Origin of the sequence: Synechococcus sp. PCC 7335, from assembly GCF_000155595.1 — a bacterium.
Lineage (GTDB): Bacteria > Cyanobacteriota > Cyanobacteriia > Phormidesmidales > Phormidesmidaceae > Phormidesmis.
The window spans coordinates 2,709,705-2,825,047 of record NZ_DS989904.1 but is presented as its reverse complement, the minus strand read 5'-3'; the positions used below and the strand labels follow the sequence as shown (position 1 = coordinate 2,825,047).

General features: G+C 48.2%; 99 protein-coding genes and 1 pseudogene (2 of these 100 cut by a window edge). 61 read left to right on the top strand and 39 right to left on the bottom strand.

The window, feature by feature from the left end:
- Both S7335_RS12325 and S7335_RS12320 read right to left on the bottom strand, forming a co-directional pair.
- On the bottom strand, positions 1–1,819 hold the 5' portion of the coding sequence (locus S7335_RS12325) for a primary-amine oxidase (RefSeq protein ID WP_006456034.1). Its footprint begins 122 nt before the window's first position; 1,819 of the gene's 1,941 nt are visible here — the first part of the coding sequence; its start codon is at positions 1,817–1,819; its stop codon lies off the left edge, out of view.
- A gap of 138 nt (positions 1,820–1,957) precedes the next feature.
- Positions 1,958–2,860: a phytanoyl-CoA dioxygenase family protein gene (locus tag S7335_RS12320; protein WP_006457026.1), complete on the bottom strand. Its 903-nt coding sequence runs from the start codon at positions 2,858–2,860 to the stop codon at positions 1,958–1,960.
- Between the two features lie 322 nt (positions 2,861–3,182).
- On the opposite strand from S7335_RS12320, the gene S7335_RS12315 reads away from it, so the two are divergent.
- From S7335_RS12315 to S7335_RS12285, 7 genes are all read left to right on the top strand, one after another.
- Positions 3,183–3,953, top strand: coding sequence for an ABC transporter substrate-binding protein (locus S7335_RS12315; protein WP_006453912.1), 771 nt, complete (start codon positions 3,183–3,185; stop codon positions 3,951–3,953).
- 126 nt (positions 3,954–4,079) lie between these two features.
- Positions 4,080–5,600 carry a glutamine synthetase family protein gene (locus S7335_RS12310; protein ID WP_006457394.1) on the top strand — a complete coding sequence of 507 codons (1,521 nt, stop codon included), beginning with the start codon at positions 4,080–4,082 and terminating at the stop codon, positions 5,598–5,600.
- 50 nt (positions 5,601–5,650) lie between these two features.
- The gene (locus S7335_RS12305; RefSeq protein ID WP_006455863.1) at positions 5,651–6,442 is read left to right on the top strand and encodes an MOSC N-terminal beta barrel domain-containing protein; all 792 of its coding nucleotides are present in this window, start codon (positions 5,651–5,653) and stop codon (positions 6,440–6,442) included.
- A gap of 72 nt (positions 6,443–6,514) precedes the next feature.
- Positions 6,515–7,537, top strand: coding sequence for an ABC transporter substrate-binding protein (locus S7335_RS12300; RefSeq protein ID WP_006456758.1), 1,023 nt, complete (start codon positions 6,515–6,517; stop codon positions 7,535–7,537).
- Between the two features lie 245 nt (positions 7,538–7,782).
- A complete protein-coding gene (locus tag S7335_RS12295; RefSeq protein WP_006455153.1) occupies positions 7,783–9,354 on the top strand; it encodes a sodium:alanine symporter family protein in 1,572 nt (523 codons plus the stop codon).
- 65 nt (positions 9,355–9,419) lie between these two features.
- Positions 9,420–9,848, top strand: a complete 429-nt coding sequence (locus tag S7335_RS12290) for a universal stress protein (RefSeq protein WP_006456205.1) — start codon at positions 9,420–9,422, stop codon at positions 9,846–9,848.
- Between the two features lie 185 nt (positions 9,849–10,033).
- Positions 10,034–10,210, top strand: a complete 177-nt coding sequence (locus S7335_RS12285) for a hypothetical protein (RefSeq protein ID WP_006454368.1) — start codon at positions 10,034–10,036, stop codon at positions 10,208–10,210.
- A 3-nt stretch (positions 10,211–10,213) separates the two neighbouring features.
- Here the strand turns inward: S7335_RS12285 and puuE are convergent, their stop codons facing one another.
- A complete protein-coding gene (puuE, locus tag S7335_RS12280) occupies positions 10,214–11,116 on the bottom strand; it encodes an allantoinase PuuE (protein ID WP_006453971.1) in 903 nt (300 codons plus the stop codon).
- Positions 11,117–11,266: 150 nt separating this feature from the next.
- On the opposite strand from puuE, the gene S7335_RS12275 reads away from it, so the two are divergent.
- The 3 genes from S7335_RS12275 (at position 11,267) to S7335_RS12265 (ending at position 16,218) form a co-directional block, all read left to right on the top strand.
- Entirely contained in the window at positions 11,267–12,112 is an 846-nt protein-coding gene (locus tag S7335_RS12275; RefSeq protein WP_038018126.1) for a GNAT family N-acetyltransferase, read from the top strand.
- A 524-nt stretch (positions 12,113–12,636) separates the two neighbouring features.
- Positions 12,637–14,016, top strand: coding sequence for a chloride channel protein (locus tag S7335_RS12270; RefSeq protein ID WP_006453989.1), 1,380 nt, complete (start codon positions 12,637–12,639; stop codon positions 14,014–14,016).
- Between the two features lie 696 nt (positions 14,017–14,712).
- On the top strand, positions 14,713–16,218 hold the full coding sequence (locus S7335_RS12265; protein ID WP_006454703.1) for a NarK family nitrate/nitrite MFS transporter: 1,506 nt from the start codon (positions 14,713–14,715) through the stop codon (positions 16,216–16,218).
- 126 nt (positions 16,219–16,344) lie between these two features.
- On the opposite strand, the gene S7335_RS12260 is transcribed toward S7335_RS12265, so the two are convergent.
- The 4 genes from S7335_RS12260 to S7335_RS12245 form a co-directional block, all read right to left on the bottom strand.
- Positions 16,345–16,569 (bottom strand): hypothetical protein, encoded by a 225-nt coding sequence (locus S7335_RS12260; RefSeq protein ID WP_006454664.1) that lies wholly within the window; start codon positions 16,567–16,569, stop codon positions 16,345–16,347.
- Between the two features lie 595 nt (positions 16,570–17,164).
- A complete protein-coding gene (locus S7335_RS12255; RefSeq protein WP_006453821.1) occupies positions 17,165–18,517 on the bottom strand; it encodes an NAD(P)-binding domain-containing protein in 1,353 nt (450 codons plus the stop codon).
- A 128-nt stretch (positions 18,518–18,645) separates the two neighbouring features.
- Positions 18,646–19,134, bottom strand: coding sequence for a hypothetical protein (locus S7335_RS12250; protein ID WP_006457144.1), 489 nt, complete (start codon positions 19,132–19,134; stop codon positions 18,646–18,648).
- Between the two features lie 8 nt (positions 19,135–19,142).
- On the bottom strand, positions 19,143–21,014 hold the full coding sequence (locus tag S7335_RS12245) for a DUF1989 domain-containing protein (protein WP_083785076.1): 1,872 nt from the start codon (positions 21,012–21,014) through the stop codon (positions 19,143–19,145).
- Between the two features lie 320 nt (positions 21,015–21,334).
- On the opposite strand from S7335_RS12245, the gene S7335_RS12240 reads away from it, so the two are divergent.
- Positions 21,335–22,804: a CoA-acylating methylmalonate-semialdehyde dehydrogenase gene (locus S7335_RS12240; protein WP_006455391.1), complete on the top strand. Its 1,470-nt coding sequence runs from the start codon at positions 21,335–21,337 to the stop codon at positions 22,802–22,804.
- Between the two features lie 25 nt (positions 22,805–22,829).
- Here S7335_RS12240 and glnT (S7335_RS12235) read toward each other — a convergent pair whose 3' ends face one another.
- Entirely contained in the window at positions 22,830–24,209 is a 1,380-nt protein-coding gene (gene glnT / locus S7335_RS12235) for a type III glutamate--ammonia ligase (RefSeq protein WP_006454218.1), read from the bottom strand.
- A gap of 75 nt (positions 24,210–24,284) precedes the next feature.
- The gene (locus tag S7335_RS12230; RefSeq protein WP_006457560.1) at positions 24,285–25,007 is read right to left on the bottom strand and encodes a type 1 glutamine amidotransferase; all 723 of its coding nucleotides are present in this window, start codon (positions 25,005–25,007) and stop codon (positions 24,285–24,287) included.
- Positions 25,008–25,424: 417 nt separating this feature from the next.
- Between S7335_RS12230 and glnT (S7335_RS12225) the strand changes: the two genes are divergently transcribed.
- Genes glnT (S7335_RS12225) through S7335_RS12215 form a run of 3 tightly spaced genes read left to right on the top strand, consistent with a single transcriptional unit; the run spans position 25,425 to position 29,443 of the window.
- Positions 25,425–26,765, top strand: a complete 1,341-nt coding sequence (gene glnT, locus S7335_RS12225) for a type III glutamate--ammonia ligase (RefSeq protein ID WP_006456904.1) — start codon at positions 25,425–25,427, stop codon at positions 26,763–26,765.
- A gap of 33 nt (positions 26,766–26,798) precedes the next feature.
- The gene (locus tag S7335_RS12220; RefSeq protein ID WP_006453565.1) at positions 26,799–27,980 is read left to right on the top strand and encodes an iron-containing alcohol dehydrogenase; all 1,182 of its coding nucleotides are present in this window, start codon (positions 26,799–26,801) and stop codon (positions 27,978–27,980) included.
- A gap of 26 nt (positions 27,981–28,006) precedes the next feature.
- A complete protein-coding gene (locus S7335_RS12215; RefSeq protein ID WP_006456372.1) occupies positions 28,007–29,443 on the top strand; it encodes an aldehyde dehydrogenase family protein in 1,437 nt (478 codons plus the stop codon).
- A 94-nt stretch (positions 29,444–29,537) separates the two neighbouring features.
- On the opposite strand, the gene S7335_RS12210 is transcribed toward S7335_RS12215, so the two are convergent.
- A complete protein-coding gene (locus tag S7335_RS12210; protein WP_006453961.1) occupies positions 29,538–30,557 on the bottom strand; it encodes an alpha/beta fold hydrolase in 1,020 nt (339 codons plus the stop codon).
- A 1-nt stretch (position 30,558) separates the two neighbouring features.
- Positions 30,559–31,494, bottom strand: coding sequence for a fatty acid desaturase family protein (locus tag S7335_RS12205; protein ID WP_006456398.1), 936 nt, complete (start codon positions 31,492–31,494; stop codon positions 30,559–30,561).
- 223 nt (positions 31,495–31,717) lie between these two features.
- Here S7335_RS12205 and S7335_RS12200 point away from each other — a divergent pair, with 223 nt between their 5' ends.
- Positions 31,718–32,464: a GntR family transcriptional regulator gene (locus tag S7335_RS12200; protein WP_050765847.1), complete on the top strand. Its 747-nt coding sequence runs from the start codon at positions 31,718–31,720 to the stop codon at positions 32,462–32,464.
- A gap of 534 nt (positions 32,465–32,998) precedes the next feature.
- Here S7335_RS12200 and S7335_RS12195 read toward each other — a convergent pair.
- The 3 genes and pseudogenes from S7335_RS12195 to apcD (S7335_RS12185) all read right to left on the bottom strand — a co-directional run.
- A pseudogene (locus tag S7335_RS12195) lies at positions 32,999–33,985 on the bottom strand (chlorophyll a/b binding light-harvesting protein); the annotation flags it as partial.
- 132 nt (positions 33,986–34,117) lie between these two features.
- On the bottom strand, positions 34,118–34,603 hold the full coding sequence (locus tag S7335_RS12190; protein WP_006453385.1) for an allophycocyanin subunit beta: 486 nt from the start codon (positions 34,601–34,603) through the stop codon (positions 34,118–34,120).
- Positions 34,604–34,725: 122 nt separating this feature from the next.
- Positions 34,726–35,199, bottom strand: a complete 474-nt coding sequence (apcD, locus tag S7335_RS12185; RefSeq protein ID WP_006454943.1) for an allophycocyanin subunit alpha-B — start codon at positions 35,197–35,199, stop codon at positions 34,726–34,728.
- A 1,400-nt stretch (positions 35,200–36,599) separates the two neighbouring features.
- Between apcD (S7335_RS12185) and S7335_RS28845 the strand changes: the two genes are divergently transcribed.
- Positions 36,600–36,797: a hypothetical protein gene (locus S7335_RS28845; RefSeq protein WP_227499990.1), complete on the top strand. Its 198-nt coding sequence runs from the start codon at positions 36,600–36,602 to the stop codon at positions 36,795–36,797.
- A complete protein-coding gene (locus S7335_RS12180) occupies positions 36,733–37,350 on the top strand; it encodes a histidine phosphatase family protein (RefSeq protein ID WP_304412076.1) in 618 nt (205 codons plus the stop codon). Before S7335_RS28845 ends, S7335_RS12180 begins: the two co-directional genes overlap by 65 nt.
- A gap of 311 nt (positions 37,351–37,661) precedes the next feature.
- Here S7335_RS12180 and S7335_RS12175 read toward each other — a convergent pair whose 3' ends face one another.
- Positions 37,662–39,296 carry a GAF domain-containing sensor histidine kinase gene (locus S7335_RS12175; protein ID WP_006455600.1) on the bottom strand — a complete coding sequence of 545 codons (1,635 nt, stop codon included), beginning with the start codon at positions 39,294–39,296 and terminating at the stop codon, positions 37,662–37,664.
- A gap of 264 nt (positions 39,297–39,560) precedes the next feature.
- Here S7335_RS12175 and S7335_RS12170 point away from each other — a divergent pair, with 264 nt between their 5' ends.
- The 6 genes from S7335_RS12170 (at position 39,561) to S7335_RS12145 (ending at position 47,832) form a co-directional block, all read left to right on the top strand.
- Positions 39,561–41,600: a serine/threonine-protein kinase gene (locus S7335_RS12170; RefSeq protein ID WP_006454156.1), complete on the top strand. Its 2,040-nt coding sequence runs from the start codon at positions 39,561–39,563 to the stop codon at positions 41,598–41,600.
- A gap of 130 nt (positions 41,601–41,730) precedes the next feature.
- The gene (bioD, locus tag S7335_RS12165; RefSeq protein WP_006455363.1) at positions 41,731–42,435 is read left to right on the top strand and encodes a dethiobiotin synthase; all 705 of its coding nucleotides are present in this window, start codon (positions 41,731–41,733) and stop codon (positions 42,433–42,435) included.
- Positions 42,436–42,474: 39 nt separating this feature from the next.
- Positions 42,475–43,761: a M20 family metallopeptidase gene (locus S7335_RS12160; protein ID WP_006453911.1), complete on the top strand. Its 1,287-nt coding sequence runs from the start codon at positions 42,475–42,477 to the stop codon at positions 43,759–43,761.
- 73 nt (positions 43,762–43,834) lie between these two features.
- Complete coding sequence (locus S7335_RS12155) at positions 43,835–44,920, top strand: S41 family peptidase (protein ID WP_006456835.1); 1,086 nt, start codon at positions 43,835–43,837, stop codon at positions 44,918–44,920.
- Positions 44,921–45,055: 135 nt separating this feature from the next.
- Entirely contained in the window at positions 45,056–45,958 is a 903-nt protein-coding gene (locus S7335_RS12150; protein ID WP_038016166.1) for a hypothetical protein, read from the top strand.
- 284 nt (positions 45,959–46,242) lie between these two features.
- Positions 46,243–47,832 (top strand): glycoside hydrolase family 57 protein, encoded by a 1,590-nt coding sequence (locus S7335_RS12145; protein WP_006454503.1) that lies wholly within the window; start codon positions 46,243–46,245, stop codon positions 47,830–47,832.
- Between the two features lie 170 nt (positions 47,833–48,002).
- Here S7335_RS12145 and S7335_RS12140 read toward each other — a convergent pair whose 3' ends face one another.
- The 6 genes from S7335_RS12140 to dapF form a co-directional block, all read right to left on the bottom strand.
- A complete protein-coding gene (locus S7335_RS12140) occupies positions 48,003–49,205 on the bottom strand; it encodes an extracellular solute-binding protein (protein WP_083785074.1) in 1,203 nt (400 codons plus the stop codon).
- Between the two features lie 103 nt (positions 49,206–49,308).
- On the bottom strand, positions 49,309–50,973 hold the full coding sequence (locus tag S7335_RS12135) for a hypothetical protein (protein ID WP_006454852.1): 1,665 nt from the start codon (positions 50,971–50,973) through the stop codon (positions 49,309–49,311).
- Between the two features lie 11 nt (positions 50,974–50,984).
- On the bottom strand, positions 50,985–51,827 hold the full coding sequence (locus S7335_RS12130; RefSeq protein WP_071776929.1) for a TIGR03943 family protein: 843 nt from the start codon (positions 51,825–51,827) through the stop codon (positions 50,985–50,987).
- A gap of 42 nt (positions 51,828–51,869) precedes the next feature.
- Entirely contained in the window at positions 51,870–52,907 is a 1,038-nt protein-coding gene (locus tag S7335_RS12125) for a permease (RefSeq protein WP_006455348.1), read from the bottom strand.
- 346 nt (positions 52,908–53,253) lie between these two features.
- Positions 53,254–53,949, bottom strand: a complete 696-nt coding sequence (gene surE / locus S7335_RS12120) for a 5'/3'-nucleotidase SurE (protein ID WP_006456462.1) — start codon at positions 53,947–53,949, stop codon at positions 53,254–53,256.
- Positions 53,950–53,966: 17 nt separating this feature from the next.
- Positions 53,967–54,836, bottom strand: coding sequence for a diaminopimelate epimerase (dapF, locus tag S7335_RS12115; RefSeq protein ID WP_038016163.1), 870 nt, complete (start codon positions 54,834–54,836; stop codon positions 53,967–53,969).
- A 216-nt stretch (positions 54,837–55,052) separates the two neighbouring features.
- Here dapF and S7335_RS12110 point away from each other — a divergent pair, with 216 nt between their 5' ends.
- Positions 55,053–55,271 carry a hypothetical protein gene (locus S7335_RS12110; protein WP_006454467.1) on the top strand — a complete coding sequence of 73 codons (219 nt, stop codon included), beginning with the start codon at positions 55,053–55,055 and terminating at the stop codon, positions 55,269–55,271.
- Between the two features lie 152 nt (positions 55,272–55,423).
- On the opposite strand, the gene psbV is transcribed toward S7335_RS12110, so the two are convergent.
- From psbV to psbO, 4 genes are read right to left on the bottom strand one after another with little or no spacing between them, the layout of a single operon-like run.
- Positions 55,424–55,948 (bottom strand): photosystem II cytochrome c-550, encoded by a 525-nt coding sequence (gene psbV, locus S7335_RS12105; protein WP_227499989.1) that lies wholly within the window; start codon positions 55,946–55,948, stop codon positions 55,424–55,426.
- Between the two features lie 7 nt (positions 55,949–55,955).
- Entirely contained in the window at positions 55,956–56,177 is a 222-nt protein-coding gene (locus tag S7335_RS12100; RefSeq protein ID WP_006455980.1) for an NblA/ycf18 family protein, read from the bottom strand.
- A gap of 23 nt (positions 56,178–56,200) precedes the next feature.
- Positions 56,201–56,335, bottom strand: a complete 135-nt coding sequence (psbF, locus tag S7335_RS26815; RefSeq protein WP_006455254.1) for a cytochrome b559 subunit beta — start codon at positions 56,333–56,335, stop codon at positions 56,201–56,203.
- A gap of 60 nt (positions 56,336–56,395) precedes the next feature.
- Positions 56,396–57,235 carry a photosystem II manganese-stabilizing polypeptide gene (gene psbO / locus S7335_RS12095; protein WP_038016162.1) on the bottom strand — a complete coding sequence of 280 codons (840 nt, stop codon included), beginning with the start codon at positions 57,233–57,235 and terminating at the stop codon, positions 56,396–56,398.
- Between the two features lie 420 nt (positions 57,236–57,655).
- On the opposite strand from psbO, the gene apcD (S7335_RS12085) reads away from it, so the two are divergent.
- The 10 genes from apcD (S7335_RS12085) (at position 57,656) to psbH (ending at position 67,065) form a co-directional block, all read left to right on the top strand.
- Positions 57,656–58,132 carry an allophycocyanin subunit alpha-B gene (apcD, locus tag S7335_RS12085; RefSeq protein WP_006456289.1) on the top strand — a complete coding sequence of 159 codons (477 nt, stop codon included), beginning with the start codon at positions 57,656–57,658 and terminating at the stop codon, positions 58,130–58,132.
- A gap of 91 nt (positions 58,133–58,223) precedes the next feature.
- Positions 58,224–58,709, top strand: a complete 486-nt coding sequence (locus tag S7335_RS12080) for an allophycocyanin subunit beta (RefSeq protein WP_006454442.1) — start codon at positions 58,224–58,226, stop codon at positions 58,707–58,709.
- 108 nt (positions 58,710–58,817) lie between these two features.
- Positions 58,818–59,297, top strand: coding sequence for an allophycocyanin subunit alpha-B (gene apcD / locus S7335_RS12075; protein ID WP_006455320.1), 480 nt, complete (start codon positions 58,818–58,820; stop codon positions 59,295–59,297).
- A 46-nt stretch (positions 59,298–59,343) separates the two neighbouring features.
- Positions 59,344–61,695 (top strand): phycobilisome rod-core linker polypeptide, encoded by a 2,352-nt coding sequence (locus tag S7335_RS12070; RefSeq protein WP_006455341.1) that lies wholly within the window; start codon positions 59,344–59,346, stop codon positions 61,693–61,695.
- A gap of 4 nt (positions 61,696–61,699) precedes the next feature.
- Entirely contained in the window at positions 61,700–61,870 is a 171-nt protein-coding gene (locus S7335_RS27780) for a hypothetical protein (RefSeq protein WP_006455552.1), read from the top strand.
- 15 nt (positions 61,871–61,885) lie between these two features.
- A complete protein-coding gene (apcD, locus tag S7335_RS12065) occupies positions 61,886–62,431 on the top strand; it encodes an allophycocyanin subunit alpha-B (RefSeq protein ID WP_006456515.1) in 546 nt (181 codons plus the stop codon).
- A gap of 60 nt (positions 62,432–62,491) precedes the next feature.
- Positions 62,492–63,550 carry a photosystem II D2 protein (photosystem q(a) protein) gene (psbD, locus tag S7335_RS12060; RefSeq protein ID WP_006454596.1) on the top strand — a complete coding sequence of 353 codons (1,059 nt, stop codon included), beginning with the start codon at positions 62,492–62,494 and terminating at the stop codon, positions 63,548–63,550.
- A 45-nt stretch (positions 63,551–63,595) separates the two neighbouring features.
- Positions 63,596–65,044: a photosystem II reaction center protein CP43 gene (psbC, locus tag S7335_RS12055; RefSeq protein WP_006455809.1), complete on the top strand. Its 1,449-nt coding sequence runs from the start codon at positions 63,596–63,598 to the stop codon at positions 65,042–65,044.
- A 215-nt stretch (positions 65,045–65,259) separates the two neighbouring features.
- Entirely contained in the window at positions 65,260–66,789 is a 1,530-nt protein-coding gene (psbB, locus tag S7335_RS12050; protein WP_006456908.1) for a photosystem II chlorophyll-binding protein CP47, read from the top strand.
- A gap of 75 nt (positions 66,790–66,864) precedes the next feature.
- Positions 66,865–67,065: a photosystem II reaction center phosphoprotein PsbH gene (gene psbH, locus S7335_RS12045; RefSeq protein WP_006453648.1), complete on the top strand. Its 201-nt coding sequence runs from the start codon at positions 66,865–66,867 to the stop codon at positions 67,063–67,065.
- A 520-nt stretch (positions 67,066–67,585) separates the two neighbouring features.
- Here psbH and psbA read toward each other — a convergent pair.
- Positions 67,586–68,665, bottom strand: a complete 1,080-nt coding sequence (gene psbA, locus S7335_RS12040) for a photosystem II q(b) protein (RefSeq protein WP_038016158.1) — start codon at positions 68,663–68,665, stop codon at positions 67,586–67,588.
- A 236-nt stretch (positions 68,666–68,901) separates the two neighbouring features.
- Between psbA and S7335_RS12035 the strand changes: the two genes are divergently transcribed.
- The gene (locus S7335_RS12035; RefSeq protein ID WP_006453723.1) at positions 68,902–69,309 is read left to right on the top strand and encodes a TrkA family potassium uptake protein; all 408 of its coding nucleotides are present in this window, start codon (positions 68,902–68,904) and stop codon (positions 69,307–69,309) included.
- Positions 69,306–70,799: a TrkH family potassium uptake protein gene (locus tag S7335_RS12030; RefSeq protein WP_006455310.1), complete on the top strand. Its 1,494-nt coding sequence runs from the start codon at positions 69,306–69,308 to the stop codon at positions 70,797–70,799. Before S7335_RS12035 ends, S7335_RS12030 begins: the two co-directional genes overlap by 4 nt.
- Before the next feature lie 63 nt (positions 70,800–70,862).
- On the opposite strand, the gene S7335_RS12025 is transcribed toward S7335_RS12030, so the two are convergent.
- A complete protein-coding gene (locus S7335_RS12025; protein WP_006455946.1) occupies positions 70,863–71,402 on the bottom strand; it encodes a DUF421 domain-containing protein in 540 nt (179 codons plus the stop codon).
- 60 nt (positions 71,403–71,462) lie between these two features.
- On the opposite strand from S7335_RS12025, the gene S7335_RS12020 reads away from it, so the two are divergent.
- Both S7335_RS12020 and S7335_RS12015 read left to right on the top strand, forming a co-directional pair.
- Positions 71,463–72,389 carry a M23 family metallopeptidase gene (locus tag S7335_RS12020; protein WP_071776986.1) on the top strand — a complete coding sequence of 309 codons (927 nt, stop codon included), beginning with the start codon at positions 71,463–71,465 and terminating at the stop codon, positions 72,387–72,389.
- A gap of 153 nt (positions 72,390–72,542) precedes the next feature.
- Complete coding sequence (locus S7335_RS12015; RefSeq protein ID WP_038018101.1) at positions 72,543–73,094, top strand: late competence development ComFB family protein; 552 nt, start codon at positions 72,543–72,545, stop codon at positions 73,092–73,094.
- Between the two features lie 369 nt (positions 73,095–73,463).
- Here the strand turns inward: S7335_RS12015 and S7335_RS12010 are convergent, their stop codons facing one another.
- Positions 73,464–74,072 (bottom strand): L,D-transpeptidase, encoded by a 609-nt coding sequence (locus S7335_RS12010; protein ID WP_006455424.1) that lies wholly within the window; start codon positions 74,070–74,072, stop codon positions 73,464–73,466.
- An 83-nt stretch (positions 74,073–74,155) separates the two neighbouring features.
- On the opposite strand from S7335_RS12010, the gene lipA reads away from it, so the two are divergent.
- The 5 genes from lipA (at position 74,156) to S7335_RS11985 (ending at position 80,934) form a co-directional block, all read left to right on the top strand.
- Positions 74,156–75,040: a lipoyl synthase gene (gene lipA / locus S7335_RS12005; protein WP_006456444.1), complete on the top strand. Its 885-nt coding sequence runs from the start codon at positions 74,156–74,158 to the stop codon at positions 75,038–75,040.
- Between the two features lie 482 nt (positions 75,041–75,522).
- A complete protein-coding gene (locus tag S7335_RS12000) occupies positions 75,523–75,921 on the top strand; it encodes a VOC family protein (RefSeq protein ID WP_050765986.1) in 399 nt (132 codons plus the stop codon).
- Between the two features lie 32 nt (positions 75,922–75,953).
- The gene (locus S7335_RS11995) at positions 75,954–78,281 is read left to right on the top strand and encodes an ATP-binding protein (RefSeq protein WP_006456403.1); all 2,328 of its coding nucleotides are present in this window, start codon (positions 75,954–75,956) and stop codon (positions 78,279–78,281) included.
- Entirely contained in the window at positions 78,274–78,756 is a 483-nt protein-coding gene (locus tag S7335_RS11990) for a response regulator (protein WP_006457020.1), read from the top strand. The genes S7335_RS11995 and S7335_RS11990 overlap by 8 nt, the downstream gene beginning before the upstream one ends.
- A gap of 372 nt (positions 78,757–79,128) precedes the next feature.
- Entirely contained in the window at positions 79,129–80,934 is a 1,806-nt protein-coding gene (locus S7335_RS11985) for an ATP-binding protein (protein WP_006453626.1), read from the top strand.
- Here S7335_RS11985 and S7335_RS11980 read toward each other — a convergent pair.
- Together S7335_RS11980 and S7335_RS11975 are read right to left on the bottom strand one after the other, a co-directional pair.
- Complete coding sequence (locus S7335_RS11980) at positions 80,918–81,259, bottom strand: DUF3593 domain-containing protein (RefSeq protein WP_038016157.1); 342 nt, start codon at positions 81,257–81,259, stop codon at positions 80,918–80,920. The genes S7335_RS11985 and S7335_RS11980 overlap by 17 nt on opposite strands.
- Complete coding sequence (locus tag S7335_RS11975; RefSeq protein ID WP_038016156.1) at positions 81,256–81,600, bottom strand: DUF2499 domain-containing protein; 345 nt, start codon at positions 81,598–81,600, stop codon at positions 81,256–81,258. Before S7335_RS11975 ends, S7335_RS11980 begins: the two co-directional genes overlap by 4 nt.
- 107 nt (positions 81,601–81,707) lie before the next feature.
- Here S7335_RS11975 and csaB point away from each other — a divergent pair, with 107 nt between their 5' ends.
- Positions 81,708–82,778, top strand: a complete 1,071-nt coding sequence (gene csaB / locus S7335_RS11970) for a polysaccharide pyruvyl transferase CsaB (protein WP_006453570.1) — start codon at positions 81,708–81,710, stop codon at positions 82,776–82,778.
- Positions 82,779–82,892: 114 nt separating this feature from the next.
- Here csaB and S7335_RS11965 read toward each other — a convergent pair whose 3' ends face one another.
- A complete protein-coding gene (locus tag S7335_RS11965) occupies positions 82,893–83,105 on the bottom strand; it encodes a hypothetical protein (RefSeq protein WP_006455252.1) in 213 nt (70 codons plus the stop codon).
- A gap of 226 nt (positions 83,106–83,331) precedes the next feature.
- Between S7335_RS11965 and S7335_RS11955 the strand changes: the two genes are divergently transcribed.
- The 10 genes from S7335_RS11955 to S7335_RS11900 all read left to right on the top strand — a co-directional run bounded on the left by S7335_RS11955 (position 83,332) and on the right by S7335_RS11900 (position 96,658).
- On the top strand, positions 83,332–85,143 hold the full coding sequence (locus S7335_RS11955; RefSeq protein ID WP_006456943.1) for an ABC transporter substrate-binding protein: 1,812 nt from the start codon (positions 83,332–83,334) through the stop codon (positions 85,141–85,143).
- Between the two features lie 206 nt (positions 85,144–85,349).
- Complete coding sequence (locus tag S7335_RS28840; protein WP_006456564.1) at positions 85,350–86,585, top strand: pentapeptide repeat-containing protein; 1,236 nt, start codon at positions 85,350–85,352, stop codon at positions 86,583–86,585.
- Between the two features lie 34 nt (positions 86,586–86,619).
- Positions 86,620–89,034, top strand: a complete 2,415-nt coding sequence (locus S7335_RS11940; RefSeq protein ID WP_006454202.1) for a ligase-associated DNA damage response DEXH box helicase — start codon at positions 86,620–86,622, stop codon at positions 89,032–89,034.
- 60 nt (positions 89,035–89,094) lie between these two features.
- Positions 89,095–90,336, top strand: a complete 1,242-nt coding sequence (crtL, locus tag S7335_RS11935) for a lycopene beta cyclase (RefSeq protein WP_006454809.1) — start codon at positions 89,095–89,097, stop codon at positions 90,334–90,336.
- A gap of 17 nt (positions 90,337–90,353) precedes the next feature.
- Positions 90,354–91,040 (top strand): ligase-associated DNA damage response endonuclease PdeM, encoded by a 687-nt coding sequence (gene pdeM / locus S7335_RS11930; protein WP_006457664.1) that lies wholly within the window; start codon positions 90,354–90,356, stop codon positions 91,038–91,040.
- A gap of 507 nt (positions 91,041–91,547) precedes the next feature.
- On the top strand, positions 91,548–92,597 hold the full coding sequence (locus S7335_RS11925; protein ID WP_006456044.1) for a glycosyltransferase family 2 protein: 1,050 nt from the start codon (positions 91,548–91,550) through the stop codon (positions 92,595–92,597).
- A 91-nt stretch (positions 92,598–92,688) separates the two neighbouring features.
- Positions 92,689–93,993, top strand: coding sequence for an NAD(P)/FAD-dependent oxidoreductase (locus tag S7335_RS11920; RefSeq protein WP_006456545.1), 1,305 nt, complete (start codon positions 92,689–92,691; stop codon positions 93,991–93,993).
- Positions 93,994–94,307: 314 nt separating this feature from the next.
- The gene (locus tag S7335_RS11915) at positions 94,308–94,475 is read left to right on the top strand and encodes a hypothetical protein (RefSeq protein WP_006456948.1); all 168 of its coding nucleotides are present in this window, start codon (positions 94,308–94,310) and stop codon (positions 94,473–94,475) included.
- 775 nt (positions 94,476–95,250) lie between these two features.
- Positions 95,251–95,652 carry a VOC family protein gene (locus S7335_RS11905; protein WP_006456189.1) on the top strand — a complete coding sequence of 134 codons (402 nt, stop codon included), beginning with the start codon at positions 95,251–95,253 and terminating at the stop codon, positions 95,650–95,652.
- Between the two features lie 10 nt (positions 95,653–95,662).
- Positions 95,663–96,658 (top strand): pyridoxamine 5'-phosphate oxidase family protein, encoded by a 996-nt coding sequence (locus S7335_RS11900; RefSeq protein ID WP_006454920.1) that lies wholly within the window; start codon positions 95,663–95,665, stop codon positions 96,656–96,658.
- A 239-nt stretch (positions 96,659–96,897) separates the two neighbouring features.
- On the opposite strand, the gene S7335_RS11895 is transcribed toward S7335_RS11900, so the two are convergent.
- Positions 96,898–98,571, bottom strand: a complete 1,674-nt coding sequence (locus S7335_RS11895; RefSeq protein ID WP_006455760.1) for an alpha/beta hydrolase — start codon at positions 98,569–98,571, stop codon at positions 96,898–96,900.
- Positions 98,572–98,774: 203 nt separating this feature from the next.
- On the opposite strand from S7335_RS11895, the gene S7335_RS11890 reads away from it, so the two are divergent.
- Positions 98,775–99,422 (top strand): cupin, encoded by a 648-nt coding sequence (locus S7335_RS11890; RefSeq protein WP_227499988.1) that lies wholly within the window; start codon positions 98,775–98,777, stop codon positions 99,420–99,422.
- Positions 99,423–99,586: 164 nt separating this feature from the next.
- Here S7335_RS11890 and S7335_RS11885 read toward each other — a convergent pair whose 3' ends face one another.
- Positions 99,587–100,417 carry a pentapeptide repeat-containing protein gene (locus S7335_RS11885; protein ID WP_006456526.1) on the bottom strand — a complete coding sequence of 277 codons (831 nt, stop codon included), beginning with the start codon at positions 100,415–100,417 and terminating at the stop codon, positions 99,587–99,589.
- Between the two features lie 204 nt (positions 100,418–100,621).
- Between S7335_RS11885 and S7335_RS11880 the strand changes: the two genes are divergently transcribed.
- On the top strand, positions 100,622–101,293 hold the full coding sequence (locus tag S7335_RS11880; protein ID WP_006457506.1) for a hypothetical protein: 672 nt from the start codon (positions 100,622–100,624) through the stop codon (positions 101,291–101,293).
- A gap of 35 nt (positions 101,294–101,328) precedes the next feature.
- Positions 101,329–102,207, top strand: a complete 879-nt coding sequence (locus tag S7335_RS11875; RefSeq protein WP_006456385.1) for a DUF3598 family protein — start codon at positions 101,329–101,331, stop codon at positions 102,205–102,207.
- A 49-nt stretch (positions 102,208–102,256) separates the two neighbouring features.
- On the opposite strand, the gene S7335_RS11870 is transcribed toward S7335_RS11875, so the two are convergent.
- Both S7335_RS11870 and S7335_RS11865 read right to left on the bottom strand, forming a co-directional pair.
- Positions 102,257–103,765 (bottom strand): GTP-binding protein, encoded by a 1,509-nt coding sequence (locus S7335_RS11870; protein WP_006456047.1) that lies wholly within the window; start codon positions 103,763–103,765, stop codon positions 102,257–102,259.
- Between the two features lie 145 nt (positions 103,766–103,910).
- A complete protein-coding gene (locus S7335_RS11865) occupies positions 103,911–104,873 on the bottom strand; it encodes a DMT family transporter (protein ID WP_038016153.1) in 963 nt (320 codons plus the stop codon).
- Positions 104,874–104,981: 108 nt separating this feature from the next.
- Here S7335_RS11865 and S7335_RS11860 point away from each other — a divergent pair, with 108 nt between their 5' ends.
- On the top strand, positions 104,982–105,434 hold the full coding sequence (locus S7335_RS11860) for a hypothetical protein (protein WP_227499987.1): 453 nt from the start codon (positions 104,982–104,984) through the stop codon (positions 105,432–105,434).
- Positions 105,435–105,466: 32 nt separating this feature from the next.
- On the opposite strand, the gene S7335_RS11855 is transcribed toward S7335_RS11860, so the two are convergent.
- The 4 genes from S7335_RS11855 to S7335_RS11840 all read right to left on the bottom strand — a co-directional run bounded on the left by S7335_RS11855 (position 105,467) and on the right by S7335_RS11840 (position 111,014).
- Positions 105,467–107,827, bottom strand: coding sequence for a caspase family protein (locus S7335_RS11855; protein ID WP_006457254.1), 2,361 nt, complete (start codon positions 107,825–107,827; stop codon positions 105,467–105,469).
- Positions 107,828–107,891: 64 nt separating this feature from the next.
- The gene (gene sat, locus S7335_RS11850) at positions 107,892–109,049 is read right to left on the bottom strand and encodes a sulfate adenylyltransferase (protein WP_050765843.1); all 1,158 of its coding nucleotides are present in this window, start codon (positions 109,047–109,049) and stop codon (positions 107,892–107,894) included.
- 188 nt (positions 109,050–109,237) lie between these two features.
- Positions 109,238–110,335: a tRNA 2-thiouridine(34) synthase MnmA gene (mnmA, locus tag S7335_RS11845; protein WP_006455202.1), complete on the bottom strand. Its 1,098-nt coding sequence runs from the start codon at positions 110,333–110,335 to the stop codon at positions 109,238–109,240.
- A 79-nt stretch (positions 110,336–110,414) separates the two neighbouring features.
- A complete protein-coding gene (locus S7335_RS11840) occupies positions 110,415–111,014 on the bottom strand; it encodes a DUF2059 domain-containing protein (RefSeq protein ID WP_038016149.1) in 600 nt (199 codons plus the stop codon).
- Positions 111,015–111,340: 326 nt separating this feature from the next.
- Between S7335_RS11840 and S7335_RS11835 the strand changes: the two genes are divergently transcribed.
- The 3 genes from S7335_RS11835 to S7335_RS11825 all read left to right on the top strand — a co-directional run.
- Positions 111,341–111,532, top strand: coding sequence for a hypothetical protein (locus tag S7335_RS11835; RefSeq protein WP_006455124.1), 192 nt, complete (start codon positions 111,341–111,343; stop codon positions 111,530–111,532).
- A gap of 201 nt (positions 111,533–111,733) precedes the next feature.
- The gene (locus S7335_RS11830; protein ID WP_006454489.1) at positions 111,734–113,161 is read left to right on the top strand and encodes a 3' terminal RNA ribose 2'-O-methyltransferase Hen1; all 1,428 of its coding nucleotides are present in this window, start codon (positions 111,734–111,736) and stop codon (positions 113,159–113,161) included.
- A protein-coding gene (locus S7335_RS11825; RefSeq protein WP_006456504.1) for a polynucleotide kinase-phosphatase crosses the window boundary here: on the top strand, positions 113,158–115,343 show its 5' portion. It continues 433 nt past the right edge of the window; only the first 2,186 of its 2,619 coding nucleotides appear in the window; the start codon lies at positions 113,158–113,160; its stop codon lies beyond the right edge, outside the window. The genes S7335_RS11830 and S7335_RS11825 overlap by 4 nt, the downstream gene beginning before the upstream one ends.

Sequence of the window (115,343 nt, the reverse complement as noted above, 5' to 3'; positions counted from 1 at the left end):
CGCGAGGTGAGTGGCTATGCGCAAAGGTGTACCACACGACGAGGTCGGTATCTTCTACGACGCGATCGCTTTGGGTCCAATGCGGCAATCCTGCACCACCTGGGTTCTGATTAGGATAGTCTCCGGCGGGATATTTTTCATCTTCGTGGAAAGGCGTCACCCAGAGATGTTGACTCATGTAGGCTGCTCGTTTGCTGACGCTAGCTGACGGGCGGGCCATCGGCAGCGTGTTCTCCCCTGGCATTAGTTTGTAAGCAGTGGGATACCCCATCGCATTTGTTTTTGAAGGATTTACGATCTTCCAATACCGCCCTTTCATCGGGTCTATCAATCGCTGAGCAGCTTTCTCTGTCGGCAGCAGCGTAGACTTAGCATAAAAAGCATTACCGTAGGGATTGCTCGTCTCTTCTTCTGGCACGATATCGACTTCATAGACAGAGTTGCGATCGCCATCTACCCGCATATCCATGCGAACGTTGAAGATATGTTGGTGGATCGGTGCATTGAGCTGAGGGGCAATGAGCGTACCGTATTTGGGTACTTCGCCCGGCATCATAGCAGCAGTACTGACAACGCCTGTGAGCTTCACTTCATATTGGATCGTGCCATCTTGGTAGAAATACCAATAGAAGCCGTATTCGTAGTTACCTACGGTGGCAATAAAAGAGATCACCAAGCGGCGCGATCGCCTCACTTCAGTCTGTTCTGTACGCCAGTCCATATGCTTCCACAAGATGCCGAAATCTTCTTCATGCAAGCAGATAGCATTTTCGATCTTGACCACTTCGCCCTGAGAGTTAGTGATATGTCCATCGAAGTAGTAAATCTCTCCTAAGCAGTCACAGCCTAACGTCAAAGAATTTGCCAAAGAACCAATACCGTACTCACCGACATCGAAGGCATTTTTACGATAGTGGTGAGGGGATGGATCACCATAGGGCACTGTCATCTCAGCGAGAGAAGCTCGGTAGAAGATAGGTCTCGTTTCTTGCCCATCTTGGTACGTAACGTTGTACAAAATCAGCCCTTCGCGCGGCGTGAATCCAATACGAATGTTCCATTTCTGCCAGCTAATTTCGTGGTCATTCACCTCAAAGCTGGGGCCTTCTGGCTGCACGATTTCTAACGGCTTGATGTCTGTTCTATAGTTCTTGACATACTCAGGGGTGTAGTTACCATCTTTTGGCGGCAGGGGCACGACGCCGTAATCTTCGACCCGAATCACTTCCATTTTGTTCAGATCGACAACTGGAATCACCCCTTCAATGGGCCTCGCGTAGCCATGGTCGGTTGGGTTGGCCCTTACCCAGCACAGCGCCCGTGAAAGGCGCACGCCATCTTCTTCCGCTATACCGTAGTGACCTGCTGACCAAGGATCTACCATCACCAGATTAGGATCGGTGATACCGCGTTTGGCAATGGCTGCTTGAAACTCAGGGCTCGCTTTTACGGCTGCCTCGCATTCGACGAATTCATCTAGCATAATCGGCGGCTGTACACCGGGAATATGCTCCCAGGAAACCACCTCAGCTTCATTGAGGGAAACAACAGCCTCGTAAGTTCTTCCTGTAGCGTTGTTGAGCAGCACAATAAAAGCTCGGCGCTCAATACTATCGCCAGGTTGGAAGCTAAGGACGGTCTCTTTGCTGGGCTCTTGTAGGGCAACACTGGCGAACCGTACGCTCTCATTCAAAGACTTTTGCTCTCTAACAATCGCCACTGCCGCTTCAATTTCATCTGGCGTTAGCGGTTCAAGTGGGTGGCTTATGCTCGGCAAAGTTGTCAGCTTTTGCTTAGGCTTTTCCTGGATAAAAGTCATAGAAAACGGCTTCCAAATATATAGACTATGGGGGATTAGTCTGAAGTCTCAGACACTTTGAGAATCGTTTACGTCGATGGTCGTTTAGACCAATAGTTGTTAGGTGCTAGTTGTTAGGCGCCAACCTTTTTTAATAGCTCATTTCGAATAGCTCAAAGCTGAAGAGCCTAATGCATCTGGACAATACTCAGCCAAGTGGGGGCTACGGTAGCCGTCTTTTTGCCAAAGGATAGGAAAGAAGGTTTCATCCATTTCGGTACTACCTACTCGCTTGTAACGGCCATAGATATAGCCTGCTGCATTCGTCGGATGAAACTGAGCGTTTGAGGGAATCGTATGCAGTCCAATGCTGTGAAATGTGCCTTCGGTGCGGGTGGTCTTGCACAAACCGTGCCAGGTGCGTCCGTGATGAAAAGCGCAGCCGCCCGCTGGCACTTCGACAACGACTAGCTCTGGTTCATCAACGCCAGCATTCTCAGCTGCTTGAAGCATAGCCCAGCGATAATCTTTGGTCGGCGCGTGGAACTCGCCTTCAACCGCTGCTAGTGGCCATTTGTGAGATCCTTTGACATAGACTAAGGTGCCATCGGCAGCAGCAGCGTCATCTAAGGCAACCCAACAAGTCATCATCTGAGGAAGACTTAAATAATCGATGTATGCACCGTCTTGATGCATGGCGATCGCCTTAGCTCCCGGCGGCTTCATCCAAAGGCTGTCTTGACCAATACGCGCACCTTCCCAGCCCGATAGCGTCGCTGTCAGTCGGCCAATCTCAGCTGAGAGAACCAGGCTAGCAATCGTGCGATCACACTTCCAGGCATTACACATTTCTCTTGTCACATCTGGCAGGCTGAGTCCTGGCCGCCAGTGCCATTCATCAGGATAGATGCCCGTTTCAAACTCTCCTCTAAACAGCGGCTCCATCCGAGCGGCTAAGCGCTTCGCAAAATCAGGTGGAATAAAATTCTCCAGAATTAAAAAACCGTCTGTTTGAAACTGCTCAATCTGCGACTGAGAAAGGCTAACGGGCTGATAGCTCATGATGCTCCGAGGCGACACACAAATTCTTTAATCCAAAGTCATCGTTCAAGCAACTGTCGCTAAAAGCCATAGTCCAAAGGAAATACAGTCAAAAAGAAACACCCCGTGCGGAATCAACAGCGCGGAACGCTAGCGGCAGTTGACAAAAAGTCTTGAACAAACTCTACTTGTCATAATAAGTTTATTCACGCGAGAAACGGTATTCTCTGCTACTTTCGGTTCAGAAATAACAAAGCGGAAGACTCATACAGAAACAAGATAGAACCGGGCAAAAAAACCAAAAAGAACCAAGGGAAAACCAAAATCGCGAAGAGAAATAAAAATGAAATCTACAGAAACTTTGTCAGAGAACCTTGAGTTTTCAGCCGACCAGCAGACTTTAACAAAGCAAGCCGGCTATCTAAACATTGTCGCTAGTGACTTCGACGCGCGGCCTATGAGCTACATCAACGAGGAAGGTTACCGAACAGGGTATGAGCCAGAGCTAGCCAGAATCGTGTGCGATCGCCTTAATCTGATTCCGGTATGGCATAACTTGCCGATGGAAGACTTCTACACCAGCCTAGAGCTTGCAACAAATTGCGAATATGATGTCGTCTGGTTCAATCAAGCAATTACCCCCGAACGTCAAAAAGCAGTTTCTTTCACTCAACCCTACGGCCTCTTTGACGAAGCAGTACTCGTGAGACAAACGAGCACAGTTGCCTCGCCTGATCAGCTAGCAGATCAATGCGTAGGTGGCTTAGCAGATAGTACAAATATCGCCCTAGTTGAAGGATTTCCTGGCGCTCAGGCCGTCCCCTACCCTGGCAGTGACCAGGTACTGCCTGAGATGCTAGCAGCTCTACGAGCAGGAGAAATTGACGCACTTATCGATGACGAGCTAGTGCTGATCGTGGCCGCAGAAGAGGATACAAGTCTACGTCTAGCATTCACACTACCGACCAAAGCCCCTTTTGCAATTGGGGTTTCAAAAACGCAGCCTTTGCTTTTATCTCAGCTTGAACAAACTCTCTTAGAACTAATCAATGACGGTACGCTAGCTGAGCTTTGGGCGACATGGATTCCATGGAAGCCTTTTCCATTCTCGTAACAGCCGATACAGTCTTGTCATAACAAGTTGGATTAACTGAGAAAGTCTGATTAGTGTTAAGACGCAACCCCCCAAAAAGACAACTATCAGCAAATAACTACCAACAAATTACGGAGAGCCCCTGCCGTGACCGGAGTGATTACTAGAACCGATGTCCAAGAACAGACATCGACCGCTTCAACAGATTTGCTTGAATACGTTGAGGCAGCAGGCAGAGCGGAAAAAGTCCGGCAGGTACGCGCCAAAATTGATGAACTGGGTATTCAATACATTTACTATCAGTTCATTTCAATCACTGGCAAGATCGTCGGAAAAGGCGTTCCCTCCGACCACTGGGAAAAGACGGCTGCAGGTGGCATCCAGCTAGTATATGGCGCAACGGTGAACTTAGCACTCGATCGCCGACAGCAATATCTGGGCTATGGCCCAGAGGCAGCTGAGCTGGTCGCCATTCCAGATGTCGATACGTTTTGTCAGCTACCCTGGGATAAGCGAGTAGCTAGAGTGTACTGCGTATGCTTTCGCAATCGTGAGGAAGAAGAAAATCCGGGGGGCTTTCTCACAGCGGACTGTCGCGGTAATCTAATCCGCCTGCATGAGGCTTTTCAGGCGAAGCATGGACTGCAGCTTCGTCACGGCTGCGAGCCGGAAATGATGTGGCTAAAAAAGGGACCCGACGGTAAGCCCGATGGCGGTGTGACTAAGCCAAACTGTTATCACATTGATCAGTTTGAAGAATTACGTCCGGTCTTCTTAAGAGTGATCGAGTATAGCCGGGCGATGGGCCTAGACATGATCCAGGGCGACCATGAGGATGCGCCAGGTCAGCTAGAGCTGAACTTTATGTATGATGATGCGCTTAGGACGTGTGATCGCCTTACTACCTACCGACAAATCTGCGCTCAGGTAGCTAGAGAATTTAACTTGATTGCCTGCTTTATGTCCAAACCCTTCTTGGGCGTGTCTGCTTCAGGCTGTCATCACAACCTCTCTTTGTGGCGAGGTGGCGACACGACGGTGAAAACATTTGGCATGGAGACACTTCTGGGCCTAGAAGGTAACTACATCTATCATCAAGGCGGTGAGAATACCTTCATGCCTGTTCCAGGTGAATCGCCTCGTATTCCCGGTCCAATTGGATTGAACTGTATTGGCGGCGTTATTGCTCATCTAGGTGCGCTTACAGCGGTTGGCTGCTCTACTGTCAACTCTTATCGTCGCCTTTGGGATGCGGGCTTTTGGGCGCCTGTCTATTCCGACTGGGGCTATCAAAACCGCACCTGTGGCCTGCGCGTTTCCGCGCCTGGCCGGTTTGAATATCGCGCGGTCGATTCAATGGTGAATCCATACCTGATGGCTGGCGCAATGCTGCAGGCCTTTGACGATGGGCTTAGCAACCAGCTAGATCCTGGTCAGCCAGAGCAGCGCAATATCTATGAGGCGATGGAAGCTGGTAAGCAAACGAAAAAATTACCCATGTCTCTAGGAGAAGCACTCGATCGTCTAGCTGAAGACGAGGTAATCAAATCAGCCATGCCGGGCGAAATGTACGGACTCTACGAAGAGTACAAGCGCGATGAATGGATTCGCTTTCTGGCAACTACCAGCAACTGGGATGCTGAAAACTACATGAACTGTTTGCCTTAGAGCTTCAGTTCATCTGAGTTTCTTTTTGCCTTTCACTCTTGAGGTTTGAAATGTCTACAGTTGGCACAATCGAGAGCATCTGGCGCTATCCAGTTAAAAGTATGCGAGGAGAAAACCTTGCGGAAGCTTTTGTGGCCTTTGCAGGACTCATGGGCGATCGCGTATACAGCCTTGTGACAGATAAGGGCAATCCTGGATTTCCCTGGTTCACCGCACGAGATGTAGAGTCTCTGTTGCTTTATACCCCTCGCTACAGGCAAGCTGACGCGACGCTAAAACCTAGCAATCTAGAAGCAGCTCAAAGTATGGCTCCTGGCATCAATCCACTAACTCCCACCATTCAAGACTTTTCTGTAGAGGTAGAAACGCCTGAAGGTGAGACTTATCGCCTAGAGGATGAAGCCTTTTTGAACCATATTCAAACCCTCAGCGGAGATCCAACTCTGAGAGTGCATTTCACTCAAAAAAGCCAATACGACTGTAGGCCACTCTCTTTGTTCTCAGTTCAACTACAGGAATCATTATCTGACGAGTTAGCAATAGACGTTGACAAGCGTCGGTTTCGTGCAAATCTCTATGTGAACTGGAACGAAGATAAACCGCCGCTGTATGAGAATGAACTGCTGGGCAAGCGTTTGAAAATAGGCGACCAGTTAGAAGTCACAATGCTAGAGCGCGACCCTAGATGCAAAATGATCACCTTAGACCCCGACACTTCTGAGGCTAACCCCAACATCATCAAACATATTGCGAATACTCGTGAGGGCTATGCTGGTGTATATGGTGCTGTTCTAGTAGAAGGGATGGTTAAAGCTGGCGATGCTATTAAACTTTTAGACTAATCATTTTCTTGTTCGACGACTCGCTGGCTATCGAGTCGTCCGCCAACCGCGTTTTCTCTCTATGAAATTTCTATGACACTTTCTCGTCGGCAGCTTTTACAGCTATCTGGGTATGGCGGATTAGGCCTCGCTGCAAATGCGCTTTTCAGTAAGCGTTCCGGGGCTCTAGCAATGTCTAATTCTACTTTAACGATGCAGTTAGACTGGAAGTTTAACGTGCAGTTTGCGGGCTTACTGCTGGCAGATGGCTTAGGGCTATATTCTGCAGAAGGGGTAGCAGTGGACCTCAAACCCTGGGAGTCGGGCGTGGTTGTGCCAGAAGTAGTGGCTGCGAATCCTAGCGTCATTGGCTGTGCGGAGCAAAACTTGATTTTGGCAGCGCAAGCTGATGGTGCAACCATCAAAGCGGTAGCGACAATGTTTCAGGCTTCTCCATTAGGGCTGATGACTTTGCCAGACTCAGAGATTTCAACGCTAGAAGATTTGGTAGGCAAAAAAGTAGGTATGCACGTCGATGGTTTAGCAGTCATGGCGTTGGTACAAGGTGCAAGTGATTTAGGAGAGACTGCCATTGAGGTAGTTGAAATTCCTTACGAGAGTAAGTATGACTTGTTGCTATCTGGAGAACTGGCGGCTATTCAGTGCTACGCAGTTGATGAGCCAATAGGATTTGCTGCTCAGTATCAGATCGTTCCGAATGTATTGAAGCTAGCTGACTATGGCTATGAAGCTTATGCTCAGGTTATTTTTGCTCATAACGAGCTAATTGCAACAGCACCTGAGCAGGTTAGCGGTTTTTTGAAAGGGGCGTTTGGAGGGTGGGCGATCGCCCTAGAAGATATTCCAGCAGCAGCGGCTACTGTAGTCGCTGACTACGTTGAACCAGGGAGTAAGTACGAAGATGTTGCCTATCAAACAGCATCTTTGGAGCTGATTTCAGAGTATATGCTGCTAGGAATTGAGCCTCCATCACTAGGGATCATTGACAGCGATCGCTGGATGCGAATGGCAGAGCAGTTTGTTGCCTACAATATCATTGAGACAGCCCCCAGCTTAGAGGCCTCTTTGACTCAAGAACTTTGGCCTATCACCTAGGCCAGAAGGCAACGCTACTGACCGTTAGGGCGAGGATCAATTCAATTCACGTATCTTGGACTACAGTATCTCGGACTGTATAGGGATACAACAATTATCACGAGCTTATTTAAAAGCCTCAGAATCATAAGGCTTTAGCCATCAAGCAATTATCTAACAATTGATATGAAAGTGAGTGCTGCAACGAGAACGCTGCTGTTGCTGCCCAGATCTTCTCGTTCACGTAATTGGAGTTAAGGACAGTTATGAGACAGGTATTATCTAGCTTTAAGTATAAATTCAAGTACAAATTCTATCTTTTGATTACCACCGTAATTTTGGTCCCTCAGGCGGTATATGCCCAAGACAGCGAGGGTGCAACCGCATCAGCCGGTATCATAGAATCTGTCTTCCAAAGAATAATAGATGCTCTCAATCTTGTGTTCTACTTCAAGATCGGGGGCGAAAATGGCATCCCGTTTATTGTTCTGTGGCTGGTTGCTGGCGCTGTCTTTTTTACGCTGCGGATGAAGTTTATTAATGTGCGAGCTTTTAAGCATGCAATTGATATCGTACGCGGTAAGTACGATGACCCCGAAGATGAGGGAGATGTTTCTCACTTTCAGGCGCTAGCAGCGGCGCTCTCTGGAACAGTGGGTATCGGCAATATTGCCGGGGTGGCGATCGCCATTCGCTTAGGAGGCCCAGGGGCTGCTTTTTGGATGACGGTAGCGGGCTTTCTGGGAATGTCGAGTAAGTTTGCAGAATGTACGCTGGGTCAAAAGTTTCGAACGATTAAGCCCGACGGAACGGTGGGCGGTGGCCCGATGTACTACCTTTCTCGGGGACTTTCTTCTATTGGCATGAGAGGATTTGGCAAAGGCTTAGGCGTCATCTATGCCGTCTTTTGCGCGATCGCCACGATGGGTGCGGGCAATATGTTTCAGGCCAATCAGGCCTATGCGGCTGTGTCGAATGTAGTTCCGTTCTTTGAGAATGCAAGCTGGCTGTTCGGCTTAATTCTAGTCGCTATCGTTGGCTTAGTAATCCTAGGTGGAATCGAGAGAATTGGAGCAGTAGCAGGGTTCTTAGTACCCTTTATGGCTGTGATCTATGCCTTGGCCTGCGTGTGGGTGATGTTGGTGAGGTTTACCGATATTCCAGGAGCGATTGGGACGATTATTTCATCGGCTTTTGTGCCACAGGCGGTCGCAGGTGGGTTGTTAGGTGCGATTGTTATTGGGTTTCAGCGAGCGGTTTTTTCTAACGAGGCTGGGATTGGCTCTGCGGCGATCGCCCATTCAGCCGCCCGGACTGATGAACCGGTACGAGAAGGAATTGTTGCTTTGCTAGAGCCTTTTATCGACACGATGTTCATCTGTAATATGACGGCTATGGTGATTGTTTTAACGGGTGTATATGCCGATCCTGCCGCTGCTGATCTAGACGGAGCTAGACTATCGGCAGCGTCTTTTGCGACGATTATCGGTTGGTTTCCCTATGTAATTGCGATCGCGGGCTTTTTGTTTGCCATCTCTACGATGATTTCCTGGAGCTATTACGGTCAGATGGCATGGTCTTACTTATTTGGCGATGCCACGGTGAATATATACAAAGCGCTGTTTCTATTCTGCGGATTTGTTGGTTCAATCATCAATCTTCAGTTGGTTTTACAGTTTAGCGATATTCTTTTACTAGCGATGTCCATTCCTAACCTGCTAGGTTGCTTCTTCCTTTCTGGCATCGTGGCTAGTGAGTTAGAAAGCTACATGAATCGTTTGAACTCAGGCGAAATGATTGAAGCTGTGATGGAGGCTAAAGAGCGTGTTTTGAGGTAGATAGGATGGTATAAACAACGGGCTTGGCTTAGCAGAGAGTAAAACGACATAAGCGGAGATAAGTAATGAACTGGCTCAAGAAAAAAACGGTTCTGGTCCCCACTGATTTCTCTGAGTCATCTTATGAGGCGATCGCTGTTGCCAAAGCGTACGTTGAAGATGCTTCAGGCTTAAAAATTATTCATAGTCTATCGCCGCTGCATCCGGCTGATCCGGCGGCGATGTGGGACACGCTTACAGATGATGAGCGCAAGCAAAAGGTCCATGATTTCTTGAGTAAAAAGATGGACGAATTGGGCTATAGCGGGGTTCATGTCGAGATCACACTGGGCGATCCGGCCACTCAGGTTATCGAATATGCTGAAAAGATAGGAGTAGAGATGATCATCATGCCTTCTCAAGGCAGGAAAGGTCTCAGCCGATTCTTGATCGGTTCGGTTGCTGAGCGGGTCATTCGCTCAGCGCACTGTCCTGTTCTAGTGCTCAAGTCTTAAGTCTAGGCAGTGATAGTGAGAGAATAGCGAGCGACTACTCAATACTAAGCTAAGCGTTTGAAATCGATAGCATTAGTTTGATAGATCCACTAGCCTATGGCGGGATGATAAGAACTATATGAATTGCTTGCTTTGATCAGAATAGAGTTTGTACTATCTGAGAAATATCGATGGAGCGTACTGCTATGAAAAAGCTACTAGCTACTTTCCTTTCATCTATTGGCGAAATCGCGGCTTGGTTAGAGAGTGATCCGGCTATTCTTTCAATCATGCCCCACGAGATGGCAAGTTTCGATGGTCGTGCTTTTGAAATGAACGCTTTTGAGAGAAACACCTTGCAGCAAAGCGACTATGATGGTTGATGCCTATGTAAACGCCTCGTGCCAATGTCTTGCAATATCGACGCGCCGGCAGATCCAAACCTTATCGTGGCTTTGCACATAGTCTAAGAATTTTGCTAGGGCAGCTGTTCTTCCAGGTCTGCCAGAGAGCCGACAGTGCAGACCGACGCTCATCATTTTGGGAGACTGCTGACCTTCTGCGTAGAGGACATCAAACGCATCTCGTAAATAGGTGAAAAACTGGTCGCCCGAATTGAATCCTTGGGCGGTAGCGAAACGCATGTCATTGTTGTCCAGGGTGTAAGGAATAACTAGATGCGGTTTGCCGTAATCGTGATTCCAGTAGGGCAGATCATCAGCGTAGCTATCAGCATCGTAGAGAAAGCCGCCTTCTTCAACGACTAATCGCCGGGTATTAGGACTGTTGCGACCCTGGTAAAACCCTAAGGGTCTGCTGCCAATGACCTGGGTGTGGATATCGATAGCTTTTTGGATGTGCGATCGCTCCACATCTTCTCCCACATACTGATAGTCAATCCAACGGTAGCCGTGGCTAGCCACCTCCCAATCCGCTTCCACCATCGCCTTTCCCGCATCCGGGTTTCTCTCTAGCGCCATCGCCACGGCATAGACTGTCAGCGGTAAGTTCCGCTCGGTAAACAAGCGGTGCAGTCGCCAAAATCCGGCTCGGCTACCGTACTCATACATCGACTCCATATTTAGATTTCTCACGCCTAGCAGCGGTGATGCGCCAATAATTTCAGAGAGAAAAGACTCCGAAGCAGCATCGCCATGCAAAATACAGTTTTCGCCGCCCTCTTCGTAGTTGATTACAAACTGGAGAGCGAGCTGAGCTTGATTTGGCCATTGGGGATTCGGTGGGTGCTGTCCATAACCGATCAAGTCGCGAGGATAGTTTGCAGTCATAGAAGCCATTCCTTTAACTTTTGACAGTATTCAACCAGCATATTATCTATAAAGAGTACTTAGAGTTGTTCTAGATTCTTAGGTCGCTAGCGAATGATGTCATCTCAGTGCAACGAACAAAACAACGAGGGTATCTATACTGTGCGAACCATGACTCGTGATGAGTTGGCGATCGCAGTGAAATGGGCCGCTACTGAAGGCTGGAATCCTGGACTAGACGATGTCAATTGCTTCTACGCGGCTGATCCAGACGGCTTTTTCATGGGTTTTTTAGACGATGAACCCGTTGCCAGCCTTTCGGTAGTCAAGTATGGCGATACATTTGGCTTCCTAGGACTTTATATCGTCAAGCCAGAATTTAGAGGGCGCGGGTACGGAATACAAATATGGCAAGCAGGGCTGAGCTATCTACAAAGTCGAAATATTGGCTTGGATGGCGTGGTAGAGCAGCAAAATAACTATGTCAAATCTGGTTTCCAACTAGCTCATCGCAACATTAGATACCAAGGCTTTCGGCGCTCAGATGAAAGCCCTGTTCAGACTGAAAGCAGAGTAGGCAGCATTAATCTTGTCTCTTTATCGTCAATTCCGATAAAAGAGATCAATGATTATGATAAAAGTATCTTTCTCTATGAACGCGCTGACTTTTTGCGCTGTTGGCTGAGTTCATCGCAGCATATTACCGTCGGGTTAATACACGATAGTAAGTTGTCTGGTTATGGGGTGCTTCGCCCTTGCCAGCAAGGCTATAAGATTGGGCCGCTCTTTGCCGACACCCCTCAATTTGCAGAAGAGATTTTTCTATCACTAACGGCCCATGTCAACAGCGATCAGCCATTTTATCTAGACATTCCTAGTGTGAATACTGCAGCTGTTGAGCTAGTCAAAAAGTATCGTATGACCAGCGTATTTGAAACCGCTAGAATGTACACCCAAACACCACCCGAACTGCCTTTGAACAAGATATTTGGAATTACTACGTTTGAGCTAGGTTAAATTGCCCAATTGTTTTTAGTTGATTTCAGGCTATTGTTTATTTTCCTTTTAGCAAATACGGTTAAATGTTGGAGTTGTTGTAATGCAGGTGAGGGACGTGCACCTAAATAGCATACCGGCTATGTATTGATACCCCGTAGGGGTGGTACTTACCAAGACAAAACCTGCAATAGACTCATATCTATTACCTATTAGATTCGTAGCGGCTGGTTCTATACGGATTAAATCTTCTGCTCAAAATTGGAATTGTGATGGTTTCATCTCAAAACCGCATGATCATGAGGCGGTTTTGAAATAAAAGAGACTGTAACGGACCACACAGAATATATCTATTCATACTTGATAGTTTGTCACCAAATAGGAATTTTGTAAGAGAGCATGTTTTAGATACTTTCGATGCAGCTTTGCCTTAGAGCTACGGTCGTTCTATTGAAAAACATCCTACAAGTCATAGGTTCACGAAACTTACGCCTCAAAATTAGGTTACCAAGCCTTACGACGAACAATAAAAAGGATGATTTCTCGTGGCCACTCAACTTGACCTTGCTATCTCAAACCCACAGACGGAAATTTCTCAGGACTCACGCGAAGGCCGCTTGCTCACCTATCCACAGCTTGTTCTCTGTGCTGTGGCTATCGGCATTGTAGGTGGACTAGTTACCACCTGCTACTACTTTATCTTAGAGGCAATGATGCACGGCGTTTGGCATACGTTGCCAGGATGGGTCATGCCCTATTTTCCTAGATGGTTACCAACTAACAACTATGTCTGGCTCGCTACGACGATTGGAGGCTTTTGTGTCGGTCTGGTGCTCTACTTGATGGGTAGCCCAGGAGAAATGGCTCAGGTTGTTGACGATGTTCATCAGCCTGGTCGTATTGATATCCATAAAACACCCTCAATGGTCATTGCTTCGCTGTTGGCGATTACTTCCGGCGGTAGCGCCGGACCAGAAGCACCGCTGGTACAGGTGAATGGTAGCTTTGGTAGCTGGCTAGGAGACAGGCTGCAGCTCTGTAAGACCAATGTCAGAGTGCTGACGTTTTGTGGCATGAGCGCTGCCTTAGGCGCATTCTTTGGTGCACCCATCGGTGCAGCCATCTTCGCTCTAGAGATTCCCCATCGTAGAGGACTCGAATATTACGAGGCGGTTGCACCTGCCGTGATCTCTGCGATGCTTTCTTTCGCTATTTTTAGAATCAGCACGGGCATTACCATCGGTGGGTTTTATCACTTTGAGTTAGTGCCTGAACTAACCCCCCTGAACTTGTTTGAAGGTCTTGTTTTAGGGGTAATTGGAGCTGGCGTCGCGGTGCTATTTATTTATGTGTTTCGCCTGATTGGTCATCTATTAGAGCCACTTGAGCAACATATGATTGCCCTAGCTACCCTAGGCGGCCTATGCATCGGCTTAATTGCTTTTTTCTTTCCTCAGACGCTGTTTTTCAGTGAGGAACAAATCCACACCGTCATTGAGACTGGCTCGACGCTGGGTGTGACGATGCTGCTACTGATTGCGGTGGCTAAGATGTTTGCGATTAGCTTTACGCTGCACTCGGGTTTCTTAGGGGGATTTATCTTTCCGCTGTTCTTTATTGGATCAAATGTTGGGCTGGCGATCGCGATTTCAGTTCCTCAGATTCACCCAACGGTTGGGATGGTTTGCCTAATGGCAGCGGTGAATGTAGCAGTCACTAAGACCCCTGTCGGTACGAGTATTATTCTCAGCGTACTGTCAGGTACGGCAATGCTGCCGATCATTGTAATCGCTAGCTTTACCAGCTTTGTCTTGACTGGACAAATTACCATGATTGGGACGCAGCGATCACGCAGACTGGGTGAGGAACGTCCCCAATTTTGGGCTAAAAGTGAATTCCTGTCAGGCTTACAGCCGATCAACTAAGCCCCACGGCAGAAAGTTTAGTGGATTAGAACAAAAGCCTGCTGAGCTGGTTTCGCTGTACAAACTGCCCATCAGATCAATTCCTGATACTTACAAAGAATACCTTTAGAGAAAAGGTTAAAACAACTTCGTCGAAAACGACTTTCTAAATCATTTTCTCTATCATAACGAGTCTTCTTCTCAATGGACTTCCAACTGTGTAACAGGGCTAGCAGACTTAACTAGTTAGGTTGTATAGATTGAGAGACAAAGCAGCATATTTTGAAGCGCATAGTTGAGGTTGTTCTAGTTCACATCAAAAAGGATATTTAGAAGGTACCTTTCGCTACCGACTTACTATCTGCTTCAGTCAAATCTTCCTAGAATTGCTAAACCAGGCTTAGTGGATTCTGGCATCAGATTACTCTTAACTTTCCAAACACCTTGAATAAGCTCGTTCCGAAGAAAGTAAGGAGTGAGCACGCAAATAAGTATCAGCTCAGCCAAAGCTCATAGTGAGCCATGACTGAGTGCAAGCCTATTTTTGAAAGATTATTTGGATGCTACTTTCCAAGTGAACAGGCAGCCCACCGCCCAAGTAAATGAGTTTGTGCTCACCCGCTATCTAGCACTATTAAGAGTTACGTCTTAATGAACTCCTCTGTGCTTATTTATTCTAGCTAACTCCATTCATAGATCCATTAATGAGAGTTTCATATGTTTCGAAGATTGTTGTCGTTTAGCGGCCGATACCGCATCCTACACCTGACGTGGTTTGCCTTCCTCTTATCTTTTGTCGTTATTTTTAACGCGGCCCCACTAGCTGAATCGATCATAGAAGAATTCCAGCTGACCGAGCTGCAATTTCGGACGATGCTCCTATGCAATTTAGCTCTGGCGATTCCATTTCGAGTTATCTTCGGCATGCTGATAGACCGCATCGGTCCTCGCATCGTTTTTTCAGGCGTCTTGATTTATTCTGCCATTCCCTGCATCGCGTTTGCCTTTGCTCAGGACTACAACCAGTTGCTTTGGAGCCGTTTAGCGATTGGCGTGGTTGCAGCGGGATTTGTCGTCGGCATTCGCATGGTAGCGAACTGGTTTCCTCCCGCCGAAATTGGCTTTGCAGAAGGAATCTATGGTGGCTGGGGTAACTTTGGCTCTGGTGTGGCTGCGATCGCCCTACCTCTAGTCGCCACTGGAGCAAGTTTTTTCGTGGGTGGTCAGAGCAGCTGGCGATATACGGTCGCCCTTAGCGGCATCGTTGCAGCCGCTTATGGCGTGTTTTATTTCTTCAACGTTCAAGATACACCACCCGATAAGGAATTTAAGTCAGCCAAACACCCAGGCGCAATCGAAGTGACCAGCCAAAAAGACTTTTGGCTGATGACAATGTCGAATTTCCCCCTATATGTTGCTTTAGGCGTTGTCGCCTGGCGATTTAACGTAGTTGAAGCGCTCAGTGCTACAGCAGTCGTCATTATCTGTGTAGCGCTATTTGGCTTATACCTATTCCAAACCTACTGGAACTGGAAAGTCAATCGACAATTAATGGCGGGTCAGAAGCACTATGCCCCCGAAGAGCGCTACGATTTCACCCAGGTAGTTCTGTTGAATCTGACCTATTTTGTCTGCTTTGGCTCAGAACTAGCGGTTGTTTCGATGATACCGCTGTTTTACCTAACAACCTTTAGCTTACCGGTTGCAGTAGCAGGAGCAGTGGCTTCTAGCTATGCCTTTATGAACTTAGTTGCCCGTCCGGGGGGTGGGTTAATCTCTGATACCATCGGCAGTCGAAAATGGACATTGGTGATATTGCAGGCTGTTACAGGAGTTGGCTACCTAACAATGGGCTTAATCAACGTCGGTTGGCTGCTTCCCCTGGCAATTGGCGTCACGATGTTTGCCTCTTTCTCGGTTCAGGCGGCGGAGGGCGCAACCTATGCAATTGTCCCCCTAGTTAAAGAGGAAATTACCGGCCAAATCGCTGGCAGCGTTGGAGCTTGGGGAAATGTGGGGGGAGTGGCTTTTCTACTTCTGTTCAGTCTATTGCCGACAGGAGATGTCGGTAACAAGATCTTCTTCTCGACGATGGGAATCAGTAGTTTGATTATGTTCTTCCTACTTTGGTTTTTCCTCAAGGAACCCACCGGTACTCATGGTGAGGAAGCATTAGAACTGCAACCGTCAGCAGTCTCTGGCAAATTGACTAACCGGCAATGATAGGAATAGCTTAATCCACAGCTAAATTTGCTAGGCAGCTCTTCATCGCATACTAATTATCTACGCTGCCTAATTCGATTAGCTGTAACGCCTTCGTCACTGCCATTTGAGTACTTCTCGATAGCCTTAATCCTTTTCGCCAAGTACTCTCCATAGTTCAGCTTCGCCGCTGTAAATTGGACTGGTGGTGGGTTCAATCGCATGGGTCGCAGCACCAATGATCGGAATCAAGCTCATCGCAACTGAAGAGATTACAACCAGTGTAGCTAGCAGTGCTTTCTCTCTAAAGCTTAGGATTCTTAAATAGATAGGAACGTACAGCACATCATGGGACACTTTTCGGGATTTCATCTCAACCTCTTTGATTATCTAACAAGTGCTTAGAAGTTGCAGGCTTGCTAGAGTAGTGAATACGGTATACGTTTTCACCATAGAAACAATATCAAAAAAGGTAGCGATTATTACATTTATCTTCAAAAAACGGTATTAATCAATACAGATTTTTTAGAATTTGAGAATGTTAGTAGCGTTGAGCAGACGAATTGAAATAGGGTTCTTTGAGGACATATAGCAAGGCGCGGATGCACACTCTGCGAGAAGGCACTAGCGAAGCCATGCCGAAGGCTATGGCCTACGCACTTTGTCTTGGGAATCATTCCTCTGTCTTGGTAGATGTTCCCTAGCGCTGCAAAGCGTCGCGGATTCCTACCGCTAGCACCGTGCGACGACGCGCTCTTCTCACCGCTGCTATAGCACTTTGCGCTATGGAACAAGGGTTGTAGCCTTTCGTGGTGTAGCAGGCAAAGTGCAAAAAGCTATAGTTTAGTTGCGAAAAGCACTTTTGACTAAATCAGTCCGTATCTTTTTGGATGAGAAGCTCTGCCAACGCATAGGATAAATTGGACTATTCACAGACTTGCTTGAACCTGTACTCAACAGGGCGCCATCATGTCAACGCCCGCTCCGCTAGGAAATCAGCCATCGAATCATCCATCGCCTCAATCCACGGCGTATGATGAACAGGCGCTTTAGTCCCTGTACAAGCAGAGGTAAATGCTTTGTCGCGGTAGCCTAGAATGCTGTGCTCTTTATCATGTTCCCACTCCTTAAATAGCGATACTGTCATATCCCAATCACAAGGAGCATAGTCCACTGCATCAGCCAGTTCAACGATATAGTCTTTTTGAAAATCAATCTGTTCAAACGCATCCTTTAGCGTCTCTTCTCGCTGCTGCCAACGGGCAATATCTTCTGCCATCGCTGCGGCATCGGGCAGCACGATATGACCGAGAATCACATCGCGAGCATACCAAGCTTGCACATCGAACATACTGAAGGTGTAAAACTGATCTTGCATGCCAAGGTACATCAGCTTCGGGTTCGATTCCCAAAAGATTCCCTTATACAAAGAGCCGGGATAAAGAAAATTCTTGGTTTTCAGACGCAAGCTATCGGCCAGAAAGGAAAAGTGATGCTGGTAGCCTACGCATAGAACAATCACATCTACCGCCTGAGTGCTGCCATCTTTGAAGTGAGCCGTTCTACCTTCTATATGGGTAAGAAGGGGGACTTCTTTGATTCCTTCTGGCCAATCGAAGCCCATAGGCGCTGTGCGATAGCTGATAGTGACTGATCTGGCCCCATACTTGTAGCTTTGTAGGGCGATATCTTCGGCAGAGTAGCTACTACCTACTACGAGTACATCCTTTCCGGTAAACTCGCGAGCTTCGCGAAAATCGTGACTGTGGAGTACCCGACCTGGAAAGCGGTCAAGCCCTTCGAAGAATGGCACACTCGGAACCGAAAAATGTCCTGTGCAGACAATGACAGAATCAAAGTCTTCTATCAGCTCTTGGTCAACTAAGTGGTCAAAGGAGCGAACTTGAAACTTATCTATCGCTTCGATGTATTCTACATAGCGGACCGACGTGCTAAAGCGAATGTAGCGTTCGAGGTTCCCCTTCTTAGCTCTGCCGGTAATGTAGTCGTAGAGCACTTCTCTAGGTGGAAACGATGGAATAGGTTTGCCAAAATGCTCATCAAAGGTATAGTCTGCGAACTCTAGGCATTCTTTCGGTCCATTAGACCATAGGTAGCGGTACATGCTGCCGTGGACTGGCTCACCATACTTATCGAGTCCTGTACGCCAGGTAAAGTTCCACAAACCGCCCCATCCTGATTGCTTCTCAAAACAGACAATCTCGGGAATATCGACTCCTTGCAGGCGAGCTTGTTCGAAGGCATGAAGTTGAGAGAGTCCACAAGGACCAGCACCAATAACCGCAATACGCTTAGCCATAAGTTTGTTCCTCTAAGCAGATTCTCTAGGCAATTTGGTCAAATGTTAGCAGCGTTAGCTCTACTAAATTGTTGTTGGTTTGACCAATAGGCGATCAACATTCTCTTTTTTTATTGTTAGATCCGTCATCAAACTATGCCAATCACCTCATCAATCGCCTCGCGAACTTTGGCGGCATTGGCACTCGCTGTCTGAATAGTCAATCTAGGCTGTTCATTCCAAAGATGATGCCATGCCAGAATAGCGATCTGGTTGATGCGAGCTGGGACTGCCCGTTCGAGTGGAAATGGAGTCAGAGTGTGTATAGGTTTAGTGAGTGCAATTTTAGGCAAACGGGCCAAACCTAGATCCGTTGGGATAGTCCAGGTGGCAGCCGAACAGGGTTTACTCCATACCTTGAGATTTAGCTCAGCGATCGCGTGATCAAAAGCTAGCTTTTCCGATAGCGCCACTCGAAAGTTGTTTTCACACAGCCGCAAAACAGAGCAGGGCTGGTGGTTGAAGTCTGTCGTTAGAGACTGAAAAGGGGCAATGCGACTAATAGCCGGGCTAAAAAGGGCGATCGCTGCCTGAAGCCCATCGACACCCGCAAAATCCCAAAGAACGTAATCTGACATAGCCTTTCCTAAGCACGTACCCGACTTTTAGATGAGTCATAGAGTGAAAGTGGGCCTACTTCGACTCGAATCCGTCGCTTGATTCCATCCATCATGCCAACCTCTAGTTCTGTGCCAGCCTGCGCATATTCTGGAGCTACCTGTGCCAGGGCGATGCTACGGTTCAAAACAGGAGAGAACGTGCCGCTGGTGACATGACCCACCCGCCAGTAATCGCCGACTGGATACACGCACTGCCCTCCGCCGGCCACCTCATTTCCCTCAAGCAGCAGACCTACGCCTACAAACGGTGGGCGATCGCGTATTTTTTCTAGCGCCGCTCGGCCAATAAAGTCAGGCTTTGTTTTTAACCCCACGCTCCAGCCAATCCCAACCTGATAGGGCGAAATCAAATCATTGAATTCTCGGCCAGCGGCCAGCAATCCTGCCTCAATTCTAGCCCGGTCGAGCCCCTGCATCCCTAGCGGTAAGAGATCGTAAGCGCCTCCCGCTTTCATCAGGACGTCCCATAGCTGCGCGCCCTGATTGGGATGAACGAACAGCTCATATCCTAGCTCGCCCGTATAGCCTGTACGCGATAATAGAACAGGAACTTCCCCTACCGTGCCAGTAACAAAGCGGAAGAATTTCAGCTCGTTGAGATTCTCGATCTCCCATCCGTCATCGATCTCTACTAGCGGCTCCAACAGATCTCGCGAATAAGGTCCTTGAAGTGCTAGATTGTGTAGGCGATCGCTGCTATTGCTGATCGTCACTGTGAATCCTTTCTCTTTAGCAACCTTCTGAAGCCACAGACCATCTGTATCGCAGTTGCCAATATAGCGATAGGCAACTTCTCCTAATCGAAAAACAATGCCGTCATCAATCATGCCGCCATGCGGATTGAGCAGACAGCCGTAGGCAGATTGTCCCACCGCTAATTTGGCTACATTACGAGAGAATGTCCACTGTAATAGTGCTAGCGCATCTGGCCCTATCACCTCAAACTTGCGCAGCGCCGAAAGGTCCATCAGCGCTACCCGTTCCCGCAGCGCCCAATATTCAGCCTGGTCGCCGTGGTGAGGATAACTCATTGGCACCCAAAAGCTGTTGTATTCTGCCAGGTTCTGAGTTAGCGATCGCACGCGCGGCGTAAACGCACTGTCTTGGGTAAGACGTAAGGGAAGCTCTGACGCACTGCGCCGCCCTATAGCTCGAGGGAAATTCTCTTCTGCTGCGTAAATACGAACATGAATCGGTGTAGGATGCCAGCCATTGGCCGGATCGATATCATCGGGACAAGCGGAACTGGCACAGAGCAAGTCTTGATGGGCTTTGAGTAAGACATAGTCCCCTGGACGAGACCAGGATTCTGCTGAGGTGATGCCACCGCTATCATCTACTGCGGTGTTGAAGAAAAAGTTAATCGCAGGCCATCCTAGGCGAGGTGCGATGCCGTAGGGAGCTAGGACCTGGTTGAAGTTGTCACTGCAGCTAGGATGGTCGAAATAGCCTGCGTCTTCGTAGTACTTGTTGGTACAGGCCAGTAGAAAGCTGTCGTGGCGATCGCACGTATCTTGAATCACTTCGACCAGGGGCTGCATCGTCTGCGAGAAATATTTGCTGTGCAGTCCCGCCTGGGGCATAGCTACGCCTAGCAAAGTGCGAGTGACTGTGCTATCGAGTTCTTCCTGATGCCGATCTCCTGCAAACGCGAGAAAGTCCGAACATTGCGAGCCTTCTACATCGATGATTTGGATATATTGTCCTGCTTGGACTGGGTAAGCGATCGCTGTTGATGCTTCAATCCGATATTCGGTGACTAGCGTGCCCAACGGGGCGGGAACGTCGGTAAATGAGGCTGAGGAGAGAGGACCGGGTTTAACATGAAAACTCTGCATGCTATGGCGTGTATATGACGGAGCGCTAGAGAGAATATAGTGGTGTTTGAAGAAATCAGCTGTACATTAGATGCTTTGAAGATCTACTGCAACGCAATTGTTATACTGCACTACCTACGCAAATTCTAAATGAATAACTCAAATCCGCCTCGTGAAGAACATCTCAATCTTCCTATAATCACTCTCAGCTTTAATGACAGATTCAACGAACACAGCTATATTTGCCTGTGTTAGAGAAAGCAGACAATCGTAGGTTCGAAATCTAACAAGAAGAGATTTTTAAGCAAAACTTTTAAGCAGAAATTGCTAGCAGAATCATTATGAAACAACTGCAGAACTACATTGCCGGCACATGGCAGAAGTCCAAGACAAATGACTATCTAGATGTCACCAACCCTGCCACCAGTGACGTACTCTCGGAAGTGCCCCTGTCGCTAGCCACCGATCTCGATAGCGCAGTTACTGCCGCCGCTGAAGCGTTTACGTCCTGGCGACAGGTTCCTGCGACTGAACGGATTCAATATCTCTTTAAACTTAAAGTGCTCTTGGAAGAGCACCGAGACGATCTGGCCAAAGTTATTACCGCCGAATGTGGCAAAACTCTAAAAGAGTCTCAAGGAGAACTGCAACGGGCTATTGAAAATGTAGAAGTGGCCTGCGGGATTCCTACTCTGATGCAGGGGGTTAATTCAGAAGACATTGCCCGTGGCATTGATGAAAGTATGATTCGTCAGCCGTTGGGGGTGGTGGGAATTATTTCGCCATTTAACTTTCCAGCGATGATTCCCTTTTGGTTTTTTCCTTACGCGATCGCCTGTGGCAATACCTGCATCATCAAGCCGTCGGAAAAAGTGCCCCAAACAATGCAGCGGATTACTCAGCTAATCCACCAAACAGGGCTACCGTCTGGAGTGGTGAACCTAGTACATGGCAGTAAAACAGTCGTAGACGCCATGTTGAATCATCCAACGGTGAAGGCTATCAGCTTTGTTGGCTCTAGTCCTGTAGCGCGCTACATCTACAGCCGAGCAGCGGAGACGGGTAAACGGGTGCAGTGTCAGGGCGGGGCAAAAAATCCAGTGGTGATCTTACCCGATGCGGATTTAGAAATGACCACGCGGATCGTAGCCGATAGTGCCTTTGGCTGTGCAGGGCAGCGTTGTTTAGCCGCTTCGCTGGCAATTACCGTGGGGTCGGTGAAAGCTGATTTTGTAGATGCGATCGCTCAGACAGCCAAAGAGCGTATTGTGGGCAATGGCTTGGACGCGGATGTGCAGATGGGTGCAGTGATCAACCAGGGAAGTTGCGATCGCATTAATACTCTGATTCAAACCGGTGTAGACGAAGGCGGAAAACTTTTGGTCGATGGCCGTAACCCTAAGATTCCCGGCTATGAGCAGGGCTGTTTTGTGCGGCCTACACTGCTGCAAGATGTTCCTATACATGGAAAAGTGGCCACTACTGAAATTTTTGGGCCCGTATTGGGGCTGCTCCATGCAGATACTCTCGAAGCAGCGATCGCGCTGGTAAACCAAAGCCGCTGGGGCAACATGGCTTGCCTTTTTACCCAGTCAGGAGCAGCCGCCCGCAAGTTTCGCTACGCCGCTGAGGCTGGCAATATTGGCATTAACATTGGGGTTGCTGCGCCTATGGCATTCTTTCCCTTTAGCGGTTGGAAAGAGAGCTTTTATGGAGATCTCCACGGCCAAAGCCACCACGCAGTCGAGTTCTTCACCCAAACAAAAGTCGTTGTTGAACGGTGGCCAAAAGAATGGTCACGACAGTTTTGAGGGCTTGAATCTAGGTGTGATCGCGTTAAAAGAACTTTAGATAGCGCTGAATCTCCCAATCCGAAATATGGCAGTGGTACTCCTCCCACTCCTGAGTTTTGAAGTCGATGTAGGTCTGATACATTAGAGAACCCATAACTTTCTCACTAAGTGGATCGTCAGCAAAGGCCGCAATAGCCTCTCCCAAAGTCTTCGGCAACGTCTCAATTCCCATTTTTCTCAACTGAGTGAGCGAGTATTCATACATATTCTCTGTATGTAGCTTACCTGGATCTAACCCTTCTCGAATGCCTTCTAGCCCAGCCGCTAGAATCATCGCCGCGCCTAAATAGAGATTAGTCGAGATATCTGCTGCTCGGCATTCTACTCGGCCACCCCCAAGCGGAATTCTCAGCATGTTGGTTCTATTGTTGTTGCCATAGCACACATACACAGGTGCCCAGGTAAAACCAGACATACTGCCTTTTCGCACCAGTCGCTTATAGCTATTGACCGTCGGGCACGTCACTGCCACAATCGCTTTGGCATGTCTCAAAACGCCGGCAATAAACTGATAGCCCAGCTTAGAAAGACCACACGGGTCATCTCCATCTTCGAACAGATTTTCTCCTGTTTCAATATTTGCCAACGACATATTGTAGTGAGCGCCGCTACCGGTCTGATCGGCAAAGGGCTTCGGCATGAAGCTGGCAAAATAGCCTTCTTCTCTAGCTAGTTCTTTCACCATGAAGCGGAAAAACGTCAGCCGGTCGGCCATTTTTAGCGCGTCGCAGTAAGTGAAATCTGTCTCAAATTGTCCTTGAGCATCTTCGTGATCAAAAGAATAAACATCCCAGCCTAGCTGGTTCATTGCGCTAACAATGCGATCTAAGACTTTGTAGTTGTCTAGTAAGGTGGGTAAGGCGTAGGCAGCTTTCGGTAAGGTATCGCGATCGCTCACCGGCGCAAACTCGCGGCCAAATCTCTTACCTTCAGTCTCCTTAAAAATAAAAAACTCTGTTTCAATTCCTAAGTCAAACCGATATCCCATCGCCTCAGCCTGCTTCAGCGTGTTCTTCAAAATGGTGCGACAGCAGGCTTCAAAGGGCTTACCCACTAGATGCAAGTCGCTCGCAAACCACACAACTTCTGAATTCCAAGGCAGCACCGTAGCACTTTGAGGATCAGGTAGCGTGCCCACTTCATCGTCGTTGATCTCTTGGGGTACGCCATCTAAAGCAGCACCCGTAAATAGCTCTGAGCCTTGCATCATTCGATCAAAGTGACCGATTGGCACCACTTTTCCTTTGCACATGCCATGAATATCGACAAAGCTAGCCATGGCATACTTCACACCCTGATCTTGAAGGGTTTCTTGCAATGCCTGAAGGTTAGCAGACAGGGGGTGAATGTCGGGATAGGCCATAAGCGCTAGGGGGATACACTTTAAACTGAAGTACAACTTACGAAGAATACGTTCTAGAAAGATATGACAATTCTGTTAGGTAATGACTTGCCTAGAATCGCACTGAGAAAATAAGCCAAGCCAGTTGTCAGCGACATGCCGAGCAAACTGAGCAGAAAGATCTCCATAAGCTTCTACCTGCGCTTTAATCTGCTCATCTAAATGCGGATAATTGGTCTCAATCCAATCGTTTTTCATCGACAGCCAGCTCATCACAATTTCAGCAGTCACCTCAAAGTGAAACTGAAATCCATAGATATTTTTGCCTATGCGGTATGCCTGGTGCCTGCAGACATCGTTAGTCATTAGCAGCGTTGCCTTAGGTGGTAGATCAAAGGTGTCAAAGTGCCACTGCATCAAAAACAGCTCGTTGGGAAGTTCTTTTAGCCAATCATCTAGGTGCTCGCTTTTGACCAGGCGCACAGAGCCAAAACCTAACTCCGGAGCTGTGTGGGTATACACCCGAGAACCAAAGGCACGAGCAATCAGCTGAGCCCCTAGACAGATGCCTACAATAGGCTTGTTTTCATGGTGGAACTTCTGAATCAGGTCGACGGCAGAGCGTAGATGAGGAAATTTATCATCTTCGTGAGCATTCATCGCCCCACCAAGTACAACTAATCCGTCATAACTACCTAGCGGCGGCATAGGCTCTTTCTCGGTTAGCCAAACTGAAAGCGTCGCACCCCGGTGAACCAAGCGTTCTCCAAATACGCCAATAGGATCTAACGGACTGCTTTGAATCACTAGAATATTCATTCGAAGATTATTCTTGGCAAGAACTAAAAGGCAAAAGGGTGATACCTACGAACGGAGAAAGTGGTCTCCAGGAATGGAACTTTAACGATATAAAAGGCTCACGTGAATAGTAGTCAATCTAATTTTTCAAAACTGTTCTTCAGACCACGAAGGAATCAACCAACATATGCGCTTCCAAAATATGCGCTCAAAAAACATCTAAAGAACATCTACAGTGAGTCGCTTTGAAAACATCGTGCTCGATGAAATGGTAAAAACTGATGAAGTGATAACAAAATTGCGTTTCGTATCAAATAGCACAAACCCCTCGCTAGTTCGACTGTTTTACTGAAGAGGATAAGTGGGAAAAAGATCGTAAAAACAGTACTTCAGCAACGATTTTCTGTACCTAACAGAATTCAAGGTAGTAGAGGCACCATGGTCGGAACGCTAGTTCAAACGCAAAGCTTACAGACGCAAAACCTAGAAGAGAAGGCTAAAGCTCTCGGCTTGAAGTTTTTTTTAGTCTCTTACACTGACCTGTTAGGTGGAACTAGAGCAAAGCTGGTTCCCGCTGCGAAAATCGCTTCTGTCGAAAAAGACGGCGCTTTCTTTAGTGCATTTGCCTCTAATTTAGGTCTAGGTCCAGAGGCAGCTGAAATTGCGGCTATTCCAGATCCGACTTCTTTGATCCAACTGCCGTGGGAGCCTACTGTCGGCTGGGTAGCTAGCAATGTCTTTTTCGAGGGCGAACCGTTCCCGGCTGCTCCGCGAATGATCTTAGGTAGAGCTATCGATCGCTGCGAGTCTATGGGCTATACCTACAAAGCAGGCGTAGAAGCAGAATTCTTTCTATTGAAGAAAACTGAAACGGGCTACGCTGTGGCAGATGAGAGAGATACTGCAGAGCGCCCTTGCTACGATCAGCTTAATCTGATGCGACAGTTTGACTTGATCTCAACTGTTGTTGGATATATGGAAGATCTAGGCTGGGAGCCTTATCAGTGTGATCATGAGGATGCTAACGGTCAGTTTGAGCTGAACTGGAGCTACAGTGAGGCAATGACAGCCTGCGATCGCCACGTATTCTTCAAATACATGGTCAAAACGCTAGCTGAAAAGCGGGGTCTGACGGCCACATTCATGCCTAAGCCTTTTAGCGGCACTACTGGCAGCGGTGGCCATGTTCACAACAGCCTGTGGCAAGGTGAGACCAACAGCTTTGCCCAAGATGCTGACGAAGGAGGACTATCCCCTGTTGGCTATCACTTTCTCGGCGGTGTACTGGCTCACGCAAAAGCGCTGACAGCTTTGTTTGCCCCGACGATTAATTCCTATCGCCGCCTTGGCGCTAGCACCACCACTTCCGGCAGCACCTGGACGCCTCGCTACATCTCCTATGGTGGCAACAACCGTTCACACCTGCTGCGAATACCGGAGGCAGGCCGGTTTGAATGTCGACTGATTGATGGCGCTGCCAACATGTACCTTGCCCTAGCTGGGCTTTTAGCAGCAGGGTTAGAAGGCATTGAAAACCAGACGTCACCAGGTGAGCGAATCGATGAAAATCTTTTTGCGAGGGGCGCAGAATTTCCCGACTTAGAAACGTTGCCGACCAATCTTGCCGAGGCGCTCACCACACTACAGCAAGATGCGCTTCTGATGGAGACCCTAGGTGAACTAGGGGCTAAAACATTCTTTGAGTTTAAGTGGAAAGAATGGCGTGAATTTTGCACCCGGATCACCGATTGGGAGATAGACCAGTACATCAATATTTAGCCAGCTTTTTTCGCTAATTATCTTTTGAAGGGCATGTCTGCTAACCTGACTACGTACCATTTTCCTACCAAGATCCGATTCGGTCCCGGCGCACGCCATGAACTCTCTGATACCCTGCAAGCACTAAACATTCAACGTCCGCTGATCGTAACCGACACCGATATTGCTCAGCTGCCCTGGTTCACACAGATAGAAGACTTTCTATCAGACTTTGGAGCGGACACGTTTAGCGGCGTCCAAGGAAATCCGGTGGTCTCTCAAGTCAGCGCCGGGCTTGCAGCTTATCTAGCTCATGATGCCGATGGTATTGTGGCGGTCGGCGGGGGAGCACCGATGGATGTAGCTAAGGCGATCACCCTAATGGCTCATCATCCCGGACATCTTTTCGACTACGAGGACGGCGCTAGCATTCGCCCAATCGACCAGCTCATTCCACCGATTGTTGCGATTCCTACCACCGCCGGTACGGGCAGTGAGGTAGGCCGTAGCGCTGTTATCTCAGATGATAAAACCCACGCCAAAAAGATTATCTTTGACCCACAGCTTTTACCCAAAGTAGTGCTCGCTGACCCCGAACTATTGCTAGGACTGCCCGCTAAGATAACCGCTGCTACCGGAATGGACGCGCTGACTCATCTAATAGAAGCCTTTCTTGCCAAAGGCGAAAACCCGCTGTGCGACGGGATTGCCCTAGAAGGACTGCATCTCGTTTCACAGCATCTAGAAGACAGTGTGTTGTTCGCCCAAAAGTTAGCAGCAGGAGAGTCTGTTGACAGGGCTGCTCATCTAGAGGCCAGAGCAGGAATGCTGAACGCTTCTATGATGGGGGCGATCGCTTTTCAAAAAGGCCTAGGGGTGACTCACTCTTGTGCCCATGCGCTTTCCACGCTATGTGACACTCATCACGGTTTAGCCAACGGCGTGATGCTGCCCGCGGCAATGCGATTTAACATCAGCGCCGCCCCCGAAAAGTTTCTACGGATGGCACGCGTCGTCAATCCATCGGCTTCTAGCGGCAAGTCGCTGATTGACTGGATTGTCGAGTTGTCTCAAACAATTGGAATGCCGCCATCGCTACAGTCATTAGGTATATCGGACGACAAGGTAGATCAGCTGGTGGGAATTGCGATCGCCGATGGTTGCCATCCATTCAATCCAAAGCCTGTTACCAAAGAAGACTTTCACGCGATTTATCGAGATGCTTTGGTAGCCTAGAAAAAGTCTAGAAGAACCCAGATCCTATGGTTGATTTTATTTCTGTTATCAATCCTGCGACTGAAGAATTAATCAAAGAGATTCCGATAGACGATAGTGCAGCGGTTGCTGAAAAAGCAAAGCGTGCTCGCATCGCTCAGCCTGGATGGGCCGCGCGATCGCTTAGCGAAAGAATTGAAGCGATAAAAAGGATGAAAGAGCTGCTGATCCAACAGACAGATAGCCTAGCCTCAATCATGACCGCTGAAACAGGCAAACCTATTTCTCAATCTCGCGGTGAAATTTCAGCCACACCGCAGCGAATTGATTTTTTTATTGAACAGGTTGCCCAGGAGGTCGCTTCCCAGCGGGTTTATCACGAACCTTGGAACGCATTACCTGGAACCGGGCAGCTAGAAGAGGTGATTGCCTACGATCCGCTCGGCGTAGTCGCGAATATTTCTGCTTGGAACTATCCCTATTTTGTTGGGACTAACGTGTTCATACCCGCCCTGCTGACAGGCAATACCGTACTATACAAGCCTTCCGAAATTGCAACGATGACAGGGCTAGCGATCACGGACCTTCTCCATAAAGCAGGCGTACCCGAAGATGTCTTTATTCCAATCATCGGCGAAGGCAGCACTGGCGCTACGTTGCTAGAGCAGCCTATTGACGGCGTCTTTTTCACAGGCTCTTATGCAACGGGTAAAAAGATTGCGATCACTGCAGCTCCCAAGCTAATAAAAGTTCAGTTAGAGCTAGGGGGCAAAGATCCCGCCTACGTCTGCGATGATGTCGATGCTGCTACGGCAGCTTCTAGCCTAGCCGATGGCGCCTTTTACAACAACGGTCAAAGCTGTTGCGCCATAGAAAGAATCTATGTTCATACCGATGTATACGAACCTTTCCTAGCAGCTTTCTTACAAACAGTTGAAGCTTTCAAACTCGGCAAGCCGACGGATCGAGATACCTACTTAGGACCACTCAGCCGCAAACCTCAGATTGCTATTTTGACTCAGCAAATAGCTGATGCGGTGGAAAAGGGCGCAAAGATGCACACCCCTGGACAGTCGGGCCCGCAGTCAGATCCTCACTCGGACATACAATCAGGCGAACAGACAGGATTTTACTTTGCGCCGATAGTACTCACCGAGGTGACCCATGAAATGTCCGTGATGAAAGAAGAGTCCTTTGGACCTGTTATTGGCATTCAGCGAGTGCAGAGTGATGATGAGGCGATCGCGCTGATGAATGACACAGACTATGGACTCACAGCCGCGGTGTATACGGCAAAGCGTGAGCGGGCAGTTAGATTACTTGAAGAAGTGAACACCGGAAGCGCATACTGGAACTGTTGTGATCGAGTAAGTCCTCGACTGCCATGGACAGGGCGAAAACACTCAGGCATTGGCTCGACGCTTTCTAGAGAAGGTATTCGTGTCTTTTTACAACCTCGTAGCTGGCATCTTAAGTCTCTCTAATGCTCTTCCAACTACCTGTGGCTGGTCTAAATATAGACTAGACTACTCACTTGTTCATTTAGCTTCTGTTCTATAAACCGTTCGATTGTCGTGCTTAGTGACTAGCCAATAGCTCATCAACGGCCCGCTTAATGAACAGCTCGTCTTCAGAGTTTTGATAAGGATTGCCCGCTCGGTGTCCCCAGATGGAAGGAATCGGTCGGTACTCACTATCGGAGATTAAGCTCGCTTCAGCCTCACAGTCTTCTGGAGTGAAGTAAAGATCTGTTGTAGCGGGCATAACCAGAGTTTTAGCTGTAATTGCCCTCATTGCCTGTTCATAATCTCCTTCATACGCTGGGTTATCGCTGACGTCGCAGCGTAGCCAAGTCTCAATCATCGCTAGCAAATTATGTGGATCTCGTTTGCGATAGCCTGCTTCCCAACTTCGCAGCAAATAGTCTTCTAAAGAATCGTACCCCCATTCTAAATAAGGCGCTGCTCTGTAATAAGCCTGCGAAGCTGCCCAGCTCGCGTAGATCTGCGTAAACGTGCGAAAGCCACGTTCTGGCACACCCTCAAACCGCTCACCGTTCCAGACCGGATCACCTCTTAGCGCCGCCTGCAAGCTGTATAGAAAAATGCGATTGTGATCGGTTGTTCTAGCTGTGCCGCACACTGCCACAATTCGCGCTACTCGCTCAGGATAAAGGGCTCCCCAGTAGTATGCTTGTTGGGCTCCCATCGACCAGCCATACACCAGCGCCAACCGCTCTATATCCAAACTATCTAGTAGCGATCGCTGAGCTCGAACATTATCATAGTGGGTAAAATAGAAGTCAATTGACTTAGCCGCTTCGCAGTTACTCGGTGAGGTAGAAAGCCCATTGCCAAACATATTGGGCATGATCACAAACCACTTTGTTGGATCCAAGATACCGCCGGGGCGCACCAGCCAGTCAACATCAGTATGCTGCGCGCCGTAGGACGTAGGATAGAGCACAGCATTGCTGTGAGCAGAATTCAAGACGCCGTAGGTCTGATAAACTAGCCTCGCGTTCGGGAGATTAAGGCCACACTGAAGCTCAAAATCTTCGAGGACAAAACTCGGCGTAGAATCCGTAGGAGATACCATATTAACCCAAGCCTTGAACAATCTCTCGATTCACTTGAACATAGCCCGGATCAACCGTTTCAAACTTGTCTTTGAGAACAGCATGGGCCTCTGGCAGCGCATGAAAAGGAATAGAGGGATAAAGGTGGTGTTCAGCGTGATAAGGCATGTTCCACATCAAAAAAGTCAGCGGCCATAAAGTCAGCGTCGTACGCGTATTCGCCAGTGGATTGTCATCGTAGGTGCAGCCCGTATGCTCTGCTAGTAGAACAAATCTTAGAAAGGGTTGACCAAAGGCTAGTGGCAAAAGCCAATAGGTGAAAATAAACCAAGGGTGTCCCAGCACGGATGAAAGTAGGAAGATCACACCGTAGGTCGCTAACTGCAATCGCGTAGAGCGAGTTACCAAGTCGTAGGCACTCTCAGGCAAGTAAAAACAGCCATCAAACTGTCCTAATGCCACTTTGATATGACCGATAATCTTTCCCTTCCACCAAGGAATGCCACTCAACACCCACAGATACTCGAGCAAAGTCTTAGGTTCTAAGTCAGTCAGCTCTGGGTCTTTCCCAGGAATGCGCGTGTAGCGGTGATGCCACTTGTGATAGCGCCGATAGAAGGTGCTGTTATAGAACGATAGTAAGCCTGCTAGCCAGGCGATCGCATCATTCACTCGGGGGGTTGCAAACGCCGTGCGGTGTACACATTCATGCACCGAGCAAAACATAAAAGCTAAGCTGACACCATAGAGGATCAGAGCAGGTACCTGCCACCAACCAGCCGCCTGTGCCCAGACCCAACCTGTCACCGCAACTGTCGCCAGATGGGTTCCAAACCTCAAGGCTCCAGCTAAATTCGAGCGCTGATTTAGGGACTCCAGCACAGACTTAGTCAACAGCTGACGAGGATTCAATCCGCTATCTGGACTAACCGAAGCCAGACCATCATCCAGCATCATGTCATTTGCTATCACGTTATTTGCCCTTGTAGATTGCTTGATAAAACGACAACTTGTTATAACAAGTTCAGCCGCAGAAGTCAATACAAACTACAAAAGGATAGATAGAAACTATAGATAGCCAGTCTGTGTCTAAAGCAGACACTGTAACTCGATGCCCTACGATTGAAGTGCAGCGCCTTTGTCGATTTCGACTTGGATTGACTTCAATTCCCTTTAGCCTATGTCCGTTCCTCTGCACATCAGTATTTCAGAAAAGCTTCGCCACGAAATAGAGGCAGGGAAGTATGCTCCAGGCAAAAAGCTGCCTAGCGAACACCAGCTCATGGATATCTTTGAGGTAAGTCGAATTACCGTTCGTCAGGCGATCGCGAACCTAGTCAATCAGGGACTAGCCGAATCACAACAGGGCAAAGGCGTTTTTGTCATACCTCAAAAAAAGGTAGTCTATTCCCTTTCTAGCCCGCTGGTACTGCTAGAACAAGACCTAGCCAACAAGGGCATTGAGCTAACGTTTAAAAATCTAACTTTTAAGAAAGTGCGTCCGCCTAGAAACGTACAGTCCATACTCAATCTCACAGAGAGATCAGTCTATCTGCAAGAGAAACTGCTATACATGGACGGTGCCGTAGGTGCCATCGATATTAGTTATATTGTACCAACCCTCGGCAAGCGGTTTGAGACAGAGCTAAAGCATCAAATGACATTCCCGACCTTAGAGCGTCAGGCTATCTCGATTGAAAGTATTGAAGCCACTATCGAATGCACCCGCGCTAACTACGAAACCAGCGACTACTTAGAAGTTTCTCTAGGTCATCCTCTAATTGTCTATCGATATACTGCCTTCACCCTAGAGGAAACGCCTATCCTGCATGGCGAAACAATCTCCCGAGCAGATCGCTTTTCGTACGCTTTGACCATTCATAAGAATAAAAGCACAGGAAAAACAGAGAGCGACAATTGCAAATAACCCCCCTCAACCTACAGGCGGGGGGGATTAGCAGCTCACACAGACAACTTTGTGTACGCTAGATAGCTACGTTTGACCCACAGTCTGTCGCTGTGACTTTGGTTCGTAGAATGTAGTTTCAATCGGTTGTGTGTAGGCCTGTGGCTTTGCCACTAACTCTCTAGGTTTTCCATACGAACGCTCTAGGTTGTTCTTACGATATCCAAACAACATGTCACCCTCAGATTTATCTTGCTTAGAAGATTGATAGAACGTATCTTTCTGGGGCTGGTAGGTCGTTTGATATAGCGTCTTTTCGAGACCATTGATAGTTGTCAGATCAGGTCGAGAGCTTCCTCGAACGGGCTGGTAAAAAGCGTCCTCGCTAGGCTGCGACACGCCAAAAGCAGGTATGAGCTTAGCAAGATCTGGCATACCGTAGCCCAAACCTGAAGCAGATTGAGGCTGCACCAGAGTGGGAGATTGATAAGCGAGGACAGGATTCTCATTCGCTGTAACCCGATTCTGTTGCCAATTGTTCAGCAAGCTACTGATGTCAAAGCCTACTGCCCGTTGAAAGTGCCACAAGCCACCTTGTAAGAAGAAAAAGGCCAGATAAAAATGAGCATTTGCTAGCCACACGCGAGAAGTATACCCATCGCTCAGCGTAGGCTGAGCCCCAACGTAACGTGGTAACAGAGACGAGTGCAGTTCTAAAGTCGGCCCGTAAAATTTCTCTGGATAGGACAAGGAATCAAAGCCACAGTAATATGAGGCGGCAAAGCCCGCGATCGCAATCCCAAATAGCGAATAGGATAGGATACCGTCTCCTGAAAAGAAGAAGAAGCGCTTAACCCACCCAAAGGGAGGAACCAAAATATGCCAAGCGCCACCTGCAATCAACAGAATGCTGACATAGATATGTCCACCCACTAAATCCTCTAACGATCTAACATCGAACAGATGTGTTCTATAGTCCCAAATAGTAGCCGGATCAAGCGTTGGATTGGTGACTACTCGCACCGAATCTGAGTAGGCGTCGTAAAGCCCGCCGAAATACTGCGCTTTGACAACAAGCAATAAAGCACCTAGTCCTAGGAAGATCAGGTGATGGCCCAAGATAAAGCCTAACTTGCTGGCGTCTTGCCACTCAAAGTGAAATTTCGCGGCATTTTTAGGTGCGATCGCCAAGCTAGCAGGTAGCTGAGTATAGTGAAAATAAGCGCCTCCTGCTAACACGATAGCAGCCACAATGTGAATAGCACCAATCGAAGACCAAACACCAGTATTAACAATCTCTCCACCTGCACCTAGGCCCCAGCCCTCGGTTGCCAGATGTGGCAGCAAGATTAGCCCCTGGGTATAGAGCGGTGCGGCTGGAGAATAAACAGCCAGCTCAAACAGGGTAAAGGCTCCAGCCCACAGCATGATCAGCGCAGCCTGAGCCGTGTGGGCAACAATAAACGTGTTAGATAGATCGATAAATCGAGCGTTCCCAGCCCACCAGGGATATCGTTCCTGGGTTTCATTAGAAGCATACATGGCAATAGGTTAACCGCAATAGAGATGTTCAACAGGGGTCTACCCCTACGGATAGACCCACAGATTAGAAGAGCGCTCGAAGAAAATCAGATCAACGAGATTAGCCCAAACAGAACAGATCAAACAGATCGTCTATCTCAAACCAGCAATGATGTGGTCGAGGTATTTCCCCACCTCTTGCCCAGCTTCGGTCCCTACTCGTTCAGAAACAACGTCTTTCATCGCTTCTATCGCTTGAATGGTAGGCTCTACAGGAACACCTAGCGACGAATAAGTATCCTTGAGCCCGTTGAGAATTCGCTCATCAATAATAGAAGCATCGTCGGCTAGCATTGCATACGTGGCATAGCGTAAGAAATAAGTCAGATCTTGTAGGCAGGCAGCATACCGCCGAGTGGGATACATGTTGCCACCAGGAAGAGTGATATCTCCGTACAGCAGACTCCTCTCTACAGTCTTACTAATGATACTAGCTGCGCTATCTCCTATCTGACCTGCCGCTTTCACACGTGTAGCACCACTTTGAAGATATTGTTTGAGGCTATCGAGGTCACCGCCTTCTAGATACTGACCTTTTTCGTCGGCAGGGTTAATCAGGGATGTAATCGTGTCTTGCATAATTGTTTCTAGGTTTTTTGTGTCTTTATTAAAGTGAGCTTTAGCTCAAAAGAGCTGTGCTTAGTGCTGACTTGGAGTCATAGCCTGCAGCTAGCAAAAGGCTGAAGTTGAAGCTAGCGGGTCTAGAATGCGCGGATTAGCTGATCGAAGTAGGGGCCAGCCAGCGACGCTTCTTCAGAACTCAAGACGCCCATAGCAGACTGCTTTATGCAACGCATTGCTGTTTTTAGGTTGGTCAAAGGGACATTTAGAGAAACATACATATCGCGCATTCCATCCAAACCAATATCTTCTAAAGGCTTAGAGTTGCCCGCCAGAATACAGTAGCTCACCAGCCGGATATACCATCCTTGATCTCGCTGACACAGAGCCGTTTTCTGCTTGTCACCGCTATTACTAGGGGTATTCGGGCACTGGTTCCAGAACTGTTTGCTGCCTTCATCGACAATCTTCTGTTGGTTCGCGGCCAGCTTTTGTGCCGCGCTGATTCGCGCACTGCTGTTATTAAAAAAGTCTTGGAGCTGAGTCAGCTCAGTACTACCCAAAAAACGATCAGAACGATCCGATTGGGCGATCGCTTTAGCGACTATACTCATTGACTAAACCTCTCTATAAATTTGTTTTTTTCTTTCAGAGAAAGCTCAAGCTCGTCCTAACTACAACAAGATAAGCTCCGAAACCAGATGAATCTCAATAAGACTAAAGGCACTCTAGCTAGAACACCTAGATAGCGATAACTGAAGTCTTGCAAAGCTACAGCTATCTGCATTTCCTATCTATTAAAACGACTTCGAGCACTAGCTTTAGCCATCCTTCCAAGGCGTTTAAAGGTCATCTGTTTCAAAAGCTTTCAACAGTTCGAGGAAATCTTGAATTGTTCAAGAGCCCAAGATTCTCAGCGAATCATGAACTTATAATCTTTCAATTTGAGACATATCTATCGCGCAGGAACGAACTGTCTTCTCATACCCTCAACCCAAAGAGTTGTTAGGCATTTCTACTTGCTTCCCTGACCTTCAGGATAAAGTAGCTCGAACTTATGCGGCCAATCTATTAAAAGACCGGATACATAAGTTTAAAGTTGTTTATCTTCCATTGAAAAATTTTGAAAGATTCAATTCTATGCATAGATATGACAGAAGTACATGTTGCTGCAGATCCTCTCTCGAATAAAGCTTAAGTAAAGCTTTAAATTGTTTTGTTCTCAAGGAGAAAAACGGGGCTGCGCATAGAACAAGATCATGAAACAAAGATATTTTTGATTCTGAGCTAATAGCTCAGGAGAGACTAGATAAGCGCATTTTTTGACCAGAGAGCAGTTACTCCAAAGATTGGGCTTCCTTTCGTTTCATTACCCATTTCGTTGCTTAGCTACCGTTTTATTTAGGCCTTTTACTGCCGCTTCCTGCTTTGGCTCAGGAAAAATTTATCCAAATCGACACAACCACAACAAACTCTAGGAGGTCGTGGTTTCAACGTCGCACTAGCTACGCCACCGCAATCGGACAGCTACAGAACAGAATGTTGAACTACGTTAAAAAGCAGCACGAAATGGCATGCTAGCGATCAGCCCACATCCCCCACATCTTTTCTAAATATCTGAATAGATATCTAGCTGAATATCTACAGAAACAGAACTAGTTTAGCGCTTTTCTGTCTCGTACTATTAAAAATAGTTCCCTATAGTTAAACTTGTAGGCGAATTCGTTGGCCTCGACTGCTTCTTTCGTACAATAGTCGTTAACCTAATTAGCCTACAGCCTCGAACTTCATAGCTATCCTTCGAAATACGCCTTCATTGCCGTGTTTAAAATTAGCGATAAATACAGCTAGTCGACAGCAGTATAGACATTTATCAAGGTCGCAGATACTACAACCTTTTCCATTTCCGCGTAGCTTAAGTCTTAATTAGGATGATCGAATACACAATCTATTGACAATTAGTCTTAATAAGCTGTACCTATGTATTAGACCTAACATCCGAGCAGAATTTGAAATGAGTAAACGATTAAAGGCAGTAGAGCTATTTATGGCAGTTGGATTGGCAGCTAGTATGACTGCCTGTGGCAATGCCTCTACATCTGATGCCGAGATTAGCGAAGTTCCAGATAGCACTGCTGAGGTTGAAGGTGGTGAGGGTGGCGAAGGCGGAGAAGGCGGCCGATTATACTGCTGGAGAACAGGCCAATGCTGATTTTGAGGATCAGCTCAGTAGTGCTGAACTGCTAAGCGCTCTTCAAGAGGGTGGACACGTTATCTACTTCCGTCATGCTCAAACCGAAAAAGACTATGCTGACCAAGCTGATCCCAATATGAGCTTGGATGACTGCGAAACTCAGCGTAAGCTCAATGATATAGGCGAGCAGCAAGCTGAAGTGATCGGTACTGCCTTTACAGAAAAAGAAATTCCCGTAGGTGAAGTCATTACTAGTGAATATTGTCGAGCATGGAAAACTGCAGACATTGCCTTTGGCAGGTACACCAAAGATCCACAGCTGAACTTCTTACCTTTTGAGGACTATACGGATGAGCAGGTAGAAGAAATGAGGGCTAACGTCATGCCTTTGCTAACGGCAGTTCCGGCAGAGGGTCAGAACACGGTGATTGTTGGTCACGACGACATCTTCGAAGCCGCCACGGGCATCTATCCTGCACCGCAAGGAATCGCCTATGTGCTGACACCTGACGGTAACGGCGAGTTCTTGCTTCAGGCGAATATGCTCCCTGAAGAGTGGACACAGCTTTAGAACTTGGCTGTGTGAGGAGTGTGCTAATAAGAAGAGTGCGCTAATAACTTGCTGTGGACACCCCGTACAGCTCCATATCTAAAATCAGATTAGGGAACTGACTAGGGAACTAAGGGTTTGAGAACCATAGTCATTAGGCCATTTGCTATTAGGACATCTGCCATATTGATTGAAAAGACTACTGGTAAACATCGGCTTAGAACAGACTGTTCTGACAAGTATCTGAGCAGGTTATGGTGCTCCGTATCTAATTAACGATCAAGCGGTTACTCAAACGTAAACTGTTGTACTTTTTATGAGTATTCATACAGCTACCTCAAGGGTAAAGACGGTAGCATGATTACATAGCGATAGCCGGAGGTCTCTGATCCTTTAACAGCCACCTGGCCACCGTGCATTTCAGCCAGATGCCGACTCATCAATAAGCCTAACTCTTGCCGGAAGGTATCTATCTTCTTCGCAGCACTTAGCGCTTCCAAGGCCTCCCCGCCATGGATATTTGAGTTCGTCTGTACAAACGGATCTAAGGTAATATCTGTATTAGGAGTTCCTAGGCTAGAAGGTTCTGTACTAGAAGATTCTGCACCCTCCACGATATTTTTAGATGCTCTTTGCCTATGGTTCCAAGCGATTACCGCTTGAGGCAAATCTTCCCCTAGCCATGGATTGGAAACCCATAAAGCAATGCTGATGCCACTATCTCGGCGAGAAATATGCAATCGAATTGTACTACCTGCTGTAGACAGCTTAATCACGCTAAAGACCAGATGATAAATCAGCTGCTTAACCACTAGCTTATCCAGGTTCCAAATCCGAGAGCCAGGTTCTATCGTTAGTTTGACCTTTAGATCCTGTTGTCTGGCAATCTCTTCTAGAGATGCGATCGCCTGATGTCCAATCATCTCAATATCAGCTGCCATTGTAGAAAGCTGATAGTCTTCTTGCAACTGACCAATCATAACAATCTCATTCACCATCGATAGCAGCTGTTGAGAACTACTGAGTACAATCTTGGTGTATTCCTGTTGCTTCTCACTTAGCGGACCATAGATCTCTCGACTGAGCATGCTAGCCATTCCGGTCACAGAGGTCAGCGGATTGCGTAAGTCTTGAGTGAGTTGAACAATTAGATCAAGGCGGACTTTATTGATCCGCTCGAGTAAGGCTCCCTTAGACACTGTGCTAGTCGAGTCCGACTGTAGATTAGTCTGGAAGGTAGTGGGTAAGCCTTGAGAACGACTCTTTAGCAGCCGTTGCTTTTCGAACTCACTCATGCTCCAACGAGCGCTAAGTTCTAGCAAGGCGATCTCTTGCTGAGTAAACTGATGAGGTAAGAGATCCATCACAGCTATCGTGCCAATACAGCAACCTTCTGTTGTAAATAATGGTACGCCTAGGTAAGACTGAATGCCATAGTGCTGTACGAGCAAACTACGAGAGAACGCGGGGTGAGTAGTGGTATCCGCAAGCGCAAAGGTTTTGCCACTATCAATGACATGGGTACAAAAGGACTCTTGTCTAGGCAAACTACGGGCTGAGGCAAGCTGATTCATCAGACCTAAACTAGAGAGCCCTACAACCGATTTGAAGCACTGTCTGTCTGTCTCCATGGTGCTAAGAATGCATATTGGCATCGCTAGTAGCCGAGAGATATTCTGTGTGGCTTCGTCAAAAATCGGAACGTTACTATTGCTTAATAGATTTAATCGAGAAAGCGTATTTGTTCGATGATGATCGCGCTGTTGGGGCGACATTCCTTCAAGTCGACAAGAAAGCCGTGACTGAAGCGTATCTTCTACTCCTAGGAGACTTTCATTGAAGCGATGACCTTCTAGAATGCGCTCCTCTACTCCCCCTCTCCAGTCATCGCTTTGATTAGAAGTCTTTCTATTGTCAGGAGTACCGTAAGTCATGCGCTGCGCACTAAAAGAATAGGTTGAGCTCATCATTCCCTAAGTAGTAGTACGATTCTACCCGTAACTTTACAGAGGCTTTGGCCTGTATGGGTTTAGCCATGATTTGTAGATGCGCACTGAGTTGAGATGCGCACTGAGTTACTGCGATCGCTCTTTAGTAGCCACTTGTATTAGTCTCATCAGAGAAACATACCGGCTTGAAACATACAGTAAAGTAAACTGATGTGTGGCTCTGCTTCATAGGTAGCGCTACCTGGTATCACATCCGTTTCTCGCCCTTATCCGCGCTTACTCATGCAAACTGCGATCGCTGTTGGCACACTGCTTCAGAAGCACTACAAGGTTGTCAAGCTACTTGGTCAAGGCGGGTTTGGCCGTACCTACCTAGCCGAAGACGAAGGGCGATTCAACGAGCGCTGCGTCATCAAAGAATTCGTACCTATCAAAGAACAAGATCACTTTTCCGATAAAGCTACTCAGCTCTTTCAAAGAGAAGCCTCTGTGCTTTATCAAATTACTCATCCGCAAATCCCTCAGTTTAGAGCCACCTTTGAAGAACAGGAAAGGTTGTTTCTGGTGCAAGACTACGTGGAGGGTCTTACCTATCACGAGATCCTTAATCAGCGCAAACTACAGGATCAATCCTTTTCAGCAGCCGAAGTCAAACAGTTCATTCAACAGATGCTGCCGGTCCTAGCACACATTCATGATAAAGGCATCATTCATCGTGACATCAGCCCGGATAACATCATTCAGCGCGTATCCGATCGACTCCCAGTACTGATCGACTTTGGTGTGGTCAAGGAGGTCGTCACCCGCCTGCAGATGAGCCCTAGTGAAGCTACAGGCAACCTGAGTCAAGCAACCACCGTCGGCAAAGCAGGCTACGCACCTAGCGAACAAATCCAAACGGGAAGAGCCTATCCCTGCAGCGATCTTTATGCCCTAGCTGTCACTGCCATTGTGCTGTTGACTGGCAGAGAACCTCAATCTCTCTTCGACGATATCAACCTTGTCTGGAACTGGCAATCTCTAGTCACTGTCACCCCTGGCTTCGCTGAGGTTCTTAACAAAGCACTACAGTATCGACCTAGCGATCGCTATCAGTCTGTCAGCCAGATGGCTCAAGCGCTTCAATCTATTGACACGCTCTCTTCGCCTCCAACGCCCCATCCTCCTAGCCCACCCCCGCTTTCTCAAATCAAAACTGTCGCCGTTGGTCGCCCCCTCCCCGCTACCGACACCGAGACCACTACCGCCAATCAGTCCCAGCCCAGACAAATTACTCCGCGGCCCTTGACTAACCAATCTGATCACCGCTTGCAAATGCCCTTTGAGCGAGAGCGGCCACCCTCATTTTTTGAGAATCCCGTTGCCGTTGGCACTCTCGCAGCAGGATTAGTCACAGCTGCTGGGTTTGGGGGCTGGGCGACAGTTAGATATCTCAATTCACCGACTACGCCCGAGCCCACTATCCCCTCAATTCCGCTTGAAAGTGAAGTGCCCCCTACACCTACGGCAGAACCTCAGCCAGCAGAACCTCAGCCAGCAGAGTACAATCAGCCACTTAGCCTAACGCCTGATGTAACCGAAACCATCGAGGGCGATCTTCTAGGAGGAGACAGGCTAAACTATCTGCTGTTTGCAGAACCTGGACAGCAGCTAACTGTCGCGGTTGCGCCAGAAGGGGTTTTACTTAGCGTTTTGGGACCAGATAATCGGCCTGTAGATCGTGATGCTAGGCGAGTCGCCCAGTGGCAAGGCACCCTTAGCGAATCTGGCGAATACAAAATTCAAATTAGCCCCGTTCAAGGGGTTCCTGACAGTGATTTCCAGCTAAGTGCCACACTCAGTGACCTTCCAGTATCCCCACCCGAAACAGAGATACCTGAAACAGAGCTGCCTACTGAGCCACCCACAGATCCGCCAGTAGAGCCCACGGCCCCCCCTACCGATGGCACCGATCCATTACCTACCGAACGTCCCACCGAACCGCCACCTACAGAACCTAATATTCAAAGGCAAAGAGTAACCTTTCCCAGTGGCTCCCAAAGGCTGCAATTGGAAGACAGCGTAGGCGCTGATCAGTTAAAACGTTATGTCGTCAGTGCTAATCAGGGGCAAATTCTTACGGTCAATACGCTTTCATCTAGCGGACCCGTGTCTTTCGAGCTGTTAATGCCAGATGGCACTGTTCTACCGGATGCTTCTAACTTAGAGAGATGGCAAGGATTCTTACCTGAAGATGGTAACTACAGCGTTGATGTAACCGCGGCTGAGCCCTCTGAATTCACGCTGGAAATCCAGCTAAGTGCTGAGATTCCGTCAGGCTAGTAAGCGCACTAGGCTAATAGAGGTAGTCACCAACAACTCATCTAAGATCATACAGCTAGGATATAGGCTTGCCTAGGGCTAGACACTCTAAGAAAAGAAAATTGCGATAGCACAAGAGGACTAGGTTAATTTGACAGCTTTGTTGATTACCGGAACAGATACGGATAGTGGAAAGACAGTGCTGACAGCAGCGCTAATGGCTTATTGGCAACGATATTGTTGGGCCTATCGTTTGGGCTTGTGTAAACCTGTGCAGTCTGGAGAAGGCGATCGCGAGTTCTACAGCCAACTTTTTGATCTAGACGAGTTCTTGGGTCAAACCATAGAGCAACTCAATCCTCTATGGTTCAAAGCACCCATTGCTCCACCGTTGGCCGCTGCGCTCGAAGGTAAGCGAGTCGATCTAGCCAAAGCCTGGCAGGTAATATCACAGCTTCAAGCAGAGAGAGACTGGGTATTAGTCGAAGGAGCCGGGGGACTAGGTTCGCCGATTACCGATGAGCTGACCGTTGCAGACATTGCCTGCCAGTGGCGGTTACCGGCTGTACTCGTTGTGCCTATAAAGCTAGGGTGTATCTCGGCTATTGTTGCCAACGTCGCGCTTGCCGAACAAAAAAAAATCGACCTGCGAGGTATCGTTCTTAGCTGTACAGTTCCGCTGACCCGTCAGCAGATAGAGCAGTGGGCCCCGATTTGGATGATCGAATCATTGACCCGCACCCCTGTTTTAGGCGTGTTACCTCATCTTATACAGACTAAGCATCTAGAAGACCTAGCGGACGCTGCTGCCCAGTTAGATCTTGAGCGGCTAATGCCAAAGCCGTTCTGGGCATAGAAAAATCTGTCAGAATAAATAAAACCCTACCGAATCTCTATGCTGACGCTTTCTGGGCCATTGACGACTGAATTTTCAGCGCTACGACCTGATATTCAGGCGCTGCAAGCTGACCTAGTAACCTGGCGACGTCAAATCCATCAGCGTCCAGAGCTAGGTTTTCAAGAAGACCTCACCGCTCGGTTTATCTGTGAGCGCCTAACGGAATGGGGAATTGCTCATAAAAGCGGCATTGCTAGAACTGGAGTAGTTGCCATTCTAGAAGGGAAACAGGGAACCTCGACTATGCCCAACTCACACCATAATACTGGGGGGGTAAGCAAGCCAGTGTTAGGTATTCGAGCTGATATGGACGGGCTGCCGGTTCAAGAGCTAAATGAGGTACCTTACTGCTCTATTCATGATGGAAAGATGCACGCTTGTGGCCATGATGGACATGTAGCGATCGCCCTCGGCACTGCAAAATACTTGAAAGATCATCCTGAAACCTTTAGCGGCACTGTCAAGCTGATTTTTCAGCCCGCCGAAGAAGGGCCCGGCGGCGCCAAACCAATGGTCGAAGCTAGCGTTCTCAAAGATCCTGATGTTGATGCGTTAGTCGGGCTGCACCTCTGGAATAACTTGCCACTTGGCACCTTAGGCATTCGTAGTGGGCCAATGATGGCGGCGACAGAATTTTTCCACTGCACTATTCAAGGCAGAGGCGGTCATGGGGCTATCCCCCAGCAGACAATCGATGCAGTCGTTGTCGGATCTCAGGTGGTAACGGCGCTGCAAACGCTAGTTGCTCGTAACATTGATCCACTCAAGTCAGCGGTCGTTTCGGTTGGCGAATTCAAAGCGGGGACGGCGGTCAATGTCATTGCTGATAGCGCTTTTTTGAGTGGGACCGTGCGCTATTTTGATCCAGACTATGGGGAACTGATCCCCCAGCGATTAGAGCAAATCATTGCGGGTGTTTGTGCAGCACATGGTGCTAGCTACACTTTGGACTACCACAAGCTGTATCCGCCTGTCATCAATGATGAAGCCGTTACCGATCTGGTTCGCTCTGTTGCTTTTTCTGTGGTTGAAACTCCTGCAGGTGTTGTCCCCGAGTGCCAAACTATGGGAGGTGAAGATGTTTCCTTCTTCCTCCAGGCAGTCCCTGGGTGCTATTTCTTCTTAGGGGCAGCTAATGTCAATAAAAACTTGGCCTACCCTCACCATCATCCTCGCTTCGACTTTGACGAAACAGCACTAGGTGTAGGCGTAGAGACCTTTGTGCGGATTGTTGAAAAGTTTTGTCCACCAACCTCTTATCCAGCCAGATCTCTATCAAGTTAGAGCCTAGCGATCACAAACGGCTGCGATCGCAGATGATATAAAGTGATGACTTCTAGCCAAACCTGCCTCTTTCATGAGCGATTCATCTTCCCTGCGCGCCAACGACCTGCCGCTATCGACTGCTATTCGCACAAAGGTGCTAAATGCCGTCGCTGAAAAACTCGATGCATACGCCTTTCCAGATATTGCAGATATCATTCAGACCGACATTGCCTCACGTCTAAGCTCGGGCGGCTATCGGGATATCAAAAGTGGCTTTCAGCTAGCCGAGACCCTCACCGCTCAGCTACAATCGCTAAGTGCCGACCAACATCTCAAGGTCTATTTCAGCCCGGCCGTCTTACCTCATCTAAATTCTCAAACCGACATTTCGCCCGAAGAACTAGCCCACCAGCAACAGCTAAGTCAGCTTCGTAATTTTGACTTCAACCGAGTTGAACGCTTGCGCGGCAATATTGGCTATCTAGAGCTATTCAGCTTCGAGCCACCAGAATTTGCTGGAGATACCGCCGCTGCTGCTATGCGGTTCCTCGCCAATACCAGCGCCTTGATTATCGACTTGCGCTACAACCGAGGCGGTTCGGCAAGTATGGTCGCTCTACTTACTAGCTATCTACTTCCCGCTTACCCTCCGGTTCATCTTACTGATCTGCACTGGCACACAGAAGAGCGAACCCAGCAGTCGTGGACCGTGCCCTACGTCCCTAGTCCGCGCTATCTAGATCGCCCGGTATACATACTGATTGGGCCAGAGACGTTTTCCGCCGCAGAAGAATTTGCTTACAATCTCAAACACCTCAACCGTGTCGTTCTAGTCGGTGAAACGACGGCAGGGGGGGCAAATCCTGGTAGTGGCTTTAGATTGCACGATCATTTTTGGATGTTTATTCCCACCGGCCAAGCGATTAGTCTGATCACCGATAAGAATTGGGAAGGGACGGGTGTTCTTCCAGACTTTAAAGTGCCGATTGAGCTTTCTTTAAAGACAGCTCAGCTACTAGCGATTAGAAAGCTTTTACGAGATGACACGGAAGGCCCTACTCCAAATCAGCTACCTAGCAGTTTACACCGCGAATTAGAAGATTCGCTGACTTTAATCGAAAGTGAATTAGACCGCATGCAGCAGGATTTAGTCAGTCAAATGAGCAAAATTCAATAAAAATAAGTAGAAACTTTGATGATTTAGACTAAAACAGCATGAATACTGTATGACGAGTTACTCATTTTGGACCTACATAGGTTAAAGAGAGTAGCTAATAGCGTAATCGTTGCTTTTCTATCTAGGTAGTTTCTGATGAAATCAAGGCAGACATGGGATCAGCTAGTCGGTGTAGTACTTTTCTCGGGAGCGCTATTATTCGGCATAGGTACTAGCAACGTAAGCGCTCAGGAAATGCAAAATGCCACCGACCAGAACGCCACTAGCCAGAACGCCACTAATATAAATTCGACGAATTCGAACGCAGTCATCCTCCCGCCTATACCTACTTCTATCTCTACGCCTTTTTCCCCAGAGCTCTCTGGCATTGTTGATCTTTATAGCAACGCCGAAGATGGAATTCCTAGTATTGGCCATCTGCGTCCCCGTCATGTAGAAGGGCTCACTGGCGACAGTGTCAACTGGTTAACCTCTGTTTCCCTACCCCTTTATGTTTCTCCTAATGGAGCGCATTGGGGTTGGATTCACAAAGGGTACTTAGTTCAAGGCGAATCCGCACTTGCCATTGGTCGCGATGCCGGCTTTGCAATGGTTAAGCCTTACGAGAATCTGTATACCTTTCCTGTTCTAGAGATTCGAGAAGATGGTTGGTTTCAGGTACAGTACACCACTGGTGGCAGCGCTTGGGCACATACTTCACAGCTAGAAGTAGGCGACATACCGCTGGTGATTGAGCGATGGGAATTATTGCTCAGCTCACAAGCCGCGCTGTATTTCTTAGAACGAACAGAGGCTCAACCACTGCGATCGCAACCCCAAGAAGCCACCAACATGCTTAGCTTTGTAGCCGCAGACAGCCTCATCGAACCCATCAGTATCGTTGGCGACTGGATGCGCGTTAGGGTCACTCGCCCTACCTTACTATGCGAACCGCTTACCGGATCAACCGTCACCGAGGGCTGGATGCGCTGGAGAGGCAACGAAGATGAATCTTTAGTCTGGTATAACCCAGACGGCAGCTGCCCCCAGACTAGCTAATTCTATGTTCTTGTTGGCCTGTGAGTGGTCAGTGAAAGTCGACTAGCTGCAAAACTCAATCACAAAGTATAGCCATCTGCTGAATGCACTCAGCAGGTTTCAAAGCAATTAGCTTCATCTATACGTGAGTTCAAGCTCTTTAACCCTTACCGGAAGCCTTAAGATTTCCTTATTTTCCGGCCGTTTTTTGCCTTACAATCACTTAAGTGTTAAGCGTCGAATTTCTTTACTAAATCAGTCGCTTGCGCTACCAGGCCGCGCTGTTGTAGTAGGCATTCTATCCTATGTCGATTGGTTATCTTGCACTTGTTCTCCATGCTCATCTTCCCTTTGTTCGCCACCCTGAAAGCGACTTTGTTCTAGAAGAAGAGTGGCTGTTCGAGGCTATCACAGAGACCTATGTTCCTCTACTCACTATGTTTGAGGGACTCAAGCGGGACGGCGTCGACTTCAAGCTGACTATGAGCATGACGCCACCCTTGGCCGCTATGCTTCGAGACCCCTTGTTGCAAGAGCGCTATGACGTGCATCTCACGCAGCTAGAAGAGCTTCTAGAAAAAGAAATAGAACGCAATCAGTACAACGGTCATATTAAATATTTGGCTGAATACTACGCCAAGGAATTCGCTCATGTTCGTGAGGTCTGGGAAAGCTACGACGGCGATCTGACCAAAGGCTTTCGCAAGTTTTTAGAGAGCGGCAATCTCGATATTATGACCTGCGGAGCCACGCATGGCTATCTGCCGCTAATGAAGATGTACCCTGAGGCAGTCTGGGCACAGATAGAAGTCGCTTGCCAGAGCCATGAAGAGATATTTGGACAGCGGCCTACGGGTATTTGGCTTCCAGAATGCGCCTACTACGAAGGATTAGAGCGAATGCTGGCTGATGCTGGACTACGCTATTTCCTGACAGATGGCCACGGTATTTTGTACGCTCGCCCTCGGCCTCGCTACGGCGCCTATGCACCTATCTACACTGAAGCAGGCGTTGCCGCCTTCGGCCGTGACCATGAGTCTTCTCAACAGGTATGGTCTTCAAAAGTCGGCTACCCAGGCGCTGCAGAATATCGAGAATTCTATCGTGACTTGGGCTGGGATGCTGACTATGAATACATCAAGCCCTACATTATGCCAAATGGCCAGCGAAAGAATGTAGGTATCAAGTATCACAAAATTACGGGCAAAGAAGTCGGTGGTTCTGACAAAGCCTGGTATGACCCTTACTGGGCAAGAGAAAAAGCAGCTGAACACGCAGGTAACTTCTCCTACAACCGTGAGCGCCAGATTGAGGGCCTACATGGCATGATTCAGCGCAAACCTATCGTGGTTTCACCCTATGACGCTGAGCTATATGGTCACTGGTGGTATGAAGGCCCCTGGTTCTTAGACTATGTGTTTCGCAAGAGCTGGTACGACCAGGGTACGTACGAGATGACGCATTTAGCTGATTACCTCAAAAGTAATCCCACTCAGCAGGTAGCTCGTCCCTCACAGTCTAGCTGGGGCTACAAAGGCTTCCACGAGTATTGGCTAAATGAGACTAACGCCTGGATATATCCCCATCTGCACAAAGCGGCTGAACGGATGATCGAGTTAGCAAAACGCGAACCCGCAGACGAGCTGCAATGGCGCGCGCTAAATCAGGCGGCGCGTGAGCTACTGTTAGCACAGTCGTCTGACTGGGCGTTTATTATGCGTACAGGGACAATGGTGCCCTACGCAGTGCGTCGAACTAGGGCGCATCTGATGCGTTTCAACAAATTGTGGGAAGACATTCGAGCTGAGAAAGTGGACGCAAGTTGGCTAGAGAAAGTAGAAGAAATTGATAATATTTTCCCTAATATCAACTATCGAACCTATCGCCCGCTGTGAATCTATAGCTTTTGTCACTTGGTTGATGAGGTACGGTCTCCAGACGAAGCTTTGTGTTCCAACAGGCCAAGTGACTAGCCTGTACCGAATGCATCCGATACGGCTATATCGCTTCGACCACATAGAGCTTCTATGAGCTTCCGCTTCCTTTGAAGTCGAAGCCAGTCTCTTCATCGAGGTGACCATTGAGGTGAGCGATCTTTGGCCGTCAACTGCTGCCAAAAATCCGCATAGGCTACTCGCATCGACTGAGATAGCGGCGAGAGCAGTTCACTATTTTGTAACGCTCGCAAAGATAGCTGCGTTCTTTCTAAAGAACTAGGAAGCTGTTTATCTGTTGCCAAAAAAATAGGCGATATTCCTTTTGGGGTAGTAGAAAGTTCAGTAGCGGGTCCCTGCTGCCAACAAAAAGAAATCCACGTTTTTGCGGCGCTGGTGAGCGTAGCGCCTTTGGGCTGTACCCACATATCCGCAGATAATAGGCTCCCCTCATCAGGAACAACAGCTCTTAGGTCTCGATATCGCTTCAGCGCAACAGCGACATCGCTTGACCAGCCCACAACAACTTTCACATCCTCATTGATTAGCGCTTTAAGCGCGGTATTAGAGTCGTAAGTCTTAACTTGGGCTGTTAGCTTGGCGAAGGGAGCAGCTAACTGATCGTTTAGCTGCGATAGCAGCTGTTCTGAGCTAACTGGGTTGTCTGTGCTAACCGGGTTGAAGCTTCCGGTCTGTAGCTTTTGCAGCAAGCTAATAAGGATTCTCGGATGACTCGGTAGCGCAATGCTTCGCGATAGATCTGGCGCTAGCAAATCCTGCCAGCTGCTAAATGGCTGTTTCCCCGTTCGTGATTTGGCTAAAAACTGGCTGTGACGATAGACCACAACGAGCGGTTGCAGTTTGTAGGGGACGCTCCAAAGTTCACCGTCGGAAGTAATTTGACCGGTGTGATCGCGTCTACCGAAGGCCTGCCACTTCGATGGCAACAGATCTAGAGATGTCGTCGGAATCGAAAGCGGCTCGATTAAGTCTTGAACAATTGCCTCAGTCAGCCAGTAATCAGCCAAACTCACCAAATTATCAGTGGCCGCCGAGTCTGTCTGTTGCCAAGGTATAAACTGGCTCCAAGGGTTCTCTACTTCGGGCTGCTGCCACTTTTGCAACGCCTGAAATGCTGTCTGCACCTGAGCAACTGTCTGAAAGTTCACCGGCGTATCAGTCTCTCGTTGAAACTGATTAAGAACGACCGAAGGCAGCGCGCCTTCTAATAGCAAAATCCTCAGTACGTCTTCGGCCCTATTACTACATCCAGCTAAGGCACTGCTAACGATCAGCCCAGCACCGGCCCGCATTAATGTTCTTCGATTGATCATGAGAAAAATATAAGTTCGACAGACCGCTTTGACAGTTAAGACTGGCTAAAGGGTATATCCGAAGTCCGTAACTTCAAAGAGCTTTAACACCTGTCTTCTATGTTCAGGGTAGCCAGAGCGGATGACGACCCGCAATATCAAGCGGTGTCGGCGGTAGAGAAACGGGTTTGCCATTGCGGCGCTCTTCTAAAGTGCTAAACAAAGGTAGTAGCCATAGTCGGTGACTAGGACCATCATATTGGCTAGTTCCGCTATCGCTGATTTCATCATCCTCTGCCAATGTCTCGTCAAACAAGATAGCTAGGCCATCGGGGGCTAGATCTATTTCGATTTGAGATTGAGGCGGCAGTTCGATTAGCTTTTGGGCTTCGCCTGTCTCTACATTGATGGCGGCTAAGAAAGCACTGGTCTGATAGCTGTCTTCATAACTATTTTCATAATTACCTTCACCGTTCTCAAGGGGACCAAGCTCGCTCTCTGGGTCACTGCGCTCAGAGGTTTCTTCTTGAACAACTTGAGTGATCAGACTGTATAACAGTGTGTTGTTCTCATTGAACTGAGCACTGATAATAGTACCGTCAGTATCTAGCAAAGGCTTTTCCTCACCTCGGTTGGTTACAAGAAACAGCGTTTGCGTAAATCGCTTGTCTGGATCGTCTTGATTGAAGTTGACAAGTGCCGCTGAACTTCCATCGTTGGCAATATCTAGCGTAAGACCATAGTCGGGCAAGAAGTCGATCAGCGTATTGTCATTTTGCGCTGTTTGACGCGTAGGTTCTTTGCGAGAGACGTCTTCAGGATCCAAAGATAATATGGCGGTTCCCTCTCCCTGCTGTAGGAGTAGAGATTTGCTATCTGGCGCAATCTTGAAGTCTCCGCCAGGTTCGGTGTCAAGCTTGCGAGCCGACTGTCCAACCTGCAAGACCCACTGCCCAAAATCGGCAGGATCGTTTTGTTTAACGCGCTGTACGACGATCGTTTTACCATCAGGCGAGAGATCAAAGTTCAGGTTCTGATAGTCCTGATTATCAAGTATCAGCTTCGTCTTGCCAGCTTCAGGGTTGGCCTGTCGTCGCCAGAATTGCCACTTAGGAATAATAGATGATTGCCCAGGCAGAGCACCCGGTCTCGGCAGATCAGCACCGATTCCTGTGGTGACGCTATAGAGTTGGGCGGCAGCGGCGCGGTCAATGTCTGCTTTCGCACTGACAGCAGAAAATAAAATGCGATCGCGTCCGGGATACGGCTGAAAGTCTAGCACCAGCTGATCTTCGGGGGTAAGCAGCGTTTTCTCTTTTTTTGTTAGGTTAAAAAGAATCAGACGACCTGATTCGTCTCCTTCTGCGCCGATATAGGCAAAGACGCGATCGCGTGACTTAAACTTACTGATGAAGGGCTCAAACCCTTCTTGCCTACTTAGTGCCTGAGCTTTTGACAGTACTAGCTCATAGGTTTCACCATAAGGAGCAGGCAGATCTAGGGTATAGGCCATCCGCCGTCCGGCCCAGCTGACTTTGCCAGAAAGAGCAGGTTCTATCCGCAGATTTTCCTCAACGCTTCGAGGTTCCATCGGTTGATTGAAGGTCAGTAGGAAAGCCACATCGTCAGTCGAGACGGGGCGATCCTGCCAAGAGAAGCTTCGCACCCGAGGCAGCGTTTGTGAGCCGAGCGATAGCATCGCAACAATCACTAGAGCCACTAGAATCATCACGGTCGTGGCGGCGCGATCTAGAGGTTGGCCCAACAGTCGACTAGAAGATGACTTCATCAGTATTCGTATCAGTACTCATAAGGATTGCGAGGTTCTTCGATGGTGCGAATAGCCGTAGGCGCGATCGCAATCTGTCGGCGTCCGTCTAAGGTTTCTGTCTGCATTTGGCCAGTCACTGACAGCCAGCTATCAACAGCGTAGTCGGCTTGAGACACATTACCTGTTAGCCTCACTGGCAATCCTACCGGATAGGCATCGGCTGCGCAGCAGGTCAGCACAAACCGTGACACCATCAGATAGTTATTCGGCCAGGTGTCTGGGTGAATCACAAATCCTTCTACAGCAACACTTTCACCTTCATAAGCATCAGGCTCAGGGTAAACATTGACTAGCCGGATCCAGTCGATGATCGAGCGTTCTTCTGGATTGGCAACTCGTTCAAATCGCTGTGGCTGGGCCCTTGTTAGAGAAAGCGTTTCGGAGATACCACGCTGTGCTGCCGTCTGACTGGCGAAGGCACGAGGGGTGTAAATCAAGCCAAAGATGGCAACAGATAAAAGGATAGCGCTACTAACGTTGCCCGGCAGCAGAGTGACATGATTTTGAGCGTTACTATTTTGAGTACTTCTATTTGAAGAAGCACTGTCTAGAGAAGCAGTTTTTCTAGATGCCGTATAGGCACGAAACGTCTGCCAGGCTCGGTAGAGTGCTAACAGCGCTAAGATAATTGCCGCCGAATTAGAGAGCCAGGCGTAGTTAGGATGTAGTAGCAACAGTAGTTTGCCACCAAACCAGTAGCGAAACAGCATTGCACTCCATACCCCTAGCGCCAATACATCTAGTATTCCTCGCCAAGGTAAGCGTGAGAACCCGCCAGAGCGACGTTGAGAGTGACGTTGGGATTGAGGCATTGAAGTAGACGAGTGCGATCGCATGGCAGACTAAACCCAGCATTACCCGATGTACAAATTCACAAACAGCGCGACTGCGAAGCTCATCAGCGCCGCTAGTCCAAAGAGATAAAATACTGCGCGCCCTTTGAAAACCGTCAGCAGCAAGCCAATATTTTTAAGATCGATCATCGGCCCAAAGATCAAAAACGCGACTAGCGAGCCGCTAGTGAATGTAGCCGCAAATGATAGCGCAAAGAACGAATCTACTGTCGAGCAAATAGAAACGACCGCCGCCAGTATCATCATCGCTAGAATTGACGACACGATTCCCTGCCCTAGGCCTAGAATTGTTTCTCTGGGGATAGCAACTTGTACGGTTGCGGCAACCGCACTGCCAAAAACAAGTACTGCGCCAAGTTCTCGCAGCTCTCGCACCATATTTTCGAGTGCTAGCTCAAACTTACTAGCTATAGATTGTTCTAATACCGGATTGGCGACTAGTCTTTGAGCCACTGGCGCATCAAGCCGAAAAGATTCACCCGACTGACCGGCTAGAAAGGTGCCACCTTGAAGTAAATCTGGCTGAACAACTGCCGCAGCCGATTTTACGATAGGCGACTGTGCCGGATCGCGTGCTCGAAACCGACTGCGTTCTACTGGCTCTTGTAAGAAAGGTCCAATATCTGACTGGCGACTAAACACCCAGCCGATTGCAGTTGCAATCAGCAGCGTAAAACCTACCCGCATGAAGACAATTTCTGGCTGTCCTCTAAAGGCCACCCAAGTTGCCCAGAACACGACTGGATTGATTGTCGGCGCAGCCAGCAAAAACCCAATAGAGACTGCTGTTGGTGCTCCTTGTACGATTAAGCGCCGAGCTACCGGCACATTTCCACATTCACAGACAGGAAATAGTATGCCGATCAAGCTACCGACTAATGCTCCAAGCAGGGGATTCTTAGGCAAGACACCGACTAGCTGACGATCATCCACAAAAAATAGCAGCAGGCTCGAAAAAGCAACACCGATCAGTAAAAAGGGAATTGCTTCTACCAGCAGGCTAAGAAACAGGGTAAATCCTGTATTGAGTTGAACCATGTATCAAAGATTGGCTGGATAAAGGATTAGTCAAAGACGGACAAGAGCGAACATATCCTACTATAGGCACTGCCAAATCTGATAACTTTTGTACCTTGACACTATTCCATTATTGTCATTTTTTCTCGATTACTATTACCCACCGCTATCTATCGGTACTATATAGTTCTTGATGGATGGCGACTGTATAGCTCTCATGTCTACGCTTCCGCCATTGTAGACATGCTGCTACAGCATTTATCGCTCAAACTAGCTTAAGCTCAAGGACGCTCCAGCTTGAGTACGCTGTAGAGGAGGCACTTAGGTTAGACCACTATATTTGGACCACTATAGACTGAATATCGAGCTACCACATCTGGATTTTGACAGCACTAATTTGACCGCTGAAACACACCTCAACGTCACCACCGCGATCGCGCAGACGCTTTTCGTAAGCACCGATATAGCGAAATCCAGTTTCATCAATTGCAAACTCAGTCGGTAGAGGTTGAGTGCATTGGTTGCAAAAGATAACGTCGGGTTCGTCGTCGTGGCCTTCTAGCGGCGGCGCCGGCAAGTTGATATTCCAAAACTCTCCAGGCTGGGTGGGTTTTTCCATCAGCTGCCGAATCACTTTTCGAGCCAGACGAGTAGCCCGCGGCCAGTCGAAGGGCTGAGATCGATAGCGATATTGAGAGATAGCAATGCCCGGTTTGCGTAACAAAGCGGCTTCTCTAATAGCAGCAACTGTCCCTGAGACATAGGTATCTGAGCCCAGATTTCCGCCTGCATTGATGCCTGAGAGCACCCAGTCAGCAGTTGGATATAGATGGCTGATGGCTACTCGGCTACAGTCGGCAGGGGTGCCGCCAATTGCGTATTCGGTTTGACTGCGCTGGTCAATGGCGATCGCCCCGCCTCGATTGAGCTGGTGGCTGCACCCAGATAAATGCGTATCGGGTGCCACCACTACCGTCTGGCCTAACGGCTCTACGGCCTTTTGCAGTGCTAAGATTCCTGGCGCACCGATTCCATCATCGTTGGTTAAAACAAACAAAGTCATTTCTATTTACCGAAACCCTACCGACCCGCTGCATCTACAGCGACATCGCCTGAAAAAACAAGCGTAGCAGGGCCAGTCATATAAACTCTATTGTTGTTCGCCCATTCAATTTCAAGATTCCCACCTGGTAGTTCGACGGTTGTTTGGCGATCGCACTTACCATTTAGCACCGCCGCTACTACCAGAGCGCAAGTGCCTGTTCCACAGGCCAGCGTCGGCCCCGCACCGCGCTCCCAGACCTTCATCCTCAAAAAGTCAGGCCGTACCACTTCGACAAATTCCGTATTGATTCGCGCCGGAAACGCCTCGTGATGCTCAAACCGCGGTCCAATGTCTGCTAAAGGCACCGCTTCGACATCATCGACAAACGTAATACAGTGCGGATTGCCCATACTGACGCAGGTCACCTGCCAGTTTTCTCCGGCCACTGTCAGCGTCTCATCAATCACCTTGCCATCAGGCTGGCCTAGCGTCGTCGGAATTTCCCTTGCTGTTAAGATGGGCTCGCCCATATCGACAGTGACCTGTCCATCAGGCTTTAGCTCAGGGCGAATAATTCCAGCTAGCGTATGCACGCCGTAGCTTTTGGGCAGCGTTGGTTCGTTGTGCTCTTCTTCTAGATCCGCAATGAACTTTGCGAGGCAGCGAATGCCGTTCCCACACATCTCAGGCTCTGAGCCATCTGAGTTGTAGATACGCATGCTGTAGTCTGCGCCTTCTTTGCCCGGCAGCACAAAGATTACCCCGTCTGCGCCGATGCCAAAATTGCGATCGCACACATCCACCGCCTGCTCTGGTGTAACCATTGGCGTCTCGCTCGCCCGGTTATCCATTAATATAAAATCGTTGCCGAGACCGTGATACTTGCTAAACGGAAGGGTTGCCATACCAAAAGGAAAAGGAAAATACAAACTTCTTCGTATTTTACCGCTTCGTTTCCTTTGACCTATGGCTAATCCAGGGGTTGATTCATAGATCGCTTCTATAGTACCTATCGCTCCTGTGCCTACCGATTAAACGCCAGACAACATGGGCAATACGCCAGACGACATGGGCAATATAGAAGCACAAGAATTTTTTTAAGATAGCTTCACCGGAATTCCATGACTTCTAAAACATTCGACACTGGTCTGCCCAGCATCCGACAGGTTCAATCTCTAATCCGCGATCAGCAAACCGTTGAAGTCAAGCTAGTCACTGGCGATGTGGTAGTCGGGGTAGTGAGCTGGCAGGACGCTAATGCCATCTGCGTGAAGGGAAACGACAGCAGAAATACGATTTTGATGCGCGGGGCGATCGCCTATGTCAAAAGCTTGTCCTAATTTAATGATCGTTGGATATCACCGATGAAGTCCTGATTAGTCAGTCACCAATAGTCACTGACTAATAGCAGCAACGAAAACTCACCAATTTTCAAAGGCTTATGACCCATTGCAGAGCAGATTTTATTGGTTGTGTTCAAGAGGATTTCATTTTACCTTTTGGGTTTCCCCCCAGCCCACTGATCGCCGATGATGTTTGGTTGGGCCAAAATGTAGCCTGCGATCGCACTCAAATCATCGTCGCCTAGATCTCTCATGCGAGGAAACAAGTCGGCTCGGATTGTTGAAGGATGAAGTTCAGCAAGCGATCTTAATCCATCGTAGGTGGTTGGATCGTGTAGATAGTCGACAATGGCTTCGACGCTATCGCGAGCTGGGGTTGCATTCGCTAAAGTCTCTAGCCCTAGATCGACGTCTGGGTTAGTTTTTGAGGCACCGTCTATATGGCACTGAGCGCAGCTACCATTGAACTTACGCTGTCCCTGCATCAGTTGACGAGTGCTAAAGGTGACTTGCTCCCCGGTTTCATTGAGAGAAACCGTGCGGCTGGCAGGATCAATTTCACTAGCGATCGCACTTTGCATCACCGAGAATGTCAGGATTGCAATCGTCAAACAGATGTAAATCGATAATGCTTTGGTCAAAATACTTTTCAGAATGTGAATCATAGTACCCATCGTTTTATTAAGAAGACTTTGATTGCAACAGAATAGATCGAGAGTATTGCTCTTGAGGAACGTTAGTGACCGTCAGCAAATGATTGATCAAGTTATCTCGAACGATTATCTGTCGCATAAGTTCAACAAGGTATGATTGAGTCTGCTCTAGCGATAGATCCTGAGTTTTGTCCTTTACTCTTTGCAGCTCTTGCTCTTGCTCTAAATTGAGTTGGCCGAGGATGTTCATGTGATGTCTCTTACGATAAGTAACTACCTTTGGATGAATTGCATAGCAGCGATAGATCCCAAGAAAAATACAGATGGAATCGCTAGTGCATGGATGGCTAGCCACCGAATGGTGAAGATCGGATAGGAAATCGGCTGTTCGCGCCCGATGTTTGTCACAATTCAAGTCCTCCTTACTAAAGTCAAACTAAACTAAAGTCAAACTAAAAAGCGTTATGTTCAAGCAATCTCCGGTGTAATTCGGCTGTAGAACTGACCAAGTATTTTCACAGTCATCGCCGGCTTAGAGCCAAAGTCTGTATCAGACGGCTGCTGACTTTCAAACGAACCTGAGATTTCTCCTGTCGATTGATTGACTCGATCTACTTGCAAAACAATGTTTCCTGTTCCCACCTTGAAAGACTTGTTGTTTTGACGAGAAAAGGCTTCCCTATCAGCCTGAATCGGAATACCAACTGCCGCATCGTAGCCAACTGCTAACCCCCGACCTTTAGGATCAATAAAGCTAGAGGTGCGATAGGGCGGCACGTCAAAACTGCCAGAAAATCGAGTAGAGGGCCTAATTGTATCTATTGCTTCAGCTGTTTTAGCAACGAGTCCTTTGACAGTGAAAAGTAAGGGCACGCGATCACCATTAGGAATTTGAACAGTGACAGGCTGAAAATCAAATCCACCTTGTTCAACAAACGTCAGAGCACCATTCGACGCTTTCTGCAATTGTCCACTTACCTGATCGAGTGTGAAACTAGAACGAGTCAGTAGCTTACCTTCTACAAATCTACCTGCCTGTTTCTTCAGCTGACCATTTACGGATGGAAACGTCTCGACTAGGAACGTTTGGGGCTGTAGGCACAGCGATCTAATCTGATAGGGTTGGCTACCTTCTAAGGGAATAGCGTCCATATTGGTCCCCGTCAGTGCTGGACAATCGTTGGCTAGCCCACTGCCTCGGATGTCATCGTAGGTAAGCGAGTCTCCTGCTATCTTTGTACCGCTACAGGCTGTTAGCAGTCCTAAAGTCAATACCAGAACAGTTGCGATCAAAGTCTTATATATCATCTTCAATTCAGATAAAGAACTTATCTATTCCTCATGCAGCTCTATTTCAAAGCGATTTCCTCTAGGCATTCAATCTAGGCATCCACTAAGCTCTCTAACAGGCTGCCTTATAAAATGTCATTGGAAATGCCGTGAAGCGCTCATTACTGTGTTGTAGTTTACTGAGGACTTCTGAAGAACTTATGAAACTACGAGTAAAACCATAGGTTCAAATTGCGAAACGATAGATTCGCAGCCAAAGTTTTGAAAGAAAGGAAATATTGTGGTCTAAAGCTGATTGGTTTTCACAAGTTCTCCATCTTTATTCCTTATGGTGATATCAACTTCCTCACAACTAAAGAAACCCCAGTTGAAGAAATAGCTGAAGAATCAGTTGAAGAAGTTTTGTTTTAGCCCCTTTGAGTAGTGAGAACCAGTACTATGAGCCTAGTCACAGAACTAATTTTGAGCGCAGACAGCGAAGCTCGATATCCTGCGCCCAAAGAGTTGAGAATTTTCCAAGACTTTGTCAAAACCGGAGAGCAGCGGGTTCGAATTGCCAAAGCTTTAGCGGCTAATGAGGAGAGAATTGTCCAAAATGGCAGTCAGAAGTTTTGGGAGCGCTGTCCGAATACGCCTAGCAACAGTGGCGTTGATCGAAAAACCGCATCCTGTCAGCGCGATCAAGGCTGGTATGTTCGTTTAATTGCCTATTCTATATTAGCTGGTAGCGAGCGCCCGCTAGAAGATATCGGTACAGTCGGTATCAAGGAAATGTACAACAACTTGGAAATTCCGATTAGAAATATCGCTGAGTGCATGCGTTGTCTAAAGGAAGAGGCGATGGCTGTTTTGAGTGATGAAGATGCTCAAGAGGTCGCCGCCTATTTCGATCTGATTATTCAGTCTTTGTCGTAGCTATTTTTGTCGTAGCTATCGTTAAATTCATACGCTAGCTGCAGTCGCACACTATTCGTTTGAAGCACTATTCATTTAGGAGATTTTTCCCGTGCAAGATGCCATCACTACCTTGATCAATACATCCGATGCTCAAGGCAAATATCTAGATGATTCATCGCTAGACACACTGCAAGAATACTTTCGCAGCGGCGATCTGCGAGCGAAAGCAGCGATGACTATTAGCGCTAATGCCTCTACCATTGTTACCAAGACGGTGGCAAAGTCTTTGCTATATACCGATATAACTGGCCCTGGCGGCAATATGTACACCTGTCGCCGCTACGCTGCTTGCATTCGCGATATGGACTTCTTTTTGCGCTATGGCACTTACGCTATGCTAGCGGGCGATGCTTCAATTCTAGATGAACGGGTTCTAAACGGATTAAAAGAGACTTACAACTCTTTGGGCGTGCCAGTCGGCGCTACTATCAGGGCGGTTCAGGCGATGAAAGAAGTAGTCAACGACATGCTAGGCGCTGAGGCTGGCAAAGAGGTCGGTTATTACTTTGATCATATCTGTTCTGGTTTGAGCTAGTCGTTGGTTTACCCAAGCGCCCTATTAGTCAGCGGTAATGAGTGGCTAGTAGATAGTGGCGGCTAGTAGAGGCGCTGTCTTAACAGATCCGTTTTAGGAGATTTTGTGATGAGTGTGATTTCTCAGGTGATCGCAACTGCTGATCGTGAAGTTCGCTATCTCTCTAAAGGAGAGCTAGATGCGATCAATCGCTTTTTCAATAATGGTCCCCAGCGATTGAGGATTGTTTCTATTCTCAACAGCAACGCAGAAGAGATTGTTGAAAAAGGCGCTAGGCGGTTTTGGCAGCGATGTCCGATTACCCCTAGCAACAGCGACAATCAGCAGTTTCAAGCATCGTGTTTGCGAGACCAAGCTTGGTTTATCCGATTGATCTCATATGCGGTGGCGGTCGGCGATGTCGATCCACTAGAGGCCAGCGGCGTGCGAGGCGTACGGGAAATGTATCTTTCTTTGGAGGTACCGCTGAGATCGGTGGCGCTGTGTATGCGATCGCTCAAAGAAGTCACGCTAGCGATGTTGAGCAGAGAAGATGCCGCTGAAGTCGGGCCGTACTTTGACTATCTGATTGCAGGGCTGATGCCCTGAGCATTGAATTTATTTGGACTTGGTTTATTTGGACTTGGAGACCGCTATGACCGATCGAACTAATGGAGGGAGCCCGGTTGTGCATCCGCAGCAGTACCACACAGTACCTACCGCTGTGATCAATGGAGCACATCAGCGCGATCGCTATCCCAACCATAGCGAAATGCAGACGCTCTCAACCTTTTTAAGAACAGGACTGCAGCGCCTAGAAATTGCCCAAACACTGGCCCAGCACGCGAACGAAATTGTGGCAGCTGGCGGCAAACGCATCTTTGTCGGCGGCAATCCGATGGCCTATTTTGAACAGCCAGAGGAATTGGTCGGCATGCCAGGATCTGGATACTTTGTGGCAGAAGACTATCTCTCACCAAAATCTAGACGCCAAACGGGCAATGGACATAGCGTCCAAAATTCGTCGAGTTCTATCACTAACCCAGTAGCCTGGTTAAAGGGATTATTCTTTAGTGGAAAGCCCAGCGTGCCCAGCCGCTTTCAGGCAATCAATATTGCGGACTATGGCGCAGTGCGGATGAAGCGCTCTATGCGCGATCTAGGCTGGTTTTTGCGATATATCACTTATGCCGTTGTGGCCGGTGATACGAGTATTATCACGGTCAACACGCGGGGACTGCGGGGAATCATTCCTGAAGATGTGACCGTAGCAACGACAGTGGCGCTGCAAGAAATGCAGTGGAAATCGCTTTCTTTTTTTCCAGTAGATTCAGCCGCTGCTGCACTAGTCAGGCGATATTTTGATGTGTTGATTGCCGACTATCAGGTAGAAAAACCCTCAGATCGATACCGCACTGGCGTCTCAAAACACGATCAGGGCCTTAGCTTTCCAGAAAGCTATGAAGATAGCGGGTGCGCCATTCCTAGATGGGTAATGAAGCCTACGCTACCCGATAGTGAGAAAGATGCGGTGATTAGAGCTGCCTACCGACAAGTCTTTGAGCGAGATATTAGCGGTCTGGGTACAGCCGAACTAACTCAGCCCATTTCTCAGCTCAAAGGCGAAGACGGATCAATGGAACTGTTCATTCGGCAGTTGGGCAAATCGCGCCTCTATCGGCAATTATTCTACGAGCCATACATGATTAGCCGGTCCATTGAGCTAGCCTGCCGCCACTTCCTTGGGCGAGGGCTAAGCTGTATGGAAGAGTTTCAGCGATACTTTGAGCTAGTTGCTGATCAGGGGTTCTCGGCGCTGGTAGATGCGCTAGTCAGCTCTCAAGAGTACGCTGACTACTTTGGCGCAGAAACTGTACCGTACATACGCGGTCTAGGCATAGAAGCTCAAGCCTGTCGAAACTGGGGCCCCCAGCTAGATCTGTTCAAGTACAGCGCGCCGGCTCGCAAGGTACCGCAGTTTGTCACCGCCTTTGCTAGCTACCGTCAACCTTTGCCCAATCAACACCCCTACGGTATGGGCAACGATCCGCTAGAAACTCAATTTGGCGCTATCTTTCCGCATGAAACAACAAATCCCGCGGCTCAGCCCGTTCACTTTAGCGAAGACAGTCGCCGGATTCTGGTTGGTCACGCCCACAGAAAAAGTCACGCCGAAATCTCTCAGCAGATTTTCTCTTTGAAGACGCTAGCTCACAAACCCACAAAAGCGAGCGAATCTCTCAGCTTTTTCCCTAGCTCTGACAGCAGGCAACATTCTGTTGAATCGGTTATTTTGGCGGCTTATCGGCAGGTGTTTGGCTGTGAAGTGCTAGGGAGCCAACGTCATCAAGCAGCTGAAACCCAGCTTAAAGGCGGACTGATTACCGTACGAGAATTTGTTCGACAGTTGGCGAAGTCTCGATCATTCAGACAGGCTTACTGGGAAAATCTCTATATGACAAAGGCCGCTGAAATTATCCATCGGCGACTGCTAGGGCGACCCACTTATGGACGCAGAGAAACTAGCAAATACTATGATATTTGCGGTCGGCAGGGGTTCTATGCCCTGGTTGACGCGCTGATTGATAGCGATGACTATCGCACGGCGTTTGGAGAGAACACAGTTCCCTATGAGCGCTATGTGACGCCGCGTGGATTGGCATTGCGATCGCCCAAAGGGCCTGTTGCAATATCAAAACTCAGAGACAATCCCCATACCGTTGGCGAATATATGATGCGCTACCAGCCGCCAGCCGCCAACATTTCGCCGCGATCACCTCTCAACAATTCAGCATCAAACAGACAGCCGGCTACCGCTCGTCACTCTGACAATGGCGCTCTTGAAGATCGTTCGGCATCATCGACAGAGCCAGCGACCTCCAAAAGTTCTGTTGCTTTAGCAGATCCTCCTGCTTCAGATGAGCCAGCTGCTTCAGAAGATTCTGCTATTTCGGAGAATATAGAGCCTTCGATGGCTGTCGCGCTACAAGAAACCAGTTCCGATTAATCCTATGATTTCAGCCCAAAACAACGCACCATTTGCTACCCGAGCAAACGGTCAGCTGCCTATTTCTGACAGTTCTCATCTGTCCTGGAGAAAATGGCTGCGTCTCAACAATCCTTTCAACTACCGCATCTGTATTAGCTGGTTCGGTGGTGTTCAAATTCATCCTAAGTTTTAGGTGTTTACTGACGTCATGAGCATTGTCAAACAAATTATCTCGAATGCCGATGAAGAACTACGCTATCCGACCCCCGGAGAGCTAGAGATGATTCGGAGCTTCTGTAAGACTGGAGCCAGTCAAATTCAGCTGGCAAAAACGCTGGAGTCTCACGCGCCTACTATTGTAGAGCGAGGCACTAGGAAGTTCTGGCAAATTTGCCCTAGAACGCCTAGCAACAGCGGCAGCCCTCGTAAAACTGAGGCGGCGCAGCGCGATATGAGCTGGTACATCCGCCTGATTAGCTATTGCTTGCTAGCTGGAAACGATCAGCCACTCAGAGAAATTGGGCTTCTAGGCATGAAGGAGCTATACACCAATATCGGCATTCCTCTAGACAATATTTTGCAGTACCTGCGCTGCTTAAAAGCGGAAGCGATCGCCCTGCTCTCTGAAGCCGAAGCTGAGGCAATCATCCCTTACTTCGATCAAATTATTCAGGAGCTGGTGCGGCCTGGGCCTTCGTACTTTGGCATCAAAGATCGCAGCGCCAGACAAAGTGCTAGGCAAGCGGCAGCATAGCGACTACAAGTTTACAAAATCATCTCAAAAGACTCCCCAGCACACGACGAGGATACAACAATGACAATTACGATGGGCTCTCTTGGCTCAGCGAGAGATTGGATCAAGCAGCTTGATGACTGGCTAAAGCGTGATCGCTTTGTTTTTATTGGCTGGTCAGGGCTGCTACTCTTTCCCTGTTCTTTTTTAGCGATCGGCGCTTGGTTTACCGGAACGACTTTTGTCACCTCTTGGTATACCCACGGCCTAGTGTCTTCCTATCTAGAAGGCTGCAATTTTCTCACCGTAGCGGTGTCTACGCCAGCAGAGAGCATGGGCCATTCGCTGTTGTTGCTTTGGGGGCCAGAGGCGAGCGGAGACTTTGTGCGCTGGTGCCAGATTGGCGGGCTCTGGACGTTTACCGCCCTGCACGGCGTGTTTGGACTGATCGGATTTATGCTCAGGCAAATTGAGATTGCTAGGCTAGTTGGAATTCGGCCTTATAATGCGATCGCCTTTTCTGCCCCAATCGCCGTCTACTGCGCCACGTTTTTGATCTATCCCCTGGGTCAATCTAGCTGGTTTTTCGGCCCCGGCTTTGGCGTCTCCGCTATCTTCCGCTTCCTACTTTTCTTCCAAGGCTTTCATAACTACACGCTTAATCCCTTCCATATGATGGGCGTCACGGGCGTTCTGGGCGGCGCATTGCTCTGCGCTATCCACGGCGCAACGGTACAAAATACGCTCTTTAGAGACAACCAAAGTAAAAACACTTTCAAAGGCTTTAGCACCGATCAAGGTGAAGAGACCTACTCCATGGTGACCGCCAATCGGTTTTGGTCGCAGATCTTTGGGATTGCCTTTTCCAACAAACGCTGGCTGCATTTTTTCATGCTGTTCGTTCCCGTCACTGGTTTGTGGATGAGCGCTATCGGCATGGCCGGATTGGCCTTTAATCTCAGAGCCTATGACTTTGTTAGTCAAGAGATCAGGGCCGCTGAAGATCCTGAATTTGAAACGTTTTATACCAAAAACATTCTGTTGAATGAAGGACTTCGCGCTTGGCTTTCAGAAATGGATCAGCCTGCGAAAAAGTTTGTTTTCCCCGATGAAGTTCTTCCCCGTGGCTTTTCTGAATAAGAACAAAAAGCATTCATCCATAGTTTTCTCACCTGACCTACTCATATGGAAACTCCACTCGAAACGATTCCAGACTTATCACTCTCTCCTACCGCTGAAGTTGGCTCAATTTTGGCACCCGCTAGTCCAGGCTATGACGAGGCTACGAGCGGCTATGCCTGGTGGGCCGGAAATGCTCGTCTCATTACCCCAGAGCTAACTGGGCGCTTTCTTGGAGCCCACGTCGCCCATGCTGGCCTAGTCGCGCTGTGGGCAGGTGGCATGCTGCTGTTTGAAGTCTCCCACTTTAACCTGTCCAAGCCAATGTACGAGCAGGGATGTATCTTGATGCCCCACATTGCCACTTTGGGAATTGGCGTCGGGCAATCTGGTGAAATTACCAGCATGTTCCCCTTTTTCGCCATTGGCGTGGCTCACCTAATTGGCTCGGCGGTGCTGGGTATTGGCGGCATGTATCATGCTATCAAAGGCCCAGAAAAGCTCTACGGTTTCTTTCAGTTTGACTGGACAGATAGAGCCAAAGTCGCACAGATTCTAGGCTTTCATATTGCGATTTTAGGCATCTTTGCCCTGCTCTTTGCGGCCAAAGCAATGTACTGGGGTGGCCTATATGATCCCTGGGCACCCGGCGGTGGCGATGTTCGCTTAGTCACCAACCCGACGTTGGATCCGCGCATCATCTTTGGCTATCTGATCAAAAGGCCCACTGGAGGAGAAGGCTGGATTGTCAGCGTCAACAATTTAGAAGACATTATCGGTGGCCATATTTGGATCGGCTGTATTTTGATCGCAGGCGGTATCTGGCATATTCTCGTGCCGCCACTGCGATGGACCTATAATCTTTTTCCTTGGACAGGAGAAACCTATCTCTCTCAAAGTTTAGGGAATGTTGCTGGTCAGGCGTTTATTGCAGCGGCCTTTATCTGGTTCAACAATACAGCTTATCCAAGTGTGTTCTATGGACCGACGGTTCCAGAATCTTCGCAGGCACAGTCTTTTGTATTTTTGATGAGAGATCAAGGAATGGGCGCGGATGTCGCCTCGGCGCAGGGGCCAACGGGTCTGGGTAAATATTTGCAGCGATCGCCGACTGGAGAGATCATCTTTGGTGGTGAGACCATGCGATTTTGGGATGCGCGTGCTCCGTGGCTAGAGCCTTTACGCGGCAAGAACGGTTTGGATTTAGACAAGCTTCAGCACGATGTTCAGCCCTGGCAGCTGAGGCGGGCCGCAGAATATATGACCCACTCGCCGATCGGCTCACTGAACTCTGTGGCAGGTCTAGCGACAGAATCCAATGCGTTCAACTATGTTTCTCCTAGAACCTGGCTCGCTTCGGCTCACTTTATCTTTGGCTTTTTCTTTTTAGTCGGTCACCTCTGGCACGCTGGCCGGGCGAGAGCGGCAGCGGCTGGGTTTGAAACTGGACTAGACCGCGAAGATGAGCCCGTGCTATCGATGGCACCGATTGATCCGAGCTTGCGTTCTGACTAGAGCTAGCATCGGCTGCATCCGCACTGCTAGCTGATCACTTTGCTCTCTAGCTGATCACTTTGCTCTGTTGTGCCAAAGGCGATGACAAAGGTTTCACCGCTAAAGCATGGGTGGAGCAAAGTGGTGATCGCGCTAAGTGCCTAAAGCTAGTGCCCAAAGCTTAAGTGGCCAAAGCGATAGATAAAAATCGATTGTTTATTTCAGGAGAAAATCCGATGGGACTCCCTTGGTATCGTGTTCACACATCTGTGCTGAACGATCCGGGTCGATTGATTGCCGTGCATATCATGCACAATGCCCTATGTGCTGGGTTTGCAGGTTCGATGCTGCTGTTCGAGCTGGCGCTGTTTGACCCAAGCGACCCGGTTTTGAATCCAATGTGGCGACAGGGTTGTTTTTTAATGCCGTTCGTCTCTAGGCTCGGCGTGGTGAATTCTTGGCAAGGCTGGAGCGTCACCGGTGAGACGTTTACAAACCCAGGATTTTGGACGTTTGAGACGGTGGCGATCGCGCACATTATCTTTTCGGGGCTCTCTTTCCTCGCTGCCTGTTGGCACTGGGTCTACTGGGACGTAGCCACTTTCTTTGATCCCAAAACAGACGAACCCGTAATCGACTTGCCTAAAGTCTTCGGCATTCACCTCACCCTAGCCGGAATTCTCTGCTTCGGCTTTGGTGCTTTCCATCTCACGGGTTTGTTCGGTCCTGGTATGTGGGTTTCAGATCCGCTAGGACTTACCGGACATATTCAGGGTGTTGCCCCAGAATGGGGCGCAGCCGGATTCGATCCCCACAATCCAGGCGGCGTGGTCGCTCATCACATTGCCCTAGGCATCGTTGCTATCATCGGCGGACTGTTTCACATCTTTGTTCGGCCACCTGAATATCTATACAAGGGGCTAAGGATGGGAAACATCGAAGGCACACTAGCCAGCGGGCTAGCCGTCTTCTTTTCGGGGGCTTTCATTGCCGCCGGGACGATGTGGTATGGCACGGCTACCACCCCTATCGAACTCTGGGGACCAACTCGGTATCAATGGGACCAAGGCTTCTTTCAACAAGCGATCAGCCGCCAGGTAAAAGCCAGTATTAGCGACGGCAAAAGTCCGTCTGAGGCGTGGTCAGAGATTCCGACCAAACTCGCTTTTTACGACTACATCGGCAACAGTCCGGCCAAAGGTGGACTCTTCCGAGTCGGACGCATGGTAGACGGCGACGGTCTACCCACCGGCTGGCTAGGTCATCCAGTCTTTAAAGATGGCGAAGGCAGAGAGCTTACAGTTCGCAGAATGCCAAACTTCTTTGAGAACTTTCCAGTTGTCTTGTTCGACCAAGACGGCATCGTTCGTGCCGATATCCCTTTCCGGCAGGCAGAATCCAAATATGGAATCGAACAGACGGGCGTAACCGTGAGCTTTTACGGCGGAGAGCTAGATGGACAGACGTTTAGCGATCCTAAAGACGTTAAAAAATATGCTCGTCGCGCTCAGCTAGGAGAGCCGTTTGAATTCGATCGCAGTGTCTACGACTCTGACGGTTTATTTAGAACCAGCAATCGAGGTTTCTTTGCTTTCTTCCATGTGATCTTTGGCCTGCTGTGGTTCTTTGGCCATATCTGGCATGGGTTGAGAGCGCTCTTCCAAGACGTGTTCTCCGGCATTGATCCGAGCCTAAGCGCTGAGCAAGTGGAGTGGGGCTACTTCAAGAAAGTCGGTGACCCAACCTCTCAACAAACACCTGCATAAAGCCAAATCAAGCGACAAGATGATAGTACATCTTGTCGCTTTCTAGATACACCTAATTGTTCTAATAAGGTTCTCATGCGACAAAAATACGTTTCCAACAAAGCTGCACCTTTGCAATATCCTTTAAGAAAGCTCAATTCCGAAGCGGGCAAAGTAGTTCCTGGCTGGGGCACAGCTCCCCTGATGGGGATTATGCTGATTGCGCTTCTGCTGTTCATTTTGACCATTCTTCAGCTATATAACGGTACTGTTATTGTCGAAGGCATTGACGTTTAGAAACAAGAATACAGAGAAAGACTTCATTAACCGTACGGCAATCCTCCACGTCGTGCGGTTTGCTTTTGCTAGTTTTCTGTAGCTCTTTGGGGAGAAGTATCCTATGAAAACGATAAGAGCCGTTCAGTCACGTCCAGGAAGCTTTCTTCACTAGTTGGGGAATCATTCAGTCATCACAGAAGAACTTTATCAGTCGCGCTGCATCCATTCCGCTTCACGCAATTTCTCTTAGCCGAGCGCTCATCGTTGACCAAGCGAAGGGCTTAATCTGTCTGGCTTGTACGCGCTAAGCATATACTCGGATACATCCCACACTATAGCGATCGCCACTCAGCTCTCTTGTGACAGGGGTTTTGCTGTGGGGGAAGTATGCAGCGCGTAATAGCGAATGCTATAGATACACTTCATCCCTGGAGAAGGCAATAGGTTAGTAAGCAAGAGAAAAGCGCTCTCCTGATGGAAAGCGCTACCTAGATAACAAGGATAAGTTGCCACTACGATTTATTCATCAGAGAATGTATCAAGCGCCAATATGAGGAGCACGCATAGCAACCTGAACGGATTCTCCGCTAGCCAAGTCTAATGGAAAGTTGTGTGCATTGCGCTCGTGCATAACTTCAAAGCCTAGACTGGCACGATTGACCACATCTGCCCAGCTCGGCAGCACGCGACCTTGCGAGTCTAGAACAGAATGATTGAAGTTGAAACCATTAAGGTTAAAGGCCATTGTACTAATTCCCAACGCTACAAACCAGATACAAACCACTGGCCACGCGGCTAAGAAGAAGTGAAGCTGGCGGGAATTGTTGAAACTAGCATACTGGAAGATCAATCGACCAAAGTAGCCGTGAGCAGCCAGAATATTGTAAGTCTCTTCTTCTTGGCCAAATTTATAGCCCTCGTTTTGAGACTGTGAGTCGCTAGTTTCTCTGACCAAGCTAGAGGTCACTAACGAGCCGTGCATTGCACAGAACAAGGAACCGCCCAGTACACCCGCAACGCCAAGCATGTGGAATGGGTGCATTAGAATATTATGCTCTGCCTGGAAGACGAACATGAAGTTGAAAGTGCCGCTGATGCCCATCGGTAGACCATCAGAAAAGCTGCCCTGACCAATTGGATAGATCAAGAAAACAGAAATAGTCGCTGCAACAGGCGCGGAGTAGGCAATGCAAATCCAAGGACGCATTCCTAGTCGATAGCTCAGCTCCCATTCTCGGCCCAAATAACATAGCAGGGCTGGAATGTAGTGGAAGGCGATCATCTGATAAGGCCCTCCGTTATAGAGCCATTCGTCTAATGTGGCGGCTTCCCAGATCGGATAAAAGTGAAGCCCAATGGCATTAGAGGTAGGAACAACGGCAGCCGTAATAATATTGTTGCCGTACAGCAGCGAGCCAGAAAGCGGTTCGCGGATGCCGTCGATATCAACTGGAGGTGCTGCGATGAAGGCGGTGACAAACACAGTGATAGAGACGCCAAGAAGTGGCAGCATCAGAACACCGAACCACCCAATATAAAGACGGTTCTCAGTACTTGTGATCCACTGGCAGAATCTCTCCCACTGGCTTATATTCGGACGTTGAATAAGGGTCGTCATGTTTTTGTGAATCTAGTTGAATATAGTTATTTACGTGAACCGAGCTTATTTCAACAAAGAAAGGTGGAGATGTAATGAAGAGGCGATTATTTAGCAAAATTGGTATCTTCCTCGACTCGGGTGCGTGATCGCCTACATTAGAAAGCGCGACTCAATCTATGTTTTTTAGATACATTTTGTGGAGACCGCTGGCCGCTACGATAAGCTCGACTATGGTCATTTTTTACGGATGAACGATGTATTTAATTGTGGTGGGTGCTGGTCCTGAAGGGCAGCGGTTTATTCAGATAGCCCTCGAGCAAAACCATGAGGTCGCATTAATCGAAAAAGAAGAAGGGCGGGCTAGAGAAATTTTGAAAGAGCATGATGTTCGCGCTTTCGTAGGCAGCATTGGTGACGAAGATATCTTGAACGAAGCGGAAGTCGATCGAGCCGATGCGGTAGTTGCCACAACGCATGACGATGCCCAAAATCTGATGGCTATGGTACTCGCCAAAGAGCACAAGGTAGAGACTTGTATTAGCTTGGTCAACCAGCAGTCTCACACTGGCATGTTCGAAAGGTTAGGCGTGCAGGTGATTAGCGATCCGGCAGGTATTGTTGCTCATCGGCTCTATGAATACGTTGATTCAGAAAAATCATGAAGATCTATCTAACGGCGATCAGTCGAGACGTTAGTAGATTTTTACTAATTCCAATAGGTATGCTGCTGCTGTCTTTGCCAATTTGTTTGATAGCGAGGGAGTGGTTCGCGGTATTACCGTTCCTTGCTAGCCTCCTCATCACTTCGCTGCTGGCGCTGCTGCTACATTCACTCGGCAAAAAGCCTGCGAGTGTTCCTACTAAGCAGACCTTGATTAGCGTAGCCCTTAGCTGGGGACTGATTGCTGTGATTGGCGGTTTGCCCATATGGTTTACGGCGATCGCAATGGGAGATCTAGCTTCGCCGACAGTCGGCTATTTTACCAACTTTATAAACGCCCTGTTTGAGGGATTTTCGGGTTTGACCAGCACAGGGTTGACCATGGTGCTTCGAGAAAGTGAGCTACCGGCCTGTTTGCAATGGTGGCGATCGCTGATGGAGTGGGTGGGCGGCTTAGGTCTGATCGTGTTTGCGATCGCGTTACTAGAACCGCTTCAAGACCAGTACTCGCTCTACCAAGCAGAAACACGAGACGCGCAGATGCGGCTGACGATGACGCGCACCGTTCGGCGGATTTGCGTAATATATGCGCTCTACACAATAGCAAGCATCGTTTTGTTTCGGGTCACAGGGATGAACTGGTGGCCCGCCCTAAATCATGCCATGACGGCGATCTCCACAGGTGGATTTAGTGTGACCGACAACAGCATGGCGGTCTATGGAACCTTCACTAAGATGGCGATCGTACTTGTAATGGTGGTGGGTGCGATCGCCTTCAATCAGCACGACCAGTTTCTAGAAGGACAGCTATTGACATTCTGGCGAGATCGTCAGCATCGACTGATGTGGCTATTACTCATTGTCGGTAGCGTCATAGTTGCCGCTGAGCAATATAGCACTTCGGCTCAGTTTGCCTGGGTAGATAGTATCTTCCAGTGGACCTCCGCGCTCACGACCTGCGGCTTTAGCACCCAGTCGATTCAGTTTATGAGCTCCACCAATAAGCTCTTACTAAGTTTGGCGATGGTGATCGGCGGCGCGGCCGGTTCGACCGCTGGCGGTGTTAAGCTATCGCGCACACTCGCGCTAGGAGAGGGCGTATCTTGGCATTTCCGTAAGCTATCGCTGAGCGCCCATCAAGTCTACATTCGTCAGATCAATCGGAAAGCGCTCTTGCCTGATCAAGCGAGTCGTCAAGTAGAAGAAGCCGCTGTCTTGCTGGTGCTATGGCTAGTGTGTCTGCTAGGCTGTGTCTTGGTGCTGGTGCGGCTAGTGCCAAACGAATATACGCTCAGTGACGTCATTTTTGAGAGCGCGTCAGCACTAGGCGCAGCCGGTTTGTCTAGCGGTATTTCTGGTCCTTCTCTGCACTGGCTAGGCAAATGTGCATTGATGCTAATGATGTGGATGGGGCGACTAGAGATTATCCCAGTGGTGATTCTACTAACAGCGCCTTTTAGCTATGTTCTTGGCGCGATTGACCGCCGTTGATGCCGAGCAGATTAAGATTTTTGTCCCATTGGCCTCGATCTAAATGGAAGCTAAGTGGAAGCGCTAATCAGATCGTAGTTTGATGTTGATGCTGCCATTAGGCTCTAGCGTTGCCATATCTACTTGTTCTTCTATCTGCTGCCAAGACTTCTGCTGCCAAGACTGAGGAAATGTACCCTGCGATCGCATCACAACTTCCAAATCCTGAGAGGTGATGTGGGTTTCTCTTAGCACTTGCTGATCTATCCTACCGTTTTTGATCAGCACCCGAGGTCCGCCTTTAATCCACTGCTCTAGCCAAGTAAATCGGAACGACACGGCCGATAGCAGCCGATGCATCGCCACCAGCGCAAAAGCAGAGAGCAGAGTAGGAAAAAATGGAGAAGAGCCGCTAATTGCCCGGCTCAAAGTTGCGCCGAGCATAATGCCGATAATGACATCAAAAGTGGCATACTTGCCTGCAAAGCGGCGATCGCCTAGCATTCTTACCATTAGCAGCGCACCTACGTAAACGAATATCGCTCGCATACACATCTGCCATACCGAAATATTATCCGTACTTAATCCCAAAAGACGATCGAGAATTTGACTAAGATAATCCATTAACAAGCTTTTCCAAAAACAATTATTAGCTAAGGATAAAGGCACCACACACCAACTATGATGACTTCCTTCACTGCTTATCTCCATGCCTGTTGGCAGACGCTGAGTATAACCGTTTCTAGACTGACTGCTCGAAAGCGCTGGGTTCTGCCAGCTCTAGTAGGAACCGTATGCTTGTGGAGTGCGATCGCCCATCCTGCCAAGGCGTATCAGGTTCAAGTTTTGCCGACGAGCCCTGCTCAAGGCGATACTCTCTCAGTTGTTGTTGAGGGAAATAGTAGTGCAATGCCTACGGTTACTGTAGAGGATACTACTTATACTGCTTTCCCGTTGTCGGATAATCGCTATAGAGCACTAGTACCCACTAGCCCCAACACAACCCCCGGTCGAATGGCGCTTCGAGTAGAGGGCTCCGAAGGGACAAATAACATCGCCGTGAGCATTGGCAACCGTAGCTTTAATACGCAATACATCAACCTTTCGCCTGGCCGGGCTGGCTTAGAAGGCACTGACTACGAGTTTGATAGCCTAGATGCCCTTCGAGCCTTGCGTACGCCTACCCGCTACTGGGACGGTCCCATGGCTAGACCTAGTAATGGCTATGTCAGCTCGGCATATGGCAACCAGCGCTACTACAATGGCATTTTTGCAGAAGGCTACTACCACAGAGGCGTGGACTACGCTGCCGGAAATGGCTCACCTATCTATGCGCCTGCGGCTGGTCGGATCGCTTTGGTAGGTCGTGAGTCAGATGGCTTTGTCCTCAACGGCAACACCCTCGGCATCGACCATGGACAAGGTGTCACCAGTGTGATGATCCATCTATCCGGATTCGCTGTTAATGAAGGCGATATGGTGCAGCAAGGACAGCTAATCGGCTATATGGGCGCTACTGGATTTGCAACCGGGCCCAACCTGCACTGGGGCTTATTTGTCAACGGCATTTCTGTTGATCCTGTTCCCTGGCGTCATGAGGGAATAGACTAGCCCCAAGCTTGGCGTCTCTTGAATTCTGCCGCTTTGCAAGCAAGCTACCAATCTTACATTTGCAAGCTTGTTCCGTGACTGGTCAGAAAGGGAATACTCGTGCATACAACCTTTGACTTCACTGAAGTCGTCGAACGGAGTTTTGGTAAGAGCATGAGTAGCATTAGATCAATAGTCGAGCAAGCACTACAGGATGGCTATTTGACCCCTGCAATGGAAGCTGAAGTCGCACGTATTTGCGATACAGCTTCTGAGCTGTCTGTCGAAGAGTACACAGCGCTTGACCAGTTGATGAGCTCTTTGTTGACCGGCGAAGTCGTTGCGGTCCCTAGAAAGCAATTTATTAACGTGATGGAAGAGCTAGTCCTTACCGAAGCCATCTCTCAAGTTGCCCAAGCTGAAGGTAAGACCGATAAGACATTGGATTTAGGCGATGTTGCGGCCTATGCGCTCAACCGTTTACCGCCTTTGTATGCTACGACCGAGGAAGGCGCTGACTACCAAAGAGAGAACGCTCGCGCTGAGCTAACTGAACTAATCGCTTATCAGGTGTCAGAATCAGTCGGTCGCAGCCTTGATCAGCCTGAGTTCTTTCCCGAGCGCAAAGAACTTCAGCGTAGCGAAGAGTTTGGTTTGTTAGGTCAAGTTAATCAGCTACTAAAAGACTATGCCCGCGATTTCGAACAAGCTCCTAAAGTTGCTTGATGCGAAGGCGAGATATAGCCATGAATGAAGTAGGGTAGTTTTCACTTGGCCTAGATCAAGAACAAATGTCTAATGTATGGCAAGCGTCGGTTGCATACTCTACGAGAAATCTATGCCTAAGACGTTTGCGCGTTACGTAGCCTGCTGTGCATAAAGATTCTAGCGGTGACAAGTGTCGTAAGCTAAGTGATCAAAGCTAAAAGCGATAGGAAAGATGTCGGCGCTTCAAGAGCGATGACTATAGGACAATTGACGGCTCTAGTCGATTATCAGTGTCTTGAGTGAATCGACAGACGCTATAAAGGAGAGTCACGAGAGAGTAGCGTCACGAAGAGAGTCACAAGAGAACAAAGACATAGGGAACAGCTTCTACTGAAATACCTCCACAGCGGTTCCGATATCTACTCTGCGATACAGATCTCGAATATCTTGGTTACGCATCCGTACGCATCCATGAGAAACGGCCTGACCGATTAGCTCTTCTTGGTTGGTACCATGAAATCCAATCTGCGCTTTCCCATCTGTCCAAAATCCGATCCAGCGATCGCCTAGCGGATTATCAGGACCGGGTGGAATATCTTCTTTAGTCAGTGGGTGCTGCCAGGTTGGCTGCTCAATCATGCTAGTGACCTCAAAGCTACCAATGGGTGTCTGCCAAGCAGATTGGCCCACTGCAACTTCGTATCGGATGGTAGGTTTACCCAATGACTCAACTTCTAGGTATCGACCTGACAGTGAGAGTCGCAGGGTAACTGATGACTGCTTAGCCACTTCAACGTTGTCAGACTGACGGTCTAAGAAAAGTTCTCGCTGTCGAAATGGACTAAATGGCAGTCGACTATCGCTAATGCTAGACGGGTTCTCAGGTGTGATAGTCGGCCTTAGAAAGGGGTTGCGCCACTCTAACGCAGCCAAAGCCATTGCTGATCCAAAGCAGAGTCCGACGAAGCAGCGGGTGATAGGGGATTGTCTTTGCATCGCTTAATTACCGCCCCCTTGTTAGAATCATTTTTACATCTCGACAGCAGTAATTACAGTAATTGTGGAGCAGCATTTCTAGCGTGGTAGTAAAGCCAGATTGGTTACGGGTGAAAGCGCCCCAGTGGGAACGGGTAGGTAACGTCAAGGGAATTTTGCAAGACCTTGGACTTAATACCGTCTGCGAAGAAGCCTCTTGCCCGAATATCGGCGAGTGCTTTAATGCTGGCACCGCGACTTTTTTGATTATGGGCCCGGCCTGTACTCGCGCTTGTCCATACTGTGACATTGATTTTGATAAATCGCCACGGCAATTAGACCCAATGGAGCCGGTGCATTTGGCAGAAGCCGTGCGACGGATGCAGCTAAACCATGTTGTGATTACTTCGGTTAACCGCGATGAGTTGCCAGACGGCGGGGCAAGTCAGTTCATTCGCTGCATAGAAGAAACTCGAAAAGTATCGCCGAACACGACAATAGAAGTCTTGATTCCTGATCTGTGTGGCAACTGGGAGGCGCTCAAAACGCTGCTGCTAGAAGGACAGCCTGAGGTGCTAAACCACAACACAGAGACGGTGCCTCGGTTGTATAAGCGAACGCGGCCTCAAGGAGACTATCAGCGAAGTTTGGAGCTGTTGAAGCAGGCGCGGGCGATCGCTCCTTGGACCTATACCAAATCTGGCATTATGGTCGGCCTTGGCGAGACCGACGCGGAAGTCCGTCAGGTCCTCGGCGATCTTCGCGCTGTAGACTGTGATATTGTCACCATCGGCCAATACCTGCAGCCCAGTCAAAAGCATTTGGGTGTAGACACTTTTGTGCGCCCACAGCAGTTTGAGGCTTGGCGTATCGCTGGTGAAGAAATGGGCTTCTTACAGGTGATCTCTTCCCCGCTGACCCGTAGCTCTTACCATGCAGAACAGGTTCAACAGTTGATGAAAGCTAATCCTCGATACAAGCCTAGCTAAGAAGGCAAAGCTTGAGATGCCTGACTCTAGGAAGAACTTGTATCCATAAGTTCGTATCTATTGAAGATTGCGACCTAATTTAGCGTACTATTGCCGTTGTAATTATTCTCCGACTTGGGTACATGTAGCAAGGTGCGGATGCATACTCTGCGAGAAGGCAAAGCCTACGCGCATTGCGAGTCACTTAGCCTGTTGAAACGCAAGCATCGTAGCCAATGACTATGCCGTAAGCTAAGTTATCAAAGCTATAGCATCGGTAAAATTAGCTATCTTCTATCGGACTGCAGATGCTATCGCTAAGAGAGTATTCGCTGAGGAGGTATCTATCTATCAATGGTAGAGTTTTTATACCCGAAGCAACGAGTATAGTTAAGAAGAGAGCTGATTGGTCATATCATTATCAGCTAACCTACATTCTCTATCTTTTGGCGATTCTAGCCCAACGATATGCCAAGGTAGCGAAGCAAAGTTGTCTAGCGAGTATGTCCATTTCTGATCACTCCCAGTCCGCCTTTGTGACTTCTGCTTTTGTGACTTTGGCAAGCGTCAACTTAGAAGCACTTATTGAATTTTATGTTGATTTTCTAGCGATCGCACCTTGTCCGAGCACTTCTAGCTATGCAGAATTTCAGCTGCCTGGCCTTCGTCTAGCAATCTTTAAACCGCAGGCCGCAAGCAGCTCAGAATTTGCGGCTAGTAGTAGCGGCGCAGCAAGCATATGCCTAGAAGTCGCTGACCTAGCAGCGGCGATCGCTCGGCTTAATGCTATTGGTCATGCTCCTTCTGGTGATATTATTCATGCTTCTCACGGGAAAGAAGTCTACGTCTACGACCCAGATGGCAACCGTTTGATTTTGCATCAAGGTGATGCAAGTCGTTAAGCTTAGTACACTATCTCTATAGACAAGTTACCGTGGCCACAGAGTTCATCACAAAGACCAAAGCAGCGATCGCCCAACTCACTGATCCAAGCCTATCTGTAGAAGGCATTGATATCACTAACTGTGATCGTGAGCCCATCCATATCCCTTCAGCCATTCAGCCTCACGGCATCATGCTGGTGCTAAGTGATAGAGGAAATAAGCGCGAATGGCGAATTGTCAGTGTAAGCCAGAATTCAGCGCAGCACCTAGGTATTTCTGCCAAATCGCTACTCGATAAACCACTCAGTCAGCTGCTAAATCACTCACAGATCGAGCAAGTCAAAAGTTGTTTAGATAGGGCCTTTGAAGCAGTTAACCCACTGCAATTAGAGATTCAAGCCGCTAGTAGCGTTCAATTGTTCACCGCTGTTGTCCATCGCAGCGGTGAATTTGTCATTCTAGAGCTAGAACCTACTGATAAAAAAGAAAGTGTTACTTTCTTTGACTTTCACAGTTTAGTGAAACGCTCCCTTAGCCTTATTCAACAAACAACAGACTTAACCAAGCTATGTCAGGTAGCCGTTGAGGAAGTTCAACGCATTACTGGCTTTGACCGAGTGATGGTTTATAGGTTTGACAAAGATGAATCAGGTACCGTTGTTGCCGAAATCAAGCAGCCCGATATGCCCTCGTATTTAGGGCTGCGTTACCCAGCTACGGATATCCCTAAACAGGCAAAGTATCTCTATATTTTAAACCTATTGCGGCTTATTCCCGACGTCCATTATCAGCCTGTGACAATGGTTAGCGTCCCGTCTTTGGAGACAAAAGCAACACCTATCGATATGAGCCTATCTAGCTTGCGAAGTGTTTCGCCGGTGCACATAGAATATCTCGTCAATATGGGCGTACAGGCATCGATGTCGGTTTCGCTAGTACAGGATAATCAGCTTTGGGGGCTCCTAGTTTGCCATCACAACACGCCTCGAAGTGTGTCTTACGAGCGACGCACCACTTGCGAGTTTCTCGCTCAGGTCATTGCGCTAGAGTTAAGGGCTAAGGTTGAAAACGAAGATGCGGACTACAAGCTTAACCTCAAGACAATCCAGATGAGTCTTACAAAAGCACTCCTGCAAAGTGAAAGTCTAGAAGAAGGATTAACTCGAGATGCCCAAAATCTGTTGTCCTTGACAAGTTCAACAGGTGCTGCATTCTGCAGTAAGAATCAGATCAAGTTGATAGGCCATACACCAAAGCTTGCTGAAATTGAAGCAATGATGACTTGGCTAGGCAGCCGCTTCGAGCAAGGGTCTATCTATCATACGGCTGCGCTAGGAGAAGCTTATCCACCAGCTCAAACATTTGAAAGTACTACAAGCGGACTGGTGGCACTCGCTATCTCAAGGGTGCAGCGGCTGTATGTGCTGTGGTTTCGACCAGAGGTGTTGCAGACGGTTAGCTGGGCAGGTGAACCAGGTAAGCTAACTGAGCTAGGCGATTCTGGTGAAGTCTATCTATCCCCACGTCAGTCTTTTGAACGGTGGCAGCAGACAGTAATCGGGCGATCGCTTCCCTGGAAAGAGTGCGAAGTCGAAGCAGCGCTAGAACTCCGTACCGCAGTCATTGGGTTGGTTTTACAAAAAGCGGATGAACTGTCTCAATTGAACTCAGAGTTGGAGAGAAGCAACGTTGAGCTAGATTCTTTCGCCTATATCGCCTCTCACGATCTTAAAGAGCCACTGCGAGGTATTCACAACTATTCCAGCTTTCTGATCGAAGATTATGGCAATGAGTTAGGTGAAGACGGTGTCGACAAGCTGAACACATTAATGCGGCTGACGCAGCGAATGGAGGACTTAATCAGCTCACTGCTACACTATTCTCGGTTGGGTCGCAGTGATTTGAGTATTGCAACTGTCGATCTTAATGAGGTTGTCAGTGAGGTCGTTGAACTTGTTGGTATGAACAACCCAGACAATGTAAGTGTTGAGGTCCCCCGCTCTCTACCGGTAGTTGAGTGCGATCGCATTCAAATTGCAGAACTCTTCACGAATCTAATTACTAACGCAATAAAGTATAATAGCAAAGCCCAAAAACGTATCGAAGTCGGCTACTCGACAGAGACTACTGCCGATCCTGGCCGGATGGTATTTTACATTCAAGACAACGGTATTGGCATTCGCAAGAAGCATATAGAAACCATCTTTCGAATTTTTAAACGATTGCATGCTGCTAATCGATTTGGTGGAGGCACCGGCGCTGGGCTAACTATCTCTAAAAAGATTGTAGAACGACACGGTGGTCAGCTATGGGTCGATTCAGTCTACGGCGAAGGGAGCACCTTTTATTTCACCCTGGAGGCAGCTAAACATGGCTAGCACCAACAGCCCATATCTACTCGTTGTTGAAGATAGCGACGAAGACTTTGAAGCACTCAACCGTGTCTTGGGCAGGCATTGCGAGATTGAAGTTCCACTTAGGCGCTGCTATGACGGTGACGAAGCCCTAGATTTTCTCTATCACAAAGGCGACTACGCTGAGACAGAAACCATCGGGCCCCCTAGCCTAATCCTATTAGATTTGAACATGCCAGGTTCAAACGGCCGGGAGGTCTTACAGCAACTCAAACAAGACGAACAGCTAAGAGTCATTCCAGTTGTTGTCTTTACTACCTCCTCAAATCCTAAAGATATAGAGACTTGCTATCGGCATGGTGCAAACAGCTACCTAATTAAACCTATGAAGGTTCAGCAGCTTAAGTCATCTGTTTGCCAGCTGCTGAACTATTGGTTCGGAGTAACTACCCTCCCAGAAACAGCATTATCAGCAACTGCACTGAAGCGTAGCGCCTGATTGCTATTGCATAATTATCGCAGCGGGACGTTTTATTCACATTTTATGTATAATTAAATCTTAATAAACCCTAAAGATAGGATAAAGTATGTCTTGCGAAAACCCGCTTTATAGTTTCTTTTAACGGTCTCCCTAACAGTTCCAGAGCCTTTCTCTTTCTATACCTAATAATCTTCTTCTAGGTTCAGTTGGTGACCTACCTTTAGCTAGGCTTGATGAAGCCACTAACACTCGACTAGTAGATAGTAAGGCGAAGAAGTAAGACCTCTGTTGCGCAGGCCAAAAGACTCGTGCGTGTAGGAAAGCCTACAGGTACTTTAGCTCTGATTTGCCTGATCAACGTAGGTCTATTACCACACCAGTCGCATTGATATGAGAGCTTCAGAGAGTCAGTTCCCTACTCGCCCACATAGCTTGTTATCTGAAGCGCAGATTGACAAGCACCAAGTCGACGACTGTGGTACTGCTATCGATAAGAGAGCTATGTATAGCGAAGCTGGACAGCCTAATCCAAAGGTTTACAGCATTTTGATTGTTGACGATTCAGAAACGGATCGATTAACTTACCAGCGCTACATTCAGTCTACAAGTGTTACCACTTGTAAGACGTTAGAGGCAGATTGCGGCGAGGTAGGCCTGGCACTTTCTCAGCAGTATGTTCCAGATCTGATTTTATTAGACTATATGCTGCCCGATCTTGACGGGTTAGAGTTTATAGAAGCGTTGAACAACTCCGCTACTTCGCTGCCGCCTGTAATCATGCTCACAGGCGAGGGGAACGAGAAAATAGCGGTTGAAGCGATGAAAGTTGGCGTTCGTGACTATCTAGTCAAACGTGAGCTGACACCGCAGTCTCTTTCACAGGCGATACAGCGCGTGTTGAGTCAGCAGGCGCTTGAGCAATTAGTTAGCAGACAGCAGCGGCAGCAGCGACTAATGTCTGCGACAGCACTTCGAATTAGCCAGTCGGTGGATTTAGAGGGCGTTTTGCAGACGACTGTCGATGGTATCCGCGAGCTTTTGGACTGTGATCGCGCTGCCGTATACAAGTTCAAGACCAGACTAGAGGGCACTATCATTGCCGAGTCCATTTTGCCCGGTTGGACGTCCGGGCTAGGGACCAAAATCAACGATACCTGCTTTCAGACTGGCGACGGGCTCTTAAAGTATCTCGACGGATACAAGACGGTTATTAGTGATATTCATCTTTCAAAACTAACGCCTTGCCACGTCCGAATGCTAGAGCGATTTCAGGTGAAGGCAAATTTGGTGGTGCCGATTGTGCTAATCGATACTGACACTCAGGAAAAGAAAGTCTGGGGACTGCTATTAGCTCATCATTGCCGGGCGGCGCGTGAGTGGTTGGAAGATGAATTGGTACTGCTCGATGCGCTAGCTGTACAGATTGCGATCGCGATTCAGAAAAGTGAGTTTGTCTCTGCAATCGAGGCGAGGGCTGCTGAGCTGGCGATCACCAACCACAAACTCATGAGCACGATGCAGCAGCTAAAGGAGCGCAACCAAGAGCTAGATGACTTTGCTTATATTGCCTCTCACGATCTACGAGCCCCCTTAAGAGCAATTGCTAGCCTTGCTAGCTGGCTAGAAGAAGACATTTCAGACAAAATTCCTGATGAAAGTAAGGAGCAAATTCAGCTGATCCAACAAAGGACGCAGCGACTAGATAGCTTCATCGTAGGTCTGTTGGACTACTCAAGAGCAGGCTGTCAAACATTAAAAAGAGAGCCTGTCGACACTCGTGCCCTCGTTCTCGAGGTGATAGAATCGCTGTCACCGCCTGAGAAGTTCTCCATAGTACTACCTGAGAACATGCCTGTGCTCAACACATACAAGCTCTTGATGCACCAAGTCTTTAGTAATCTAATTGGTAACGCTATTAAGTATCACGATAGAGAAGATGGCACTATCAAGATTGACGCTCAAGACCTTGGTGGAAAGTTCTCATTTTCAGTCACAGACGATGGTCCGGGTATTGATCCGGCCTATCATCAAAAAATATTTGGTCTATTCCAGACGCTAAATAACCGCGATACTGTAGATAGTACCGGTATTGGCCTTAGCATTGTCAAAAAGATTGTTGAAAAACAAAAAGGTAGCCTATCTGTAAACTCAGCTACCGGCAAGGGCAGCACTTTCTCATTTACTTGGGCTCAGTAGATGATATTCCGTTAGAGTGCATTTCGCTAGACGCAGGACGAGTTTGTTTGATCTCAATCACCGCTTGTCGAAATCCCAGCACTACCAAAATATTAGAGAGCGTCAAGAACACTTCAGCGCTGCCGTGTAGCCAATCTACGTTAGCCAGCTCTGATCCGTAAATTTGCTTAGCGTAGATCCCAGCCGGAATTGTGATACCGACAAAGACCAATAGTACATAGAATCCGATCAGGGCTAGCTGTGGTGTCTGCTTGCTTTTAGTCAAAAACCAGAGAAAACCTAGATAAGGGAAGAGTGATACAGCGAACAAAGTCTCCTTATTCATAGCTTAGGCTCCGGTGCAATTTGACGCTTAGCCGATTGATTTTCGTCAGAAAGAGAGTGTCTCCAAATCCACCACGCAGCAGCACAAACGGTGCAATTGCCGACAACAGTCATCGCTGCTTGAACAGTCACTAACCAATTTAGCGTAGTAGCATTGTCAAAGAAATGCCAGGTACAGGCGCACATAGCACTGACTAGGGCGGGTGTCATCGCAAAGGACATTGAACGCCATGCAGTATAGCCACTGACCTCGGCGTACTGCCAGATGAACCAGATAGCCGCGATCCATTCAATGACGCTAGAGATATGGACTATCCAAGTAGGGATTGAAAGCGCGTGCATGATGACTTAGGAGAATGGTTATTTCTTATGTATTCTAGGGGCTTACGTACTTTAAAGGTTGAGCAGCAAGGACTTAGCTGAGCTGCTAGCGAAACGGTAGGAGAACTATGCAAGCGTTGCTGTGCGGTTATTACGGGATGGGAAATGGGGGCGACGAGGCCCTGCTAGCTGCGCTGTTGCAAATGCTGCCTGACCAAGTCACTCCGATTGTGCTTTCAGGAAATCCAATCGAGACTCAGGAACGCTATGGCGTAGAGGCAGTTCCTCGTAAATCCCTAAGGGCGGTGTTCCTAGCGTTGTGGCGAGCAGACGCGTTCATTTGGGGAGGCGGTAGTCTGATGCAGGATGCTAGCAGCGTCCTAAACCCCCTCTATTATGCGGGTCTGATGCTATTAGCTCAGCTGATGGGAAAGCGAACAATTGCTTGGGCGCAGGGAATTGGGCCTTTGAATCACTGGACAAGCCGATTGCTGACGCGACTGGCGCTGATGCGATGTGAGGCAGTCAGCGTCCGCGATCGCAATTCTGCTGCCTTACTCAGTAGCTGGAAAAGAAGCTGTTTATTAGCACCCGATCCGGTTTGGGCTTTAGATTATGAGCCAGTTAAGGGACTTTGGGACCTGCCCGCCCCGCGCGTAGTCGTTGCGCTGCGGCCACATTCTCAGCTTAGCGTATCGCGGCTAGATGCGATTTCTCAAGCACTCGAGCGGTTTCAAAGGGCAACAGGCGTTTGTCTTTTATTGGTTCCTTTTCAACCCAGCCGAGACTTAGCGATCGCTGAGCATATTGCCTCTCATCTTAGCGGTCCTCACTACATCTACAGACTAGATCAGCCACGACAAATCAAAGGACTCTTTCGTGGCGTAGAGATGACTGTTGGTATGCGCTTTCATGCACTGGTAATGTCTGCAGCGGAAGGCTGCCGCAGTTTTGCAATTAGCTATGACCCCAAAGTAGACGCGCTAGCCCAATCGCTTGATTTACCAGGGTGGGATCTTTCTGCTCATCCTACTGTACTACCACTGATACCAGAAGACCCCAGCCGCCTCGCAAAAGCTCTCTTAGATTGCTATGCCAATGGTGAAATGCTAAGTCCTGACCAAATTCAATCCCGTATCGATCGAGCGCTCATGCACAGAGATTTGTTGTTAGACGCACTGATCAAACGCTCTGTTTGAACAAGGTTTTGAACAGAGCGTTTGATCAGTGTGTTCTTTCATTTGTTGACTTAGACGAGGCTAGGGGAAAGAAGCTAGGGGCCTAGATAGGCAAATTTGAAGGGTCAGATTTACCTAGTCGACAGCGCAGCCATCCTCATCACAAGAGATGTTGCCCTCACTAGAAGCTGGCACGATAGTAAAGCCACCAACTCTAAGATCCTCGAATCCAAACTTCTTCTGTAAGACTTCGCTGAGGCTATCTATGATATCTGGCAATTGCTTTTCGATATCTGCTCGGAGCTGTTCAGCTTCAGGTGGAGGGGTGCCAACAGTTTTGATAGTCATGTATGAGCCGCTCTAAGTACGAATATGCCTATATTAGGAGCTTTGATCAAACCGAGATAAAGACTGTCAAGAAAGTTATCTCATTTGAGCGGCCCGTAGTATCAAGAAGTCTACTGCCTAGTACGCAATTTCAACCCTTTCTACGCAACCAGCCGGTTTTTATCTATAGTGAATGCAATTAAAACTAAATGCAATTAAACGTTAGCGATACCAGCTGTAGACACATATGGATTGGCATAGGCTAGATCGACATCTAAAAGGAACTCGGCTGTGGCGACTGCTGTTTCTGGGTTTAGCTATATTGGGGCTGTGTGTGCTTCTGCCAAGCTGTAGTCCATTGGAGCGCCTACGGTTAGAGAATTTTCGAGTAGAAGCTGCCGATGTTCCTCAGTTGGTCAGCCCAGTTGTTGGTGAGCCGAAAACGTTTAACTACTTTCTTTCTGATGAAAGCTCTAGTAGCGATGTGCTGGGCTTCATGTACGAAGGGCTGATCACGGTTGATCGCACCAATAGCGAAATTCTTCCAGCGCTAGCAGACTCCTGGACAATCGCTGAAGACGGTCTTACTATCACCTATTTGCTAAAAGAGAACTTGAAATGGTCCGATGGTGAGCCGCTAACCGTTGACGATGTGGTGTTCACCTACAACGACATCATCCTCAACCCAGAGATTCCAACCGATACAATAGACATCCTACGGATTGGCGCAGAAGGAAAACTGCCAGAAGTTACCAAGATCGATGAGCGCCAAGTACAGTTCAAAATTCCTGAACCGTTTGCCCCTTTCCTTAGGGTCACTGGCATTGCCATCTTGCCTAAGCATGCCCTAGAGGAATCTGTCAGGACCAAAGACAGCAATGGCCAACCGCTTTATCTATCAAAGTGGGGAACCAATACAGATCCGTCTGAAATCGTTTGCAATGGCCCCTACGTTATCAAAAACTTTCTGCCAGGTGAGCGTATTGTTTTCAAACGTAATCCTTACTATTGGCGCACAGGAGAGAACGGCCAGCCACAGCCACTTATAGAAGAGATGGTTTGGCCGGTTGTGAGCTCTCAAGATGCACAGTTCGTTCGATTTCGATCAGGCGAAGCAGATATTATGGCCGTCACACCTGATAACTTTTCTTTGATCAAGCAGGATGAGGAGCAAGGTGGCTATACGGTCTACAATGGCGGACCCACCACTACTCGTCTGTTTCTTACCTTCAATCTTAATAAGGGCGCCATCGATGGCGAACCGGTTGTCGATCCAATCAAATCAAAATGGTTCAACACCCTGGCGTTTCGGCAAGCGGTTGCCTACGCGATTGACAGAGAAACTATGCTCAATAATATCTTTAAGGGCTTGGGGGAGATGCAAAACTCTCAGATTGCGCCTCAAAGTCCCTACTCAGCAGAGCCAAACCTAATCTCATACGATTTCAATATCAACAAAGCAAAAGAGCTTCTACTTTCAGCGGGCTTTAGCTATGAAGGTGATCAGCTTGTCGATGCGGATGGCAACCAGGTTCGCTTTACCTTACAAACGAATGTAGGTAACGAAATTCGTGAGGCTGCTGGGGCTCAGATAAAGCAAAATCTTGCCTTGATTGGAATTACGGTGGATTTTCAGCCCATTGATTTTAATAAGCTGATCACTCTAGTAGGTGACTCCTTGCAGTGGGACGCGATTGTGCTGGGCTTTGGCGCTGGAGAAGAGCCTAATAGCAGTGCGAACCTTTGGTTAGCAGATGGTGGCCTTCACCTATTCAATCAACAGCCGCAAGGACAGCCACCGCTTCCGGGTCGAGAAGTCTATCCGTGGGAGCAACAGATCAGCGATCTGTATATTCAAGCGGCTCAAGAGCTAGATGAGACCAAACGCAAAGCGCTTTATACCAAGACTCAAGAGCTTGTCCAGGAAAATTTGCCCTTTATTCATCTAGTGGGTCAGTACTCCATGAGCGCTGTGCGCGACAAAATTGAAAACGTAAAATATACGGCCCTAGGGGGGACGCTGTGGAACATCTATGAGTTAGAAATTACCCAAAACTAGAAAAGTATTCTACCGAGAATGAGGTTGGGTTTAGAGCGACTCTATGGTTTGTAATTGCACTTTCACGCTCATTCATAGAGCGAGTGAATGTCGCAAAACCTTACAGAACATTAAGCCTGGTTCTTAAAGTTTGCTATGGTTGCCAGCAGAGTGTCGGGGATATCCGGCATAATCACTCTAGATAAGAACTATGCTGACTGGCGTGTATGGATCAGATTGAGCAAGCGTATAGAGCTTTAGAACTGGAGCCAGAGAAGTCTACTTCTATTCGAGAAGTGAACCAGGCATATAAAGATCTAGTGTTTATTTGGCATCCTGACCGGATTCCAAGCGATCGCCAGCGCCTTCGAGAAAAGGCGGAGGCCAAGCTGAAACAGCTGAATGAAGCTAGAGCGATGATGCGATCGCAAGCCAAAAATGGTAGAGTTCCTGCCGCTACCCAATCCAAACCTAATCCGTCCTACGCTCGCACCTCATCTGCTCAAACTGCCGCTAAACGTAGAGAAGCCAGTAGCTATAGCACCTACCGTCCCGGGGACGATTCTACTTACCGTCCCCAAAGCCGTACCGCAAGTACCACCGCCAGTCAAAATTCTAGCCGAGCTGGTGGCTACCGACCGCCCTACGAAGCCTATCGCCGAGCTGCTGCGGCTAGCAGTACTGATTTTGCCAGTCAGTATGGAGCGACTTATCGCGCTAGATACCCTAGCAGTGCCTGGCCCAGATCGAGTACATCTAATGGTGCAAACGGCAGTCGGGTCGCTAGCGATAGAACGGCTAGTGAAAGGGCGGCTAGGGATAAGGTGATTGCTGAACGTAAAGCGCGTGAAAGAGCCGCTAGAGAAAAAGCAACTGCAGAGAGGAGAGTTCGCGAAAGAGCCGCTAGAGAAAAGGTAATCGCCGAGCGTAAAGCTAGAGAACGAGCCGCTCATGAAAAGGCGGCTAGAGACAAATTGGCCAAAGACAAATCCACCAAAGATAAGGCGGCTAAGGACAAAACCGCTGGTGAGACGACCGTTAAGAAAAGTTCTATGCCAACCACTACTACATCAAGCTCGCCCGCGCAAACTAAAAGCGCCTCGGATCTTAGCGGCGTAGATATGAGCGGCGCTAATCTCAAAGAGAAAGACTTTTCTGGCCGTAATCTCAGTGGTGCCAATCTCAGTGGCGCCGATCTGAGTGATACCTTCATGCATAAAGTCAACCTTAACCGTGCCAATCTGCGCAAAGCTCGTCTTTTTCGTGCCAACCTTCTCCAAGCAGATCTTAGCCACGCAGACCTTAGCGGCGCCGATCTCATCGGCGCCGATCTGAGTGGAGCCGACCTTAGCGGGGCCGACCTTAGCGGCGCAAAAGTAGGCTACGGCGATAAGATAATGGTAAAGCTCCTAGGTGCAAGGCTGACCGGCACTATCATGCCCAATGGTCGCATTCACGAATAAGCATTTCTTCTAACAGTTTCTAACAATCTACTTCTTGTCTATTCTTCGCCCTGTTCATAACTGGTTTGCCAGGCAAAGCTGGCAACCAATCACTTTTCAAGAAGAGACATGGGAAACCTATCTATCTGGTAAAAGTGGCATCATTCAGGTCCCTACAGGTTCAGGTAAAACCTATGGCGCAGTCATGGGACCGATTGCTCAGATGGTTGCTGAAAGTTCTCTATCTGGCCTACAGCTGCTCTACATTACCCCTCTGCGAGCCCTCTCGCGAGATATTGAAGCATCGATTCGTCGCCCGATAGAAGACATGGGCTGGCCGATTACAGTAGAGTCGCGAACAGGTGATACCAAAGCTTCGATCAAAAGTCGGCAGATCAAGAAGATGCCGAATATCTTGATTACAACGCCAGAGTCATTGGCAATTCTTTTGTCTTACCGCTACTCGGCTAAGCGATTCAAAGACCTACGCTGTGTCATTCTAGACGAATGGCACGAGTTGATGAGCTCTAAGCGAGGGACTCAAACTGAGCTATGTTTATCACGGTTACGGCAGCTAAATCCAACTGTCCAAACGTGGGCAATCTCGGCGACATTAGGAAATTTGCAAGAGGCAGCTGAAGCAGCGACTGGAGTAGGCTCAGGCCCGATCATTGTTCGCTCGAAGCTCAAAAGAGCAACGGTGATCAAGAGCGTACTGCCGATTTCGGTAGATAGCTTTCCTTGGGCAGGACACTTAGGTCTGCGCATGTTTGAGGAGCTAGTAGAGGCGCTAGACATTGAACGATCTACGCTGATCTTTGTAAATACCAGATCGCAAGCTGAAAGGTGGTTTCAAGCACTGAGCTACGCCCTAGCCGAACGCGCGGATCAAATTGCGCTGCATCACGGATCTATCGACTTCGATACGCGCCTAGCGATAGAAGCCGGAATAAAGTCAGGCAATATCAAGTGGGTTGTTTGCACCTCTTCGCTCGATCTAGGAGTAGACTTTCAGCCAGTAGAGCGGGTTGTCCAGATTGGCAGTGCCAAGAACTTAGCTAGATTACTTCAGCGAGCCGGGCGCTCTGCCCACCTACCGGGGGGGACTTCAGAAGTATTCTTCCTCCCGACTAACGCGTTAGAGCTGCTAGAAATCTCCGCCTTTCGACGAGGACTAGACGCCGGGCAAATAGAATCGCGGCAGGCGCTAAACAAACCCTACGACGTAGTCATTCAGCACCTAGTCACCTTGGCCTGCGGTGATGGATTCTCACCCCAAAAGACGTTAGAGAGTATACAAAAAACAGTCTCCTATCAGCATCTAAGTGTAGAAGAATTCGATTGGATAGTGAACTTTCTAGAGTACGGTGGCAAGTGCCTACAAGCCTATCCCCGCTACAAAAAGATTGTCCTAGAAGAAGGCGTCTATAAGGTTACAGACGCTCGAATCTCTCGGATGCATAAGATGAGTATCGGCACGATTACAGCTAATCAACAGGTGAAAATTGCTTATGCTAAGGGTGGACCAATCGGCCGTGTAGAAGAGAGCTTCGTCTCTAGGCTCAAAAAAGGCGACGTGTTTTTCTTTGCGGGCCGCCAGCTCGAATATTTTCAACTGAAAGACATGACGCTGTATGTCAAGAATGCAAGAAAAAAGTCTAGCGTGGTACCTGTTTGGAGCGGAGGCTATCTTGCCATCTCTGATCAGCTCAGTCAGTACCTTCGTGATGAGATTACCCAAGCGAAAGCTGGGAACATCAGCGCTGAAGTCGAGCGCATTATGCCTATTCTCGCTACACAAGATCGAATTTCTCACTTACCAGAGGCTCATCAGCTTTTGATCGAGTGCTGTCGAACCAGAGAAGGTCAGCATCTCTATGTCTATCCATTTGAGGGCCGAAATGTTCATGAGGGGCTAGGGTTTCTATGGGCCTACCGATTCTCTCAGCTTCAAAGATCAACCTTTACTGTCTCTGTAAATGATTACGGGTTTGAGATTCTAGCGCCCAAAGACTATCCATTTCAGGCTTTGTTCTCAGCGGACTTTTTCTCAACTAACCACTTATACAAAGAGATTAAAGAGAGTTTGAATATCTCTGAGCTAACGCAGCGCCGCTTTAGAGAAATTTCACAGGTGGCAGGGCTGGTATTCAAAGGATATCCAGGATCAAAGAAAACAGCTAACCAGGTACAAATCAGCTCATCTTTGATCTACGAGGTGTTCACTAAGTATGAGCCTAACAATCTGCTGCTAATTCAAGCAGAAAGAGAAGTTATAGAAGAGCAGATGGAGGCACCCAGACTAGCGGCCGCACTCGAGAGGATGCAAGCGTTGAAGTTGTTCTGGATGAGCGTGCAACGGCCTTCCCCGTTTGGATTTCCGCTGTTAGTCGAAAGGTTGAGTTCTAGATTGACTAATGAGAGTCTGCGCGATCGCATCACCCGGCTCAAGGCCCAATGGGATAAGTAGATGGTTTCGGTGTTGAACCCTACCCGCTAGAGTAGATAAGCGGTATGAATGAGTGGGTAGATGGCGGACGTAGCGGACGTGTTGATAATTGGCTCGGGGCCAGCAGGGCTGTTTCTAGCAGCAGAACTAGCCCAGCGAGGATTGGACGTAAAGGGGCTAAGCCCCGTTGATTCAGCAGCCCCTTGGCCCAACACCTACGGTATCTGGGCAGATGAACTAAAAGCACTAGGAATAAACGAATGCCTAGAACATCGCTGGCAGAACACCGTAGCCTATATGGGCAAGAAGACAATTCCACTCAAAAGAGACTACGGGCTAATCGATCGAGAAAAGCTACAGGGGCACTGGCTACAGCAGGGCGCTCATTATGGTGTCAGCTGGCATCGGGGTAAGGCAGTAGCAGTTACCCATAGCGCTAAGCGATCAGAAGTAACAGACGAGAATGGTACGACTTATCAGGCCAGGCTGGTCGTCGATACTAGTGGACACAACCCTGCTTTGATTAAGCGCGTGCCTGCAGTCAAGCCAGTTGCCTACCAGGCTGCCTATGGCGTTGTTGGACGGTTTTCTGCACCGCCCGTTGAGCCAGAACAGATGGTGTTGATGGATTATCGGGACGATTTTCTACCCGCATCTGAAAAACAATTGCCGCCAACATTTTTATATGCCATGGATTTGGGCAATGATGTCTACTTTGTCGAAGAAACCTCTTTAGCGCATGTACCGGGGATTTCAATGGCAAGCTTAGAGCAGCGACTGCATCGGCGGCTAGCACATAGGGGGGTGAGGATAACAGAAAGTCACCATATAGAGCGCTGTTTTTTTCCGATGAATATGCCACTGCCAGATCTAACCCAGGCGGTAGTTGGCTTTGGTGGATCGGCCAGTATGGTACACCCGGCAACGGGCTATATGCAAGGCGCGATGCTTAGGCGAGGACCAGATTTAGCAAACGCGATCGCCCGTAGGCTAGGTGATTCTAGCGCTACTCCAGTAGAGGTTGCTAGCGCCGCCTGGCAAGTGCTTTGGTCAGAAGACAGATTGCGTAAGCACTATCTCTATACGTTCGGGCTAGAAAACCTAATGGCGTTCAAGACCCCAGAGCTACAGCAGTTTTTCACCACTTTCTTTGAGCTAGACCAGTCGCAGTGGGCGGGCTTTTTGGCAGATACTTCCACCTTGCCTGAAATTGTTCAGGCCATGCTAGTGCTGTTTGGCCGAACGTCTAATCCAGTACGATGGGGACTGTTTAGCTCTGTGTTTAGTCATGGCAATCTACTACGCCGAACCATCACAGCCTGATAGGGACGCCTACCAAAATGAAGACTCTACGCTCAAATGAGATCTATATCAACGGGTTGCGGCTACGGCTATTGGATGATAGGGCCTTATACTTACCCGATATGCAAGCTTTACTCGTTTCAGATGTGCATTTAGGCAAGGCGGAAACGTTCCAGTCTCTGGGAATTCCGATTACGAGCCAGATGAACGAAGAGAATTTAGATAGACTTCGATCGCTGTGCTATCAAACCAACCCTAAGCATCTGTTTGTGTTAGGGGATCTATTTCATTCCGAACAGTCACTTGTCCCTGAGGTGCTAACTGGCTTAGATACTTTCCTTAGGCGCACCAGGGCAAACGTCACTTTGATTGTCGGTAATCATGATCGCAAACTTGTTTCAATGCTGCCCCCGCTACCAATGGATTGCCAGATAGAAGCGGTTACGCTAGGCCCGCTTTTGCTTAGCCACGAACCAGCGTGTAATCACGCCGCTAAGCTGAACGTTTGTGGCCATGTCCACCCAGTCGTAAAACTGCGATCGCGTACTGATAGCCTTCGACTCCCCTGCTTCTTCGTAGAACATAGGCAAAAACGGCTGACGCTACCGTCCTTTGGTGAATTCACCGGTGGATATGAAGTTCCCTTAGATACGAATACCTGTGCTTACATTGCTTGTGAAGGAAGTGCGATCGCCTTCAATGCGGCTACCGCTAGCATCACGTGAAATAGCCTGGTTTGAAAAGCTTTCAGTATTACTCGATACACTCAATCTTCACACAGAAAATTAATAAAGATTCCGTAAAGGTAACTTCTGTATACAGACCCACAGGTGTACCACTTGTTATTGTGCTAAACATAAATTAAAAATGAGTTGGGAGTTCTGAGGGAGTTGTCTTTCTACTTTTTCTTTACAGCATATTAGACATGTTCAGAATAGTGTCGTCACTTTGGCAAATTGGATACTAAATATAGAAGAGATCTGTGTTTCTCTTTAGGTTGAATGAACATCTCGAATACGTTGTTCTGCTCTTAACTACGTATTAATCAAGTTATGCTATTCAGCTTCTGTGTTTCTTGAAAAACATCACTCAAGCGCGATTTCAGCCCTGTCAAAGTAGTGCAGTAGTGCAAATTTTGCGTTTGCGAGCTATCCTCGTAGCTGCATACCATCAAACATTGAGCATTCGTCAGAAGCCGTTTACCAAAAGCCTTAATTCGGAGTAAGCATGCCATGATGGAATCGTATTCCGAGCAAAAACCATCACTGTCTATTATCATTCCTGTACACAACGGAGGAGAAAGTTTCCGAAAGTCTCTTAGGAGTATTAGCAAATGGCGAGCTAATGCTGAAGTTATCATTGTCGCCGATGGAGAGTCTGATGGCAGCTGGCGGCTAGTTGAAGAGTACGGGTTTAAGCTAATTCTACTGCCAGAGTGTGGCGGCCCGGCTAGGGCAAGAAACATTGGCGCCAAAGCTGCCTCTGCCGATCTTCTATTCTTCACCGATGCCGATGTAGAAATTCACCCCGTAACAGTTCCGAGAATTATCTATGCCTTCCAGGAGTCTCCCGAGTTATCAGCCTTGATTGGCTCCTATGATGACTCGCCTGGTGCAGAGAACTTTTTGTCACAGTACAAGAATCTGTTTCATCATTACACGCATCAGACCTCCTCTGAAGAAGCTTCTACCTTCTGGGGCGCATGTGGAGCCATCAGGAAGGATATTTTCTTATCGTTAGGCGGATTCACAGAAAGCTATCAAAAGCCGTGCATTGAAGACATCGAGCTGGGGTATCGTTTGCGTCAAGCAGGCCATAGGATTGCTCTGTGCAAGCACATTCAAGTGAAGCACCTTAAAAAATGGACGCCTTTTACACTTCTAAGAGCGGAAGTTTTTTATCGCGCTCTGCCCTGGATGGCACTACTACTCAAAATTCGTCAGGATCATCCGCAGCAGTATCGCCGATTTGCTAGCGACCTGAATCTGAAATGGTCTAGTCGCCTCAGCGTGCTGCTAGTTGCATGTCTATGCCTGTCTGCTGTCCTCTCTGTACAATGGTCAGTCCTAATAAGCATCGCACTCTTATCTGGGCTCTTACTCTTAGCAATCAACTGGTCTGTCTATCGCTTCTTCTATCGAAAAAGAGGCTTTTGGTTTGCGTTGGGCGTTGTGCCTTGGCATTGGCTATATTTTCTGTATAGTGGTTTAGCCTTTATCGTTGGTGTGAGTCGACATCATCTGGCTCGTCATATGCCTGCTAGACAAATGAGCCCGACCTAAAGGAATAAAGTAAAAGAAAAAGTTGCCAAAGCAACTTATTTAGTTCTAGCTCATTTAGCTTCTTATCTCGTTAGTTTTGAGGAATATATCAATGATCGATACAGTAGTAATGGGTGCGGGTCCCGCCGGTTTGACAGCAGCCTATGAGTTAGCAAAGCACGGAAAATCTTCTGTTGTCCTAGAGCAGGCTGACAAAGTTGGTGGGATTTCTCGGACAGAAACCTACAAAGGGTATCGGTTTGATATTGGCGGACATCGTTTCTTCACCAAAGTGGGTGAGGTTCAAGAGATTTGGAAGGAAATCTTAGGTGACGAGTTCATCCAAGTGCCTCGGCTCTCGCGAATTTACTATCGAGGCAAGTTCTTCGACTATCCGTTGTCAATTGGTAGCACATTGACGAATTTGGGCGCGCTCGATAGCAGTATGATCATTCTTAGCTACCTAAAGTCTAAGATCAACGGTAAGCTAAATCCCGGACCAGAAGCAGAAAATTTAGAAGACTGGGTAATAGAGAGGTTCGGTGATCGCTTATACAGAACCTTCTTTAAGTCTTATACAGAGAAAGTTTGGGGAATCCCATGTAATAAAATTCAAGCAGAGTGGGCTGCGCAGAGAATTAAAGGTCTTTCTTTGAAGAAAGCGGTAATCAACGCTGCTTTCGGCAGTAATGATACTAAGACACTAATCAAGGAGTTTGATTACCCTATTTATGGCCCTGGTATGATGTGGGAACGTTGCCAGGAAATTCTAGAGAGTAAAGGCTCGCCTGTGCAAATGGAAACGCGCGTGGCTAAAGTGAAGCATGACGGCAAGAACGTTCAAAGCGTCACCGTCCAGAAAAAGGGTGGTGAAACCGCTGAACTGACAGGTGACAGCTATGTTTCTAGTATTCCGATCACTGCCTTAGTACGAAACATGGACCCAGCTCCACCTGAGCCCGTTTTGAAAGCTGCTAGTGGGCTAAAGTACCGTGACTTTTTGATTGTCCCCTTGGTAATAGATCTAGAAGATATTTTCCCAGATAACTGGATCTACATTCATAGTCCTCAGTTCAAGGTAGGACGGATTCAAAACTTTAAGAACTGGAGCATGGCAATGGTTCCAGATCCTAGCAAGACCTGTGTTGGCATGGAGTACTTCTGTAGTGAAGGCGACAGCCTATGGGAGATGTCCGATGAGGCCTTGATCAAGCAGGCAGGTGAAGAGATTGTTGGATTGGGTCTAGTGCCTGACCTCAAGTTTGTACAAGATGGCACCGTGATTCGTCAAAAGAAAGCGTATCCTGTCTACGATGGAGAGTATCGTCAGCATTTGGATGTCATTCAGAAGTACTTAGACCAGTTTGAAAACTTTAGGACTTACGCATATCTCAAAAAGCTGATAGTTTTAGAGTAAGCCAGAAACGTTATTGGATAACCTTTCCAGGCCGCTGCTCACCCGCAGCGTGGAATAACGCTTGGTTTCCACTGGGATGTGGATCAAGAAGTGAATCACATCCCAGCTAGGAATCGAGGGGTTGACAAAGCTAGTAACGCTAAAAAGCTTTCGATACAAGCTTTCTTCTGGGGCAGGAGTTTTGCGCTAACAGTTTGTTAGGGCAATTTTGTCATGCCAAGTTTTCGGGAGTACATCTTTCAATTGCGTAAGTCCTAAACTTGCAAACCATAGGTCGTAACGGAATGCATAGATACAACAATCAGGATCACTCTATGCTAACGGGCCTGCTAGCAGCTAAAAACATTCTAGGCGAAGACCATGACTTGTGGAACGTTAATGTAGAACGTTCTTATCACGAAGAGTTTACAAAAGAGCAGTGGCAGGAAGCTAAACTACCTGAAAAAACGGTCGAAGCCTATGCAGCTTCGGCTGTTAGGTAAACAATCCTCAATGAGGCATCTGTTTAAGCCTATCGCTCTCTAGCTGTAGTTTTTAGATAACGAAGAAAGCAAGTGATCGCAAATATTGTGATCGCTTGCTTTTTGCGATGCAAGTTTTATTAGTAAGCTTTTCTCCTCGACTTTCTCAAAGTGCTTGAAATCAAGCGTCGCTGAATATTTTACAGCGGTCAAAAGTAAGGTTCTAACCAAACTTGATTGAGTTTCCGACTGTAGACAACAAGAGGTGGTAGTCCTATTTTGTAAAGGGTAGAGAGTAATACAGAGTTGCTATACACTTCTCACATTAGAGCAGGCTAGCTCAAAGTTCTTTTTCTCTATCCTTTAGGAGAATGCACTACCCAAAAGATATCTTCTTTCAGGCAAGAAATCCTCTTCAACAGAGAATGGAGATGTCAATTCTTGAAAAACACGTAGATGAGGATATGGGTGATAAAACAATGCAGCTCAATTTAGCAGATGCATACTCACTGAGAGGGCTGCGCCTACGCGCAGCTGCTATGCGCTCTGCGTTGTTATGGCAGAGGCTATAGCGCCTGGGGTTTAGTAAGTATGGTGTAGTGTAGGTAGAGTGCGGAAAGCTATAATTCTCACCTTGCTTTCAGATCTGGGAAAGACAGCTGTGTATAGTTGATAGTGTACACAGGGACTAGATAGACCTTAGGCAATAGGTACTCGACCGCCTAACTCAATCTATGGTTATCGAATCTTAGTTTGTAGAAGAGTTTTTCCCATCTGGCTATCAGGCAATATAAATATGTCAATCACTCAGGGTGCCCACCATATTGGCTTTACTGTTCCAGACATTGCAGCAACGCGAGATTTCTTTGTCGATGTGTTGCAGTTCAAACAGATTCATGAGAAGCCTGATTATCCCGCTGTTTTTGTGTCTGACGGTACAATCGTGCTGACGCTGTGGCAAGCAAGCGATCCGAGTAATGTTGTTCCCTTTGATCGTAAGAATAATATTGGATTGCATCATTTTTCCCTAAGAGTAGAGAGCCTTGAGACGCTCTGGTCAATGCACCACACCTTGAAGAGCAGGGCTGGGGTAGTCATTGAGTTTGCGCCTGAACCCGATAGTGGTGGACCTAGTCACCATATGATGTTCTACATTCCAGGCGGTATTCGCATGGAACTCTTTTGCCCTTCTACATAGGATGCCAAAAATGAATTCAGGTTGGACGCGTAAGAGCTCTCCTTTTCATGCAGGTGAACAAGAGGTGCAGGCTCGCGTAGGTGTACGTAGCAAGATTGAGAAGGTGGGACGGCGTATGGTTCGTGACTACCTAGTAGAACAACACCGGGAATTTTATCGTCTTCTACCTTGTCTCATAGTAGGTACTGTAGATACACAAGGTCACCCTTGGGTCTCGCTATTGGCTGGGAGGCCAGGGTTTATTACATCACCTGACGCTTATCATCTGAAGATAGCAGCGCAACCGATTTTTGGCTCGCCGATAGTTTCTCAATGGCATGCAGGAATTGATATTGGCATATTAGGAATCTTGCCAAAAACCCGTCGCCGTAATCGTGTGACAGGAAGAATCATTGCCGCAGATGACGATGGAATGAGCGTAGAGGTCGCGCAGTCCTTTGGTAACTGTCCTCAGTATATTCAGACACGCGAGATAGAAATACTCTCCGACATCTCGACTCCTCAGCAACGGAGGCAAATTGAGCAGGGCGATCGCCTAGATAAAAAGGCTGAGACTCTGATCACTCAGTCGGATACGTTCTTCATTGCTACGGCTTATAGCACTCCTTCCGATGAAAGCAAAATGCATTCTCAGGAAACCAACCCTGTATTCGGCGCAGATGTTTCGCACAGAGGCGGCAAGCCTGGTTTTATTCGCGTCGACAACCATAAAACTCTCACATTTCCCGATTTTGCAGGTAATCTGATTTTTAATACGATTGGCAACATTCTAATGAATCCTAAGACAGGATTGTTATTCATAGACTTTCAGACAAGAGATCTGCTCTATTTAACCGGGAGCGCTGAGGTAATTTGGGAAGGTGAAGAAGTCGAGTCTTTTTTTGGTGCAGAGCGACTAATCCGTTGCGAGATAGAATCGTGGCGAAGGGTAGGGTGTAGTTTGCCGCTGCAATTCGAATTTGGAGAATACTCTCCTTCTCTTCATATGACCGGATGCTGGAAATAGAGCATATCAGTAGTATTGCGAGACCAATAAGACATTAGAATCGTCTGTACTGGCCAACGAGTTTTCTATGTTTTCCACACTGGTTTTGTGCTTGTTTCCAACTAGCCTGTCAGTGGCAAAAGCTGGCCTGTCAGTGGCAAAAGCTGACCTGTCAGTGGCAAAAGCGTAGCTATTTTATAGGCAGTTATAGGCAACAGCTCCGGCCACTATTAGTGACTGGGTGTTAGCGGCTGAGTCTGTCATTCAGGTAGCTCATCTACCAAAGTAAATTTAAAAGGCTCGGTTGGAAATGTGTTTAGGTAGCGCTGAGTTAAGTACATATCCGCTTCTGATATCTTCTTCAGATGTTGATTGAAAAAAGCTAGGCTGAGTGCTTGAACTTGAGGTCTTGCCCGCTGAGGATTTGGGCCCGTGAACGTATCTGAGAAGGGGACAACGCTACCGTTTTCTCTATCTAGGAAAGAGAAGTGAGTTCCTCTTTCCATGATCACCAAGTGCTTGTACGTAGTTTCTAGCCAGCTAAACGGCTCAATTTGTTCTAGCAGAGCGGGTGCAACATAGTCGTCGGTGCCTGCTACTAGCATCACGGGTACTTCCACCTGCTGGATACCCGAGCGCCCAAAGATAGAACTAGCTAATGGATTGAGTGCAATCACAGCGGCAACTCTAGGATCTGCTACCTCTAGAGGCGTATTGCGAGGAATTTGCAATAGACTGCACTGTACAAACATGGAAAGGTTTAAAGAGGGACGCTCTGGGAGCATTTCGCAATCTGCGGATAGAAAAGGCCAGTCAATCGCTGCTCCTGCAGCAGCTAGTACTGTATAGCCACCCAAAGATTGACCTAAAAGTCCTACAGATTTGAGATTAAAGTTTCTTACCGCCTGATTGACATCTTGATGGACATTAGGCGGCCTAGAACTATTCTGCCAGTCTGTTAGGGTATCTAACGCTGCTGTAATATCCTGCGGTCTCAGCAGCAAATCAATGGGATCGGGTGCTTTGTCTTGACCCCAAAAAAAGCGAACCAGCTTTTCAGCACTAGTCTCTGTGTGCTCAAGTGCTACTACCCCATAGCCATGAGATGCTAAATGCTCTGCCAGGTAGCTGAATGTTCTTCTATCTGAAGCAACGCCATGTGAAATGACAATGACTGGAATGCTGTCGGGTTCGGCGGTAGTAGATATAGGCGCATAGACATCAGCCTGAGATGACTCTAAGCGACCGGAGTTTTGGAAGGTGATAGTCTCAACTTGCCAAGCATAAGGGCCTTTGCGCTGAGGATCGTTAGCGGATAGCGGCTTTGGTTGAGTAGAGGCTTTCGCTTGAGCTACCTGGTTGATTTTACTGACAACTTCGTCTCGCTCAACGAAGATTTGCTGGCCTTCTCTGGCTATCTTTCTAGCCAGACGAAAATCGAGCTGAATGGTATCGGTTGGAAACTGTCTCATGACGTTGATGGTGGTGAAACCAGCTTCATCAGCCGCAGCGAGAATCAGCGATGCGCGAATTGCTTTCATCCCGTTTAGATAGCTATCTGTTTGAATGACCTGTCCTGCTCTTTGCAATAGCTGTTCACCAAGGAAAGAGTAGGTAAACTGCGAAACCGGAATCGGACTGATATCGTATCTAGCATTGAGAAAAGCCCGTAGGCTGGCTTTTTGATCTGCGTCAAGGCGATTGATGAAAGAAGCTAGCCTAGGCTCAATATTTCCTGTTTTAGCAAAGGTTTCTAGATCGTCTACATAAACAGTGGGCTCAAACGGACCAACAAAAAATTGAATTCTCTCGGCGCTTTGAGCTGGAAGAGCAATTAGCGTAGCATTAAGCAGACCTAGGGCCGCAGCAATACCAAAGCCGACAATACTGTGATGTTTTAAAAAACGACGTTGAAGCAAAGAAAGAATCTTCATGGCATACTCAGAGCAGATTACTTGAAAGTATTATTAGAGACTCTAATTTGGCGAGTGAGATCGTTCCTTAAAACGCCATTACCTTTGTATTAGAGGGTGTGATCAACTGTTAGGTGGCATGGAAGTGGCTATGCGTGATCGCAAATGTCGTAATGCATGAGGTTTGCGATCGCCCCTTTTCAGTTGTCGTTCCTCTCTAGATCGTGGCAAGATCTCAGGACTACCGTTCTGTTCTCATACCGTTTCGTTCTTATATGGAAAACTGGCTAGTCACTGACAACGGCACCTGTACCAATTTCGGCAACATCGAGACCGAACATCCAAAACGAACCTATCGGATGTATCGCTTCTTGACAGAGATGGAAGATATTTTAGAGCGCGAACCTGACGATGCTAAGCGAGTTCAAGCCATTATCCCACTAGTGCGTAAGCTACTAATTAGCTCTTACTGGCTACAGATGGAGTACAAAGAGCCAAGCGAAAAAACTGGCTGGGCGGTGAATTTTCTCTATCGAGAGCATGAATATCCTTTGACAGTGCAGATGGTGACATGGGCACCGGGTACGAAATCTACTATTCACAACCATGCCACTTGGGGAATCGTGGCAATGGTTGGTGGACAGGAGAAAAACACGTTTTGGAAGCAAGACGACTCAAACGCCAAAGCTATTTCAAAAGTGGGCGAACAAGTTCTCTATCCAGGTGACATTATTGGCTTTACAGGCAATGCGGTTCATCAAGTGGCTCCTCTAGGAGAAGAGCCTACTGTTTCATTCAACTTATATGGCATCACCGATCGCAGCCGTCGATATAAATATGACGAGCAGACACTCGAGGCTTCTAAGTTCTAGAGATTGGTACCTTAGGGGTCTGTATAGGGTCTAAGAGTCTGTAGAGGACTGTTTAGACTAACAGTTGCGAAGCAGGGCTAAGGTAAACCCTAGACGTGTTCAAACCATCAAAGTTTGAATAGCAAAAGGGTTGAATAGCAAAAGTTTGATAGCAGATGTTCTAGTTAGCAGGCACTTGCCATTTGCATGCGCACAAGTCCAAGCTCTTGCAAATAGGCACCTGAAAGATCGGCCTCTCTCCAATTGTGCTGGTCGAGGTCGACGCGGCGAAGATCGGCTTGGGCAAACCTAGCATGATGCAAATGAGCCTGAGTAAAGTCTGCGCCTGCTAGCTGTGCCCACCTAAAGTTACTGTTTTCTAAGCTGGCTTCGCGGAAGTTGGTAGCGGTTAAATCGGCCCGCTGGAAGCTAGCGCCTCGTAGACGAGCTTCACTAAAGTCTACGCCGCTAAGAGACATCCCATCGAAGTTTAGACCATTCAAGGAAGCCTGGGTAAGGTTGGTGCCGGTGAAGATGGTTTGGGCGATCGCGCCCCCAATTAGCCGCACGCCTTTCATTCCTGTCCAAGCTAGATTCGCGGTCGAAAGGTCTGCGTTACGTAAGTTAGCACCTGTCAGAGCTACCCCGCTTAGGTTGGCCCCAGTCAGCTTGGCATCGCGTAGGTTAATGTGGCTCATGTTAGCACCGCTGGCGCTAACCTCAGTTAGATCTGAACGAACACAAAACGCGCCTTGCAAATTGGCTTTTGTTAATGTGGCGTGCGAGAGACAGGCGTCGCTGAGCTTAGCAAATTGTAAGTTGGTCTGGCTGAGATTGGCGCGTGTAAAGTTGGCGTTTGTTAGAAAAGTGCGGCTAAAGTTAGCACCGCTTAGATCTGAATTAGAAAAGTCGACGCCTACCAGGATGCGAGAACTAAAATCTATCCCTACTAAAGATAGACCTATAAAGTCTCGAAAACCCTCTTCGTAGAGACGTAGAACATCATGTAGTTGCATAAGCTATATAGAATCAGCAAACCGAAGCCTCGGATGAAGATTCAGTCTAATTATTAAGATAATCTTTAAAGTAGTGGCTAATCTCTATGCTTATGCATGTTTACATAGCCACTTAAAACTTAAAGAATGCCCTTGAATCTTTAAACAGCTAGTTTGGCTATGCCTAGAAGATCCATCGCTACATAGTAAACTTTCCATACTCTCATGACTAGAAAATTACTTTTTACGCTGCTGTGGTTAGGATTTAGCCTCTATGCTTTCACCTTGGCACCTCCTTTCCAGCCGGGTACTTTCGATCAGATCATTCGGCTTGTTTCTGGCCAGTGGGAAGGGCTTAATCCCTCTGTCGTTGCTCTATTTAATCTGATGGGCGTTTGGCCAATGATCTACGCTTGTCTAGCGCTAATCGATGGTACGACTCAAAAGATCCCAGCCTGGCCTTTCGTTCTAGTAAGCTTTGGGGTCGGTGCTTTCGCGATATTGCCCTACCTGGCTTTGCGCGAATCTCATGTGACGTTTGACGGGCCAAAAACGGTTGTGCTCAAGCTGGTTGATTCCGTTTGGACCGGGCGGGCGATCGCACTCGCTAGCATTATCTTACTGGTCTACGGTATTACCAGTGGCGACTGGAGCGATTTTGCTAGGCAGTGGCAAACCAGTCAGTTCATCCATGTCATGAGCCTAGACTTTTGTATGCTGTGTGCCATCGTCTGGCCGCTACTCAAAGACGATATGGCCAAGCGAAACCTCACCAGCCCTGCGCTTTTCTGGAGCGCTACACTAATTCCCCTACTGGGGATTGCTTTCTATCTATCTATCCGCCCACCGCTAGAAACAGCGGAAAGCGCCAGCCTACAGTCCCCGTCAATAACCTAGCAGCCACACATATACTTCATACTCACCTTTCCTCTATGCTCAGTCAATGGCAGTGCATCCGTCAAAACATCGGTACCTGGTATGGATCTTTCACCAAATTCTCTGCTGAGGGTGAACTGCTCAAAGATACGCCTAGCGTTTTGACCTTAGAGGAAACCGAGCTGGACAAAACCATGCAGCTCGTATTAGAGAGAACGCCGCCTGGTGGTACAACCGATGTCACCACTCGATCTTTCTCTGCACCGGGACCTGCCCCTTACATCTCCTTTTTTGAAAGCGGCGCATTCACACAAGGTTCGGCGCAGTGGACAGCTTTTGCTCAGTTCGGCGCTGAGATGAGTTTAAAAGTAGGCGATCGTCGGGCGCGGTTTGTAATCATGTACAAGAGCAGCGTGGATGGCAGTGCTCAGCTAAATTACGTTGTGCTTATTCGAGAAACTCAAACAGAAGATGCACAGTTTACTGAACCGGCAATGACACCAGCGCAAATAGCAGGTAGCTGGACAGGTAGGCTATCAGCGCTGTCTGCTTCAATGGAACCCGTGGCAACAGGCTTGAGTAGATGGAATTTTGATCAATCGTCCGGAAGCTATTCTCTCCGATGCGAAGACGCCTTTGGGAAGATCTCTGCAGACCAAGCTATTGAAGAGCAGACTAGGGAGCTGTTTTTAACTGGAGAGCAGGCTTCTTCAAAGAGTGTTGTTCTATTAACAGGAAACCTAGACTACAGACTAATTCTTTTGCCTAATGGTACCTATTGTCTAGTACCTGATGCCATCAAGAAAGCTGTAGAGTTTCGAGTGGAAGTCGGGTGGCTAAGCGGTAGCGGTAGGCGATCACGCCTTATTCGCTACTATGACGACCAGGGCGTATGGACTCACTCAGCGCTCATAGAAGATTACAAAGATGAATAGAATGGCTAAGCCAGAACCCTAGCCCAGAGGTCATCGCTAGTGCGCAAAGCTAAGTCAGTCTCTCGATTGCGTTACTTAGAAACTGTTTGACAAACTCCTCTTTTCTGTTGAGCTGGTACTGCTGCTCGACGACGGCTTGGACGCCGCCATCGCCCCAATCCTGATTTGCCCGAAAGTAAGTTATGAAGCTCTTGCCTGCGATGTGGGTTAGATACGCAGCGCTGACTCCTTGTAGTAGTTTGCTTGCTACTGCCGTTGCTAAATTTGCTTGTAAGCCTACTGCCAGCAGTTTCATAGCGCCTTTAGTCAGGCTTAATCCTGCCATTGTCTTCGCGAGCGATAGGGCTAACGTTTTACTCTCTTCTATGCTGATGTCTATACCATAGACTCTGCCGATTTCTATTACCATCTGCGCGTTGACAGCAGCGGTTGCAAGCATATCGATGACCGGTAAGGGGGTCGCCGCCAAAACGCCTGCGCCTACCCACTGATATCGTTCCACAATCTTCTGCGCCTGCTGCTGACGCTGCGTATCTAGTAGTGCTTGGGCTTCTTCGCTGATTTTTTGGGATTGAAGTAATAAGTTGGTGGCAATAAGATCTGTGCTTTCAGTGTTCCAAATATCAAAGATACGGCTAATAAGCGCTGCTACGTCTGGTTCTACCTGTACTTGAGAGCCATCATCTAGAACAAGAGAGGAAGGGTTAGCTGCGATTGCAACTACATCTTCGCTGTTCAAAAGTCCATGGGTTCTCTCATGCAGCCGCTGTAGGATCTGTTCTTTTTCTGTTGGCAAGTAGCGATCGCTTTTATTCAATACCAGCAGTGATCGCTTACCCATTCTCATCAGCATTTCTAGCGGCTCATATTCTGCTCGGTGCAGATCGTTATCAACCACAAACAACAATAGATCTGCCTTTGCGGCCAGCCGCTTTGCCTCGTTCGCTCGTGCCTCACCTTGCTCCCCAAACTCCAAAAGCCCTGGCGTATCGACGAGCAGTAGTTCTCGATCTTTTTTGTTTCCTAGCTGATTTCCTGCGGATTCGGCGGGTATCGCTATACGGTAGCTGGTTCCTGCTTGAGTCGTCCCGATTGTGGCGGCTACCTCACCAGCAATTTCTCCCATGAGCGCGTTCACGAGTGCCGTTTTCCCAGTTGAGCCTAGGCCAAACACCACAATCTGAAATGTCCGCTGGGCTAGGCGTTGTGCTAGCTCATCAGATCGTGCTGCTAGTGCCTGCCGCGAAATCTCATCTTCTACCTGCTCTACTTGCTGACGGGCTGCTTGCAAGCTGATTGTGGCCACTGCGTCTAGCTCTGTAGGTAGCACGATCTTACGTCTACGTTTTGGCCGAAGGAACAGCCAGCTATAGCGAGCAAGCACTGCCAAAGCTGCTAGTAGCGCCAGTAATACTATCCCCAAGACCAGTTGGGCTAGTAAAGGGGAAACGACCGCAACCGCAGCATATAGCTGAGCGAGTGATCCTACTGTGGTTAGTAGCAGAATTAGACCAATGAGAACTGCGATCGCAGCTAGTAAACTATAGGACCGATGCATAAAACCAACGCATAGATAAAACGCATCCTTTCTCTATTCCAACCCTAGATCATTTTCATCGAAAGGATTCACTAAACACGGATACAACTCAAAGCGGATACTAGAAAGTATTCCTCCGCTGCTCTGGCGTTGATTGATCTAAAACTTAGGCAGGTGACTCAGGTAGGTAGATAGACAGGGCGCCGCCTATTGAGATGAGCACCATCCCCGTAACCGATAAAATATTGGGCACTTCGCTGAAAAATAGCCAGCCGATAATAGCGGCAAATATGACACTAGTGTATTGAAAAACGCCAATCTGGTGAGGTTCGGCGTATCGGTAGGCCTGTACAAGTAATAGCTGAAAGCTGAGAAACGATCCAGCAGCGGCAGCTACAATTTCAAGTGTTTCGAGAGTAAGCGGTCGCCACTGCCAGATAGCAACGGGGGCGATGAGTATAGAGCCGATCAGCAAATAGTATAGGGTCAGACCTGTGGGTGACTGAGTTTGGCTAAGGTAGCGGACAATTAAAAATTCGATGGCAGCTGATACCCCCGCACCAAGTCCTAGTAAGTTTGCCGGGTTAGAAAGCAGGTCTGCGCTGGGTTGAACAACAAGCAGTAAGCCAATAAAGCCAAGCGCGATCGCACCCCACAGCTTTCTAGAAATATCTTTGCCTAGCACCAGTACCCCGATCACAGGAATAAACACAGGCGTCGTATTTAGCAGCACGTTGGCATTGATCAAACTACCTAGCCCGGCAGCCCAAATAAAGAGGTAGAATCCGCCTAGTCCAAACACTGCCCTAAGCAGATAGTAGGGCAGCACTTCCCGGTTCCATCCAGCAGAAAAGTTGCGACCTCCTTTAGCGATCTCTATTGGCAGTAGCACAGCAAATGCTATCACTATGAGTAGCCATAAGAATTGACCTGGCTCGATAGCGGCCTGAGCAGTTTTGCCTAGCGCACCTTGAATCGTATTGGCTAAAAAACCGGCCGTGATTAAGAGCGCACCTAACGGCAGTGAGTCTGCTTGGTCTAGATCTGTATTCGCTTCGCTAAGGCTGTGCGCTTGGCTAAGGCCATTAGTTAGGTTGTCGGGTGATGTTGGCGATGGCTTTGAGGTCATATTCTGATGAAACAAGGGTCCAATTATCCAAGCGTCCAATCATTCTGACATTGGTGGATACGCAAAGGCTGCATACTAAATGAGTAGACGTTGTGAAAACGAGGGATGATGAGAGCGTTAAGGTTGCTGTGCTTAGTCTGTTTGCTGCTATCAACTAGCTATTTGACAGGCTGTAGTACGCTGGCGCAGGTGCCACCTGACCAAGCTATTCGACTGGCAATCACACAGCAACTCAGTCAGACTCAGCAGGCGATCGCTAATGATTTAGGCTTGATAGAGGACGCGGACAGTGACAGCTTGCAACCCAACTTCAAGCTTGAAAAAGTCATCGTCAGCAGCCGAGAGAAGGTAGGCAACTTTGAGAGTGCTAAACATCGAGGTATTCAAGACGTCTACCGAGTTCGCGGCAGTTTTGAAGCGAAACTAACACACCCAATAGCCCAGCAGTCTCAGACTCAAAGCCCTTTTGATCTGTATCTAGGGACAAACCCGACTGAGGCTGATGGCCCAGAAACATGGTTCTTGCTGGATACGAAAGAGGAACAAAAGAGAAATAATTGAAGCATACCAACTCAAAGTCAGCTAGACACCAGCTAGACGGATTTGTAGGCAAAGTTAAGCGTTGCCCACTGAGAAACATCTAACAGGTAGTCACTTGTTTCACTGCCAGTGCTCAAGTCAGAAAGCATCGCTTTGACAACCTCTAACGGATTTGGCAGGGGGCTGATTCGCTGCCCTCGGCTATTGAGCGCACTACGTAAAAGACTGTCTGTTTCAGTCAGCGGACGGGCGCTAAATACAGCATAAGTTTCTACAGGGCCGGCTGGGTTTTCGACTGCCCAATCTAGATTGTCTGTAGGAATAAAAACTGAGCTACCTGGAGCGATGCTTGCCGGTACAGAAGAAAGTGTGCCTTCTGGGATATTCTCTTCGTCAATGTCAACAGCAATATTTCTCTCATTCGCTGCTGGATAAAAAATAGATAGCCGCTCTCTAGGATCGACATTGATTAGGGTGTAGTAAAGAGGAACGCTGTCTTCATTAAATAGCTGATAGCGAACGCGGCTGCCAACGGGAACAGTGGGAATAAACCCTTCTATCGAGCTGTCATTATCCTGAGATGCTTGGAAGGTCTGGCGAGCGACGAGCAGCTTGTTTTGCTTTGGCTCAACCTGTTCTAGAACAACCCGCACTGATAACTTAGATGTGGATCTATTCCCTGTTAGCCGTAATAGCTTGAGTGCAGCTAGCGATCGCAACTTCGGGGCTAGGCGATTGATGGCAGGCTTGATGGCTTCCTCTTGTTGAGCGAGCGTACCGGAGATAGGCGATCGCGTTACCGAAAACAATCCGTACCCTCGCGCATTAGAAATATCAGCCGGCTGGTCTAAAACAGGGCTTTCTATATCAGCACCTGAGTCGCTCTGGGCCATTTCGAGCTGGGCTTGCTGTCTAACTAGCTGGGTAGGATATAAGCTTGCCGTCAGCGACTCATTATCGTCAGCAATCGGCTTAGCCAGTAAACAGTCAGCGGGTAGATCGGTAGCGGAAGTCGAGCTGATAAAGGATAGGGCTGATAGCGCGCTAGTCGCATCGACTCGTTCAATTCGCTCTAAGCGGCTATCTAGTGCAACAACTAGGTTGATATCCTTTGGAAGTACCCGGATTGCCTCAAAAGCTAGCTGCCCAGGCTGCAGTGCACCACCGATTTTTGCATCTTCAGTAAGCTGAGCTTTACCAGAAAGTGCGTTGTGCGATCGCATTTTTAATCGGTGCCCTTGACAGGTCATCACCGAATCTGAACCTAGATACTCTAGTACTCTAGGCGGCAGTCCACCTAGCCATAGAGTGGCTGTTTTACCATCGCTGCTCACCTCTGTAACGACTGCGCTGGCGCGGGTCTGCTCGATTAGGGAGGTGTAGTAGATAGGAGTTGCTTGAATAGGACCACTCGCGATTGGCTGTTGATTGCTGCCGCCCCAGCGCACTAGGGTTTCTTGTGAGCGAGCAAGTACTCTTTTGGTCATCACGGGTGCGGGCGCCGACCACAGATACTGCGTCATCACATAGGTAAACGCACCTGCATTGAAATCATGCCATCGACGCTCAAGTACGACCTCATCAATAGCACCGCCCCTAATCAACATGCCTGGGAAATCGTCGCTTTCTTTCATCAGTCGCTGGTCGGCAAGCAGCGGGAACGAAGCCGGCCTCTGGCCTGTTGGAATTTCGGAGCGGGTACGCGATCGCAGTCCGCCAGAAAGCGGCACGTTCATATCGACGAACCCAGCGTCAATCACAGTTGTCACATTCTTCGTCTTCAGCAAACGCAGCAGCGTTTTTAACTCTACTTCAGAAATATCGTTCAAGGTTGGACGCTCTGGGGTTGGCAGCAGTCCGTCTACCGGCACTAGCGTTCTTTGCAGCACGGTCTCACTAGTCGATAGCTCACCAGTCGATAACTCTGGCGCTCTATCTTCTATTCGCACCTGTGAACCATGGCCACTGAAATGGACAACAACCACATCGCCAGACTCAACTTGACGATAGAGATGATTTACAAAAGCTTGATAGATTCCCTCACGGGTTGCCTGCGCGTCTGTCAGCGATACGATATCTTCTGGTAGAAAGCCGAATCGGTGAATCAGTAGCTCCCTTTGCAAAGCTACGTCATTCTGGGCACCAAATAGTTTGCCATCGTCTGACTGTCCTGACGGTACCGTAGACGATGGATAGTCGTTGATTCCAATCAATAGCGCCAGCTTTCGCGCTCCAGATCGTCCCAGCGCTTCGCCGTATGCTTTTGCTTTTTCTGGTACTGCTAGCTCTACTGCTAGCTCACCTAACAGCTCGGTGAGACCTAGAGCTGCAAGCGCCACGCCCGTTTGTCTAAAGAACGAACGACGACTCAAACCCTGACGATTAGTCACCTTTGGATTTGTACGCACACCCATAGACTCTCACCCGCTGTCTTTTTCTCTAAACTACTCTAAGCGTTAAAGACGCCTGAGGACAGCTCTAAGCCTTCATTGCCTTGATTAGCTCTGCGGCAACTTCAGGGCGAGAGAATTCTGGGGGTGGCTGCTTGCCTTCGCGCAGCATTGCTCGCACTTTGGTACCCGAGAGGTGAATTCGCTCTTCTGGCTTCGCTGGGCTAGTTTTGGTAGTGGCCATGGTAGTCGTTCTAGTGCAGTAGAAAGCATGCTCGAACTTCATAGGTGTAATGCCTAGTTCACCAGGCTCAAACTCATCAAAAATAGCCTGAGCATCATAAGTGCCATAGTAGTCACCAACACCCGCATGGTCGCGACCCACAATAAAGTGAGTACAGCCGTAATTCTTACGGATCAGCGCGTGAAAAATCGCTTCGCGTGGCCCGGCATAGCGCATTGCCGAGGGGTTGATTGCTAGGATGACGCGATCTTGGGGGAAGTAGTTCTCCATCATGATCTCATAGCAACGCATCCGCACATCTGCGGGGATATCATCGCTTTTCGTCGCGCCGACTAGTGGGTGCAAAAACAGGCCGTCTACCGTTTCTAGGGCACACTTCTGAATATACTCGTGGGCTCTGTGGATAGGATTGCGAGTTTGGAAGCCTACAACTGTCTTCCAGCCGCGCTCACGGAACTGCTTACGAGATTCTGCTGGATCGATTTGATAGTTAGGGAAAAGCGGATGGGGATCTCGCTCTAGTAACCACACGTCACCCGCTAGATTGATTTCACCTTGGTCATAGACAACTTTTACGCCAGGGTGTGCGTCTTCATCAGTGCGATAGACGTTAATTGCTTCTTTCTTCTTATCGTAGCTGTACTTTTCGCTAAGTTCTAGAACACCAATAAAGCGGCCATTCTCGTCGTCTAGGCGAACTAGCGAACCGATTTCTAAAGGATTTGCGATCGCTTCACTAACAGAGAGCGTCACTGGCACGGACCAGGGTAGGCCACTGGCTAAGCGCATATCAGTCACAACGGGCTCATAGTCAGCTTGTGACATAAAGCCAGTGATGGGACTAAATCCACCAATAGCAATCATGACTAGATCAGAAGCTGCTCGCTTGTCCAAAGTCACTCGAGGTAAGCTGTCTGCTTTGCTCAAGAACTTTTCTTTCTGCTCAGCGCTGGCCAACCGATTTACTAGCGTGCCACCGTGGGGTGCAATACCATCTTTCATTTCAGTCAAGGGGTCTTTCCTCCTCTAAGTCTGCGTCTTTGTCTACGTCTTCCATCCATAGATATTTCTATTCGAAGATGTTTCTACAGCCGTTGAGAGCCGCGATTGCTTTACAGTTACCCGGTAGTTGTTTAGTAATCGCGACTGCCAAACAACTACCAGGCAACAGCTACTTTTCAACTGTATCGTCAACTGGCATCGAAGTTTGTATCATCAGAGCATGTCGGCTCGATAATACCTCCTCCAAGTACCCGTCCCTTACTGTCGTACCAGACAGCAGCTTGCCCTGGGGTAACTCCAAACTGAGGTTCATCAAAAATTATTCTGACTCTATCGGTTCCGTCCACGCGGCAAGTAGGAATAACGGTTGCTTGTACTGCCTGCGATCGATAGCGGATCTGTACCTCTACAGAAATCGGACTAGTAGGCGGTGCGATTGAAACCCAGTTTACCCGATGAACTATACATCCGTGGGAGGTCACACTATCGCGCTCACCGACAACCACCTGATTGCGGCCTACGTCCAAGCTAACAACATATAAGGGATTAGGCGCGGCAATGCCTAGTCCCCTACGCTGACCAATCGTGTAATGATGAATTCCTTCATGCTGCCCCAGCACCTGTCCGCTTGTGGTGACAATGTCTCCTGGCTTCGGAGCTAGAAACTTATCTAGAAAAGTCTTCATAGAGCCATGCTGCTCAACTAGGCAAAGATCCTGGCTCTCAGGCTTTTCAGCAGTGTGTAGGCCTAGGCTAGCAGCGATTTTACGAGTTTCTGACTTGGTGGTATCGCCTAGGGGAAACTGGCTAGCGGCTAAGTGTGTTTGACTCAAGTCGTAGAGAAAATAGGACTGATCTTTATTCCTATCGACCGCTCGCCGCAGCTCGTATCGGCCAGTCTCCAAATTATGGGTAATACGAGCATAGTGACCAGTGGCAATATAGTCTGCGCCCATTTCGTTCACAGCGTAGTCCAGCATTGGGCCAAACTTTACTGTGCTATTACATTGCGAGCAGGGGAGAGGCGTCACCCCACGAGAGTAGCCTTCTACTAGGTAGTTGACGATGTACTTTTCAAAGACCTCACGTGAGTCAACTACGTTGTAGGCAATACCAAGGTGATCACAAAGCTTAGCTGCGTCAGTCATTCCTTCTGAGCAGCATTGACCTTTGCCTTTCATCAGCCAAAGGGTGAGCCCTATGACCTCATGACCCTGATTATGTAGAGTGGCTGCGGCAACGGAGCTATCTACCCCGCCAGATAATCCGACGACAATTTTGCTCATGGAACGGCTCACGAAAGCAGAAGTAAAACACCCCCATAGGCTAGCACTCAAGGCCCATACATTCACAGCCTGTAGGTGTTTACAGCACAAACGGAGCCTCAGAAGGTGGCGTATAGCCTTCTGATTCAAGCTCATCGATGATCTCTTGAGCGATGCCCATTCCCCAACGCTGACCGACTAATGAGCTATCTTGCACAACCAGCGGCATTTTTTCAATGACTGCTTGGCCGACTGGGGTGCGGTAGAAGTCGATGATGGCATTTATCTCGGTCAAGGTGAAATGCCGCGCATAGATAGGAACAATTAGCTGATTGAGTTCTTCGTAGTCAAATTTATCGATGAACCGATCCCACCACTCCTCTGGAATATCAGGCATAAGCTGTCTAAATTGATCGATCGTAGTCTCCACGATCTGAAAAGTGAGGGCTCCGGTATCAGTTATCTCCAGCAGTTCCTCAATAGCTGTCACCATTTCTACCGAGATCTGATCAGAGGATGCTTCTGCTTCGACAACTTCGGTTTCTAGGATATCTGTAGTTTGAGCTAGCTCTATGGCTGCTAGTGCCCTACTGCCCGTGTCAAGTTCTGATGCTATTGAAGGTGCTGCTGAGAGAAAAGGTGCTAGCAAACAGGACAGCGCCGCTGAAATTGCTGTTGTCGGAGGCGGGGAAAATTTCATGACGATTGTTCTATTTTTTTAATTATTACATAGTGACTAAAGCAACATCAAAGCTGAATCTATATGCACCGCAATAGAAAGTCCGAGTGTTTCAACTAAAGTGTTTTAACTAAAGTGTGAAAAGTATAAGACGTAAGATGTCAGAAAATAATTGGCAGGGCCTACTATAAGGATCTCTGTAGCAACCTGAAAAAACAGCCAGGGAATTCTCATGCTGTATTCAGACTGACTTTGTCTAAGTTCCTTACAGTAAAGCCATGAGAGAGAGAACACCTTACGAGTGAACTGTCTTTTACTACTCTTTAATTCAAAAGGTACACAACATCATGGAAAACAAGGCTAACGATACTCAAATTGATTCAGCGATTTCAGACGAGCAGCTCGAAGAAGTGGCAGGTGGTAATAGCATTCAGAAACGTCGCCTAGAGCAACTCAATACTCATGACTCTAGCAAAAGTATTGACAACGTTCAAAAAACTCGCTTAGAGCAACTAGATGAGCACGATTCTAGTAAGTAGAATGCTTACTGTTTGATCTAAGGTCTGTCTTGTAAGACAGACCTTAGCCGTAAATAAAAATCAAGACCAGCTAGGTTCTCACCTGGTTTAGTACGGATCTAAACCAGGTGATTTTTTGTCATCATAATGAAGTTCAGCATTCAGCTGCGGTGGCTGAAGCAGTGCAGTAACATAGCTTGCATGATCTCTGTTTGCTATTGAATGCTGCTGACACTTTCTACCACTCATCAACCGGCTACCGACTTAGGTTACTTATTACACAAACATCCCAATCGGGTTCAAACCTTTGCATTAGGATTCGGGAAAGTTCATGTTTTTTACCCGGAGGTGAGCGCTGAGCGCTGTACGGCAGCGCTTTTGCTAGACATTGATCCGGTCGGGCTAGTTAGAGGAAAGACCACTTGGCAGGCAGGAGCAACCGGTCAGTACGTGAATGATCGACCCTATGTGGCGTCCTCTTTTTTGAGTGTGGCGATCGCGAAGGTATTTTCTACTGCGCTATCTGGTCGCTGCAAAGATCGCCCCAATTTAGTTGACACACCCATTCCTTTGACCATCACGCTGCCAGTGCTGCCGTGTCGTGGCGGAGAGACTTTTTTCAGAGACCTTTTTGAGCCGCTAGGGTACAAGCTGACTGCCGAGCCGCTAGCGCTAGACGAGAACTTTCCTAACTGGGGAGATAGCCGCTATCTATCGGTCACGCTTAGCCACACAGTTCGCTTGTCCGATTTGCTCAGCCACCTCTACGTGCTGATTCCAGTGATGGACGAAGACAAACACTATTGGTTTGGGGACGATGAAGTCGATAAGCTACTGCGCCACGGTGAAGGCTGGCTAAACAACCACCCGTACAAAGAACAGATCACTCAGCGCTATCTCAAGAGAATACGTAAGCTAGCAGAAGTGGCGATCGCGCAGCTAATGGAAGGCGAAGATCCAGATGCTGAGGCCGAACTGACCGCTCAGAAATGGCAAAAGCTAGCGGCGAAGAAACCTGTGACCCTAAATCAGCAGCGGATGGCGGCGGTTGGTGCTGTTCTAAAATCTCACAATGCAAAGAGAGTGATTGATCTAGGCTGCGGTGAAGGTGCCCTGCTAAAGGTGCTGTGGGAAGACAGATTTTTTGAGCGAATAATGGGCGTCGATGTTTCTTTTCGGGCGCTAGAAACCGCAAAAAAGCGGCTAAGTATCGAACAGATTCCTCTACATCAAAGAGAGAGACTTCAGCTAATGCAAGGCGCTTTGACCTATCGAGATGAGCGCCTGATCGGCTATGACGCGGCGGCGGTCATTGAAGTGATTGAGCACATGGACTTAAGTCGGCTTTCGACCTTTGAACAAGTGCTTTTTCAGTTTACTCAGCCGCCATTGGTCGTTATTACCACGCCTAACATCGAGTTTAATGTTCTATTTCCAACGCTAGAACAAGGACATTTTCGTCATCAAGATCATCGATTTGAATGGACACGAAAGCAGTTTCAAGCTTGGGCGGAGCGAGTGGGTAAACAATTTGGCTATGACGTGGAATTTCAGAGCATTGGCTTCGAGTCTCCAGAGGTAGGATCGCCTAGTCAAATGGGCATCTTCACCCGACAGGAAAGCCAAGAGAGCCAGGAGGCGCGCAGATGAAGCTTACAATCCCAGAACTCTCTCTTGTTATTTTGATTGGCGCGTCGGGGGCGGGCAAATCGACCTTTGCTCGTAAGCATTTTGCCAAGACAGAGATTTTGTCATCTGATCACTTTCGCGGAGTGGTTTCTGATGATGAGACTGACCAGTCTGCAACAAAAGATGCTTTTGATGTCCTTCACTACATCCTTGCAAAGCGACTAAAGTCAGGTAAGCTAACGGTGATTGATGCAACTAACGTGCAAAGAGGGGCACGGCGCTCTTTGCTAAAGCTAGCAAAGGAATATCATTTCTTTTCAGAGGCAATTGTCTTCAATCTTCCAGCTACTATCTGCCACAAGCGTAATCAGAAGCGCCCTGATCGGCAATTCGGTTCGCACGTTGTCAACAACCACACAAGGGCTTTAAGGCGATCGCTCAAAGGTCTAAAGCAAGAAGGTTTTCGCTATGTCTACAAACTCAATTCTTTAGAGGAGATCAATTCAGTTGAGATTGAAAGGCAGCCACTTTGGAACAATCGCAAACACGACCATGGGCCCTTCGATATTATTGGCGATGTGCATGGTTGCTGCGATGAAGTCGAACAGCTACTTGAGAAACTAGGCTATCGAGAGCAGGCAGTGAGCGCTAACCCAAACTCTTTTTGGAACTTCCCAACCTATACCCATCCAGAAGGCAGAAAAGCTTTGTTTCTAGGAGACTTAGTTGACCGCGGGCCGCGTATCTTAGACACGTTGAAGCTAGTACGCAATATGATTGCAGTGGGCTCGGGCATGTGCATCTTAGGCAACCATGAGCACAAGCTGATCCAAAAGCTGGCGGGCAAGAACGTGAAGGTAACTTACGGACTAGCGGAGACTTTATCTGAGATTGAATCTTTAGAAGAAGAAAGACGCGATCAGGATATTGAGGAAATCCAATCATTCCTCAAGTCTCTCATTAGCCACTATGTCTTAGATGATGGGAAATTAGTGGTTGCTCATGCTGGATTGCGAGAAGAATTGCAGGGTCGTGGTTCTGGCTATGTACGCAGCTTTGCTTTGTACGGAGAGACTACCGGCGAAACAGATGAATTCGGTTTGCCGATTCGTCGCAACTGGGCAACAGACTATCGGGGCAGCGCCATGGTTGTTCATGGACATACGCCTGTTGCTACTGCCGAGTGGCTGAACAATACGATCGATATCGACACAGGGTGTGTCTACGGCTTACGGCTCACGGCTTTGCGCTACCCTGAAAAAGAGCTAGTCGACGTAGAAGCAGCCAGGGTTTATCGCGAACCCAACCGGCCAATAGAAGCGCTGAAGGCAGACAATGACATTGGACTAAATGCTAGGGCTGGTAGCGGACTGACTACTCAGCAGGCCCATGATACAGTACTCGATATTGCTGATGTCTTGGGCAAGCGTGTTATCCAAACTCGGCTATATAAGAAGATTACGATTCGAGAAGAGAATGCGATCGCGGCGCTAGAAGTGATGAGTCGATTCGCCGCCAATCCCAAATGGCTAATTTACTTACCGCCAACAATGTCTCCTGTTGCGACTTCTAAGCTGCCCGGTCTGCTAGAGCATCCCGCCGAAGCCTTTGATTATTATCGCCAGCAGGGCGTGGGCACTGTGATGTGTGAAGAAAAGCACATGGGCTCTAGAGTCGTTGTGATTGTCTGCCGCGATCAGGCTGTGGTCAAACGGCGGTTTGCAATCGATGATGAAGGCATAGGGATTTGTTACACCCGCACCGGACGGCGGTTCTTTGACGACTCGGCGATAGAGACAGGGTTAATCAACAGAATTCACCAAGCTCTGAATGTGGCAAAGTTTTGGGAGACCTTTTCGACCGATTGGGTTTGTCTTGACTGTGAGCTGATGCCTTGGTCTGCAAAAGCGCAGGGACTGTTAAAGCAACAATACGCTTCGGTAGGCGCTGCAGCAAAACAAGGACTAACTGCTGCTGTCAGCGCCTTGGAGCAAGCAGCCACACGGTCTACAGATGTATCGGACCTACTTTCTCGTTATCGCCAGAGAGCAGCGCTAGCGCAACAATATGTAGAGGCTTACCGTCACTACTGTTGGCCGGTAGATACGCTTGATGATTTCAAGCTAGCGCCTTTTCATATCCTAGCAACTGAAGGGAAAGTATATGCTAATCAAACTCACGAGTGGCATATGCAACAGATCGA

Bases quoted from the DNA above. Each gene is read 5' to 3' on its own strand.
- S7335_RS12320 (WP_006457026.1), bottom strand. From the start codon at position 2,860: ATGAGCTATCAGCCCGTTAGCCTTTCTCAGTCGCAGATTGAGCAGTTT.
- S7335_RS12315 (WP_006453912.1), top strand. From the start codon at position 3,183: ATGAAATCTACAGAAACTTTGTCAGAGAACCTTGAGTTTTCAGCCGAC.
- S7335_RS12305 (WP_006455863.1), top strand. From the start codon at position 5,651: ATGTCTACAGTTGGCACAATCGAGAGCATCTGGCGCTATCCAGTTAAA.
- S7335_RS12300 (WP_006456758.1), top strand. From the start codon at position 6,515: ATGACACTTTCTCGTCGGCAGCTTTTACAGCTATCTGGGTATGGCGGA.
- S7335_RS12295 (WP_006455153.1), top strand. From the start codon at position 7,783: ATGAGACAGGTATTATCTAGCTTTAAGTATAAATTCAAGTACAAATTC.
- S7335_RS12290 (WP_006456205.1), top strand. From the start codon at position 9,420: ATGAACTGGCTCAAGAAAAAAACGGTTCTGGTCCCCACTGATTTCTCT.
- S7335_RS12285 (WP_006454368.1), top strand. From the start codon at position 10,034: ATGAAAAAGCTACTAGCTACTTTCCTTTCATCTATTGGCGAAATCGCG.
- puuE (WP_006453971.1), bottom strand. From the start codon at position 11,116: ATGACTGCAAACTATCCTCGCGACTTGATCGGTTATGGACAGCACCCA.
- S7335_RS12275 (WP_038018126.1), top strand. From the start codon at position 11,267: ATGACTCGTGATGAGTTGGCGATCGCAGTGAAATGGGCCGCTACTGAA.
- S7335_RS12265 (WP_006454703.1), top strand. From the start codon at position 14,713: ATGTTTCGAAGATTGTTGTCGTTTAGCGGCCGATACCGCATCCTACAC.
- S7335_RS12260 (WP_006454664.1), bottom strand. From the start codon at position 16,569: ATGAAATCCCGAAAAGTGTCCCATGATGTGCTGTACGTTCCTATCTAT.
- S7335_RS12255 (WP_006453821.1), bottom strand. From the start codon at position 18,517: ATGGCTAAGCGTATTGCGGTTATTGGTGCTGGTCCTTGTGGACTCTCT.
- S7335_RS12250 (WP_006457144.1), bottom strand. From the start codon at position 19,134: ATGTCAGATTACGTTCTTTGGGATTTTGCGGGTGTCGATGGGCTTCAG.
- S7335_RS12245 (WP_083785076.1), bottom strand. From the start codon at position 21,014: ATGCAGAGTTTTCATGTTAAACCCGGTCCTCTCTCCTCAGCCTCATTT.
- S7335_RS12240 (WP_006455391.1), top strand. From the start codon at position 21,335: ATGAAACAACTGCAGAACTACATTGCCGGCACATGGCAGAAGTCCAAG.
- glnT (WP_006454218.1), bottom strand. From the start codon at position 24,209: ATGGCCTATCCCGACATTCACCCCCTGTCTGCTAACCTTCAGGCATTG.
- S7335_RS12230 (WP_006457560.1), bottom strand. From the start codon at position 25,007: ATGAATATTCTAGTGATTCAAAGCAGTCCGTTAGATCCTATTGGCGTA.
- glnT (WP_006456904.1), top strand. From the start codon at position 25,425: ATGGTCGGAACGCTAGTTCAAACGCAAAGCTTACAGACGCAAAACCTA.
- S7335_RS12220 (WP_006453565.1), top strand. From the start codon at position 26,799: ATGTCTGCTAACCTGACTACGTACCATTTTCCTACCAAGATCCGATTC.
- S7335_RS12215 (WP_006456372.1), top strand. From the start codon at position 28,007: ATGGTTGATTTTATTTCTGTTATCAATCCTGCGACTGAAGAATTAATC.
- S7335_RS12210 (WP_006453961.1), bottom strand. From the start codon at position 30,557: ATGGTATCTCCTACGGATTCTACGCCGAGTTTTGTCCTCGAAGATTTT.
- S7335_RS12205 (WP_006456398.1), bottom strand. From the start codon at position 31,494: ATGATGCTGGATGATGGTCTGGCTTCGGTTAGTCCAGATAGCGGATTG.
- S7335_RS12200 (WP_050765847.1), top strand. From the start codon at position 31,718: ATGTCCGTTCCTCTGCACATCAGTATTTCAGAAAAGCTTCGCCACGAA.
- S7335_RS12190 (WP_006453385.1), bottom strand. From the start codon at position 34,603: ATGCAAGACACGATTACATCCCTGATTAACCCTGCCGACGAAAAAGGT.
- apcD (WP_006454943.1), bottom strand. From the start codon at position 35,199: ATGAGTATAGTCGCTAAAGCGATCGCCCAATCGGATCGTTCTGATCGT.
- S7335_RS28845 (WP_227499990.1), top strand. From the start codon at position 36,600: ATGAGTAAACGATTAAAGGCAGTAGAGCTATTTATGGCAGTTGGATTG.
- S7335_RS12175 (WP_006455600.1), bottom strand. From the start codon at position 39,296: ATGAGCTCAACCTATTCTTTTAGTGCGCAGCGCATGACTTACGGTACT.
- S7335_RS12170 (WP_006454156.1), top strand. From the start codon at position 39,561: ATGCAAACTGCGATCGCTGTTGGCACACTGCTTCAGAAGCACTACAAG.
- S7335_RS12160 (WP_006453911.1), top strand. From the start codon at position 42,475: ATGCTGACGCTTTCTGGGCCATTGACGACTGAATTTTCAGCGCTACGA.
- S7335_RS12155 (WP_006456835.1), top strand. From the start codon at position 43,835: ATGAGCGATTCATCTTCCCTGCGCGCCAACGACCTGCCGCTATCGACT.
- S7335_RS12150 (WP_038016166.1), top strand. From the start codon at position 45,056: ATGAAATCAAGGCAGACATGGGATCAGCTAGTCGGTGTAGTACTTTTC.
- S7335_RS12145 (WP_006454503.1), top strand. From the start codon at position 46,243: ATGTCGATTGGTTATCTTGCACTTGTTCTCCATGCTCATCTTCCCTTT.
- S7335_RS12140 (WP_083785074.1), bottom strand. From the start codon at position 49,205: ATGATCAATCGAAGAACATTAATGCGGGCCGGTGCTGGGCTGATCGTT.
- S7335_RS12135 (WP_006454852.1), bottom strand. From the start codon at position 50,973: ATGAAGTCATCTTCTAGTCGACTGTTGGGCCAACCTCTAGATCGCGCC.
- S7335_RS12130 (WP_071776929.1), bottom strand. From the start codon at position 51,827: ATGCCTCAATCCCAACGTCACTCTCAACGTCGCTCTGGCGGGTTCTCA.
- S7335_RS12125 (WP_006455348.1), bottom strand. From the start codon at position 52,907: ATGGTTCAACTCAATACAGGATTTACCCTGTTTCTTAGCCTGCTGGTA.
- surE (WP_006456462.1), bottom strand. From the start codon at position 53,949: ATGACTTTGTTTGTTTTAACCAACGATGATGGAATCGGTGCGCCAGGA.
- dapF (WP_038016163.1), bottom strand. From the start codon at position 54,836: ATGGCAACCCTTCCGTTTAGCAAGTATCACGGTCTCGGCAACGATTTT.
- S7335_RS12110 (WP_006454467.1), top strand. From the start codon at position 55,053: ATGACTTCTAAAACATTCGACACTGGTCTGCCCAGCATCCGACAGGTT.
- psbV (WP_227499989.1), bottom strand. From the start codon at position 55,948: ATGGGTACTATGATTCACATTCTGAAAAGTATTTTGACCAAAGCATTA.
- S7335_RS12100 (WP_006455980.1), bottom strand. From the start codon at position 56,177: ATGAACATCCTCGGCCAACTCAATTTAGAGCAAGAGCAAGAGCTGCAA.
- psbO (WP_038016162.1), bottom strand. From the start codon at position 57,235: ATGATATATAAGACTTTGATCGCAACTGTTCTGGTATTGACTTTAGGA.
- apcD (WP_006456289.1), top strand. From the start codon at position 57,656: ATGAGCCTAGTCACAGAACTAATTTTGAGCGCAGACAGCGAAGCTCGA.
- apcD (WP_006455320.1), top strand. From the start codon at position 58,818: ATGAGTGTGATTTCTCAGGTGATCGCAACTGCTGATCGTGAAGTTCGC.
- S7335_RS12070 (WP_006455341.1), top strand. From the start codon at position 59,344: ATGACCGATCGAACTAATGGAGGGAGCCCGGTTGTGCATCCGCAGCAG.
- S7335_RS27780 (WP_006455552.1), top strand. From the start codon at position 61,700: ATGATTTCAGCCCAAAACAACGCACCATTTGCTACCCGAGCAAACGGT.
- apcD (WP_006456515.1), top strand. From the start codon at position 61,886: ATGAGCATTGTCAAACAAATTATCTCGAATGCCGATGAAGAACTACGC.
- psbD (WP_006454596.1), top strand. From the start codon at position 62,492: ATGACAATTACGATGGGCTCTCTTGGCTCAGCGAGAGATTGGATCAAG.
- psbC (WP_006455809.1), top strand. From the start codon at position 63,596: ATGGAAACTCCACTCGAAACGATTCCAGACTTATCACTCTCTCCTACC.
- psbB (WP_006456908.1), top strand. From the start codon at position 65,260: ATGGGACTCCCTTGGTATCGTGTTCACACATCTGTGCTGAACGATCCG.
- psbH (WP_006453648.1), top strand. From the start codon at position 66,865: ATGCGACAAAAATACGTTTCCAACAAAGCTGCACCTTTGCAATATCCT.
- psbA (WP_038016158.1), bottom strand. From the start codon at position 68,665: ATGACGACCCTTATTCAACGTCCGAATATAAGCCAGTGGGAGAGATTC.
- S7335_RS12035 (WP_006453723.1), top strand. From the start codon at position 68,902: ATGTATTTAATTGTGGTGGGTGCTGGTCCTGAAGGGCAGCGGTTTATT.
- S7335_RS12030 (WP_006455310.1), top strand. From the start codon at position 69,306: ATGAAGATCTATCTAACGGCGATCAGTCGAGACGTTAGTAGATTTTTA.
- S7335_RS12025 (WP_006455946.1), bottom strand. From the start codon at position 71,402: ATGGATTATCTTAGTCAAATTCTCGATCGTCTTTTGGGATTAAGTACG.
- S7335_RS12020 (WP_071776986.1), top strand. From the start codon at position 71,463: ATGACTTCCTTCACTGCTTATCTCCATGCCTGTTGGCAGACGCTGAGT.
- S7335_RS12015 (WP_038018101.1), top strand. From the start codon at position 72,543: ATGAGTAGCATTAGATCAATAGTCGAGCAAGCACTACAGGATGGCTAT.
- S7335_RS12010 (WP_006455424.1), bottom strand. From the start codon at position 74,072: ATGCAAAGACAATCCCCTATCACCCGCTGCTTCGTCGGACTCTGCTTT.
- S7335_RS12000 (WP_050765986.1), top strand. From the start codon at position 75,523: ATGTCCATTTCTGATCACTCCCAGTCCGCCTTTGTGACTTCTGCTTTT.
- S7335_RS11990 (WP_006457020.1), top strand. From the start codon at position 78,274: ATGGCTAGCACCAACAGCCCATATCTACTCGTTGTTGAAGATAGCGAC.
- S7335_RS11985 (WP_006453626.1), top strand. From the start codon at position 79,129: ATGAGAGCTTCAGAGAGTCAGTTCCCTACTCGCCCACATAGCTTGTTA.
- S7335_RS11980 (WP_038016157.1), bottom strand. From the start codon at position 81,259: ATGAATAAGGAGACTTTGTTCGCTGTATCACTCTTCCCTTATCTAGGT.
- S7335_RS11975 (WP_038016156.1), bottom strand. From the start codon at position 81,600: ATGCACGCGCTTTCAATCCCTACTTGGATAGTCCATATCTCTAGCGTC.
- csaB (WP_006453570.1), top strand. From the start codon at position 81,708: ATGCAAGCGTTGCTGTGCGGTTATTACGGGATGGGAAATGGGGGCGAC.
- S7335_RS11965 (WP_006455252.1), bottom strand. From the start codon at position 83,105: ATGACTATCAAAACTGTTGGCACCCCTCCACCTGAAGCTGAACAGCTC.
- S7335_RS11955 (WP_006456943.1), top strand. From the start codon at position 83,332: ATGGATTGGCATAGGCTAGATCGACATCTAAAAGGAACTCGGCTGTGG.
- S7335_RS28840 (WP_006456564.1), top strand. From the start codon at position 85,350: ATGGATCAGATTGAGCAAGCGTATAGAGCTTTAGAACTGGAGCCAGAG.
- crtL (WP_006454809.1), top strand. From the start codon at position 89,095: ATGGCGGACGTAGCGGACGTGTTGATAATTGGCTCGGGGCCAGCAGGG.
- pdeM (WP_006457664.1), top strand. From the start codon at position 90,354: ATGAAGACTCTACGCTCAAATGAGATCTATATCAACGGGTTGCGGCTA.
- S7335_RS11925 (WP_006456044.1), top strand. From the start codon at position 91,548: ATGATGGAATCGTATTCCGAGCAAAAACCATCACTGTCTATTATCATT.
- S7335_RS11920 (WP_006456545.1), top strand. From the start codon at position 92,689: ATGATCGATACAGTAGTAATGGGTGCGGGTCCCGCCGGTTTGACAGCA.
- S7335_RS11915 (WP_006456948.1), top strand. From the start codon at position 94,308: ATGCTAACGGGCCTGCTAGCAGCTAAAAACATTCTAGGCGAAGACCAT.
- S7335_RS11905 (WP_006456189.1), top strand. From the start codon at position 95,251: ATGTCAATCACTCAGGGTGCCCACCATATTGGCTTTACTGTTCCAGAC.
- S7335_RS11900 (WP_006454920.1), top strand. From the start codon at position 95,663: ATGAATTCAGGTTGGACGCGTAAGAGCTCTCCTTTTCATGCAGGTGAA.
- S7335_RS11895 (WP_006455760.1), bottom strand. From the start codon at position 98,571: ATGAAGATTCTTTCTTTGCTTCAACGTCGTTTTTTAAAACATCACAGT.
- S7335_RS11885 (WP_006456526.1), bottom strand. From the start codon at position 100,417: ATGCAACTACATGATGTTCTACGTCTCTACGAAGAGGGTTTTCGAGAC.
- S7335_RS11880 (WP_006457506.1), top strand. From the start codon at position 100,622: ATGACTAGAAAATTACTTTTTACGCTGCTGTGGTTAGGATTTAGCCTC.
- S7335_RS11875 (WP_006456385.1), top strand. From the start codon at position 101,329: ATGCTCAGTCAATGGCAGTGCATCCGTCAAAACATCGGTACCTGGTAT.
- S7335_RS11870 (WP_006456047.1), bottom strand. From the start codon at position 103,765: ATGCATCGGTCCTATAGTTTACTAGCTGCGATCGCAGTTCTCATTGGT.
- S7335_RS11865 (WP_038016153.1), bottom strand. From the start codon at position 104,873: ATGACCTCAAAGCCATCGCCAACATCACCCGACAACCTAACTAATGGC.
- S7335_RS11860 (WP_227499987.1), top strand. From the start codon at position 104,982: ATGAGAGCGTTAAGGTTGCTGTGCTTAGTCTGTTTGCTGCTATCAACT.
- S7335_RS11855 (WP_006457254.1), bottom strand. From the start codon at position 107,827: ATGGGTGTGCGTACAAATCCAAAGGTGACTAATCGTCAGGGTTTGAGT.
- sat (WP_050765843.1), bottom strand. From the start codon at position 109,049: ATGAAAGATGGTATTGCACCCCACGGTGGCACGCTAGTAAATCGGTTG.
- mnmA (WP_006455202.1), bottom strand. From the start codon at position 110,335: ATGAGCAAAATTGTCGTCGGATTATCTGGCGGGGTAGATAGCTCCGTT.
- S7335_RS11840 (WP_038016149.1), bottom strand. From the start codon at position 111,014: ATGAAATTTTCCCCGCCTCCGACAACAGCAATTTCAGCGGCGCTGTCC.
- S7335_RS11835 (WP_006455124.1), top strand. From the start codon at position 111,341: ATGGAAAACAAGGCTAACGATACTCAAATTGATTCAGCGATTTCAGAC.
- S7335_RS11830 (WP_006454489.1), top strand. From the start codon at position 111,734: ATGCTGCTGACACTTTCTACCACTCATCAACCGGCTACCGACTTAGGT.